The sequence below is a fragment of the Undibacterium sp. GW821-FHT11B02 genome, assembly GCF_058808955.1.
Genome location: NZ_JBXASD010000007.1, coordinates 288357 through 403699, shown reverse-complemented (window position 1 = coordinate 403699; position 115343 = coordinate 288357). Strand labels below are relative to the sequence as shown.

Below are 115343 nucleotides of genomic sequence, written 5' to 3'. Positions count from 1 at the left end.
AGATTTTTACAAGCAGCCTTCCAGCTTTTGGACCATTTTAAATCTACCCCTGGCCGTTCTATCGTTTGCATATATATAAATCCCAGATTTACGTTAATTTCGATGTAATAATTTTACCTTAAGGGCGACAACAATACGTTAAAACTTGACATCTCAAGCTTGCACCTATTATCTCATTCGTTGGTGTCCCCTAAAACACTCGACACGCCCTGTTTAGCCAGCCCATTCCTATCAGGCCAGATAAACAGGGCATATTCCTCAAGTTCCTTGTGCCAAAGTCTTATCCATCTGCGCCTGCAAAGCACTATCCAACGTCGCCCCCAATCCCGCCAACAAAGCCGCCATCGCCAGATCACTGTCTGCATCGGTGGTCGTGCTGTTGCTGGTGCTGGTCGCATTACCTGACATCACCCCTGCCGGTATCACAATCGCACTGCTGCTTGATACCGCTTGCAAGTTCGTCGCCGTGATCGTGCTGTTGCTTGTCGTATCAGCCGGTGTCGCCTGGCTGATGACGGTGGCATAGGGGTTGGCTGCGGCGACTGATCTTGCCATGGCACTGGCTTGTGCCGATATGACTTGTGCTGGCAAGCCTGATGCCTGGAAGCTGCGGTCATTGGCGATGTAGATACTGCTGTTCCAGTTATTGACGATGACGTTACCATTAATCATGCCACCACCGCCTTGTACTGTCGCCAGTGGTGCCAGGATGCTGGCGTTGACGCCGACATTGTTAAACGACAGTTGTTGTGCCGTGCTGAAGTTGAACAAGGCATTGTAGTTACTAAAGCCATCTGGCAAGCCACCTTGCATACCACTGTCACCACTGACGTTGACGATGACGGTTTGCCCTGGAGTGAGATTGACGAAGTTGGCATAAAACACCTGCATCAAATCAGACCCTTTGACATTAAAGATTTGGGCATCACTGCTGCCGTCACCCTGGAAGGTCATGCCACCATACTGGATGCTGGTGCTGCCATTGGCTGTCAGTGCCGCCAGACCGGTAGAGAGATTGGTCAGTTGTGCCTGGGTCGCAGCAAAACTGAATGGCGGTGCCGCATGCACCAGATTGTCTGTGCGTGACATGTTGCTGGTGTCCTGGGTGCCGCCATAGCTTGCCTGACCTTCGATGTCACCACCATGGAAGCTCAGTTGATTACCGACGATCAAGGACAAGCCCTGATAACTGCGTTGGGTAGGATCGATGCTGTAAGAAGATGCTGCAAAGTCATGCCCCACTGCCATATTACCGGCAACTTCACTACCGCTGGAATTGAAGTCATTGAAGATGAAAGCACCAAACTGCCCTGCCAGACCCAGATCAACACTGGTCAGTGCCGGTGCTGCTACCGCTGTCACGGTCAGGTTGACGGTGGCCAGATTGGAATCTGCCTTACCATCGTTGACCACATAGCTGAAGCTGTCATTACCGATATAGCCTGTGGCGGCTTTGTAGGTAAAGCTGCCATCGGTATTGAGGGTGACGGTGCCATGGCTGGCGGTGCTGATCAGTTTGCTGGTGAGGCTGTCGTTGTCCGCATCGCTTGCACTAGCCAGCGGATCAATGATGAAGCTGCCCGCGTTGTCGAGAGTGATGCTTTGGTTGCTGACCACAGGGGCGTGATTGACTGGTGCCGGTGGCGTGGTAGCAGATGCATTGGCCACGGTGACTGGAGTAAAGAAGTGGTAGGCATTGATTTGCACACCAGAGTTCCAGTTGTTGACGATGACGTTGCCATTGACCACGCCAGAGCCACCATTGATGCTGGCATGCGGAGCCAGGATGTTGCCATACACGCCGGTATTGATGTTCACCTGCTGGGCGGTGCTGAAGTTGAACAGGGTGTTGTAACCATCAAAGGCATCCGTGACACCACCATCAAAGCCAGAATCACCCACCACGTTGACGATGATGCTTTGACCCGGCTGGATGTTGTCCACATGAGAATAGCTGGCACTGGCAAAGTCAGCACCGCTGACGTTGAATATCTGGACAGCAGAATGACCATCGCCCGTAAAGGTCAGACCACCGTATTGCAAGACGACGGTACCAGTGGCCGGTGCACTGGCCAAATCACTGCTGAGGGTGGTCAGCTGGGCCTGGGTATCGGCAAACGAGAACGGTGGTGCAGCATGGATGAACTGGTCATCAACCCGCTGGCCATAAGTGTCTTGCGCATGACCATAAGAGGCCGTGCCATTGATGCCGCCATTGTGGTCTGTCAGGTCATTACCAACGATGAGGGACAGGCCGTTGTATGGCAGGTTGACATCGTTGACGCTGTAGTTGCTGACGTTGAAGTTGTGACCAACAGCAACCGCACCCTGGACGTCACAGTTGTTACCGGTGAAGTCATTGAAGGTGAAGACGTTGAATTTGCCAGCTAAGCCCAGATCAGCATTGATGCCTGTCTGGGTAACTGCGGCAACGTTGATGCTGACGGTGGCGATGTTGGAATCAACCGTGCCATCGTTGACGACATAGGCAAAACTGTCGCTGCCGCTGTAATTGGCAACGGGGGTGTAGGTCCAGGTATTGTCTGGATTCTTCACAACCGTGCCGTGAGCTGGTTGGGTGGTGATACGGACTGTCAATGCATCACCATCCACATCTGTTGCGGTACTCAACAGGTTCAGTATCTTGTTGCTGCCGCTGTTCATACTGATGCTTTGGCCTGTGAGGACTGGGGCATCGTTGACGGGGACAACGTTGATGCTGACTGTAGCGGTATTGGAATCTACAGTACCGTCATTGACGACGTAGGCAAAACTGTCGCTGCCGTTGTAGTTGGCGGCAGGTGTATAAGTCCAGGTACCGTCAGCGTTCTTCGCTATCGTACCGTGTGTCGGCTGGGTCGTGATGCGCACTGTTAAAGTATCGCCATCCACATCGCTGGCTGCTGTCAGCAAGTTGAGTTTGGTAGCATTGTCTTCCAGCAGGCTGACACTTTGATTGCTCAGTGTCGGTGCGTCGTTGACAGCCGTGATGTTGAGGGCAACGGTGGCAACATTGGAATCCGCAGTGCCATCGTTGACGACATAACTGAATGTGTCGTTGCCGTTGTAGTTAGCTGCTGGCGTATAAGTCCATGTGCCATCAGCGTTCTTCACTACTGTGCCGTGCGCTGGTTGCGTCGTGATACGTACCGTCAATATATCACCATCAACGTCATTGGCAGTAGACAACAGATTCAATACTGCTGTGCTGTCTTCTGCCAAAGTACGGGATTGATTTGCCAATACTGGCGCATCGTTCACGGCGATGATATTCAGGCTGACAGTGGCAACGTTGGAATCCACAGTGCCGTCGTTAACAACATAGGCGAATGTGTCACTGCCGTTGTAGTTGGCGACTGGCGTATAAGTCCACGTGCCATCAGCGTTCTTCACTACCGTGCCGTGGGTCGGCTGCGTGGTGATATGCACAGTCAGTACATCGCCATCAACGTCATTGGCTGTGGACAGCAGATTGAGTTTGGCGGTGTTATCTTCCAACAGGCTGACACTTTGATTGCTTAGTGTCGGTGCATCATTGACAGCTGTTACAGTCAGGCTAACTGTGCCAATATTGGAATCCACTGTACCGTCATTGACAACATAGCTGAACGCATCGCTGCCATTGTAGTTGGCGGCAGGTGTATAGGCCCAGGTACCATCAGCGTTCTTCCCTACCGTACCGTGTGCGGGTTGGGCGGTGATACGGACGGTCAATGCATCACCATCCACATCTGTTGCAGTATTCAACAGGTTCAATACTGCTGTTGTGTCTTCTGCCAATGTACGAGATTGATTTGCCAATACCGGAGCATCATTCACTGCAGTGATGTTGAGGCTGACGGTGGCAATATTAGAATCCACCGTGCCGTCATTGACAACATAGCTGAATGTGTCGCTACCGTTGTAGTTTGCGGCTGGGGCATAGGTCCAGATGCCGTCCGCATTCTTCGCCACTGTGCCATGTGCTGGTTGCGTGGTGATACGTACAGTCAACACATCGCCATCAACGTCATTGGCTGTGGACAGCAGATTGAGCTTGGCAGTGTTGTCTTCCAGCAGGCTGACACTTTGATTATTCAGTGTCGGTGCATCGTTGACAGCCGTTACTGCTAGGCTGACGGTGGCAACGTTGGAATCCACCGTGCCGTCATTGACGACATAACTGAATGCATCACTGCCGTTGTAGTTGGCGGCTGGCGTATAAGTCCACGTGCCATCAGCATTTTTCACGACTGTGCCGTGGGCCGGCTGGGTCGTGATACGTACTGTCAACGCATCGCCATCAACGTCAATGGCTGTGGACAGCAGGTTCATTACGGCTGTCGTGTCTTCTGCCAGGCTGACGCTACTGTTGTTGACCACCGCAGCATGGTTGACGTGTTCTACGTGCAGGCTGATGGTGGCTTCTTGTGAATCAAGCTGGCCATCGTTGAGGATGAAGCGCAGGCTGTCGTCACCGTAGAACAGCGGGTTAGGTACGTAGGTGTAGCTGCCATCTGCATTGGCGGTAAGGCTGCCGTGTGCTGGCTGGGCGCTGATACGTACGTTAAGAGTATCGTGCTGTTCATCTGTGCCATAGTCAGTCAGACGGATGGTGATGCTGCCGTCTTCTTGCAGTTGCAGACTGGCGTTATTGGCCGCCGGTGCGGTGTTGGCCGGTGTTAAATGGAAGTGCACCGTTACGCTGGCTGAACTGGCCGTGCCATCATTGATGTGATAGACAAGGCTGTCTTCACCGCTGTAAGTGCTGTTGGCGGTGTATGTCCAGGTGCCATCAGCATTGATGACCAGGTTGCCATGCGCAGGCTGGGTATCGATGACCGCGCTGATGCTGTCGTGATCCACATCGCTTGCGGCTGGTGTCAGCAGTGGATCAAAGCTATAGGCTTTGCCTGCGGTGACACTGGCATCCAGATTGCCAGCTACCACGGTTGGTGCGTGGTTGACGTGGTTGACCGTCAGATGAACAGTGGCGATGTTGCTGGTGTTGGCTGCACTGTCCGTTGTGCCTGTGGTACCTGTGCCTGCATTGTCAACAGCGACGCCAGCAACAGTATAGCGGTACTGGAAGCTGTCTTCGCCATAGTACAGGGCTGATGGCGTGTAACTGATAGTGCCATCGGCATTGACGACCAGGCTGCCATGGGCAGGCTGGATCGTGATTTCGAGTTGTGGTACAGCAGCAGGTACGCCGAACAAGTCATTGCTCAATGGGTTGAGAACAACGGCCTGGTCTTCATTGGTGCTGATGCTGTCATCAAAGGCGACCGGTTTGCTGATGAGCTGGATGTCACGCAGGCTGACATGGCTGTTGCCAGCACCAAAGCCAAGCAAGTCAAATGACAGCAAGGCAGGTGTGGCTGCAATGGTGGCACCATTGTTGATGCCTTGTTGCAGGTCGATGTAGTAAGTGGCACTGCCGTCCGGGTGCATGACTTTGCGCACGGTCTGGGCCAGGTGTTCTGTGCCATCGGTCTGGATGTTGAGCAAGGCATCGCTATGGCTTAAGCCATCGGTACCAACCAGGGCTGCACCGGTGTTGGCGTTCAACAAGGCCACTTCGAAGGCGTCTTTAGGGCCAGCTTCATCACCACCAATCAAGCCATTGCTTTGCAGGTCTTGGCTGCTGATGGTGAATGACAAATATCTGTCACCTGGGTTGAGCATGAAGGCTTGGGACAGGTGGGCGTTGGCGGATGTACTTTCGCCCAAGTTTACGCTGCCTTGTGGGGTGGTGGTGACGTTGCCGGTGGTTTGCCAGGCGTTGGTACCAATCGCGCCTATCTCACTAAATGCTGAATTGATCTGCGTTTCAACTGGTTTCCATATGTTTTCATTTGTGAGTGGAGCAGGTGCATTTTGAGGTACAAGAACAATCGACCCAACATTGGATGTACTGGTTCCATTGGCCTGATTATCAAGCAAAGCCATTAAGTCGCTGGCGCTTGGAAGGCGACGTGTTCCTGGCGTCAGGTAAGTCGCCATGATGCCATGTTCATTCGTTGTGCTGTCCAAACCAAGGATATGCCCTAACTCATGTATTACCACAGTTAATAAATCCATTTTTCCAAAAGCCAAACTATTTTCGTCAGCCTGGAATTCATTTGTTACTGCTGTTGGAGTGTATTCATCCTGCTGTCCTACAGTAGGATCGATGTACCAACCCCACCCGGCACCGTCAACAGATATCGTTATTTTATTACCTCTGGTAACCCCAACCAGATTTGGCTCCAATACGCCCACATCAATGTTTACATTGTCAAACTTCGATATAGCTACACCAGCATCTAACCAATATTGACGGGCCTGGGCAAACACAGACCCAATATCACTAGCAAGCAACGGCGCGGATGCTTGATTTGGCCCATTTACGGCAACTGCCTGAGGTTTCTTGACAGGTATTGAAATTTTTGCCTTGGGATAAGAGGGGCGCCATATCCTGGCCTCAACAGGCCCGGGCGTTGTACCATGTGGTGGAACTTTTATTATTACCCCTAAGTTTTTCAGCGCGTATCCTTCTCTACTTATTTTCTCTTTCATCTCAGCGGCATTTGCAATGTCCGTTGGCAATAACGGCTGTCCGTTAAGTGTCCCATTTGCTCCATTTTTAATCCATGAATAAACGTTGTCGAATTTTGGTTCTTTGGCATTAGTAGGTTCATTTCCAATCGTACTTTTAATTTCCAATGCCCAAATGGTATGGGTCGTATCATCAATCCAGAAACCATCAAACCCATTGCCAGATCTATTAACCAGCTGTTTAAAGTCCGCTCTCGCGATTTGATTGATGAACAGACTCGTTAATTTTTCACCTAAAACGCCATTATTTTTTGCAGTTGATGGGCTTCCATCTTTTCTTGTTCCAATTATGTTAACTGCAGTTGTAGTGAAGAATGGAATTGAGTCGGTTTTGTAGCTTGGCCCTGCTGGTAAGATATTCAAATCCAAGTAAAATCCTTGAGAATCTTTTCTCATTCTGAGCAAAATTCCTGGAGCAATACGGAATGGTATTTTTTCAGTAACAATTTTTACAAATTTATATGGCTTGGTATTCCCCGCAACTTTCTGAACAGAGTTGGTCATCGCCAATACTTTTCCGTTCAGGTTTGATTCCACCTTAGCCAATACTTTTGCCTCGGCCGCAGCCATCTTTTGCGCACCGAATTTTTCTAACTTGGCTTTCGCCAATCCCAATGCCAGGTCTACTACCGCCCTCCCTACGCCCGCAAAGTCACCTCTTAAGGTATTTGAAGCTATATCCCAAACGTCAATTGCCGCAGTAGCCACCCGGTTTTTATATGCAAGGTCCTTGGCGCAGTTTACAAAAAACTGTCTTTCCGTCAGCTCTCCTCGGGCTAAAGCTTGAGCATTTTCCCCCAGTGCAGGTAGCTCAGTTGTAGGCTCATTGAGCACCAGACTTTTTAAGCCATATACAACATGCAATAACAAGTCGGCACATTCAACGGGTAATGTTGTGAACCCCTGCGCCATGGCTTCAGCTGTTTTAGCAAAGGTTGTAGATAAGCCGCTGCCTTTGTAATCGACATCATCCATAATCTTGGCAGCAGTCTCCATATTTTCGATTTGAGATGAATTATCTCCACCAAGACGATCAATCAACCCACCAGCGACGGCACTGAACAAGAACGTGCCTTTAGCCATCAGACGAAGCGCCATTTTGGAAGCGACATCGCCTGTCGAGTCAGGCAGTTCTTTTTCATATTGTGCCGGAGCATTTTTAGCTGGTGTTCCTTGTATTTGTTCGGCGTTTTTAGGTTCATAGCCTTCCAATGTCGTGACTGAATCAGTCGGAGCCGAGCCTATGCCAAAAATCCAGTCAAATTTATTATTTTGATCTAAACCGTCATAACGGAAAGGCTGCGCCGCTATGATTGGGGCCGAAGAATCCCCTTTTCCAGTGACTATCCTGTCGATCGGGAAAGAAAGGGGATTTTTCATATTCAGTGCAGCATCAATCAATGCACTGGCGTTCCACACGAACAATGAGTTATACATACTATGTCCGTCGTCAGAACGGTCATCTATGAATACATTGCCGTATAACTTTCCATCTGCCCCCAAGCTCAACTGATTGACCGCGCCACCAGGAATTGGCGTGGTCGCACCGAGAAATTTCGGGCCATCCTTTTTTCCAAACGGATCTTGAATAATGCCGATTTTTCCGCCGATCTGATAGCCAACTCCTCCGCCCGCCCATGGATTATTATGGAAATCCTTGAAAAGGAAGTTGTAGTCCGCAACGAGCGCGAATTCTTCGCCGTTATAATTCGCGATTACTATCCCAGCCGCACGCTGAATGTTTTCCTGATGCTTACGATCAAACCATGCAGGATCACTTGCAGCGGGCGTCAATTTTGTTGAAACTGATCTGACTGTACTAACCGGGTTGCCTTCCTGGTCGAGGGTGACAGTCCAAGTCATACCGGCTACGCCTTTTTCGGCATCTTTGGAATTTGATACTGCAAATTCACCTGGATTGTCACCGCTTGCAATATATTGTGGACCAGAGTTGGCTGTCGGTGATCCGCTTGAAGATGTTGGACTTAAAATCTGTACTGCATCTTCAGCAATTTCCCCTGTTGACTTTACTTTTTGCAAGTCAAGCACATAAACATTTCCTGGTGTCGTTCCCCAATTCAAAAGATTAATGGCTTGTGCAGGTGCGGTGATAGCAAGATAACGTCCAGAATTAACCGCTGCGCCTTCGAAGCCATATGGGGCTTGCACATTCGGCAAATTAAGTACTTGTTGCGTCTTTAGGAATGTAGCTGAATATTGATCTATGCTCACTCGAACTAAGCGACCGTTATTTCTACCACTCAAATTGCCTTCAGTTACATAAAGCCAATTACCGTTCGCGACAATGCTGGTGATATTTACACTTGCATGTTCAATCTTAATTGAATCAACGACAGTTTTTGTTGCCGTATCCAAAACATAAATTTTGTTATTGGCTCCGGCTATAAACGCTAAAGTACCGTCATCTGTAAACGCGATTTGCTGTGTAAATGTGCCGCGTAAATCCAATAAATTTCCAAGTTCATCAAATTTAACTTCCTTCACTAAACTCAATAAAGGGGTTCGTTTGTTTGGATCTGGATTCACATCTGCGGCAAAGGGACCAGGTCTGAAGATATTGATCGAATTGGCACTAGTGACCAAAGTATCAGTAAAGGAATGGTCATCCCATGCTTCATAGGACGTGCTAACTACTGAATTAGTCGGATCTTCTTCACCGCCGTTTGGGCCAGAAGCACTTACCAGTCGTTCGACATAGAAATAGTGCTGCGTGAGCGCCATTCCTGCTGGCAAATCAACTTGCAAGGTATTGTTATCTATCACTTTAGCGTTAACCGCCTGCCAAACGAAACCATGAGCTGGTGCGGTTCCAGGGTTAGTAGAATTTTCTAATTGATCTCCTCTTGGTTGAAACCATACTTTTAATTGAAACTGTTTGTCAGATTGATTTGGTGGAATAAAATTCGCTCCACTAACTGTGAACTGCCTTTTGTCCGGATCGAACTTGTACCCAGTAACGACAGGTGCGCTTTTTGATCCTTCAGGCGCATTTGGAACAGGTGGAAAAGTCACACTCAGGATATCTGGGCTCTTCGCGCTTGCAGGTATTTCTAATTGATAGCTACCGTCTATACGATATGAAATAACGGTAATTGGTCCTGGTATACTATTGAGAAGATCAATTGATGCCGCACCCATATTTTGGGTAATCATCATCGAAGCATTGTGCTGACGGTTCCACAGGACTTGCCAATCGACAAATACGGCACTAACAGATTTCTCACCAGTATTATTGTCAATAACCTTGGTGACGGTTACCGCCAAAATACTGTCAGCACTAATGCCAACATAAGGTGGGCTGGAAGTACGTGCCATGCCGTCTTCACCTATCACTCCATTATCAACCAGCCACCAAGTATCGTGGACTTCCCCCGAAGCGTCCTTGATAGTGCCTTTTTGCCAGAACATCACTTGCGTCCCTGCTGGCAGAACTTTTGGCTCACCAGTTTGCGGATCAATCGGTGCGTTGACTTTCAAAGCTAACTGTAATGGCAACGAAGCCTTTTCTCCTCCAATTTTAAGATCGACCACTGCGAGGGTGTCTGTCAGATCTGTCAATGGAAGTGGCATTCCTATTTCGTCATATGAAAGCGCTTTGATCGATACGTTAGTATCTTCTGGCAAAGCACCGGGTGCCACCATGACCATGTTGCCTGAGATGTCTTTGACGATTCCACCTTCCGCACCTTTAATGAAGCTTTCACCCACAGTAGGTTCTTGCACTCGCAGGATAATGTCATGCTGAGTACCGCCGTTAATGACTGATACAATAGTGACGCCACTTGCCTTAGCACGGATTAATCCATCGGGTGTAATGTCTGCAATGCTTGGATCTTGAATAAAGTATTTTGTCCCTGCCGATGCAGATGAAATATTTGTATGATCTGGCAGAGTGACCTTCAATTGTCGTTCACCTATCTGCGCAGGCAAATCTATGGCACGAGGATAGACATCGACTTCAAAGCCGTTTTCGTCCAACGCAGGCTGAGATGGATATGTATCAACTGTAAATACGTTTACACCTTCAATTCCACGAGCACGCACTTTTACTATTGCGTTACCACTGGCGTTGCCATGCACGGCACCAGCACTTGTTACGTTGACGACACTGGTATCGGTTGATTGTATCTGTAGATAGTTGTTGGATAAGCTGACACCAGTTTCGTCCTCAAAATCACCCGTAACTTGCAACATTTGTGTTTCACTTGTGCCTAGAGTGGCAAGGCGTGCGACGTGAATTTGCACAAGCTTGGAATTGCTTACGTTAATATTCAATGTGATAGGCGCGCCGACTGCAAAACCGTCGTCAGCCTGAACTGTGACTGTCGCAGGACCGGAATATCCAGCCTCTGGGGTAAATATCAAAGTCTCACCATCGCTACTGAGTGTTGCTGTTCCGTGCGTTGGCGAATTTACTCGCCAAAAAACAGTATCGCCTTCCAAATCTTGAGCAATATCAGCCAATGAAGCATTTATCAGCAGATCGGTGTGGGTGTGAAGTATGCTATCAGCATTGTTTTGCACTTTGGTTGGTGCGAAATTAGTTCGCAAGCCAAAATTGGCATACAAAATTTGCCTGTCTGAAGATGTGATTTGGCCATCACCGTCGATATCTACCCCAACATTATTGTTATTCCTTGCTGCATCAAACATCGCACTATCAGTGCTATCAACAAGTCCATCATGATTTAAGTCGCCAGCAATGTTTATATGTAAGGCTACGTTACCGCTTCCTGTTAAGGTCAACAATTTCATGCCTGCTTCTGTGACAGAAAGCAAAGTGGTGCGGCGATTACCATTTTGGGAAACACCTAAAACAGTTGCGCCGCCTGCTTGAAGTTCCACTTCACCTTGCGTCTCTACTGCAAAAATAATTCGAGCAGTTGTACCTGATGTCTTAATGGTGGAAGCTATTTCACTATCTCTTACGAAATAACTGAGTGTGATTGGTTGTCCAGAGTTTAGGCTGCCGCTCCATGTATTGCTTGAGGTGGTATTACTATCGTTAATCCAGTTAACAGCTGCGCCAAGATTAGCGGTGATATCATTTTCAATAAGGCTACCGTCAGCGTGATAACCTATCTGTTTTCCAGTATTTGTGCTACCTACTGTTCTCACCAGAGTCAAACGTCCTTGAGCATCGTAGCGGTAGGCTATGGTTTGGTCATTTTGATTGCTATCTCCTGCAACTGGCCCATTAATCTGAACAATCTGCCCTTTATCATTACGTAAAAAATCAACTCGGGCACTATCGTCGGCACCAACTGCAACTACGCCTGCGTCACTTATTAACCACTGTTGACCATCAGCAAACTGGACACTGGTGATTTTTCCAGCTGAGTCTAATTGATAGCGGGTACCGTCAGGGCCGGTCAAGGTAAACGCTTCCGGTTGCCATGGTAAGCCGGTACTTTGATCATACAGGCGTTGCCCCTGACGTTGCAGAGGGATTGAAGCTGAATTTAGGCTCGACGCATTAATTTGTGCGTCGATAGTGGTCGCTTGCAAGGTCCAGCCATTGTTGGTATCGAAAGCTGGATAAGCTACGGCGGGTGCGCCCACGGAACTATTTTGCGCTGAAGCCAGAGGTAAGCTATTGGTCTTGAGATTAAAACTCAAATACCGACTTTTCTCATTGAGTGAACTTAAACCATCAGGTACCTGTAGCCAAACTCGAGCACCTTCCTGCCATGGCAGTATGTTGCCATTGCCATCAACGTTAGCTTGATCGCTACTCAGTCTGGTATCAAGTAAGCTCAAATTCCAGTTGCCGAGATCATTACTGCTACTTACTTGTTGTGCAAGTGTACGAGTCAATGAAAGGCTGTGCTGACCAAGTTGGTACACGACATCAGTAACACTGGCCTGTTGCAAATTTTTCGTTCCCGAATCAACGACAATACGACTGTCTATCTCGCTGGTTCTGCCAGCCAAATCCCAGGCTGTCAAGCGCAGGCTATAGACACCATTTGCTAAATTTTCTGGATTAATTGTTGTTAAATCGACGAGACCGCTATTGTTCGTGGCGGAAGTTAATTGCGTAGCCAACGTACTCCAACTTCCACTGCTACCTCCGATTACAGGAGCAATTTCCAACTTCCATCCCATCAATTGCGCTTCTGAAATGCTGGCTTGCAAAACACTAGCTTTGCTTACACTGTATGGTGTTTGTACATTACTGTCGGCTTGAAGTGCTCCGCCCCAATTCAATATCGGAGCACTAGTGTCTAGTGGATCACGTACCAATATTGTTTGTACATGAGTAGTGCTAAAACCATCGACGTCGACGGCGGTAACTTTTAGTTCGAGCACTCCAGATTGTGTTGGGGTCACCTTTACACGCCCACTAGCATCCAAGTTTACCGTTTCCCATTCATTGCTACCTACATTGCGTATTTGGGTGCTTATATTGACAATGGAACCATAACTACTAGCACGAACAGTTGCTAAAACTGTCTGGCCAGGTAATACCGGTGTAGATGGGGTAAGATCTACCAAAATAGCTGGCTGATTTGCACTGGCTTCTGTTACAACACGTAAGGTGAGGCTTTGCGTACTGGTACTGTGCCCGTCACTTACCCGCACCGTCACTGTAGTATCACCAACTTGACCTGGCCCTGGTGTCCACAGCAATTTGCCAGTTTGCGCGTCGTAGCTAGCGCCTTGCGGAAGATTGTCGAAAGCGACTGTTAATGCTTGAGTTTGTGCGGCTCCATCTTCATCAAAAATGCGGATACCATTGGCTGCTAATGCAATTGCGGATGGTCCGTCTCCTTTGATGATCGGCAGAGCAAAGGTCTGACCTACAACCAGAGCATGGTTAGACGCCCATATCTTTGGTGCCCGATTTGTATCCAATACACGGACTTGCACATTACTTAGACTTGTCGCTTTGCCATCTGTTGCAGCGAAATGGAAGGTGAAAGTACCATTATTGGCATTCAGATTATTGACAGTGTCAGCACCTGGCGTCCATTCAAAATAACCTGTTGAGGCATCAAATAATACTCCCGCAGGCGTGTTTTCGTCTCTCAGCAAATTGACCGATACAGGGTCGCCATCTGGATCAATCTCGTGCAGCATAAAGCCCAGGGTATCTCCCTCGGAGACAAGTTGCAATGGCGTATTCAGGATTACTGGTGCCTGATTAGTGTTCGCCACATGGAGCTCTATATTGTGTGTAGATGTCGCACTACCATCGGTCGCATTAACTGTTAGGTAGTACACTCCTGCGGGCGCGTTGGCTGTATTTGATTGCGCAGCAAACATATCCGGAACCCATTGAAGCAAAAGACGTGCTTGTCCGTCACTACCAACAATGTGATCCATACGCATGCCTGGTGGCATCCCGGTCACTGTCCAATTTAAAGCATCAAAGTCACTGTCGCGAACAAGAACAGATATCGACAACGGCACACCTTCAGTAGCATTGATGACGCTATTCACATTTGGATTGACGTTATTATTTGCTAGCTGCCCACCCTCAGGTAAAACAGCCAATATCTCAGGTGCATTGTTCGATTCTCTGACAATTATTCGCAGGTCAGAAATAGTTACGTTGGGCTTGGCAACAAAGTCTTCTGGCAAAATAATACCGGAATTTGCTGGCGGCAAACCACTGTCTGCGACTTCCAGACTGACGTCGTGATTCCCTAAATCTTCAATTGTAGGAGTCCAGACTAACCACGCATGTCCATACACAGCATCTTGTTCAATATGAGCACCATTTGGCAACCCTTGAGCTGTGTAATTTAGCGCATCTTGATCTGCATCTGTAACCAAAATCGGGATGCGTAATTCTTGACCCACTACCGCTACAGATCTTGGGGCTACTGATACAACCGGAGGTTCAGTGAAACTTGTGGCTGAAACTACAAAAGTCGTCGAAGTAGCAAGCGCTTTGGTTGGATCACCGCCGCCATCATTTTGAGCGGTCACCGTAATCGTGTAGTCGCCGCGATCATTGCTACCGGGTGCGAAATGTAAAACTGCTTTTGCATTGCTGCCTGTGCCAATTTGTGTAAATGTAGCAAAGCGCGGCAGACCTGTTGCAGTCAATGTGAGTGTTTGTCCGCTTGGATCATTTGCGCTAATTGGAATATCAAGCGAGCTACCTTCTCCAACCGAAGCAGTTGCTACGGTTCCCAAAATGGGAGCATGTAAAGCTTTTTCTACAACGATGGGAATCGTTATCTGATTCGATGCAACAACGCCTGTACCGTCACCATCATCTGTGGCAGTAACCGTAATGTTATAAGCACCGGCTTGTGCTGCCTCTGGCGTCCAGTTTATTAGAAGAGTTTCTGGATCAAACGTGGCACCTTGTGGTAAACCACTAATCTGATATTGAACCGTGGAGGAGCCTTGCCCCCGGCCAGCTGGGTCCTGAGGCGAGAGTCTTATTTTAGGTTCAAAGTCTGGATTATCTGCGTCGAACGCAAATACACTAATTTGGAGAGTTTGCCCTTCCTGAGCGTACCATGTCTCAACTGGAGCAAACTGTGGTGCGGCATTAACGTTTGCTACATCAACAATGAAATTTTCTGTAACTTCCGTCGTTACGGGGTCATTGCCGTCTGCTGGTACGTACGTTGCTGTCAGCGTCACAGGAATGCTATATTTTCCATGTTGGTTGAAATCAGGTGTCCAACTGAACCAACCTGTATCAGCATTTAAAATAGCGCCGCCTGGCAACATTGACGCACTATAACTAAGCGTCACTTGTGTACCATCTGCCTGTGTGAAAACATTGCTTACGCCTGGTTTTTTGCTGGTACCTGGCAAATTCCCTGCCAATTGAATTGCAAAACTATCGCCCTCGCGCAACTGCTGCTCGGCTACCGGCATTAGTACTGGTTTCGCATAATCTTGGTTTACTTGAATATTGAAACTTTGTACTGTTGTTGCTTTGCCGTCACTTATGATAATGCTGACATTTTTATATTCCCCTGCTTGATCATAACTCGGCGTCCAATTGAGTATCCCAGTGCGGACATTGTAGCTAGCCCCAGGAGGTAAATTGCGGACACTTATTGTTATCGGATCACCGTCAGCATCAGATACGGAAATTGGCAGGGCCAATGCTTGCCCTTCAGTTAAGGTAATATCCTCGATCGAATTTAGAACCGGCGCATGATTGCCACCTGTTACTGGAATCGTATAGTGTTGTAACGCAACTCCACCGCGACTGTCTTGCACTCGAATTACTATATCGGTATTCGCTAAGTCCTGTTTGCCTGGAGTCCAATTCAGGGTGGCAGTATTACGATGACCGGTACTAGTGTTGGTCACTACGGTATTTGGCGTTATGCTAAGTCCAATTGGTCCCTGAACAATCTCCCAGAAAAATTGGGCGCCGTCAACGTCGTCTGCTGCGAGCGTAGCAGTCCAAGGAGTATCAACCGTCGCAACTGGAAATTCCGGTGGCAAATCAGTTGTATTTGATGACGCATCACTCATTCCTAACATTGAATACAAGATGTCCAACTCGGGAGACGGAAGATCAGCAGGTAAGTTCAGTAAGCTTAAAAAAGCATCTTCTGTTGTGATGTCAGTAAAATCCGTAACCTCTAACAATGCACTCAGAGCTGCCTGATTTGGCAAATTCATGCGCGCTAGTAAGGGAGCCAAAACTATTGGGTCAAAATCGCTTTTCCCTACTGCGGGATCGCTCACAATACTCAACACCGGCGGCGTATTCGCATAAGGCAACGCATACACATTATGCGCCGCATCAAACTTCACAATCTGCCCGGTTGACGCATCGGTGCTGACCAGACCTGCCATGGGTTTCACCGTCACGGTCTGGTTCGCCAGTGTTTCACCTGCCTTGATTTCATTACCATTGGCTGCCATGGCGGCGCTGAGGTCAATTTTCCAGAGACCGGCTTGCTGGCCTGTACCCAGGGTGGCGTTATTGACTGCCCCACCAAAGTACTGACCCGGGTCGATCAGCAGGGTGATCGGCGCATGCAGATCGTCCAGGCCGATATTGGTGATGCTGATGTCGTAGCTGATTTCACCTGTCGCATGGTTGGCGCGTGTGTTGTTGAAGCTGAGTTTGACGTTGCTACTAAAGTTCATCAGCGTGGTGAAGTTGCTGATGTAGCCGGTTTCCAGCGGTACCTGGTTGGCACTGCGCAGGGTATTGGCAACTTGCAGTACCCAGCCCCCTGCCGGTAAATCTGGCAGGGTCAGGATGACGGACCGCGTTGCCGCATTCCAGCGGGCGGCTGTGGGGTGCAGGCTGAGGCTGCTATTGGTTCCTGTAGCGACGAAGGTGTAATTTTGCGTATTCAATACACTGGACGCATCTGTGGCGTCATCTCCGCTTGCGCTTGTCCACATGGCCTGATCGAAGTTGATCGCGACCTGGTTCAACGGTAAAGGCAGCATGGCCCCATCAGGGATGGTACTGGCCAGGATGTGCGGTGGCTTGATCGGTGATATCTCATCGATATGACCAGTCTGGGCCACCAGGATGCGGCCATCTGTGGTCGATACAATGGCTTCGCCTTTGGTGCCGCTGCTGGCGACTTGCAAGACACGGTGCGAGGCCAGTTCTATCATCCACACGCCTGCGGTGTGTGGTGTTGTAGCTGTATCTGTTGTTGATGCGGTTGATGTACTAGTGGGATGTTGTGCCGGGCTGCTGGACGCCAGCAACAGACCTGCCAGCGGCGAGCCTGCCTGACCGAAGCTGATGCTGTCGATGATGCCCGCCATGCGGTATTCCAGCTGTGCCCTGCCGGTTTCTTTGCCCGTCATCGGGAAGCTGATGATGTCGGTGGTGGCGGTTGGCAATGCGGTGTTGATGTTACCACCGGTCCAGCGCACACCCCACAGGCGGCCATCTGTACCAAAGGCCAGGTCATTCACCCTTGTGTTCGAGAAATGCGTCCAGGTTTTGCCATTGGTTGCTGTGGGGTTAAAGATTTCTATACCATTGCCAGAAGACACGTAGATGGCATTGCTGTTGGGGTCAATGGCCAGTGCCTGGGTCAATGCCAGCCCACCTGGGCCGGTTTGACGGGAGATGATAGACCCACTATGGGCGTCAAGCAGTAAAAGCTCATTGCCGGTCATGACCCACAGTTGGCCCAGTTTGTCGACGGCCATGTCCAATACCGGGGTGTCGAGTGTAAACAATGGGGTGACATTGTGACCACCGTCTTTGCTGTAGGCGAAGACTTCATTGCGCTGGCTGCCGGCGCTGGCGAGGATGCTGCCATCTGGCAGTTGTACCATGGCCATGGCACCGATATCGCCCTGGCTGGCGTCATAGCCATCAGCAAAGCTGCGCAGTGTCATGGGGGCGATGACGCTTTGCAGATCACCTGTTTGTGCCGGTGCTACCAGGCCAGGTAATGCTTGCGTCGCGGACTGGAACAGGTCATTGCTGACATAGGTGCGGTCATTGCTGGCGGCAGGCAGTTCTGCAGTGGTTTGTACACTCTGGTTGTTACCCAGGGTGGCGCTGCCGCCGTCGTCTGGTAACACGGCATTGCTGACGCTGGCGGCTTCGCGGTTGCCGGCATTGTCGGTGGCGGCTGCCAGGAATTCATACTGGTGCCCTGCGGTACCGGTGAAGACGGCCTGGCCTTCGGCGGAGGCGACTTGTTTTTTCCAGATATGGAAGTCACCACCATCTTCAGATACGTAGAGCGTGACGGTTTTGACGCCGCTGGCGTCGTCAGTGGCTTTCCAGATGACGCTGTAATTAGGGGCATCGGGGGCACCACTGGCACCTGCCGCTAGGGTGGATACGGTGACCGTGGTTTGTGGGGCTTTGGCGTCCAGCAGGTAGCTGACGTGGGCGCTTTCCAGTGGGGGCATGCCGTCAAACCAGATGGTCGCACTGGCGTCAACCTTAATATCAACGTTAGCACCGCTGGCCGCATTGGGGCTGGCCTGTACGGTGTAGCCAACAAAGCCGCTGATGCTCTTGCCACCATCGTTTTGTTGTGGCAACAAGAGACCACGGGTGGCGTCGTTGAGTACTTCGCCGGTGGTTGGGTCGATGGCCTGCAACAGCCAGGTGGCAGTGTGGGTGGCTGCATCTACCCCGCCGCTGACGCGCAGGATGAAGCCTTTGTTGGCGGTAAAGTCAAAGTCGCCCTGGAAGTTGGCACGGTCTGCCGGTACATGAACGTTGAGGTCACCGATCTTGATGTCGCTTAAGCGCAGGGTACGGGCATCAAGGTTGCTGTCGAGCTTGGTGACCAGGCGTACTTGTCCCAGTGCATGGTCAGTCGGGTTCTGGAAGCTGAAGCTGTAAGGCAGATCCACATTGGCCGGTATATACGACACACCCTGGGTGTTTGGCAAGACTTGTGGTCCGCGTATGCCTATGCTGGTCTGGTCTGCGGTGGCTTGCGTGGCTGCCTGGCTCAGGTATTGGGCCAGGTTCAGCGCTTGTGGGCCAACTGGCTTGAAGTTTTGGTCAAGCAGGCCGATATGGCGCAGGTATTCCAGCTCTGACTGTGAACCGGCAAAGACGTTGAAGTTGATGAAGTGGGTGGACTGGGCCGCATTGGCATTGTAGTCCGCCGCATTCGGTTCAACCGGTACGGGTATCTCGACGATGTCACGGTGCGGTGTCTCGCGGGTTTCATTGTAGGCAACGGTGGCTGTGGCGGCATTAGGGTCGCCGGCACTGCGGGCGGTATCGCCATACCATTGCTGCACTTTACTGAAGAATTCAACCACGCTGGCTTGGGTGACGTAGTTGTCACCGCCCTTGCCCAGCAAGATGCCGGTAGCCAGGGTGGCGTTGAGGCTGACCACTTGTGGGTTGAGGCGGATAGGTGGTGCCTGGTCAACCGGGCGCAACATGCCCCCTGCTTCCAGCGCAGCCAGCCAGCCTTGGGTCCATTGTGAGGCATCGGCAGCCAGAATTTGCAGGTTCAGCGGTGCTGTCTTGTCAGCCAGGATGGCGGTACGCAGTTTTTGGGCATAGGTGGTTTGTTCCGCAATGAATTCATCGCGGGTAATTGGTGTTGCCACACCAAATATGTTGAAGCGGAAAGCCAGCGCGGTGGCTTCGTTTTCATTGAAATGGATGTTGTCTGCGGCCTTGAACTTGGCGGCCAGACCTGCTGATATCTTGTCGAGATCATTCACGCCACCATCGAGCAGGCCGGCGGCTTTCCAGTCGGGGCGGATTTGGTACAGTTTGTCGCGCAGGCCGGTAAAGTCACGCGCCATCCATTCAGCCAGACCAGGATAGGTCTGGACGTTGAAGCTGGCGCTGGCCATGCCGTCGGCGGCCACGTCAAAGGCATAACCCGGTGTCAGGTTGAAGCCATTGGTGTTGACCTGGCCATCCAGTGAAGCCCATGGGATGTCTTTGCGTGCGGTGCCGTCGGTTGGCGTCGTGCCATAGCTTTGGTTGTTGGCAATGTCAGGAGAAATCTGTCCTGTCGGTTGGCCACCCACGTTGGATGCGAAGGTGACATACGGCAATTTAAGACCATCGATGATGTTGTTGCTGTTGCCCATATTGGTGGCACCAATATCAAAGCGGACATACGGCGTGTCAACGTTGGTCAGGCTTTGCAATGCCACGCTATAGGTGGCACTGTCACCCGGGTTGATGTTTTGTGAACCACCGATACCGATGGTGACATCGGGTTCTATCATGCGGTCTACCAGGTAGCGGAAGCTTTCGGTAACGGTCTGGCCATCGGGGTTGATGACCTGTACGTCGTACAGACCATGCGGGACGTTTTGCAGGTTAAAGATCGCACGGATATGGGTGGCGTCTATCACTTGCCAGCGGTCTGGCTGGATTTCAAATACACCAGGGCGTGACAGTTTAACCAGCGCACCGGCCTTGAATTGTGCACCTTCAATATCCATGGTGACCCAGCGGTGACCATCGTCACCAGTACCACCGGCGTCTGGGGTAACACTGGTAATCGACAGAGGTACCAGATCAGCACGCACAGTGACGGGCGTGCCTGCGGCGGATTCGCGGCTACGGATCAGGACGTAATAATCCCCTGCCTTGGTGCTTGGGATGATGGCTTGCTGGTCTGGCGAGACGGCTTCGCCATAGGCGGCGTCGTAGTTGTAACCGCTAGGGATATCACCATAGCGGATATACACTTCATTGGCACCGTTGGCGCTGGCGGAATCCAGCAATACCCTTAAGGTCTCGCCTTCTGCCACTTGTACTTTGTAGAGCAGGCTTTGCCCGCTTGACAGCGTGGTGTTGACCGGCGTTGCCAAAGGCAAAGCTGGAACAGTAACTGCCAGAGTGCTGCCAGAGGCCAGTAAATTATTGGCTTTGCCTGGTGGCAGGTGTACGCCATTGGCGTCATAGCTGATCGGGCCTTCATAGACCTGGTTGTAGATATCAGGGCGGACAATCACGCGCCATGAACCTTCTTTTAAAGGTGGCAGGCTGGCGATCAGTTTGCCAGTGTAAGACTGTTGTGCGCCCAGATCACCGTCGTGCGGTACTTTACCCAGCAAGATATCGCCCAGATCCCATTGATTGTCAGAGGACAGGTAGATGGAATCAGTCCAGCTGCCATAGGCCGGGTTGTCGGATACATTGTTGACGGTGTAGTTGATTTCTACACTTTGGCCGACTTGCGCGGTCGCTGGCAAGGTGACGGCAGCCACCACCAAATCTGCCGGTGGTGGTGTCGTGATCAACAAAGGCTGATCAGCAGCAGCGATGTTGTTGTCTTTATTGGCTTCATACACGGTGGCCTTACCTGCCCCCATGCCGGTGTCGGGGTCGGTCACGACAAACACGTAGTAGGTGCCTGCTAGTGTACCTGGTGCTGTGAAGCTGATGCTGGCGTCGTAGGACGAAGAGGCTGTCAGGCCACCATCGTGGCTGACCGTGCCTAAGTATTTGTCTTTCTTGATATCAAGATTGCGGTCTTTGGACAGGTAGATCAGGTCATTCCAGCCATGTTGATCGGCAGGCGTATCGCTACCCTGGTTGACGACATGGTATTTGACGGTAAAGCCCTGGCCGGCGACGACGGATTGAGGGATGTCTATTTTGGTGACGACCAGATCCGGCGGTGCTACCGCGGTAATTGGCAAGGCGATGCTGGCAATGTTATTGCCTTCGTTGCTGAATTCGGCAACTGCGCCGCCCGGCCCGCCACTCTGATCGACCACCAGCAAACCATCGCGAATGGAGCTGAGCGCAGGTTGTGTGCCGCTGTCACGTATGATATCGGTGTCAGCCTTCAGGATCAGGTGGAAGTCACCACTGATGGAGGTTGGCAAGGTAAAGGATACGGTATTGGTATAGGATTCACCCGGTTGCAGATAACGTGGCACACCAAATGCATCCACCAGCGCGGTGGAACGGACGCGGAAGAATTTTTCGGCATCACTGCCATTGTCGACCACAGGATAATCGGTGTTGTCGATGGAATCATCACGCGACAGGAACAGGCCATCCGCCCAGGAAGATACCCTGGTCGCACGCTGGCCAGCATTGACAACTGTCCAACTGGCGGTGACGGTCTGACCGGCTTTGGGGTTAGGATCAGAAAGGGTAAATGCGCTGACTTGCAAGTCAGCCTCTTTATAAACTACTTTGAGGCTGCCCTGGCCAACATTGTTTTTATTGTTGACACCTTCAAATACGCTGACGCCGTACAAATGGTCACGTGCGTTGGCATTGGTGGTCGGGCCACCCGTCAGTTCTTCATAGGTGGCGCCATCAGAATTCTGCGGTCCCAGGCCGTCGCCGACATAGTAAATAGCATCGGTGACGACATAGATATAGTATTGCCCACTGATACCGGCAGGTAATGCAAAATTACCTGTGGTGGTATAGCTTGCCCCTGCAGCCAGGCCATCATCGTTTTTATGGACGACGGAACCGATCTGTGTCTGGTGTTTGGGATCAAACTGTGGACTGCTGCTGACATAGATATTGTCTACCCAGCCTTTGGTGCCATTCCAGACGGCAGCACCTTTGTTGGTGACGGTCCAGGTAACGGGCGTGAGTTCGCCAGAATCATTATCAGGCCGCGTGACAACGGATGTCACTTGCAAGTCTGATGGTGCATTGGTGATGTTGGCCGCGACGGCTAAGGTATTGTTGGTTTCATCAAATTCATCAATAGGATGATAGGTATCAGTATCCGTTTGGACCACCACATAAAGCCCGGAAACAGAAGGCCCCAGGCGAACGGTGTCGCTGACGGTATATTGTTCACCATTGCCGAGCGTGCGGTCTTGCTTGTAGTCACCCAGCAGCCATTTGACTTTGGCTTTACTGAGATCTGCATTGTCGCTGAGCCAGACGCTGTCGCGCCATGTGCCGCTGACTGAACCGGCGACGCTCTTGACGGAGTAGTTGAAGCTGAAATCAGTACCAGCGACGATATTGTGGTCAAAGTTGACGGAAGCCACCGTCAGGTCAGGCTTGGTGACACCCAGGATGTTAATGGCCCTGGCCTTGAAGTTGTCACTTTGTATAGCAGTTGGATCGTCCGGGTTGACGTTGGATGCCAGTGTGTCTTGCGGGATGACGTTATAGGTATCGGTCCAGACGGTCACATTGTATTGACCAGAGCTGATATCGTCCGGCAAGCGCACAGACAAGTTACCCAGATAATCTTCCCCCACACCCAATAAGCCGGTGTGGCTGACCTGCCCCAGCAGGATATCGCCTTTGTTGGGGGATGGCTTGCCTGCGCTCCTGGTCAGCCAGACGGTGTCGGTCCAGCCATTGACACCGCTGCTGTCGCCACGGGTGGCGGCTTCGCCCTTGTTGGTGACTTTGTAGCTGATATCAATATTGGCACCAAATGAAGCTTGATCCGGGGCGACGACATTGCTGGTCACCAGGTCAGCAAACGGGACTGGTTCGATATTGATTTTTTTGACAGCGATGTTATTGGCTTCGTTAGGGAATTCTTCTATCTGATTATCCACATCGGCTGCCACAAGGATGTAGGCATCACCGCGATACCGCAGCGGTATGGTGAAGCTGTTCAACTGGCTGCTGTAGCTGTCACCTGGTACCAGTGCCTGTGCGTTGTCGATTCTGCCCAGCAAGAGTGAATTGGCATTTAACTTGCCATCCAGTGACAGGTAAACGGCATCTGTCCATTTGCCTGAAGTCGCTACGGAACCGGTATTGGTGATCGCAAAACTGACACCGGCGTTGTTGCCTGCTTTGAGGTCACCGACCACGGTGATCTGACCCGCATGCAAATCGGGGCGTGGTGTCAGGTCAACCTGAATCTGGTTGCCAGACAAGGTGACGTTGTTGGTTCTGGCTGTGCCGTATTCATAAATCTGTGTGCTTGCATTATCGCTGCCCAACAGGCTGTTGGTGGTGACACGGACGCGATAGGCACCTTCAATACGCAGCGGCAGGCGGATTTCTTCTTTTCTGGTGTAGCTGATGCCGGAGTCCAGACCCTGGGTATAGGTGTAGCTGCCCAGAGAAATCGCGGCACCATCACCTGTGATAGGTACCAGTTCTACGGTGTCGGTCCATTTACCGCCAGCAGGCACGACGCCTTGATTTTTTACTGTCCATGCCAGATCAACCAGGGCACCTTCTTGTGCATTGGGTGGCACATCAATTGCGGTGACGGCCAGATCAGGGGAGCTGGACAATTGCACCGGTACGGTCACTGTGGCGGTGTTGTTGTCTATGTGGGTAAATTCGAACGGGCCGCCGGTTTTGACGTTGATGTAGTAGTTGCCTTCAATACCGTCTGGAATATTGACAGTTAAGCTGCGGGTGTAGCTGCCGTCAATGGCCAGTTGCCCTAAATGGGCGGAATTCGCCAGATCATAACGGGTGCCAGTACCATCCGGGTTGCTGCTTAACCAGATGCTGTCTGACCAGTTGCCGAGATCGGTAATGCCGATACCGCGATTGGCTACCGACCAGGTGACTTGCAAAGGCTGACCACTGCTTGCGGGGGACGAGGTGCTGACTGATTCTACGCGCAGATCGGCATAAGGCTTGGGCATGATGTCCAGCGCAGTGGCAGATTCGACGGTGTTATTGTCTTTGGCGTCGTTTTCCCAAACCTTGCCGTCTTTATCCACTTTGACAAAGACATGGCCATGACGGCTGAGGCCATCCTGGTTCAAATAGGTCACGGTTCCGGTATAGCTGTCGCCCACTTGCAGGCCACCTGTGTGTTCTACGGTGCCGAGTATCATATCGTCGCTATTGCCGACGATATCATCACTGGAGTAAATCACCACATCGGTCCAGGAAGCGGTTCTGCCCGCGCCTGTACCCTGGTTGATGACGCTGTAGTTGACGGTGACGTTTTGTGAATCACCAATCACCAGGCCTGGATTAGTTACCGATTGAACGGCCAGGTCGGCGTAGCTGTCCTGGGCGACATTGATGTTGATGTCGGTCTGGTTATTGTCACGGGCACCGTCTTCATTGATGGCATTGTCGGGATTGGTGACAATAATGAGGCGGTATTGGCCCTGGCTGTCGACAGGCAATGTGACATCCAGGCTGCCAGTGGCACTGCCGCCGGACGCAATGAGGCCATGCGTCAGTTCGCCCAACTTAATGTCATCGGCACTCAGGCTGCCATCGCGTGACAGGTAGACGACATCACGTACATTGCTGGCGTCGGCTGTGCCGTTGTTGCGGGTGGTCCAGTTCAGGGAAATGCTTTCGCCGCCTTTTAAGACGCCGCTGGCATTGAGTGTGTCTACTGCCAGATCAGGGCTGACGACGGTGATCTGGGTGGAGCCGACATTGTCTGCTTCGTTGAGTTCAGAAATATAGTTGGGTGCATCGGCCACGACATCCAGACGCCATTGACCGACGGGCACATTGCTTAGGCTGAAACTCAACTGGCTGGTGAAGGAATCACCTGGGAGCAGTTTTCTGGTGGTGCCAGGTGAATTGGCGATGGTGATGGACTGGCTAGGATCGGCGATATTGACCAGGCGCAGTTGTTCTTGGGTCCAGCTGTCTGCAGTGTCATTGCCGCTGTTTTTAATGGTGTAGTTGACTTGTACAGTCTCACCTATTTTCCAGACCTGGTCACCGCTGACGGCAGTGACCGTCAGGTTCGGTTTTGGTTGCGGTGAAATCGTGGTGGCTGTCAGCGCTGCAGCAATATTGTTGTCGGTATTGCCTGGTTCGTACGCATTGGCGAAGGCATCGGTTTTGACGACGAAGTAATATTGCCCGGTGACAGATTCTGGCAGTGTGACATCCAGTGCGCCGGTATAACTGCCACCAATATTGACGGCACCAACATGGGTCAGGGAACCCAGCAGCACAGCGTCGCTAGCCAGCGTTGGTGTGGAAGACAGGTAGACCTGATCGACCCAGCGCGTTACGTCGGTTGCCAGGTTGCCTTTGTTCTGGACGCTCCATTCGACTCTGCTTGGGCGACCGGCATAGGCTGTAGCCGGTGCGGTCGTGACGACTGGTACCAGGTCGGTGTAGGTGGATGCAATGGCGACCGGGCCGGACAGGCGCAGGTTGTCTGCGCGGGTATCGGGTTCTAACACGGCACGATTGACATCGGTGATGACGGCAAACCGGTAATTACCGGTCAGGCGCGCTGGTATATGGACGGTGGCCGACTGGGTGTAGCTGTGATTGACATCCAGGGATGCCGTATATTTGACGTTCGCCAGAACAATATCATCACTATTGCCAGTGATCGCATCACTGGTCAGTATCAGCCGGTCTGTCCAGGTGCCGGAAGCCGGTGCCGTACCGGAATTGCTGACTACCCAGGAGATGACGACATCATCACCAGAACTGATATTGGCCGGTATGGTCAGGCTGCTGACGTTCAAGTTGGCATAGTCGTGGGAAGACGAGTTGAACTGGCCGCTGGCGGTGTTATTCGTCTCTGCATTACCCAGCAGATTGGTTTCAAAGATGCTGCCAGCACCAGAGGTATTGCTGTCGGCGACGATGCTGACATCAAATTGGCCACTGCCTGTCAGGCCTTTTGGTAAAGCCAGTTTGATGGAGCGGACGCGGGAAGCACCAGCGGCAAGGGTCTGGCCTGCATCTTCGGGGAAGCCGATCGCGGTGTCGAGAATGACGCTGCCAAGGGAACCATCAAGATTGTGTTGACGTACCACTACCCGGTCTTGATAACCTGCAGGTGCCGCAACTGCACCGTGATTAACATCTTCCCAGACGACGGTGACCAGATCACCGTCTTTGATGCCGGTTTCCAGAACGCCTACATTGCGTACCTGCAAATCCGGACCGACAGCGAATGTCTGTTCACCGACATTGTCACTTTCCAATGCGCCGGATGCATCGTATTCTGGTACTTGCGAATTGGCGTCAACAATGACGCGCAAGCGGAAACTGCCGATGGCACTGATGCCACTTGGCCAGGTGATATTGGCGCTACGAGAGATGTGCGTGCCACTTGCCAGATTCTGATCAGCAAAGCTTTGGGTCAGGTCAGCAACGGTAACACCGGTGGTCAGGTTGACCAGTTCCACGCGTTCAGTCCAGGCACCCCAGGCACCACTTGCTGCGGCATTGCCGGTGTTGGCGGTGGTCCATTGGATGCTGACCGGGTCTCCGGCCTGCCAGTTTGATGCAGGCGACATACTGACATCGCTGACCTGTAAATTCGGATACGGTGCCAGGCTGCTGCTAAAGCTGGTGGTTGCCAGGTTATTTTGCGCGGCATTGCCGGTTTCTTCCTGCACATTGTCGGAATTGGTTTCGATGGTGACTTCGAGGTCACCTGCACCAATAGGGCCAACCGGCAGGCGCAGGGTTGCTGTCCTGCTGACGGATGCACCTGCTGCTAGTGGGCCATTGTTTTGCGATTCCAGATAAGGCACGTTGGCCTGCAGGACGATGTCACCAGTATGCTTGTTGCGCACCAGCAGGCGCTCGTTAAAGTCACCAATAGTCGGTTTATTGCCGTTATTGACGGTCTGCCAGTTGATGCGGATTTCGGCACCTGACTGCAACGGGGTGTCTGCCGCCACGGGAGCTACATTGACATTCTGTACTGCCAGGTCAATGCCAGTTACGGCGGTATTGTCCAGGTCAATGGTGCGTGGATTGGTTTTTGGGTTAACGAATACGGCCAGGGTGTAAGGAACAGGCGCATCAGTGCGTTCGCGGTCTTCTACATCGATGGTGTATTTGCCGGCGACGGTGGCAACCAGTGCCACGTCACCCAGGTCACCATAGGCGACCTGGCGGCCATAGGGATCGACCACGCGGACGTTGGCTGTGTAGTTGTAATGCCAGCCCCCTTTTGATGGTTCGTAGACATAGCTGCGTTGTGCCAGGTCGCGGAAATCAAGATAAATATTGTCGCCCGCCTGGGCGTTAATACTGTAGCTGGTGGTTTCGCCTGATGGCAATAAGCGCCCTTCCACAATTTGTGCATTTACCAGCGGCGTTGCGGCATCGGCATCCAGCAGGCGGAAGCCAAAATCGGTGGTCGCATTACCATTTCCGTAGACCGTGAGTGTGTAGGTTCCTGGTTTTAAATTGAAGTCACGTGCACCGGTGTCATAGCCATCTGTGTCTGGCAAGCCCTGGTTTGCCAGGTTACCATCGCTGTAGGGGCCATCCAGACGCCAGGCGACAGAACTGCTGGTGACCATGTTCAAGCGGTCAAACTGAACCAGCTTTGCCTGATCCAGGGTGAACGTGAATGAGCGGCTATGCTGCCCCGCCGGTAAGGTACCGGTGACGGTTTGTCCCAGGCTGATGTTGCGGGCAGCGCTGTTGGAGGCTTGGGTCAGTTGGAATGCAATGCTGCTGTCGGCGCTGTTGCTGGCGTTAGCTGGATTATCCAGCAGCAAATAGACAGGTGCCGTATCTGTGACTTCATAGACGGGGTTATCCTGATTGACATTGCCTTGTTGCAGTAACTGACCAAACTGATTGAGCAAGCGCCAGTTTCTGGTGGTGTAGTTACCTGTTCCCCCCTGGACATTGAGGCTCAGTTTGTCGCCTGCTACCGCATCTATTTTATAGGCAAGCGTTGCAAAACTACTCAGCGGTGTGCTGACTGACTGTTCCAGTTGCAGGCTTAGGACCTGGCTGTCATTCAAATTACGCAGCGTGAAATCGTAGTTGCTTGGGTAATTGCTTTGCGTAATATTGAGTGTGTAACGCCCTGCTTTGAGGAATTGTGCTTCGCCATAGCTATTGGATTTGAAGCTGACGCCATTGGCGTCGGTAATCTGAGCACTTTGATAAATGGCATTGCCATCAGGCTTGACATTGCGGTCCAGGTACCACAAGCCGGACTCACTGATTTCAAACGGGAAGCTTTGCGTTTCGTTGGCATTGATTGTGCCCGATGCGCTGAAGACGGAAGTTATGGTGTCCGGCACGTCGGCTTCACCGATGGTGGCGGTCAGGGAATAGGCGTTGGATGGCACATTCGACAAACTGTCGCGATGAACCTTGACCAGGAACACGCCGCCATCGCCAGCAGTGATATCAGCATCTCCACTGGAAGGATTCCAGGTTGCCAATACGTCGCCTGTAGTGGTGCGTATTTCAACAATCCCACTGCCAGCCCATTGCTGGGCAGACAGATGGATATGGTCTCCATTACGTGCTTTGATGGACCAGACAGACAGGGTGTCGTCACCACTAGGCATGCTTAATGTCTGCGCAACGCCACCTTGTCTTTCCAGGTTTTGTGGTGCAGGTATCGAGGCCACGGTGAACTGGGTTGTGCCTTCTGCTGCATCTGTATTATTGCTGATGCGTACAAAATAGTCGCCGGCATCCAGGAAAGCATCTGCTTTGCTACTGCGGTCTGCGACGACATTACCGTTGGGCGCCACAATTTGCACTGTTGTGTACTGGGAGTTGATACTGATATCACGCAACTGTACCCAGGCTGCGGTATCCAGGCGGAAGTGATAGCTGTACTGGTCCTGGCGGGTTGCCATGGTGACCGATATGGGCTGATTCCAGACCAGTTCAGCCGTTGCTGCTGCGGGTTGCCTGAGGTTCAGTTCTATGTGTTGAGGAACATTGGCGTCAGTGGACTGTTTGGCGAGGAGGTAGACCCCACCTGTTTCTGGCGTAGTAAAACTGATGGAATTCTCATTGCTCCAGGCATTGCGAATGGTGCGGCCAAACTGATCCACGATAAGGTATTGCAGCGCATCCTGCCCATCAACCGGGCTGGTAAAATCCAGATTGTATGCACGGCCAGGTTGGGTATCGAGCTTGAATAATCCCAGGCTACGCCCCGCCCCCAGGTCTGCACTCAGGGTGCCTGGTGTGCTCTGGGCGATTGCGGCATCGGTCAATGACAGCAGTTTAAAGCCGAAATCGCCCGTATTTGCACCTGCAGCGCCCACATTGATGGTGTAACTGCCGGCACTGAGTGTTTTCAGGGCATAGCCAGACTTTTCGGACAGCGGCAGATTCAGCAGATTGCCTTGCGGACCTGTCAGGGAAAGATAAGCCTCACCACCCATCGCATCAATCACAACGATGGTGTCATGATCCAGTGTGAAGTGGTAATGATTGATGTCGCCGGGGTTGGTGATAGCGGCATTGATCTGGTCGCCGACATGGATGTCGGTGACGGGTTCGGCGATATTGCCTATATACACGGTACTGGTGCGGGTTGCGGCGTCGCTTTCAGTGTCGCCTGTCAACGCAAATATATAGTCGCCATCAGTTGGCAGAGTGATTTGTTTTGATTGGTCATTATTTGAATATTCCGTACCGGAAATGACTGTTTTGCCGTCAGGGCCAATCAAATCCCAGCGCTGGCTATTGGAAACACCGCTGATTAAACGGGTATCGATAATGATTTTCTGGCCAGCATTACCGTGCACACGCCACGCTGTCGTCTGGTTACTGTGTTCAACCGTAACAGGGGTAACTGTATCAAGCGGAAGTGCGGGTAAGGCACTGACAGGTGTCGTAGAGAAATGGAAAGCACCGGGCGCATCCTGACTTGGGATAAACTGTAAGTTGTATTGTCCGGCATCTAAGCGATATGCTGCTCTTTGCACGAATGCATTATTATTTCTTACACCAAAAACACTTGATGCAATATCAGTTCTCTGCAGGACGACCGTGTAAGCACCACCGCTGATATCAAACCAGACGGTAGTGGGTTCGGTCAAAGTAAAGAGATAATTTTTATTATCTGCAGGAATGTTGAGAGAGTCACTGACGGCACTACCGAGCACATAATTATCTTGTTCAATTTTGCCTTCGGTGAGGGTAAAATCCACGCTGCCATTCAAGCCAATTTGCCCACCATGTGCGTACATTTGTATCGTGTAAGTACCACTTACTGGGGCGGTAAAGGCGATGCCAGTCTCTGGAGCATCATTGTAATTGCGTGTGAAGTGCCTGATCGAACCATTGGAAACGGGCAATCCATTTGAATCAACTACCTTGTAGAAAATCTCTGAATTATATTGAAATGGAGTAGTCGCATCCAACCAATAGGTCCTGCCAGCTTCGCCAGCGATATTGATCACTTTATCCGGCGCACCATTCGTCCAGTTGACGGTTGTGGTATCGCCAGTCTTGATTGCATCTTTATTTTGCAGTGGCTTATTGCTAAACGAAAAAGCGACAGGCCACTGATTCCCCCAATAATTCGACACGCGCAACGTATATGTGCCTGCAGGAATACTAAACGCATATTGCCCATCATTTCCTGAGCCTGCATTCAGGCTGGATATACTGTTACCAAATGCGTCAACCAGACTATATTGGGCAGCATTAGTCAAATCAGACAGGGTGAATTCAGATGCCGTGTCTGCCGTGAAGGAATAGCTATAGGTTTGGTAACTGCGCAGGAATTGATTCTGAACAGTTTGTCCAAGTGGCAACGGTGTAGCAACATTCGATTGCTGGTTAACCGTAAACCGAAGCGCCGTGCCACCTATCGCATCAAACGCATTGCGCGCCACCAGCAAAGTATAGTGACCGCTATGTGCAGGGGTAAATTGCAGGTCCTGATTTCTGGACGGATCACCCTCCCAGACTTTTACTCCGGCAGCATCATACAGACGGAAATAATTACCCAGCGACGCGCCAGCCAGACCAGTCAGGAATGTGTCACCATTGGCCACGAGGTCTATGCCGAACAGGGCATAATTTTGATCTGCAGCCATATCTACACTGATCTTGTCGTCTGACAGAATTTGCTGCGACTGACCAACATTAACTAACTTGAATCGCGCAGCACCACTACCATGGCTTAAGCTCATTTGGTAATGACCAGCAGGTAACCATTTGACTGGCGTTTTCCAATTGCCGTCCCGTGAACCATACACATTCAGGTTCCCCGAAAACGGCTCACCTATATGGCCATTCGCCTCTACCCCACGTGGCCCGGTAAGGGTCCAGTCCTGGTAATTCCCTTCTTGCCATTCAAGTGCAACCCAGCCATCGGTGGCGACATCGAAGTCATAACTTTGGGTTGGCAATTGCAAGGATTCAGGTGTGTTGACCTGGATCGGCGTGCTATCAACACCGGAATTGGATGCAGGCTGACTGGATACCAGTAATTTCGCATCTTCACCGGTATTGGCTACGCGATGTACCATCACATACAAATCGCCATTTGCCGGCATGGTTTTTGAAACGCTGTTGGGCAAAGTACCACTGGACAGGAATGTCGCCAGCCCGGAACTGTCAAAGGTATCAAGGGCATTGAATTCAAAATCGGTACTGGTGGAGAAATGAAGTCCATCAGTAGATAAACCAGCAGATGCCGTACCGCCCAGCGTTCCAGCTACGCGGTACCAGGTAGTTTCACCCACTTGCATCTGTTGCAGCGAGGCGCTGTTACCATCTGTAAGAGGTGTCGCAGCGACCAGCGGCATTAAACGCACAGAGGCGGACGACGCAGGGTCAGAACCATTCGTCAATACCAGCGTGTAATGGCCCTGTTCCAGATAGATCACTTGATCATTGTTGCCAATGACGGAGGATAAATCGTCCAGATAAATTTTGTTGCCGCTTGGACCGGACAATTGGGCGTGGGTGCCCAGGTTGGCAGTCAGCGCAGCGAATGCCCAGGGGCCGCTTTGTGTGACATCAAAACTTATTTCGGCAGCTTGATTAGCTGCATTAAATGTCGTGCCTATCGTGGTCGGTGCCGCTGTTGCCAGTACTACCGATGAAGGCGGAATAGTTGCGGCTCCGGACGCCGGGCTGGTATTGGTGGTGATGCTGACGTCGCTTGCATCATTGGCTTCATTGTTGATACGTACAATATAGCGGCCTGTCTTTTGGATTGCTACCGTACCTGCGGTGGCATTGCCAACAAGTTGCTTGCCATCTGGATCATACAGGCTGAATCGCGTCTGATTTAATGCATCTAAGCTGAGGCTCCAGTTGTCACCTGCCGTTAAATCCTGATAAAACAGGTTGCTCGGGTCATGCGCATTGAGATGCACTGGTGTTGCGACATTGCCTGGCAATAATGCGGCGTTACGTGAACTCAGTACACGAACTTGGCTAATCGAATTGCTGGATTGGAATAAATCAAATTCATATTCGCCCGCAGCTACTTTATACGCATCCGTTGAATCGGAGGCTAAATAGCTACCATCTGCACCATTCAGTCCCAATTGGATAAAGTCACGGGTGCTAGGGTGAGGGATTTTTGTATCAACAAAAACCATGCCATCTTCTGGCACTGTTACGTTGTAACGGGACGTGTAATTGATATAGTTGGTATCAGGCGCAAACCAGTCATCAATGTTGATACGACCATTGTTCTGGGCCGGTGCTTCGTTAGGCGTGACCTGGGCAGACACGGTTAAGGCAGATTGTGCACCTGCGCCAATACGATTCGTCAAGACGACATAGACCGGACCAGAGAGATAGTTTTGTGTGACATCAACGATTTGGTCACCACTGACGTCATCGATACGAGTATTCACACTCAAGGACTGCCCCGCGCAATTGTAGGCACGGACATCGTAGTGATGGCTGCCGTCTTCGGCATGAAGATGCAAAGTAAGCGTGTCTTCCGGCGTCACATCAAGCTTGAGTACAAGGGCCTGACTATCCGCCAGGGCACCCAGGCTGGTGCTGACATCTGCTGTGACAGGGACGGTTTGCAGCGCGCTGAATTCGAGACCGAAATCGACCAAGCCACCAACTCCACTCTGCCCCTGCATTCCGCCATTGTTTTGCACCAATATCTGATGCTGGCCTGCGGTCAGGTAAACAGAGACCGATGTGCCATCAAAGTTTGAGTACATTTTTCCGGAATTCAAATCTCCCGGGTTGACTGGGTCGAGTGACCATGCGCCAGAATGATTATCAATGGTGACATCGGCAGATTTGATGTTCCACCAGCCCGTTTGCGAAACGGTAAAATTGACGGTGCGATATTGTCTGCCAGCGATACCTGGAATCTGCACATCAACGGGTGCGGCATCGCTGATGGTTCCGGCATCAGCCTGGCTAATATGGTTGGACGATTCAATTTTAAAATTGATTGCAGCAGCATCAGCACTGAGCGCTGGATTTCTGTAAACCGCGATATAGCAAGTCTGCCCGGGGTTGACTGCCCAGCTTTGTCTCTTCAGGTTACTTAAACTACCACTGTCAAGGGGATTACCAAAGCTGTCAAATACGGTGTATAGCTGATCATTGGCAATATCAGAATTGAAATCATAGTCTTTTCCGATCTCAGCATCAAAACGGAACAATGCCAGGTTTTGACCTGAAGAGAAGCTGCTGGTATTGACCTGATCAGGGACGATAGCTTGCGCGCTATCGCTTGTACGTACTGCAAAAGAAAAATTGCTGGCCGTGTTTGCAAAGCTGAGTTCATAGTGACCGGCGGGTGCCCAGCCCAATACCAATGGGCCATTGTTGCCGTCAGCATTAACCACAGGCAAATCAGCCTGGAATTTGCGCATGGCACCTGTCACCACAATCGAATTCGCCGTGGAAGCAGGATATTCTACAAACAATAATCCATCATGGGCAAGATCAAAACTATAGTTCGCTTGCGCCTGAGCACTCGCACCTGTCGTAATCAATTGCCCGACATCGATAGGTGTACCAGCAGGTTGTGGTGCTATCACTGCCGCTGTGCGGACAGTTGTTAAACTGAGGTTTTCATTGCCTGTCGCTGCAGCAACGCGGGTAACACGCACAAACACATCGCCTTGTGCCTGTGTCTGATTAAACTCCCCCGTTGCTGTAGTGCTGCCACTGGACGCAATACGGCCATAGCGATCAAAAGCCTGGACGCTGAATTCGCCATTTTGGGCGTTGAGGGTGTAGCTAAAATGGTCTTGTGGCGTGGACGCAAGGCGATACACCGCAGATTCACCCACTGCCAAGGTCGGCAAGTCAGTAGCGACATTGTCGGCCAGTGCCTGTGCGGTCTGTACTGAGCTGGCATTGACCGCATAATCACCGGTTGCATTACCTGCTTGCATGTCGAGTTCATAGTCGCCCGCAACCAGGTAGGCAGGAATGGCATCCGTGTTTTGGGCTGCATTCAGGGAATGCCAGTCTATGGTGCTTCCATTTGGTCCAGTTAATTGCCATTGTCCGTCATTCAAACCGGTAGCTGCCTGGAACATCCAGGTACCGGACTGTGACACATGGAAGCTGTTTTTTGCGACCTGTCCAGGTGCAACAATGGTTCCACCAAGTTTGGCGGTCGCTGTGTTGTCCAGCGTTCCATTGTCATGGGTGGCATTTGTCCAGGTTTGTACGGTCAGGTTTCCAGTGAAGCGTGCATTGTTTCTTATCGCGCCGCCGAGCCACAGGTAATAATCACCGGTTTGAGGCAAGGCAATCGAGGCATAATTGCCATTTCCTAGCTCACCTGCTTTGACGATATGACCTGCACGGTCTGTTACCTGGTAATGTGCCACAGCGTTTGGCTGGTCGAACTGGGCGTGAAAGCCAAGATTCGAATTGGCATCGGCATGCAGTTTATACACACTGTCTTCATAGCCGGATGTTGACCCGACAGGAATGATTTGCCCATCACTCACATTGGCAGGTGCTGATTCTTCGATTGACAGTAATTTGAAATCAAAAGAGCTGGTATTGCGGTCTGATGCTGAAAATTCGACGCGATAACGCCCTGGTAATACCGCTGCAGGTGGTAAGTCGTTTTCATCCCGGCCTGATGACCAGCCTGAGATAACTTGTCCCTTGGCGTCCAGCAAGCGCCAGTTGATGTTGTTGAGATTGGACAACTGATCCCATTTGAGCCAGCCGCTTTGCGTCACATCAAAATCAAAATCGGCAGCGGAACCAGGGGTCGGCAAATCAACATGATAGGTTTGCCCTAATACGCCGGCGACAACGGGAGGTGTTTGCTGATACAACTGAAATGAAAACGGTATCGTATTGCCTGGCGACGCAGCTTCGATGCTGACCCAATATTTACCTGTTTTGCTGGCAACGATGCTGTTGCTATCCTCCCAATAAGCACCATTCTTTACTACGCTGGCATCGGGGCCAAAGATGCGCCAGTTCCAATTGGAACCCGCGCCATGCGCGAAATACAGTCTGTCCCCTGCCTGTACATCAATCGCATACAGGGCAGCCTGGGTGGATGGGTTTAATTCGCCGCTGACCGTTGCATTGGCCTGTACTGGAATGGCCGCTTCTTCACCCAGCAGGCGGAAATGGTAATTGCCAGTCTTGCCTTGCTGCGCGTTGACGGTCAGGTGATAAGTGCCTGCATTCAGGTCGAGGAAGTTATCATTGCTATCTTCAAGGCCTCTGTTTGAAAACAGGCTTTTGACACCATCATCGAGTTGCCACTGGATTTGATCGCCCTGCACGCCGTCGAAGAAGAAACGGGAGCGTTCTTTGACGACGAACTGATAGCTATCCTGCTCACCAGGCTGGACGATACTGCCTTCAATATCGTGCACGCCAGGCAAGATGACATCGGCATAACCAGTCACTGTCTGCTGGGAAACCACATCGCCCTTGCCGTCATAGGTGGTCAGGGTGCGGACATCCCCTGCATTTTTAAGACCATCTGTCAATTGAGCAAGTGTGCCTTCGGCTCTCAGTTCAACACTGACTTTTTGGGCGTAAACGCGCTTTTCAGTGAGTTGTTTGGCACCGTCATACAGCGATTGAGTTAATACGCCGCTGGCATCAAGTGTAGCGAGCAGCAAGCCATCGCGGTCGTAGAAGTTGCGTGTACGACTGTCTTTAGCCGCATCTTTTACCAGACCAAGATCGGCTGCAGCCGGGCTAGTACCCAAACTGCTGGTGTCAATGTGCGTGAAATAAGAAATGACTTCTGTCAGTTGGGAGGTGCCGTCATAAAGGTTTTCTGTTACGGTGCCGTTGCTGTCAATTTTATACACCAGACGGCTGGCACTATCAAACACTTGCCATGTGGATGTGTCGGTTGCCGTAGATGCAGGTCGCAGGTCTGCAAGATTCAGGTTCTTCGGCTCGCCATTTGGTCCTGTGAGGGTCGTCACATCCAGTGCGGTGGCGTACAGATGTGTCCTGGTCAGGTCGCCCGCTTTGTTGTAGCTGAATTCAGTCAGTTTGCCAGCACTGTCGATGGTGGCAATGTTATGCCCTGCATCATCGTAAAACTTCCAGGCTTTTGCGCCACTTTGGTCTTGATAGGAGGTAACCTGTCCTGCTGCATCATAGTTATAGCTGGCAACGGTCGCTGCGCCGTCGGTTGCTGATGTGACGAGGTGGCCAAGGTTGTCGTAAACATTGACAGTCTTGACGCCTGCTGCATCGGTCAGTGTGACGCGTTTTGCGAGGTCGTCATATTGATTGACCGCAGTGGCCTGATTGCCTTCCGTGACACTCAGGACGCGGCCCAGACCATCATAGGCATAGGTGGTTTGTACGGCAGTCGCCACATCCAGTTTGGAAAGAAGATGACCCGTCTGGTCGTAGACGTAGCGGGTTTCTGCCTGTCCATCTGCTACACCATCAAATGTGGAATTTACCTGAACTTTGGCAAAACGAATGACGCTGGTCAGTTGACCATGGGCGTCGTAGCTCATATCTGTGCGCAAAATATCGGTCCGGCTTTGCGCCTGGCCATCTTTGCCATGGACCAGGTTTTGTACCATGGTGTTGATGGCATCGGCAGTTTCATTGCCGGTAAGGCTGACGGCATCCAGCGACTGGCCGGTATAGGCCAATGCGGTAATGCGCTGGCCCTGGGCGTTGTAGCGGTATTCGGTGATACGTCCTTCTGCACTGACAATAAACCGGAGCAGTTCACCGCGGCCAGATGGCGCGGGTGCGTAGTAGTAACGTGTGGTGCTGCCATCAGCAGGCAATGCCGGGCCTGATCCATCGGTATCCGCGGTCAGGTAAATGGTTTCACTGCGCAGTTGTCCAAAACTGTCGTAAGCGCGGCTTACGGTGTTGCCATTGGCATCGCGGCTGGAAGTTTGGTTGCCTTGCTCATCGTAGGTCATTTCATTTACATGACCGTTTTCGCCGGCAACACTGAGTAGATTGCCGTTTGCGTCGTAATGCAGGTCGGTGTGGGCTACGGACAGATCAGACAGTGGCTGGTCGATGGCGATCAGTTTACCGTCTGGTCCATAGGTCAGCACGGTGCTGTGATGCAAAGGATCATCAATGGTCGTTATGCCGTTTCCGAAGTCATAGGCAAAACGGGTGATGCCATGCTGGGCATCTTCAATTTGCGTGACGCGGTAGTCGCCTGCAATTTGTTCATAGGTGAAGCTGAGTTGCGACCCATCGTCCTGGGCGATGCTGGCCAGGCGCTTGCTATCGCCGTCATAGGTATAGCGGGTGCTGTAAACGCTGTCGGTACCACCCTGCACGCCTGGTGCGATGGTCAGAGTGACTGTGGACAGCCGGTTCTGGGTGTCGTAGACGTAATGCACGGTGCTTTGGTCCAGCCATTGCCCGGTCTGATCCTGATAATCGGTGACCACTGCGCTGAGGTTGTTGCCGTCATATTGATAACTGGTTGCTACGCCATTGTCTGCCGTTGCCTTGGAGAGTAAGCCGTTGGCATTGTATTCGTAGCTGACGCGATAGCCGAGCTGATCGATGGTAGCCAACAGGCGTCCGCTGGTGATGTCGTAGGATTCGGACAAGCTACCATCGCCCTGACTCCAGACCAGTTGGCCACCATCGATGGTCAGGGTGCTGTTAACTTCGCCATCCTTTTGTCCGGTATATTTTTGCTGTGCATCGTCCCAATGGAAGGTGACTTGCGAGCCGTCAGCATCGGTCTTGACAACACTGCTGCCAGCAACGCCAATCTGACCTATGACATCCAGGCGCTTTGCATAAAAACCTGTCAGCCAGTTATCGCCATTGTCGTCTGTAAATTGGCCGTTGCTATTGTAGGTACGCAAAACACCGAGGTCGAGGCCATGGTCGAATAATTGGAGGTCCTGATTTTGAACAACTAAATTGCCATTCTTGCCGTTGACGTAAACACGTTGTCCATTTCGTCCAATCTGGGACTGACTCAACTGGTTCTTTTGCCCCAGCAAATTCAATGCATTCAAATTTGCGCCCAAACCTTGACCATTTACTATTCCGACCATTTTGCTAACCCTTTGCTGTTCGTAAATATCAACCCGCTGTCATTACCAAATGGAATTTAAATTGGCAAATACGCAACGGACTAACTGCACTATTTCTTATCTGTGCAAGGTATCCACGGAATTCAGAAAATGTTTAGCGATTTTTTCCAAATATTTTTAAATAACTATATTTATTTGAAAAATGAATGGTAAAACAGCAATTTCTTAGAGGGATTTAACAAAAATATTTTTTAATGGAAACTATTCGAACCGCATTGACAGCGTGGATTTTTTAAGACTTGATTAACCATGGCTATGCCGTAGGCATTCTTGGTATCAGCTATTTGCTGCACCTCATCAATAACTAGCACCCCTCCCCCTGTGTTGCGCTCGTCCGTCAAAGACATCGTCTGCCAAGATCAAGGAATTGCCGTCTGCATTCGGTTACCTGGTTCGCGTGAACTTCAAATTACTGAACCAGTTCCGCCATGCTTGTGTCGCTCTTGTGCGCCGCCAACACTACCTTGGCTTTGAACGCCAAAGTGTGGTTCCTTCTTGTCTTTTTGGTTATGCTTGCTCTTACAATCGGGCCTTTCAGCCTGGATCATGATGCAAGGTTTCCATTTAACCTGCTGTTCGAATTGCCGGGGTGGCTGGATCTGCCAACGTATCGCTCCTGTCTACCGTACCGGCAGGCGATGATTGCCTGGTGAGATCGGTGAGACGGTCGCGCACGTCATGGCTCATCTCTTGGCCGCGATTGGCCGCCTGCCGGGTCATGGATAGCGGAATCTGGGCCAATAGCTGGCTGATCGGGGACGTGACGGATACATGCATATTATTTGCAATTATCCCGGTGCGCCGCATCTGAAACCTGGCCTTGGTGCTGGCTGACGCCTGCTTGTAGCGCCAGTCGAAATAGTTCGATGTGCCGCTCAACTTGCCGGTTGCGATACTCTTCCCGCCAATCGAAAGCTTGATGTCGTCTGGCAAGTCCGCGAGCCTTTCGAGGTCATCGACCAATTTGTCGAGCGCGACATCAATCCTCGGATCGCTCATATCCATCGCTGAAGGATCTACCTCGGCAATGTCCAGCCTCAGAGAAACCGGATCGCCATGCCGTGCCAGCGTTCCCAACAACTTCGCCATGCTGGTCTTCTGGAACCGGGCGCGTTCGGCTGAGTTGTATGGCGCCGTAACCGGAGCCGCTCCCTGTAAAAACGCACGCGCGTCGTTCTGATCGTTGAATATTTTAGGAACATGGACACCGTGGCTTAGCTTGATTTCATTCTTGATGTTCAAGCCCAGGCTTGCCGCAGCACCGGAAATATTGGCGACGCCCCCCAATGTCGCGGAACCTGCATTGGTTAGGGTGTAACGTTCAACCTCGCCGGCGGTCAATCTTTTCGCCAATTCGGTCGCTTCTACCTGACCACGGCCATCGCCGGTGAACAGCGTCTGTGCATCGACATTCCTGATCGCCGCAAGAGCCCGGGCAGCCGATTGCAACCCGGCCTGCGCAGCAGGACCGTCCTCCTCGGCTAGCACATTCTTGATGCTGGATTGCGCCAGTTCGAATGAGATCCAATCGCGCAGGCTGGCTTTGACGTCTGCGCGCAAGCCAGCATTAATCTGTGCCTGCGCAAATGCGCGACGTTCGGGCCGGTTGGACGATGGCTGTCCGGTGCGGGCAGCGGATTTCAGCAATGCCGTCAGGGTCTTGCTGGTCTTACCTAGCAAAATACGGCCCATGCTGTCCAGGCGCATGCGATACGGCGTTTTCCAGGCGTCGGCGAGGGTCGAAGCTTTGAACTCGGTCTTGTGCGTCTGCGTAAAAGCCGCTTCCAGCTCCTGTATGGTCTGCGGGTCGGTGGCGGCTTCCATCTGCTGCCGGTAATCGGCATAAGCTACCCAGTTCGCCAGCGGCTTGACGTCATGCTCTGTCGTGTCATGGCGCGCAATATCGTCTAGCGTGGCGAGTAACTTGCCTTTTGCCTGTGTGCGTACTTCCGGGTGGCGCCAGAGGCGTTTTTCCTTGACGTAAGTTTGATAGGCTTGCGCTCTTTCTTTTTGCTGTATGGCCGCATTGCCGCCTAGCAGATCGAGCGATTTTCCAAGCGCCACGATGGCGCGCTTGGCCTTGGCCTCGCCATCTTTACTCGGCCCGGAACTGAGCTGATAGCCCACATACATCAATGCCACTGCTGTCACTGCTACAGCACTGACGCCGCCAGTCACGGCGGCCGCAGCAGCGTGGGGCAAGATACCCAGAATGGTCGACGTGACGGCAAACGCAGCGCTTGCGCCACTGACGCCCAGGTAGCGCTTGTTGCCCTCATATTCGATTTTGGCGCTTTCAGATGCGGTTTTGTAGTCCATCTTCTGTTCGTTGCGCAAGCAGAACCGTGCATACTCGATGCTCAATTTTTTTCCTGCTGCGCGCACATCGTTTTCAGCTTGCAACCGCACCGTGGGAGAGATGCCAGGAACAGCAAGTCTTGATTTCGCGGCATCGAGCAGGGTCTGCGCTTTTTCCATCCGCTGCACGCACTGGCGGATTTTCGGTAAGCGCCATACGAGTGTTGCCGCTGCACTCAATACGTTGGGGCCGGTTTTCGCGCTCGGAGAGGCATCAGCTTTGCCCAATGGCATGATTTCCTCGGTACCTGCGTTACGCAAGCGCAATTCGGCGGAATCAAACGACAGCTTGGTAGTCACTGCTGTGAGAATTAATTGCATCGCAGACAGAGCGGTTTTTGCTGCCGGATGGGAGGCAGCGGCAATCTGCGCGATGCTGCTTAGTGCACCGCCCACGGTAGCCGAAGACATGACGGGCTGTCGGTGCAGAGCGCCGGTTCCGGTCGTCTTGAAACTATTGAGCACTTCGTCGGGATTCTCGATCCCTGCAGCCTTGAGAAAGGTCGCGATCATTTCCCGATAGTAGTCGTTGTCTCCCGCCTCTTTGGGAAGAAGCCTCTGCCCTCGCCTTTCCTCGGGAATTGCGCTGGCATGGGCACGTTCGAAATTAAGCGCCATGAGCCTGGACAATTCCGGTATAGCCGGTGAGCCAGTTTGGCTGTTACGCCACCCCTGGCAAATTTCAAGCGTGTTCTCCAGATTCCACTGTCCGACCCGGATGGGAGGTGTGAATGGGACTTTTTTGATATTGACCAATTGCGCTAATCGGTCTTTGACTGTGCCGCGAGAGAATTGCGAAGCCGCCGCCGGTGTGCTGGATTGGTTCTCCCGCACCTCCGGCTGCGACTTCACGCTACCACTGCGCCGTACGCCGGAACTCGTAGAGGGCTCGGTGCGTTGTTGACTCCGCTGGTCATCCTGATGCTCGGCAATGCTGGACAAGGAGATGACGCTACGTCGGGAAGAGCCCATCGGCGGCGCACGCAATGTACTCGACGAGGGCTCTGCCTCACTGCCCCTTCGCGAATTGTTTAATTCAGCTTGTGACAGCCATGAGGCGACGATTTCCTCGCTCGCAAGCGGTGTGACCGACGAGTGCGAGCCTGGCAAAACGTGAAGATCAATCACGGCGGACAGATCCTCAAGCTTGGTCTTGCCCTTCGATATAATAGATTGCGCTAATGGTTCCTCACCCCATACCCCATCGTCACTACGCGCCGTGCTATCGAGCAGTGCTACCGAGGCGGACGTTGGTGGTTCTCGAAAACTACGCGATGACGGAAGACCCGGCGTGGCATGGCGCGATAGCCCAATATCAGACTGAGAGCGCCGTGCGGTCTGATCGACTTGCGCGGATCTTTCATCCATACGCAGGGAGACAGACGGTGTCATGCGGATATTCACATCCGCGTTCGCCCCTTTTTGCGACGAAATATCGTCCGCGCCGACGCTTGCGTCCAGAACGCTTTCCCAATCCTCGTCCTTACCATCGGCGGTTTCGGCTTCTTTGCCAGAAGGCATAAATGGTTCTCGAAAGCTGCGCGACAAGGAAACGGCTACTTCCGTTTTGCGTGGCAGGTTGAGTTCAGATTGGGAACGCCTTACTCTAGACATATCAGAAAGCGTGGACAATTGCACTGACATACCGCTTGCTTGCCCGCACTCCACTGGCGGGTTCTTCTGTGTGGTCGACGATGCGGTGGATGGTGGTTCCTGCGCAGAAGTTTGCGCTGCGACCGGAATTCCCCTATCAATAATGGGGCGAATAGGCATAGCAGACTCCAGGTAGTTTGCAACATTAAGCTGCCATGCCAAGCATTGAAAAAATAATGCTACGAATTTCATTTTCGCGCCTGGCTGGCTTCAAGCTATACTACAAGCAAGCCAAAAGCCATTTCCCAACACAGCGAACTCCAATCGCATACGACGAAGCAATTGGAGTTCGAATTGACCAGTGTTAAGACAAAGATTAGCTGTTGGCGACACTCGCGGCAATCAACAGGTCTGCATTTCATGGGCTGATAGTAACCGTAGTTTCTGCAAAGACCACAGTCTCTATTGCGCGCAGCAAAGAAACACCATCGATGCCAGCCTTACTTTGCAGCAGGTGTCAGTACAATATTTGACCAGATTGTAATCGGCCAGGTAACGGGTCATCATCACAGTGTCATTACCCAGACCGCCATCAAGCAGATAATTGCCGTTGCCGATATTTTTCGGCAGCATGATCGTATCGTCGCCTTCACCGGCAGAAACGATGCTTGATGCCAGACTGGGTGTGAGTACATCATTGGCAGCGGTGCCGTTGAAATTGTATTTGTATTTGTCCACTGCATCGACCGGCGGCAGGCTGTGGTAGTTTTGTATATTCCAACCGGCGTCGTGCAAGATCAGCAAGCCCCGCTTCTGAGGAGGCACGGTAAGAGTTGGACACCTTCCATCAGTCACGGCCTTCAGCACCGCCACCGCCAAAGCGACCACCTAGTCCGGTTGCAACTGCAACAAAGAAGCCATGCCGGGTGGCCCACCACAGAACGCCGCCAATTGAACCACCGCCCGCTAACGCATGCCCTACACGTGACTGAAATTCTCCGCCCAACGCAGCCTGCGCCAACAACAGCAAGCCAAAGGGGAAGCCAATCAGCAAGGCCAATCCAACCAGCCATAGTGACCAACGCCGCCCGTTAACCTGGCCGGAAGCGTCACGCGCGCGCTCATGGCTATCGAGGTAAAGCGACAGTGCCACAATGGCAGTGAACGCGCCGGCCACGGCGAAGGCGATACGGGCTGGGTGAGGCAAAAACGCTTGCAGTGCCAGATAGGCAATCAACAGCACAAAAACGAAATGGCAGAAACTGCGCAACAGCAACATCAAATACACAGCCGGTTTGCCGGGAAACAAAAACACCGCCAGACCGATCGCCAGCAAGCCTGCAAAGATAGGAGCGGCCCATACCTCATCGACGTTACCGGAAAGACCAGCACCGACAAAGACCGTGATGATAGAGAAAAAGATAAGCACCGCTGCGACGTTGCCCACAGCCTTGGCAATTCCCAGCCAGCGTGACAGCATGGTGCCATTGGTTGAAAACAGGTTGAGACTCCACAATAGCGGAAGCACACCAGCGATACCGGCAACGCCGAATGCAGCCGTTCTGGAATCCCATAACATGTAGGCCGCAGAGCCCAGAAAGCACGCAAACAACGGTGCACTAATCAGACCACCCCAGCGGCTGAAAAAAATAGGAAACAAGGCGAAGGGCGAAAAAATGACCATCACAAAAGGTAGTTTCCATTCCGGATGGCGGTCCAGAATATTCTCGGCACTCGGGGGTGCCGCATTGGCTGATGCGGCAGGGAGTGCCGCTTCGACCTCGTCCAACAGTTGATTCAGGCTGGTCGCAAGCGGCTGATCCTTCATATCAAGCAGCAGCTTGTCGACCCATCGCGCCGCCTGTATATCGGGAATCGTGCCCTCGAGACCATAGCCCACTTCGATGCGCGCCGCACGGGTAGTCGGTACCACAAGAATCAACAAACCGTCGTCGCGCCCGGCGTGACCGAGCTTCCAAGCCTCTACCACGCGTAGCGAATATTCGGCCAGCGCCTCATCGTGGATTCCGCTGGAAATCAAAATCGCAATCTGTGCCCTGTCTGATGCCTGGATGCTGCGCAGTCGCTGCGCCAGGATCTGTTGCGCGTCGGTGTCCAACAGCCCGGCTTGATCAACTATCAAGTCGTGCAAGTCGGGGACTGAATTGGGCGCGGATGCACCCATCGCCACTGATGCGGCGAATAGACAGCACCCGACTATCCATCTGTAGAGCTGTTGACGCATCAATCTCATTCCTCATAGACGATACAGGTCAAGTCCAGTCGCCGCATCTTGCCCTATTCGGGCCACTGAGAGGCACGGCCCCAGCCCTAGCATGCATTCCACGTAGAGTATAGCACCGTGCACTGATAGTGCACTTTTATGACGACTTTACCGTGCCAGTGACCCCTGTTGGTCAAGCCCCCCCCCCACCTAAAGGCAGACGACAACGAGCTTGAAGCGGGCCTTCTATGGCCGCGTAGCTTGTACAGATAAACGGAGGGGGCGGAAAGGCTTTCCGCATTTTGTTAAATCAGTTCGCTGAATCTCACATCCAAAGCGCCCTCCTCCTTGCCGCACAAATAAAAAAGCCCTTGATAATCAAGGGCTTTTTCGTATTCCGTGGCGGAAGCTGTGAGATTCGAACTCACGAAGGCTATAACACCTCGCCAGTTTTCAAGTTCTCCCCATAAATCCATCAAATCAAGCATGTATATAAAAATCGTTTCCGTCTGCCCCCTCCTCCATAAAACCCGTTTTCCCTATGAGGCAAGAGGCCGGAAATACCCCTTTGCGGAAATGATTTACAAGCATAAGCCAGGCACTAGATCTGCTGGCCAGCATTGCACTCATTGGGGCAGATTCAAGCTAGCACAAACGATCGTTCTAAAATAAAGTACCCCTCGGGAAAAGAGTAATTTAAGTAAGATTAATTTTTGATTGCCTGAAAACCATTGATACATAAGGCTTTTAAGAGAATAGCAAACTGTAAGAATTATGTAATGAAGAAGTAAGCTAATTACCTATATAAAGAGTGTTTTTTCACTTTTTAAATATCCTTTAATATCAAGCACTTAGATTTTTCTTACCTTTTGAATTACAGAATCTTACATAAAAATGTAAGATAATATCCCTATACAAATCAAATACTTAGACCATCTTTTTCTTTCGACTTACTTAAATTACTCTTTTCCCTAGCCCTCCCCAAATCTCAGGAAAATCTGTGTTTCACTCTGTATGGCCGCATAAAGGTATGTTCATTTTGGATACACCTGCGACTTTGCATGAAATCTGCGTCAAACTGCGTCATCATTTGAGGCTATCCGGGCGACCGCAAACGTAAGCCGGGCTTGGTCCTAACTCGTGACGCATATTTGAGTCAAAAGCGACCTATTTAGCGGGCAGGCGTGGTGGGGGGATGTCTGCGCGCCAGGGGATGAAATGGGTTTTGATGTCTGAAAATTGCTTCGGTGCAAGTACGGGGGGGTGAGTTGCCATCAATGCATTGACACATCGACAGGCTTGCATGTGCATGGGAATGGCGCATAATACTGATTATTTATACAGTATGTGCATCATGAAAGTACATCTATTAGAAATGCGTCGGGCAGGCATAGCTCTGCACCGTAAACAGGTATTTGACAGGTTCAATCACGGCAACCTGGGAGAGCTGACGATCTCAGAATCCACCGACCAAGGACTGCACCGTCTTGTTCATCTTGCCCGCTTCACTCGTGGCACCTATGAAGAGACATTGTTTGAACCACGCCTGCTATGGATGAATAAAGGCCGGTTCATGCTCACTGGATTCCAAAGGCGTAAGACAGAAGACGGTATTGTAGAATACGCACAATCTTGGCTATGCCTTACGGAGGACGCGCCAGATTTACCGGAGGGACGATAACAAGCGCATCACCCAAAGTAATCTAACCTACCCACATCAACTAAAACTGCAAAGGTCACAACATGGGTATGTCATGGGTCATTGGTTACAATCCAAGTTTGCCCAAAGATCAGCAATGGCAAGAAGTTTATGTCAATTCAACTACTGACATGTATCTGTCGACGCTTCTATCGGATGCTCTTGAACATTGTCTTCCTGACTTATATAGCAAGCTCACAGAGCAAAGCGGATGCCATTTCATACACTTTGATGAGCTATCAAAAGAAGAATTCAAGCTTGTTACAGATGCGATACTTCAATTTTTGAACAGGACTAACCACACGGCCGTTCAGAAGGAATGCGTAGAATTATGGGTCACTTTGCTTCTTCCCTTGTTTGAACTAGACGAAAGAAATGCTGCATAGTTACACATGCATCTTTCCTGATACTCCAATCTCTTACATATCGCAATGACCGACGAAGAAAAGTATCTTTCTGGGATGAATTTGGAAGGTCTCTCGCTACAAGCCATACAAATATATATTGCGCTCGCTCAATCCAGCAGTGGCGACCCGATAACCCAGTCATGTCTGGACTGCAACCAGATACTGAATGTGGAAGCACTGAGTATAAATAAAGGCATTAGGCCATGTGCGTGGGCAATTTCGTGTCCATGCGGAAAATGCAATACAACTTTTCGAGGGCTTTAAATGCGCCAGCTATTGCGACGCTTGCTAAGAATAATCACTGGCCCCAGCTATGAAGAAGCAAGGGAAAAAGCGCGGCCTTCGAAAACAATCAAAGACCGGTTCGGAAATGAACTTGAAATCTGTAAAAAATGCAACGTACCTGTAATAACGCAACGGGGCACTAACAAATGCCTGAATGGTTGTGATTTTGGCCACTGGAATATGAAGTTTTACGATTTACCCAAGGCTAGTAACAATTACAATCCTTCAAAGCATCGGTGGTGCGATATATGCCACGGTAATGGCAAGCATTATTTCCAAGAAGGTGGCGAATGGTGTGCAAAACTCTGCGACCCATGCCAGGGTGTAGGATCTTTTCAAGACAAAAAGTACACCGAGGCAGAAGAAGTAGACCTATCCCAGCCACTAACACTGGATGTAGATAAAGAAGGATGGACGCACTGTCCTAATTGCAACGTCCAGTTTCAAGTAGCAGATCCCAACGAATGGCTCGAAGACCGCCATAGACGCTGCTACCAAAAACTGATCTACAAAATTTAAATAGTTCGATTGTGCCCATGCAAACAACTGAAGACGAAAAAAAATGTCCTGAATGTGGCTGCTGCCTATCTAGCTTTGAACTTGGATCTTCGGCTGGCATGCAATGTAGCCAGTGTCATTGGATGGTGGCAACAACAAATCACAATACTTTCTTGCATGACAGCACACTTTATACCGTGTGGGCGAAGTCATCCACTTTAGATCGATCACACTTCATCACCGGGTTGGCAGTCGCATTGTCCCTAGGCACACTAAAAGCAAGACAAATTGTTGACACCGACACACCCATTGCCGCGTGCATAAGTGCACACGAAGTCATTATGTTGCGCAACAAACTAACCCCCAAAAAAATATTCTTGAGAATAGAACCAGCCTTTCCCTGGTGACTAGCAATCAAATTGCACCCGCCCTAACCCGCGCCGCCCTCTCCCTCTCAAAATCATCCCGACAATCCCGATCACAAAACAGCGTATCGGGTGCCACTGGTTCATCACAAAACCGGCAAGACCCTGTACAGCGCATACGCATACCACCCTGTGCATGCGCAATCGCCGAAGCAATAAACGTCTCGACATTTTTATCTGACATATCCGCAACATCACTCATTTCGCATTACCTCCCTCATCCCCCAATGAATAAGGCGTGAAGCGGATCACCTCTTCGCCCAGCCATTCGTTACACTCCCTAAACCGCGCCTGCAGCGGTTCCAGCTCATTCATGGCAAACACCTTGGCCGCCGGTTCAACAGCGCCGAAACCGCCCGTATTGTTCGGCACCAGGCCCAGCAGCTGGGGCGGTACGCGATGTGCGGCCAGCATGTCGTCGCGGGTCACGTTCTTGATGCTGAAAAACTCATCCTTCGCCGCCACTTCAGACACCGGCAATATCTGGATACCGTCCTTCTTGCCATTGGGCGCATACATGAACACATTGCGGAAATTGCCCGGCCCCTTGCTATCGCGTAGTGCCTGGCGCATGTTGTCAACGTCACTTTGATTCTGTGCCGGGTCTGTCATGTACAAGATGAAGCCAGCGTGTGAGCCGTTCTTGTAATACTTGCGGCGGAATAGCGTTGCCGCCTCATTCAGCCAGGCAGAATGCAAAGCACTCAAATACTCAGGCAGGCCGTACACCTCTTGATTGATGTCAGGCTCCATCAAATGGAAAATCGCCCCAGACTCAAAGACATGATCTTCCTGCCAGCCCCGCACAAAGGCGTATTGGTTTAAGTCATCACTGCACCGGCGCATATACTTGGCAAGCGCAGGATCAAGCTGCAAAGGCTTGCCAGTGCGACTTTTGCGGTTTTCCAGATAGGCATTACCAAACACAAGGAAATCCAATGCAAAGCGGCTAAACGCCTCGCGTGACAGCAAGGCATGCGGCACAAACGTGGCTGCCAGCAAGTTGCGCTTTACATAGATCGCCGTTGAATGGTGCACGCTGGCACGGAACGACTTAGCCAGGCCGTCCCAACTGATAGGCGGCTCGTAATATCGGCCATTCGTCCAGCACTCGATATAGTCCAGAATCTCAGCCCGGTCTAATACCGGCGTCGGGTCGCCAAAGCTGAACACCTCAGCACCCGGCGACGCTGGCAAGGCCGGTACCGCTTCAGCCTGACTACTTGGCGCGGCACTATGCGTTATAACTTCCTGGCCGCGCCTTTTCTTTCTCGTCATGAATACACCTCCATAAATGATTGATTACTGCCTATGCCGCCGTCCAGTGGCTCATGGTCCAGCGCATGCATACACGCCCAGGCTAAGTCCGCATGCCCGGTTTCTTCGCTACGGTCTGCCACATAGGTCACATGCTGGCCGCTGGCCGTCAGCGTCTTTTTAATCGTCATGAATGCCTGCGCCAGATCCGTGGCCCCGGCGTCAAATTCCAGCCGCCCCTTGCTAATCACATCGCGGGCCTTGATGACCATGCGGCTCTTCACAGCCGGGTCATAGTTGATTTTGGTTACATTGGGATAGAAGTTCTTCACCAGCTGGTGAACACCCTCACCCATGCCGGTGGCGTCAATGCCAATAAAGGCGACGTGATAGCGAATGGTGGATTGCCGTATCTGTTCAGCCTGGGCCGCAAAGTCCATGCCCCTGAACTGCATGCGCTCCAGCACCCGGAACTTGCCGCCCGGCGTGCGCGGTGGCGCAAGTATCACCAGCCCGGCACTATCGCCAGTGAATGCTGGGTCGTAGCCTATCCAGACCGGGTTATCACCATATGGCCGCGTGGTGAAGGGTTTAAAGTCTGTCCAGTCCACCCAGGCGTCCACCATGCACTTTTGCAGCTCTTGCAGGGGGAACACAGACGCCGTGTCATCAATAAACTGACACATCAACAGGTTTTCAAACTGATCCGGGCTGTACTCATACAGGCGCAGCTCGTCAATATCGAACAGATCACAGCCCCCAGCCTGGGCGTCCATGATGGTGACGATTTGCCGCCACATCTTGTCTTCGCCAGTGAAGCCACTGGCAAGCCGCTTGTGACTGACATCAATATTGACCTGGTCTTTTTTAGGCCGCCGCTTGTTGAACAGCTCACCTGTCCAGAACGGGTATGCCTCATGCGTGATGCTGGAAGGCGTAGAAAAATAAGTCTTACGCCATTGCTTATGCAGCGCCATACCTGACGCTACCTTGTTCAATTCCTGAAACTTATGCGTCCAGAAAAATTCATCAAAATAGAAATTGCCGTGATAGCCCTGTGCAGTACGCGCATTCGTACCCAAAAAATACAGATGCGCGCCGTTCGGCAGCACAATAGGATCACCCGCCAGCTCGATGCCTGCCGCCTCTTTGGCAAACTGGATAATGTATTGCTTGAATACATGCGCCTGCGCTTTGGACGCAGACAAAAAAATCTGATTGCGCCCGGTTTCCATGGCATCGGCCAAGGCTTCCCGCGCAAAGTACCAGGTAGCCCCAATCTGCCGCGATTTGAGTATCACCCGCGTGCGCTCATGCCCATTGCGCAGCCACACCTTCTGATAATCAAACAGCGAATCGCGGAATGCCTCTAACAACTGGTCGCGCTGCTCATCACTAAAATCATTGCGCGTCGGCTTCTTCTTCGGCCCCGCATTGCGGTTAGCCAGCTTAGGATTCAGATCCACTTCATTGCCGCCCGGTGCTTCATACCGCCGCACCCGAGCCGTCTGCACGGCCTGGCGCATCAGCAAATCAATTTCCTTGAAGTCGCCGCCGGTCTTAACGTCCTTGGCAATCAACTGAACCAGGCGTGTTTCAAGACTCGCTTCGATTTTCTCTATGAACGGCGTGTCGTCCCATTTCTCCCGGTCGCACCAGCTCTGCACAGTGGTGCGCTTGATATCCAGATGCCGCGAAATCGAAGATACCCGCCATCCCTGCCAATACAAGGCCTGCGCGTGTTTCTTCAGGTCATAAGTAGGCGCAACCGTTGCGCCATCAGCAGGCGCATCCAGTTCGTTATCGGGGGAAAGTTCAGACGTGTCATCGTCGGCAAGATCAATCATGCCGCCAGATTACGGGCTTCGCGCCCGCGCAGGCAGTCCGAGCAAGTTGTTATAAATCTTATCAACTCCCTGCTGATTGAAGCAAAAACTCACAAGGCAGACTATGCCAACTGCACAGCCAGAATCCAATTTATACCTTACTTCAAAAGCACACCATGTCAAAAAAATTCACATCAAAATTTTTCCGCGTCGCAGTTGAAGGCGCAACCACCGACGGCCGCAAAATTGATCGTAGCTGGATCGAGCAAATGGCTAAAAACTTCGATCCCAAAACCTACGGTGCACGTATATGGTTAGAACATATACGCGGCACCGTGCCAGACAGCCCCTTCAAAGCCTACGGCGATGTAACAGCCGTCAAGGCCGAAGAAGTCACCATCGACGGCAGCAAAAAATTGGCGCTGTATGCCCAAATCGAACCTACCCCTGATCTGGTGGCCCTGTCCAAAGCCAAACAAAAGATTTACACCAGCGTAGAGATTAACGACAAATTCGCCGACACCGGCGAAGCCTATCTTGTCGGCCTGGGCATTACTGACAGCCCGGCCAGCCTGGGTACCGAAGTATTGAGTTTTGCTGCCAGCAATCCCAACGCCAACCCCTTTGCAGGCCGCAAAACCAACCCTGCGCATCTGTTCTCTGCCGCTGTCGAAGTGAATCTTGAATTTGAAGAAGTCAACACTGAAACCACCAGCCTGGCTGCAAAAGTTAAAGACCTGCTCAAAGTCTTCAACAGCAAAAAAGGCGGTGACGATGCCCGCTTTGATGATCTCGGTCAGGCAATTGAAACCGTCGTGGAACACACCGCAGACCAGGAACAGCGTTTTAGTGAATCAAGCAAACGCGTCACCGAGCTGGAAAAGAACCTCAAGACCGTCACCGACAATTTCAACAGCCTGAAAACCCAGCTCGACAAAGAACCCGGCAACCAGACCGCCAGGCCAACTGCCACAGGCGGCAACGGCACAGAACAAACCGACTGCTGAACCCGGCAAGGCACAGCAAACACCACAACATCAACGCACACACACACAAAACACGGAGTAAGCACGCATGAGAAACAATACCCGCCTGGCCTTCAATTCCTTGCTGGCCCGCCTGAGCGAACTCAACGGCGTCGATGACGCTACCAAAACCTTTAGCATCGCCCCCACAGTGCAACAAAAGCTGGAAACCAAGATACAAGAATCCAGCGAGTTCTTAAGCAAAATCAACATCATCGGCGTGACCGAAATGGAAGGCGAAAAACTGCACCTCGGCATCACCAGCCCGGTCGCCAGCCGCACTGATACCACGCAAACAGAAAGACAGACCCGCGATTTGACCACCCTGTCCAATGACCGCTACCGCTGTGCCAAGACAGATTTTGATACACATATCCCTTACGCCAAGCTCGATGCCTGGGCCAAGTTTGCCGACTTCCAAACCCGAATCCGTGACGTCATCGTCAAACGCCAGGCGCTGGACCGCATGGTCATCGGCTTTAACGGTACCGCCGTGGCACCCAATACCAATATCGCCACTTACCCGCTGCTGCAAGACGTAAATAAAGGCTGGCTGCAGCAAATGCGAGAAAACGCCCCTGAACGTGTCTTGTCTTCTGGCGCTACGCCCAACAAAATCAAAATCGGTGCCGGTGGCGACTTCGCCAATCTGGACGCCGCTGTCTATGACGCCATCAATCTGCTGGACCCATGGTTCCGCGAAGATGCAGGCCTAGTTTGTATCGTCGGCCGCCAGCTCATGCATGACAAGTATTTCCCCCTGGTGAACAAGAATCAGGCCGCAACCGAAACCCTGGCCTCTGACATCATCATCAGCCAAAAACGCATCGGTGGCTTGCAGGCGGCAACGGTGCCTTACTTCCCGGCAAACAGCATCCTGATTACGCGCTATGACAATCTGTCTATCTACTTCCAAGAAGGTGCGCGCCGCCGTCAGGTTATGGAAAACCCAAAACGTGACCGCATAGAAAACTATGAATCCTCGAATGATGCCTATGTCGTTGAAGATTACGGCATTGCTGCAGCCATTGAACATATTGAGCTGGTGGCCTGATCATGTCACACACCAGCCTGGCCATGCGCCACTTTGCCCGTATCACCGCCGAGCGGGCCAATGCACAAAGCAACCAAGGCGGCGAACTCACCGGCAACGCCTATGAGCTGATGCTTGCCAAGCTCATCAACGACAAGCAAAGACTGAAGGCCATCAAGTCTATCCAGCGCAAAATCGAACTCAAGCGCGAAATTCTGCCTGAATACGACGACTGGATTAACGGCGCACTGGAAAGCGGCAACGGCGCGCAAGACCAGGTATTAACCACCGTCCTGGTCTGGCATATCGATGCGGGCACCTATGCCCGCGCCCTGGACATCGCGCAATACTGCCTGGTTCACAATCTGAGTCTGCCAGACCAATACGCCCGTGACGTGTCCACCCTGCTGCTGGACGAAATCCCTGGCGCATATCTCGAAGGCCGATTTGAAAGCCCGGCCGCAGCCGTGGAAACTCTGCGGGCTGTGCAACTGCTGACCGTCAATGCAGATGTACCAGACCAGGCCAGCGCCAAGCTGTATAAGGCGCTGGGCTATGCGCAGATAGGCAAGATGGGCAATGGTGACATTGACTTTGAACAGTTGCCAGAAGATGCCGCCAGCAAGGCGCTGGACAACCTGCGTCGCGCCCTGGACCTGTTCCAAAACATAGGCGTCAAAAAAGACATAGAACGGCTTGAACGCCGTTTAAAGAAAACTGCAGACGATGAAACGGGCACCAGCCCGCCACCCCCTGCATAACCAGGCACCCTCCGGCGCCGGGCGGCGTGGGCCGATCAGGTATTTCTAGCCATTTACCCTGTGACAGCCCACCCACCGCCCACTTGATTGACTCAATGAAGATCCAGACCCATGCCCTCATTTATTGCCAACCCACCAGGCGGCCCGACCAGCGCAAGCCAACCAGACAACATCATTACAAATGATGGATTCTTTCCGGATCTGGATGTCAACGCCATGCGCGACGCCATCAGGCTGGACGGCACTGTCACTGATGCCCGCCTGATCGCGGCCACCGTGGACGCCATTATCTTTGTGAATGACCAAGTCAAAGAGCTGAAGGCATCTGCGCAAAACGCAGGACACAGCAGTATGGCTGCCATCCCCGCAGCCCAGGTCAACCGGCAAAGCGTCCTGATATCCCATTACCTGCGTGCTGTCTATTGCACGGCAAAAGCGGAGCTGATTGAACGCTACAAGGATTACGACAGCACCGCCACGTCATTGGATGACAAGAAGCTGGTCGGCTTTCTGGCAAATGGCCCGGATGAAGAACGCAGGAATGCAGCCTGGGCGATATCTAAGCTGATGGGCCGCCATCAAGTCACGGTAGAGCTGATTTGAATTTGCTAACCCTATGATAGTGCGCGCCCAACAAAACGACACCTTAGACCTGCTGATCTGGCGTCACCTGGGCAGCACCAGCGGCATCGCTGGCGTGCTGGCCTTGAATCCCGGCATCACCAGCCTGGGCGCGTTTTTGCCTATGGGCAAAGCAATCACTTTGCCAGACCGCGCACCTGCAGCACCCGTGCTGCAAATGATTAACTTGTGGGACTAACCATGAACGACAACCACATGGAACCAGTGAAATCTATGCCACCTATCGCCATCAGTGCCATCACCTTGCTGGGCATTCCCCTCAATGAATGGGTATTCATCCTGACGATTGTTTACACCGCGCTGCAAATCACCTTCTTTGTACGCGACAGGATGTTAAAGCCCTGGCTGCACCGGCGCGCAAATGCGCAGAAAGGCAAAAGCCAATCATGAGTACGGATATCAAACAAAAACTGATCGCTGCAGGCATTGCCGCCGCCTTGCCATTGATTGTCCTCTTTGAAGGCACCCGGCAAACCGCCTACCTTGACCCCGTCAGCATCCCCACCATTTGCCGGGGCCACACTGGTGGCGTCAAGCTGGGCCAGACTGCCACCATAGAGCAATGCGACGATATGACAGTACAAGACCTACTCAAAGCCAAGGCATCAATGGAAAGCTGTCTGAAAGTCCCACTTAACGACAACCAGCGCGCAGCCTTCACTTCATTTGTCTTTAATGTAGGGCCGGGCCGCAAAGGCGTTAAGGACGGTTTCTGCGTGCTGGAAAGCGGCAAGCCTTCAACCATGATTACCTTGCTCAATAAAGGCGACTACACCGGCGCATGCAATCAAATGCAGTTTTGGAACAAAGCCGGTGGCGCGGTGTATGCAGGCCTGACCAAGCGCCGGGCCGCAGAGCGTGCACTCTGTCTGAAACCAGTATAAGGAAACCGCCACCATGCCAGACTTCATCAAACTGCTGGACCCACGCCCATGGATAGCCCTGGCCGTGGCCGCCGCCGTCCTGTTCTGTGTCGTCAAATACAAAGACGCCATACACCAGGTCGATAAACTCACCGCCCAGATTGAAAAGGACAAAGCAGAAGCCACCGCCGCCGCACGCGAAAATGAACAGCTCATGTCCCGCAGCTTGGCCGCCATCGCCACCACCCACCAAAAGGAAATGCAAGATGAAAAAGACAAACGCGACAAGTTTATTAGTGATGTGCGCACTGGTGCTGTGCGCCTGTCAATCCCCGTCAAAGCTTGCACCGCCCGTAGCAGCAGAGATACCGCCGCTGGACCCGGCAATAGCCCAGAAACGCGAGCCGAACTTACGCCAGAGGCTGGAGCAGCTCTTGCAGCCATCGCCGCAGACGGTGACGACGCCATCAGGCAATTAAACGCCTGTATAGACAGCTACCAGGCAATCAGGGCCATTACCAACCATGTACAAACCAAATAGCCTGCGCGCCCACCTGACAACCGCTTTGCCGGATCTGCAGCGCAACCCAGACAAGCTACTGGTGTTTGCAGACAAAGGCAGCTTGCGCACCACGCGCACAGCTTCACGGTCTTTTGAATATGCCTATGTCTTGAATGTCATTGTGACCGACTACGGCGGCGAAGAAGACGCGCTCATGGTGCCATTGCTGGACTGGGTGGCAGTCCACCAGGCAGACTTGCTGGGCAATGAAGACAAGAGCAACAAGGGCATACGCTTTATTGTTGACTTCAATAATCATGACAGCGTTGATATTAGTCTAGAGCTAGACATTACCGAGCGCGTCATTGTCAAACAGACCGGCAACAAGCTTGATATCACCCACGCAGGCGAAATAGCCGCCACGCCCGACTATACCGCGCCATTCTGGCAGCTCTACAACGGCAACAACCTGCTTGCAGAATGGCAGGTACTCAACCCAGCGCAAGACAATGGCTGACGATCTCAAGGCGCTAGAACAATGGGCAGGCGTCCTGCTTGCCCAGCTCGATCCAGCCAACCGGCGCAAAGTCAGTTTGAAAGTGGCGCAGGATTTACGACGCTCACAGCAACAGCGCATCAAAGCGCAAATGACACCGGAAGGCCTGCAATACACGCCAAGGAAGCCGCGTAAGGATTTGCGCAATAAAAAGGAACGAATAAAAAAGCAGAAGGCTGCTATGTTCACCAAGCTGCGCAACAATACCAATCTAAAAGTAAAAGCAGACGGCAATGAAATTGCTTTGGGCTTCTTTGGGCGTGTTGCCCGCATAGCGCGAGTGCACCAGTTTGGGTTAAATGATCGCGTTGCCAAAAATGGTCCTGAGATTAGATATGCAGAGCGCCGCTTGCTGGGTTTAAGTATCTCCGACAGAAAAACGATACAAGAATCTCTTATTAAGTATATCCATAAATAGAAAAAAGGTCGTATTTGGCGGGCAGTTCAAATATCGCTAAATTCAAATATTCCAGAGTAAAATATGATCTTCTAGTCATCGTTAGACCACTCAAGTTTAATGCTGATCGTACGCTAACAAAAACTCCTTATCCAAGTAGGGTTTTCAAAGGATCAGATGCCATGGTGAGCTGCTATATGTGTGATGAGGTTGCGGTCAGTGATGAACACGTACCACCACGCTGCCTGTTCCCGAAACAGAAGGATCTACCAACCGATGTCAACTTGCGCAGGCAACTGCTGACGGTTCCAGCCTGCGCCCAGCACAACATGAAGAAGTCAAAAGATGACGAATACTTTCTCAACGTAATCGTCGGCTCTGAAAACATCAATGCAGTCGGCATCGAACATTACCGCCGTCAAGTCCGACGGCAATATGAAAAAAACAACAGCCTGCTGCAGCGGATCGGAAGGCGGACTATCGACTTCGGTGACAAGCTAGGGTACTTGGTGGAGATCGAGCGGTTGGACAGTTTCATTGAGCAATTGGCGCGAGGTCTCTACTTTGTTCATTTTGATCAGAAATGGCAGGACCGCCTCGGCTGGTTCCCCGAATTCATGTCCCGTATCGTCGAGTCGAACCAGCAACACGAACGCGTTCGGCTAAACACGATTACCCACAATGAGAATAGGTTCTCGACCATACCTTTCCTTGGCGAGAACCCTAGCGTCTTCACCTATCAGGTGATCGGGACGAAACAGGATTGCGAAATGCGTCTGCACTTCTATGGTACGGCGAGGATACTAATCAGCTTCCCGCATCCGATGGCGGCACTTCCCGGCCATTTACGCTCTATGCCCGCACAGGAAGCACGCCTAGCTGTGAATAACACCATGTATAAAAGTGCTTAAATGCACTATCTTATTTCTTGGGTAAAAGCCACTCGTTCCACTTTCAGGCACGAGTGGCGTTCTGTTAGGGCAAAGAAATTTCATAACCGGATGTTCATACTTACCAGTTCCGAATAATCAATTCAGCAGTTTTATTCTTAGACCGCCCATTTCCCCCAATGGTATAAGTAATATCAACTGAACTCATGTTCAGCCCTGAGTAAATTTCTCGCATCTCAGGCAAATCATTAACGCTAATCAGCATCTTGCCCTTGATAGACTTAGCCAGCCCGGCCATTTCCTCGAATTGATCTAAGCCGAATTTGACGCCGTAATCAGCCGTCTTATGGTACGGTGGATCACAGTAAAACAACGTATGCGCCTTGTCATAACGCCTTACACACTCTTGCCAGGGCAGGTTTTCAATCACGGTATCTATCAAGCGAAATTGCGCCACCTGAAAGTCTTCAATGAATTGCCGCTTGTTCAGACGCGTGCCGCGATCAGTCATCGTCCCAAAATGCTGACCAGTCACCTTGCCGCCGAAAGCAGTTTTTTGCAGATAGTAAAAACGGGCAGCGCGCTGTATATCCGTCAAATGTTCAAGCGGCTGACTCTGGTATAACTGGAACTGGCGACGGCCAACAGGCATTAAGTTAATTTCTTCTGCCAGTGCATCACGGTGGTACTTCACGACACGGTACAGGTTCATTAATTCGCCGTTGATGTCGTTGATAATTTCAGACTTGGCGGGCGTCTTCATAAAGAATAATGCCGCCGCACCGCTAAAGGGTTCTACATAGCAGGTATGTTCAGGAAACAAGGGCAGGATGTGTTTTGCCAGTCGGCGTTTGCCGCCCATCCATGGTACGAGTGGTTTGCTCAAAATTGGCTCCGGTGTTAGATGTGGAGCTCGTGGCCCTCAAGTGGTTCAAGGTTTTACAACGTGGGCATTTAATGGCGAGGGTTATAAATTCACCCTCGCCAAGTTTGCGGGAGCATTTCCCACAGCGGATAGTCTGCATTTTAAAATCACTCAAAACATGATAGCCTTGGCGCGCCTGTGCACAGGTGACGCGGTCATCGACCAATCTGGCAGCCCTATCTGCTGGTGCGGTGGCGTACTGGATGTTAGCGCATCCGGCACGTCGCCGCGTCCTGATGGCAATATCTCATGCTCCATTCTTTCTCAGAAATTCTTGTGAGTTGCTAAGACCCATAGTAACCTTTCAGAATCAATCAATTTTGGCAATAATGTTTCAGCTCATTTTTTGATTTGTTTGTGTTTTCCACAATGACAGGATATTTATGTTCAAAAAAATCTGGATAAATAACTTGAATGAATATAGTTCGGAAAAAAGCAGTCAACACTTTTTAGACGTGCATAGAATCAATTTACTTATTGGCGCAAACAATTCTGGGAAAAGCAGGTTATTGAGAAAGCTGTTTTCTTCAACAGAAGAATTATTATTGGTGGACAACCCAAATAACAACAAACAATTAAATGAATTAATTGCTTTGATCTCCAGCTACTACCCAGCAGATGAGAGTATTCTCCCTGATTATGTAAGTGGCTCTGAGTTGAAAATTTACGGCAGTGAAATTCTTGCAGTAGCTGAACGAGAACGTATTTTTAAAAAAATTTTGAACTTAATCAACGCATGTTTAAACAATGTGCAACTAAGTACTCATAGCCTTGTTTTCGAAAATATAAAGAGCGCAATCAATCAACATTGTTCGAGTAATGCCCAGCAAGTATTAAATGATCTCAGAATACTTTCAGATAACTTTGTCACTCCTGATAGACACTACATACCCATTCTACGAGGAATGAGAACTCTTCCCGGCGGGGTAGACCATTACAACGCTCGAACCAGAACAGATTATTTTGAGACTGACGGAGTTCCCTCGACCATTTCTGCAGGAAAACACACGATAGAAACTGGGTATGAACTTTTTCAAAAATTTAGGAGATGGCTGCTTGGCAAACCAGAAATGCGCAAAAAAATGCGTGAATACGAGCAAATAATCGGAAAGGAATTTTTTGAGGGAAAGCAAATCATAATCGTCCCAGAGGATGGCAAGGATTCGATTTCCATGCAAATCAGCAATGGTGACCAGCGATTAATTGCAGACATAGGTGATGGACTACAGCAGATCATCATCATGACTGCTGCGGCATACTTAAATGATAGCCCTAGTCTTTTTTTCATTGAAGAACCTGAACAGTCTTTGCATCCTGGACTACTTAGGAAACTCATGCTATTCCTATTGCAAAATACCAATCATCAATATTTCATCACAACTCATTCAAATCACCTACTTGACTTAACAGAGATTTCAAATGAAATTACTCTTCATCGATTTTCAAAAACCGTTGATATAGGTGGAACGGAAAAATTCGAAATTATAAGCACACCAAACAATCGCGACCTATTAAAAGAACTTGGTGTTCATCCATCTTCTGTTTACTTAGCAAACTGCACAATCTGGGTTGAAGGAATCACAGATAGATTTTATGTGCGTTGCTTCATGGAAAAATATTTGAACGAATTATCCGAAACTGATCACCACAAAATAATTTACAAGAGTTTTATGGAAAATTTTCACTATGCCTTCGTTGAATATCAAGGATCAACTCTCGGACATTGGGAATTTAGCGATCTAGAAAACTATGAAAAAGATGAAAGTGTATTGTCCGCAATTAAACTTTGCGCAAAACCTATTGTTATCTGTGACGGTGATATAAAGACAAAAGGAAACAGAAAAGAGATTCTTGAAAAAAGTCTTGGGGATCAGTTAGTTATATTGCCAGTCAAAGAAGTTGAAAATTTGCTCCCAAAAGACATAGTTGTTTCGATAGCTAAAAACATTTTTCAAAGCGCCAGAAGAAACAAAACTCAGTTTGATATTGATAAATTAAATGTGATCAAGGAAGGCTATTTCTTAAATGAGCAATACGGAATTGGCAATTTACTTGATAAAAAAACTAGAAAAAAAGATGGTGCAAAAAAAATAAAAGGAGAATTTTCGTTTGCCGAAACTACTGGGACTATTTACGATAAAGTAGCTTTCTGCAGACGTGCAGTAACAGAAATGAATAAAGCTGATTGGAAGCTGACCGAACCCATTCGAAAATTGTGTCATAGCATCTTTGAGCATATCAGGGCCAATAATCCAGCTTAGTTTGTAGCTTCCTAAATAAGGGGTTGCTATTGATCATAGCAACCCCTCCCAGCGTGACCTAAACCCGCCCAGCCGTCACTATAGACGGCATGAACTTCACTCTTGCCGACCTCTCCCGCCGCCTAGAAAACCTGCTTCGCCTCGGCACCATTACCGAAGTGAAGCACGGTCTTGTACCGCAAGTGCGCTTGCGCATTGGCAATATCGTCACCGGCTTTTTACCAATGGCAACTGCGCGTGCAGGCAAAACAAAGACGTGGAACCCGCCGACTGTTGGCGAGCAATGCGTATTGCTTTCACCCTCTGGTGAATTTGCGGGCGGCGTGGTCTTGCCAGGCATTGCCAGCAACCACAACCCGGCACCAGACGACAACCCAGACAACACCCGCACCGAGTACCCAGACGGCGCGACGGCTGATTACAACCACGCAGAACACCACTACATCATCACTTTGCCAGCAGAGGGCAAGTTTAGTTTTGTCGTGGGTAACACCACGCTGGAACTGCGCAATGATGGCGTGACTTTGCGTACGCCTAAATTCGAGGGCGTCAAATCATGAGCCACGGTATCGCTGTTAAAACTCTTGACCGTGCAGGCGGCCCTCACCGCGCTGGTGGGCAAGATTTCTTTGCGGTTGATGGCGCGCTGGTCGTGGTGCTGGGTGACAGCATTACCCCGCATGGTCCCGTACCGCATGCCAGTCCAGTGATGGCGCAGGGTTCCCCCTGGATGACTTTGGACGGCGTCCCCGCATGCCGCGCTGGACACCTGGCGTCATGCGGCCACGCCAGTACCGGCCGTAGCTGGTTTGTCATTCCAGAATGAGGCGCACATGTCAGGCATGAATCTAAGCACCGGTAAACGTATCGCAGGCCTGGCGCATTTGCGCCAGAGCATTGCCGATATCCTGACCACACCCATAGGCACCCGCGTGATGCGCCGCGACTATGGCAGCTTGTTGTTTGAACTGATAGACCAGCCAGACAACGGCACCACGCAAGTGCGCCTGTATGCCGCTACGGCAGAAGCATTACTCAAATGGGAACCACGCATCAAGCTAACGCAAGTCAAGCTGTACCGCACAGACCAACCCGGCAAGGTCATCATAGCTTTAAAAGGCCAACTGGTGCGCGCCTCCAAGGCGTTTAGCCTGTCTTTACCTGTCACGGTGAAAGCATGAGCATGATTGATCTGTCCAAGCTGCCACCGCCTGCAGTCGTCGAAGAACTAGACTTTGAAGCCCTGGTCACAGCCCACAAACAAGACTTGATGCAACGCCAGCCAAGTGCCGCCAATGTGCTGACCTTGCCGTCTGAACCCCTGGTCAAGCAGATAGAAGCATTTTCTTATCGTGAAATGCTCTTGCGTGGCCGCGTCAACGACGCCGCCCGCGCCAACCTGCTGGCGTTTGCCACCGGCACAGACCTGGACCACAAAGGCGCGTTCTACAATCTGGCCCGCATGCCAGGCGAAGCAGACGAGCGTTACCGCAGCCGCATACAGTTGCGCATTGCCGCCCTGGCTGGCAATGGCTCGGCAGAGCAATACCGCCTGCTTGCCCTGTCTGCCAGCCAGAACGTGCGCGACGCCAACGTCACCAGCCAAACACCAGGCGTCATCAATGTGGTGCTGTGGCTGATCGACGCCAGCCAGGCGCAAGGCACCAGCGCCACCGTGCTGGCCGCCATGAACGCACCCAACGCCCGCCCGCTGGGTGTGCCTGTAACTGTGGCCGTGGCGCGCCCTGTGGCCTTGAATGTGACTGCAACACTGTGGCGCGAGGCCAGCGCGCCCGCCGATATCGTCACAAAAATTACTGCCTCTTTCATGGCTTCGCTTGCCACCTATGCCAGCCTGGGCCGTAGCGTGCCACTGTCCTGGGTAACCGCACAACTGCAACAGCCTGGCATTGCCCGCGTTGAATTCCCCATTGCAGGCCAGCCCGCCAGCAATACCGCGCTGGCCGCAGATGAATACGCCATCGCTGGCGCCATCACCCTGACAGATGGCGGTGTGGTATGACTGATCTTGCACAACTGCTGCCTCCCAACGCCAGCGAGCTGGAACGCAATCTTGTACGCATTGCCCCGCGTGCGGATCTGGACACAGCTGCAGACGCACCGGCCAACATCACCAGCAGCATGCCTGAAGCCTTCCAGCCCTGGCTTGCTGCTGAATGGAACCTGGCGCAATTCTCGCTGCACTTCGCCAGCAATGCCGAGCTGATCGCCGCTGGCTTGCCCTGGCTGCTGGAACGTGGCAGTGCTGCCAGTGTAGTGCGTGCCTTGTCCTGGCTGGACTATGACCAGGTGACGATAGAAGAAGACGAATTCTTAATCCACATCGACCCAGGCACCACGGCCGCAGCGCTGGATCTGGCACGTATACGCCAGGTGGTGAATGCATCCTTGCCCGCACACAGCCGTTTTTATCGCCTGTATCACGGTCTTGACCTGCGAGCTGGCCGCTTTGACGCCAACAGCTTTGATCAGTGTTTGTTTGACGATGATTCGGGTATCTGGTCCGGTGACCCGGCTACTGATGGCGTAAAGCTGTCTTTTGGTGAAACGCACACGGCCGCAGTGAACGCGCCGCCAGCACTGGCACCCATTGCAGCGCACCGTCCGCGCCAGTTAAACACCATCGTTGACGATGCCTTGATGCAGTTGGATAGCTGGGTACTCGATAGCGAGATCCGCTTAAACAGCGTGGTCAGCATCAGCGACCTGACTACCGGCCAGGTGAATCAACCGGCTTTGCTGCCTGTTGTTGGGAATCACCACGCGACCTATTGCGCCGTGCTGATGGCGCGCGCCATGCCTGCACCTATCAACGCCATTGCACCAGGAACCACCACCAGCGTCACCAGCCCGGCATTGCCTGTTTATGGCTGGGCTGACCAATGGGCCAATGGCTGGGCCGTCTGCTACCCCTTAATTTCAAATCCATAGAAAGGCACTGACATGGCAGTCCTGCAAGACCAAGGCCGCATCGAGTTGGCCGAACAATTTAAAAACCGCCCGCTGCACCTGGCATGGGGCCACGGCCTGGCTGCATGGGATGCCACGCCCGTATCCGAGTCCATCACCGCCATTGGCCTGATGGATGAGATAGGCCGCCGTATCGCTTCACAAAAGCAATTCGTTGTGCCTGAGTTAGACCCTAACGCACCCAACACCATCAAGGTGCCAGGCGGTGACCTGTACCGCATTGTCAATACACCATCACGCTGGGTATTAGTCGAATTTGTTTTTGATTATGGCGACGGCGCAGGCCAGGACATACGCGAGCTGGGCTTGTTCGTCGGTACTGAAGTGGTGGCTGGCCTGCCAGCCGGGCAACGCTATTTCACACCGGCGCAAATCACCGCACCAGGCCGCCTTTACATGCTGGACCACATCCCGCGCCTGATACGTTCCGGCGCGACTGAGCAAGTCTATCGCTACGTTTTGCCTTTCTGATTGGATTTTATTAAATGGATCAAAACATCAACTTACCCGGCTACCTGAACCGGCACGATGCAGCCAAGCAGTTTGACACCGTGCTGTACCGCGCTGACCATGTCATCCAGTCAGACGAACTCAACGAAACACAAAGCCTGCTGCAAGCCCGCATCAAGGGCGTTGCTGATGTGCTGCTGGCTGACGGCGCGGTTATCCGTGACGCCCGTATCGTCGTCAATGCCACGACCGGCGCAACCACCTGTGAATCTGGCGCGCTGTATGTCGATGGCGCGGTGCGTGGCATAGCGCCTGCAACCCTTGCCATTGCCGTGGTCGGTATCGTCATCGTGGGCGTGTACCTGCAACCCCACATCATCACCGAGCTGGAAGACCCGACACTACGCAACCGCGCCCAGAATACCCGTGGCTTTGACAAAGCCGGTGCAGGCCGCCTGCAAAAGCTGCTGGCCTGGGGCTTTGCCGGTGACGGCCAGGCTGGTGATTTTTACCCTGTCTACACGGTCGAAGACGGCACGGTACGCAGCAAAGAACCACCGCCCCAGCTCGATGGCGTGACCCAGGCACTGGCCCGCTATGACCGTGATTCATCCGGCGGCTCGTATGTCGTCAATGGTTTGAACGTCACCGCTGCAGACGATCTGCCCAGCGGTGAACAGGTGTACACCGTCAGCGAAGGCCGCGCCCGCGTGTCTGGCTTTGCCGTGGAACTGCCCACCAGCCGCCGTCTGGTGCGCGCCGTTGTTCCTGACTTGCGCTACATCGAGAACGAGCCGCACCAATCCACCTGGCCAGCCGCCCAGCGCGTGAACTTTGACCGCGCCCCGGCTGCGAATGTCACCCATGTGACCATCACCGCACAAAAGACTATTGATGTAGCACACGGCGGTTTTACAGGCGCGCTGGACCCGCTGGAAGATGGTTCTGTCCTGGTCGTGCTGTCAGTCAAGCAAGGCGCGACGACTTACACTAAGGATGTGGACTGGAAATTTACCGCCCAGCAGATAGACTGGTCTTTACCAGGTGCAGAGCCAGCACCCGGCACCACCTACAAAGTCACCTATCAATATCTGGCTACTGTGCCAGCCAGCGCCATTGATGCCGACGGCTGCACCGTCACCGGCGCGGTAGCTGGTACGGCTATCCTGATCAGCTATAACCGCATGCTGCCCCGTATAGACCGCCTGTGCATGGACAGCGCAGGCGCGCTGGTCTGGCTGTCTGGCGTAGCGGCAGACCGCAACCCAAGGCCGCCCAGCGTACCTGCCAATCTCTTGCCGCTGGCATCTGTCTTGCAAAACTGGCGTGCTGGTAATCGCACGGTAATGATAGACAGCGTGCGCGTGGTTCCTATGGACACACTCGCCGCCTACAGCAAACGCCTTGATACCTTGACCGAACTGGTGGCGCAGCAGCGCCTTGAATCCAGTACCCAGCTACGCGATGCAACAGCAAAGCGCGGCTTGCTGGTGGACCCGTTTATCTCTGACAGCGTGCGCGACCAGGGCTTGCCCCAAACCGCGGCCATCTTTGGCGGTGAGCTGACATTGCCGGTGGCCGTACAGCCTAACTTGCTATCCATCAGCCTGGCCGCGCCCCAAACCTTGCCATTCAACCCGGTCACGCTGTTGGAACAGCCATGGCGCACCGGCAGCATGAAGATTAACCCGTATGACGCTTTCGACCCGTTGCCCTCTGATGTCACACTCACACCAGCAATAGACCGCTGGACAGATGTAGATACCCAATGGAACAGCCCAACAACTGAAACCATCACAGAAAACATTACCCGACGCGTGGGCCTGTGGATAGTTGAAAACGGCGAAGCCTACGACACCACCAACCAGATTACACGCGACATCAGCCACACCAGCAAGGCCGCTGAATACATCCGTCAAATCAGTGTTGCCTTTACGGTTAAAGGCTTTGAAGCGGGCGAAAACATCCAGACATTGCGCTTTGATGGCGTTGCTGTTGTCCCCACCGCCGTGGCCGTGCCAACGCCTGGCACCATCACCGGCACGTTTCAAATACCAGCCAAGGTGCCAGCAGGCAGCAAGCGCGTTGAATTTGTGGGCAGTGCTGGCAGCTTTGGCGTGGCGATATATAGCGGCACCGGCGTGGAAATTCAGGATGTTAAACAACTGGTGACCGTGCATGCGTCCGGTTGGGTAACTTTCCTCAAAGCTGACCCGCTGGCGCAAACTTTTACACTGGCTGCTGATCGTCAGATAGCCGGGCTGGACTTGTGGTTCACAGCAAAGGGCAATTCATTGCTGGCGGTGCAGATACGCGAAACCACCACCGGCATCCCTAACCAGAAAGTCATTGCCCAGGCGCGCATCTCAGCCGCAGCCATTAACGTGGACGGCCAGGCTACCCGTATCAGCTTTGATTATCCTGTCTCACTGACTGGCGGCGTGGACTATGCCCTGGTGATTTTATGTGACGATGCCACCACGGCCGCCAGCATTGCCGAGCTGGGCAAGTATGACGACCACAAGGGCCAATGGGTAGCAAGCCAGCCTTATACCGTGGGCGTGCTGCTGTCATCGAGCAACGCCACTACCTGGACACCACACCAGGACCGTGACCTTGCTTTCCGTTTGCTTGCTGCTGAATTCACAGCCACCACGCGCACCATCGCCCTGGGCAATGCCAACCTTGCCAACGTCACAGACTTGATGCTGTTAAGCCTGGTGGAAACGCCCAGCGCACAAACCCGCGTTGAATATCAAATCACCTTACCAGGCGGCAGCATCATGAATGTAGATGACGGCCAGCCGGTGCGCCTGGCTGCACCCATGACCGGGCAATTCAGCGTTACGGCCAAGCTAACCGGAACGGCCAGCCTGTCGCCAGTGCTGCACCCAGGCGTCACGCTGCTGGCTGGCACGGTCTCCAACCAGGGCAATTACATCAGCCCGTTAGTCCCTGCAGGGCAGAACGTGCGCGCCCGCATCGTGGTGGATTGTTATTTACCTGCAGGCGCAACCCTGGCCGTGAGTGTTGCCCCAGAAGCTGCAGGCGCACCAGTCTATACAGCCGCGCCTTTTGTATCCAGCCGGGACATCGCCGCTGACTGGCATGAACTGACTTACGAGCTGAACGGCATCACAGCCGACCGCCTGCGCGCCAAGCTTGATCTAACCGGCAACACCGCAGCCCGGCCGCGTCACCGCAATTTGCGCATTATTGTTCTATGAGTGTCATCTGAGGATAACCATGCAAGATCAAAAAACAGCTAACCGGGCTTATCCATTGCCCCACATCCAGAACCCCGGTGCCGTGGAAGTGGAACGCCTGCGCGGCACCATTACAGCCATTGATGGCGACGTCACTACATTAGATGAAGGCATCACAGATTTACAAGCCACGAAGGCCGACAAGACCACCACCGCCAACCTGCAAGCGCAGATTGACGACCTCTCTATTCTCATTTTTGCAGGATTGATCTGATATGAGTTCGACCAACTTAGCCGATTTCCGCGACCAGTACATCGCCCGCGCCAAGACTCTGCTGCAGGGTACTGACCTTGCCAATGCAGACAGCAAGACCTTGATTTTAACGGGCGCTGTTTTTGGTGGCCTGGACAAGGTCATTAACGCCCCATTGATAGGCCGCGACACCCTGGCCTTGTTTGATGCCATGACCAGCGCGGATATCGATGTCTGGCTGGCAGACGCAAGCCACCGCAGCGTATGGCAACGCCTGTGCAGCGACGAAGCAAAGACAATACAAGTGGCGCTGCAAGACGATGTACTGCGCCCCAAACTGCTTGGCAGCACCTTGGCATGGACAGACATCATTGCATCATCCGTCATGCAGACATGGATACAGACAAAAGCTGTCTATCTGGTGTCATACATCGCCGCGATACCTGGTTGCCTGGCGCTGACAACATCCAGCCGCACCACCATGGACAAGTTTGCCAGCGTCCAAGCCGCTATGACGCTGATCTATGCATCAACCAACTGGTTAAACGCGATTGCGGCCAACACACCAGCACAAGACGCTATAGGGGCCAGCCTGACCGCCTTGCGCGAATTGGCTAAATCAAGTGCGGCCATGAATGCGCTGTACACCAAGCTGACCACCATCATGGTCTACCTGTTTGCGGATATCACCGCCTCAATTGATGCCTGGAACTTTGTATCGAGCGAAATCACCGCAGGCCGCACGACGCTGGCAAGCACATTCTTTGGTGATGCCGGTGTACGCAATGCCTTGCACGGCAATACTGGTATCACAACTGCTTTGACCTCAACGGCCACCGCCCTGTATCAATGGCTGTTCACCAACAAAATGACCGTCTTCCAGCGTACCTATGCGGCCAGCACAGCACAAAGCGGCGCGGCCATCGGCGGCAAGATATTGATGCTGGCGATGTCAGGCGCGTATAGCGGTGCTGGGCCGTCTTATTTCTATCTGACTGGTTCAAGTAGCCAGGCACTGGCAGCGGCCACCGGGGCCAGCTACATCACCCTGAGCACCGCACACAAGGCCGTAGGCAGCCAAAACGGCCCGCTTTATTTCACAGACGCCAGCACCGGCAGCTATTACATGACGCTGGGTTATCTGGTTATTTAAGGATCATCACCATGACACTACTTATCATTGACAACGCCAATCAAATCACCGGCTACAGCCAGGACGACAACCTGCAGGCGTGGGACGGCGTGCGCCTGGTCCCAGCTCCGGACGGCTTTAACCCGGCATTACTGAGCTATTGCATAGTTAAAGTCTCCAAGGGTAAGACCACCGTTTCCCTGAACTTGGAAGCAGCATTGACGGCCGCCAAAGCTGCCCGCTGCAGCCAAATCAAAGACGAAGCAGCCAGGCTGATTGCCGCCACAGATTGGAAGAAGCAACGCGCAGAGGAACGCGATGCTGCAGGCTGGGGCAGCTTAGGGGATATCGATACTGTGCTGGCCGAGCGTGAAGCGATACGCCTATCCAGCAACGCCGCCGAGCTGGCCGTAAATGCGCTGACCGATGTCACGGCCGTGCAGGCCTTCACCTGGTCTGTGGACGTGGCTGTACCCGCACCCAACCGCCTGACACGCGGCCAATTCCTTGACCGCTTCACCAAGGAAGAAACCGCCGCCATTTTGGCCGCTGCAGATGCCAACGCCAGCTTAAAGGCCTGGGTGATGCGCCTTGAAAACTCAGACTGGATCAAACCAGCCGAAGCCACACCCGGCCTGCAGGCGCTGGAAATCGCCGGTCTGATCCAACCTGGCCGCGCTGCAGCCATCCTTGCTTAATTATTTGTTTCACCAACCACAGGAGCAAACACAATGCCCGCAACAACTTACCACCATGGCGTGCGCGTCATCGAAATTAACGAAGGCACGCGCCCAATCCGTACCGTTTCCACAGCCGTCATAGGTCTGGTGGCGACTGCAGACGATGCAGACGCAACAGTATTTCCGCTCAATGTGCCGGTGCTGATTACCAACGTCACCGCCGCCATTGCCAAAGCAGGTCACACCGGCACGCTGGCAAAAGCCTTGAACGCCATCAGCCTGCAGACCAACCCGGTCACCATCGTGGTGCGCGTGGATGCTGACGAAGACGAAGCAATCCAAACCGCCAACGTGGTCGGTACCGTGACACCAAGCGGCCAATACACCGGTATTAAAGCCTTGCTGGCCGCCCAGACTAAGCTTGGCGTTAAGCCGCGCATTCTGGGCGCGCCTGGCCTCGATACGCAAGCCGTGACCACCGAGCTGGCCGCCGTCGCCCAAAAGCTGCGCGCCTTTGTGTATGCCTCTGCCTGGGGCGCACAGACCAAGGAAGCGGCCATCGCCTACCGCCAGCACTTCGGCCAGCGCGAGGTCATGATTATTTGGCCTGACTTTGTGCACTTCGACACTGCCAGCAATGCCAGCGCATCCATACCGGCCGTCGCTTACGCCCTGGGCCTGCGCGCCAAGATTGACAATGACACAGGCTGGCACAAGTCTTTATCTAATGTCGTGGTGAACGGCCCGACCGGCATAGCGCGGGACGTGTTCTGGGATCTGCAATCGTCGGCCACAGATGCCGGTGTACTTAATGCTGCAGGCGTCACCACTCTGATTAACAAAACCGGGTACCGCTTCTGGGGATCGCGCACGGCTGAAGAAGCAGAATTCTTTTTCTTCGAGAACTACACCCGCACCGCGCAAGTGTTGGCTGACACCATTGCTGAAGTGCATTTCACTTATGTGGACAAGCCCATGCACCCGTCCTTAGTGCGTGACCTGATTGAGTCCATTAATGCCAAGTTCCGCGCCCTCAAAACGGCCGGGCTGATTATTGATGGTAAAGCCTGGTTCGACCCAGCAGCCAACAGCAAGGACAGTCTCAAAATCGGCTCACTGGTCATTGATTACGACTACACGCCAGTACCACCAGTCGAAGACCTGGTATTGCAGCAGCGCATAACAGATAAATACCTGGCTGACTTTGCCAAACAAATCACCACCTAACAATTAATTGCCCGCCACCAGGCGGGCCACCTTTCCCAACCAACAGGAGCAAACCATGGGATTACCCAGCAAGTTAAAAGACTTCAATCTGTTCAATGACGGCGCGAATTATCTGGGCCTGGTGCCTGAGCTGACCTTGCCCAAGCTGTCGCGCAAGATGGAAGAGTACATCGCGGGCGGTATGTCTGGCCCTATCGAGGTTGACTACCACACAGAAAAAATTGAATTCGACTGGACTGCAGGCGGCCTGCTGGTGGACGCGCTCTTGCAATATGGTGCTGTCACTCACAACGCCGTGCAATTGCGCTTTGCCGGTGCTTATCAGAACGATGACACAGCAGAAGTCACGGCCGTGGAAATCGTCGTCCGTGGCCGCCATAAAGAAATCGAAATGGGCAGCGCCAAGATGGCCGACAAGAGCGACCAGAAATACAAAACCACCTGCAGCTATTACAAGCTGATTATCAACGGCCAGGACATTATCGAAATCGACTTTATCAATGGCGTTGAAATAGTCGGCGGTATTGATCGCCGTGCCGAGCTGCGCGCCGCTATCGGCATGTAATCACCCTCCCCCTCACCCTTATTGACCACCTACACAGAAAGCACACCATGAGCAATACAGAAAAAACCATCATCCTGGACGAACCAATCAAACGCGGCGATACAGAAATCACCACCATTACTCTACGGAAGCCAAGGGCTGGCGAACTGCGCGGCGTCTCACTGGTAGAGCTGGGCCAAATGAATGTCGTCGCCCTGCAGCAGGTTTTACCCCGTATCACCACGCCTATCCTGACTGCGCAGGATGTCGCTAATCTGGACGTGGCTGACCTGGTAGAAATTGGCTCGGAGGTATCGCTTTTTTTAGTCAAGAAAGCGGACCGCATGGCATTCCAGAAAGAGTAGAAGACGCTATGGCAGACCTGGCTATCGTGTTTCATTGGCCGCCGTCTGCCATGGATGATGTAAGCCTTTTGGAACTCATGGACTGGCGTGAACGCGCCAGAGTCCGCAACAGTACGGAGTAACAATGTCAGAACGTGACCTGAAGCTGCAAGTGGTGTTTAACATGATAGAGCGCGTTACCGCGCCTCTAAAAAAAATCATGGGACAGTCCAGCGCCAGCGGCAAGGCCTTAAAAGCCCTGCGCGACAAACTCAAAGACCTGGACACCCAACAAAAACACATCTCAGGCTTCAGGCAACTGCATACCGGCTTGCGTGAGACTGGCGGGCGGCTCGATGCTGCCCGCCATAAAGTCAAAGAGCTGGCCGAACAGATGGCCGCCACCCAAAACCCCACGCGCACCATGACGCGGGAGTTTGACCGCGCCACCAAGGCCGCCAGGCTGATCAAAGAACAGCACCAGCGAGAAAGCCAGCAATTGCAAGTATTGCGCGACAAGCTGCACGCTGCAGGCGTCAGCACCAGCAATTTAAGCGGGCATGAGCGCAGCTTGCGCAACAGCATCACCAGCACCAACAGTCAGATAGACGCGCAAAAGCATAAGCTGGCCGAGCTGGCAAAGCGGCATGAACAAGTATCAGCCGCCAAGCAACGTATGGAAAAATCCCGCATGGCGGCCTCAAATGCCAAGTCAACAGGCTTTGACATGGTCATGACTGGCACCGCCATGAGCATGCCGGTAATCAAGTCCCTGGGCGAATCCAAGCACTTTGAAACCGAGATCCAGCGCATCCACGCCCTGGGCCTGGGTGCAAAAACCGCCGCCGACGCCATCCAGTACAGCCAGGCAATGAAGACTTACGGCACCAGCAGTTTAGAAAACTTGGAGCTGATGCGCGATTCGCTCACAGTCTTTGCAGACCTGCACCATGCACAAATGGTCTTGCCCACCCTGGCAAAAATGAAATTTGCCAATGCCGCCATGTATGGCGAGGAAGAAGGCGCAGAAAAAGGCCAGACCTTCATGAACATGCTCAAAGTCATCGAGCTGCGCGGCGGCCTTGCCAGCAAAGAAAAATTCGAGCATGAAGCCAACCTGGTGCAAAAGGTATTAACCGCCACGGGCGGCCGCGTAGGCCCCAATGAATGGCTGAACTTTATCAAGACCGGCGGCGTGGCGGCCAAGTCACTGCAGGACGAAGCTTTCTTTTACAAGATGGAACCGCTGATACAAGAAATGGGCGGCCACCGCGTTGGTACCGGGCTGATGTCTGCCTATTCCAATCTGTATCAGGGCAAGACCACGGTACGCGCCGCGCAAGAGATGGGTAGGCTGGATCTGCTCGATACCAGCAAGGTGGAATACAACAAAATAGGCATGATCAAGCAAATCAAGCCAGGCGCACTTGCCCGTGGTGATTTGCTCAAGTCTGACCCCATGGCGTGGCTGGAAACCGTCTTGCTGCCCAAGCTGGCCGCCAAGGGCATCACCGACCAGGAGCGCGTCAAAGACACCATTGCCACCATCATGACCAACCGCACGGCGTCTAACCTGTTCACGCAAATGTATTTGCAGCGCGAACAGATACACAAAAACGCCAGGTTAAACGCCGGTGCGGCAGATATAGACACCCTGGACAAAGGCGCAAAGACCACCGCCAAGGGGCAAGAGCTGGAAGCCCTGGCAAAACTGCGCAGCGCACAGAAAGAGATAGGCGAACAGGTTTTACCCATCTACAGCGCCGCCCTGCAAAAGCTGGCAAGCGGATTAAAAGCGGTTACCGCATTCATGCAAGAACACACCACCATCACCAAAGTGCTGACAGTGGGCTTTGCTGGCCTGGCTGCTTTCCTGGTCGTTATGGGCGGTGCAACGATTGTGCTTGCCACCTTGCTGGGGCCGCTGGCTTTGGTGCGCTTTGGTATGGTCATGCTGGGGCTGCGTGGCGGTCTTCTGGCTGGCACCTTTGGCCGGCTGGGTGCGGCGTTTGCCCGTATCGGGCCATTCATTGCCCGCGTTGGCGTCTGGCTGCGTGGCCTGTTACCTGCCTTGCGCATGGCTGGTAGCGCTGTAATGTGGCTGGGCCGTGTATTCCTGATCGCTGGCCGCTTCTTGCTCATGAACCCGATAGGCCTGGCAATCACGGCCATTGCCGGTGCGGCTTACCTGATTTACCGCAATTGGGACAAAGTGAGCGCCTTCTTCATGGGCGTATGGGGTGAAGTCAAACAAGCCTTTAATGGCGGTATGGGCAGCGTGGCTGCCCTGATACTGAACTGGAGCCCGTTAGGCTTGTTCCATCGTGCGCTTGCTGCTGTGCTGGGATATTTCGGCCTTGAGATACCCGCCAAATTTACCGAGTTTGGCAGCTTCATGATGCAAGGCCTGGTCAATGGCATCACCAGCGCGGCCAGCACCGTGCGCGACACCGTCAGCAGCATGGCGGATAACGTTGTCTCCTGGTTCAAAGAGAAATTAGGCATACACAGCCCCAGCGTGGTGTTTACCGAGCTGGGTGTATTCAGCATGCAAGGGCTGGCAAACGGCATTGCCAATGGTTCCACCATGCCATTGGACAAGCTGCAAGGTGTGACCAGGCAAATGACCGCCATCGGCACAGGCCTGGCATTTAGCGCGGCAATTAACCCGGCATTTGCCCAGGTGCCGCCACCAATGTTTAACCCCCAAGCCAACGCCCTGGTGCAGTTTGCAGCGCAACAGCCACAACCGCCACACCTGGCCGAGCCGATCAAGTTTGACCGACGCCCGCCGGTGCAGAACCAGAGCAACAACGCGGCCAGCGCAGGCAATAACACGGCACCAGCCGCTAGCAATATCCAGATTGTGATTAACCCGGCTGCTGGCATGGACCCGCAAGCAATTGCCAAGGCAGTAGCCGCCGAGCTGGACAGGCGCGAGCGCCAGCAGGCACAGCAGCGCCGGTCTGCCATGCATGACTATGACGAATCATAGGAAGGACACACCAAGATGATGATGAGTTTAGGCCAATTTGTATTCAGCCTGTCCACGGCCGCGTATCAGGAGTTCCAGCAACAAATCGAATGGAAGCACCCGAACACCAGCCGCGTGGGCGAGCGCGACGCGCACCAGTTTTTAGGCCCAGGTGACAACACCATCACCCTGTCTGGCTGGATGGCCCCGGCCTTTGCCGGTGACCCGGCGTCTTTGGATGACCTGGAAGAAATGGGCGATGCTGGTGACGCCTATGTGCTGGTGGAAGGCACCGGGCGCATATACGGGCAATTTCTGATCACCAACTTGACCAAGGGTAAAAACACCTTTCTGGATGATGGCATGCCGCAGAGGATAGATTTTTCTATTAGCTTAAAACGGGTTGACCTGGGCGACCAGGTGGACCCGCACGCAGGTGGCCCGGATCTGGGTGATGACGCTATCGAATGGGAAGAGGTAGATTTAGAATGAGCCACAACAAACCAGCCTTTGCTATTACCCTGGACGGCCAGGACATTACCAGCAAAATCTACCCGCGCCTGGTCAGTCTGACACTGACCGAGGCGAGAGAAAACGCCGTTGATGAATTGAACATCACCATAGACGATAGTGACGGCCGCGTGGCAATACCACGTAAAGGCGTCAAGATCACTTTGCAGCTAGGCTGGCAAGGCAGCCCAATGGTAGATAAAGGCAGCTTTGTGGTGGATGAAGTGGAACACGAAGGCGCGCCAGACATGCTGGTCCTGCGCGCCCGCAGTGCCGAGATGGCAAAGCCAGTACGCACCCGCAAAGACCGTAGTTTTGATCAAAAGACCGTGGCCGATATCGTGGGCCAGATTGCCAAGGACAATGGTTTAGCACCCAAGGTAAGCCAAAGCCTGCAGGGCGAGGTAATCAACCATATAGACCAGACCAATGAATCAGACATTAATTTCTTGAACCGGCTGGGCAAGCGCTTTGATGCGGTCGCCACCGTCAAAAAAGACGCCCTGCTATTCTTGCCCATTGATGAAGGCAGCAACAGCAAAGGCGAAAGCCTGCCCACCATCACCCTGGAACGCCGCGACGGCGACAAACACCGCTACCACACCGCCAGCCGCGACGCCTACAGCGGCGTGCGCGCCCAATGGCATGACCCCAACGACGCCAAAGAAAAAAGCGAACTGATAGGCGAAGACGACAACCCCAAACGCCTGCGCCACACCTACCCCAATCAGGAGGCGGCAGAGCAAGCAGCAAAAGCAGAAATGAACCGGGTAAAGCGTGGCAAAGCGACCTTGCAATTTACCCTGGCCTTGGGCAGGCCAGACATTACGCCCATGATGGGCGTGCGCATCCCCAGCTTAAAAGCACCTATCGGGGATACAAAATGGATCATCGTGAAAACCATGCATAGCGTGACGGCGCAAGGGTTTACTACGCAATTGGAGATGGAGAGCAAAAAATCCCAAGGCGGCGACACAGAAAATGCAAAAACTGAAGAAAATTAAGATGTGAAAATCTATCGCGTCCATTAGAATTAATGAAACATAATTAGTAATTAATTCTGGAGGTGATGTTCATGGCAGTTCCTAAAGTATTTGTTAGCTCGACTTGCTTTGACTTAGGTGAGATCCGTGAGCAGCTTAAAAAATTTATTCGCTCCTATGGGTTTGACCCTGTCTTGAGTGACAACGGTGACGTGTTTTACCATCCAGAACTACATACTCATGAATCCTGTGTACACGAGGTTTCGCATTGCCAATTATTCGTTCTCATTATCGGTGGCCGCTTTGGTGGCACCTACACAGCAAATAAAACCATCTCAATTACGAATGCAGAATACGAGGCGGCAAGACGCAACGATATTCCTATCTTCACTTACGTCAAAAGTAACGTGATGTCAGACAGGCATATATACGCTCAAAACAAGAAAAAAGATTTCGCATCAAAAATCGAGTTTCCTTCTATTGAGAAACAAGAACATGCCTTAGACATTTTTGGGTTTATTGACGAAGTGCATAAATCCATGAAGAACAATGCAATTGAAGGATTTCAAACTTTTCAAGATATTGAAGAACATCTTCGAAAACAATGGTCTGGAATGATCTTTGATTTATTAAAATCCCGTGAAGTCAAAGCACAAATTAGTACAGCAACTGCACTTATTGACAACATGAAATCATCTGGTGAACGGTTAGAGGAATTAGTTAAAAGCTTGTATATTTCCTCGAATAAAATAGCAGCGGAAAAAGAAATTGCGAAAATAGAGCAACGAGTAGACATCGAACGTTTTTTTGAGCACGTCTTACATCAAGAATGGATGTCATATGGAGATTTTCCTATAGATGCACGAAAAATAGATCTCACCACTGTTTCAAAAATTCACCCGAAAGATGAATCATATGTTGATTACCTCGTAAAGACTGAATTATTTGAGATCGATGTAACTTCAGATCCAGAAGATGAAGGCGATTTTAATCAATATTTAATATGTACTGCAATATTTGACGATAGTGGATCGTTTGGCATTGGACTTAAGGATGCGGAAGCTCAGCGATTATATGAGACAGGTCTGCGTAGCTCAACGCAAGAGCAAAGACTATTGGCTCTAAGCAAAATAATTTCAAAATATTCTCCTAAGAAGCAACGTCCGGATTTTAGATAAATTCTCATGCCTATTAAAAAAGCAAATCAGAGCATGAAAAATCCAAACTGGTCTAGAGACGAACTCATACTCGCGCTCGAACTCTATTTCCGGGTAAATCCAAATCACACATCTGACAGCAATCCAGAGATACAAGCCTTGAGCGAAATTTTAAATTCGCTGCCGATACATGCCACGACCTCACAGGTACAAGGTTTTAGAAACGCCAACGGCGTGTATATGAAGCTCTGCAATTACCTGCGGTTTGATCCTGATTACACAGGTACAGGACTTCAGCGAGGTGGGAAGTTAGAGAAAATAATTTGGGATGAATTTGCATCAAACAGAACTTTATTGACCCAGGCTGCGCATGCAATTATCGCTGGAGCCAAAACAATATCTAGGCCAGCAAGCATCGAAGAAGAAAAAGAAGAAAAATTAGATGAATTCCCGGAAGGCCGCATCATTACAAAAATGCACACGCGCCGTGAACGCAATGCAAAATTAATCAAGAAAAAGAAGGAAAGCGTGTTGAAGGCTACAGGCAAGCTAGCTTGTGAAGCCTGCGATTTTGACTTCATACGCTTTTATGGCCCGCTAGGCGATGGTTTTATAGAATGCCATCATCGCCGTGCACTATCAACTTTGGTTGAGTCTAAAAACACTAAGTTAGACGACCTGGCAATTGTTTGTGCCAATTGCCATCGCATGTTGCATCGAATCCGCCCTTGGAAAACCGTCGAAGAACTACGAGTCATAGTCACGTCTCAACGTAAGTAAAACCAACGCCACTATTTATTAATGACGTCGGACGAAAACTCGGAGTCAAATTAAAATGGCAGTTGATATAACATCAGATACTGCATTGTGCCTCAACATTCTTTGTCTTTTGTTATTGACCGCTTCTCGTGCCGCAAGAGCATAGTCTTCGGGCATGTTTTCAAGGAAAATTACCAATTCGTCTTTAATTTTCTTCATCTCGGATTTATTCAAATCATCAAACCATTCGGCACAAGCATCGAGTACGCAAATAAGAGTGAATGCATTTGATTTCGAAAACCAAAGAGAATTTTTAGCAAATTTAAATCCGAGAAATATTTTTGCAGCATTATTCAATCTTGCAACAGTAGTTGCTTGTGTTTCAAAGTCATTCGAATTTTGTTCAAGAAAAGATTCGAGCTGATCATTTCTATTGTAGTACCCCTCGGTTATAGTAGCCATTAAATTGAGTGTATATGCTAAATGGACTTGCCTTTGTATTTCATATCTTGAGAATATTGAAGACTCTACAATAAGCTCTAGAAAAGAAGATATATCTTGTTTGTTTCCCCAAGTTACAAACTCATTCGTTATATTTGGATTACTGTTACTGAGCCCCACATAGACATTACTAATTACTTTATCATCGTCATCGCCATTATCTCTTTGGAGCTCACCGCAAAGCAATTTCGCTACCAGCATATAGTCAGATGACCCATATTCTGTAGACATTTTCTCAATCGTAGACAACGCATAAAACGTTCGATTGAGGCGTTGAAAAATTTCAATAATTGCTGGATCGTCTTGAGAAAGATTAAGATCAATAATTGCAATTTCATACTGTAAAAATGTTTTTTGCAGATCTTCACCAAGCTCTGCATATGTCTTGCCATCAACGGTAAATTGATTATCAATGAATTCTTGAATGGTATTCATTCGCTGTTGACCATCAACAATACAGCTAGTCGATTTCATACTAATTACATCAATTGTGCCTCTTGACAGAAAAATTTCTGGGAATGGAAACCCCAACAAGATTGTTTTAATAAAATCTATTTTATGGGCAAGCCGCCATACTAACTTTCGTTGGAAATATGGAGACAAAATAATTGTTCCGCTACGTATATCGTTAACAATATCCACTAAATCACGAGACCTTACCTTATATTTAGTCATTTTATTCCTGCTTTATAAGTGTTGAGATTACGAACAAGACTATGCTCAAAGAAAACTGGGGAAAGATAAATGCCACAGTTAACGTCTCTAAAGCACGCGAGATGTTGTTGAGTTAAGTCTGAAAAAAATGAGAACCAATCTCTTCTTTTATCGCAAACTGGCATCAAATCTGGCCGAAACCATCCTTGAGCCAGGTTTTTCAAAAAAAAAGCTGGTACATCTTTGATCCTATTGCTGCGCTTGAATTTGGTTAAATCATTGTAGCCATTAGTTATTAAATACGACAATTCGCTGTATTTCCTAAACAATTGCTCATCAACAATCGCTAAATCTAAATCAGAATCTCCCTCACTGAATTCGGTGTTCTTATAAAGACTATGACCAGTTTGGGCAGAGCCTGAAACATAAATTGACTTAAAAGGCACTTGAAATTTTGATGCAACAGAATCAAAAATTTTAAATATTGGATCATCATGAATCAGGGAAATTGGAGAACGCCGGAAGTAAAATAGTCTCTTCACGATTTGTTCGTCACTATCGTTATTCTTCAGTGCAGCATTAATTTCTTTATCAAGCTCGCCCTTATATTTGGTCATGGCAAGCTCCTTCAATTGAGAAAATGGCATAGTTTTCCTTGGCAAGAGACAACGTTATAGCCTCACGATGTTTACTGGTCGACCTAGCATACACATCATAATTGCATTAAATGTGCCCTACTTCATTAAATCATTCTTAGCAACAGAGATAAATTGTTTCATGTGCTCTTCCACTATCGCTAGACTTAAATCTACGTGCTCAAACCACGTATTTTGACGTGGCAAGTTTTGACTTTTCGACTCATATCTTTCCAAAATTATTTGAGCTTCTTCAGAGAACATAAATGTGCCTATGTCTGCCGCCCGAAGAATTTCGTCGCGCCCTGCTGCCGCTTGTTGAAGCAATTTTGCATTTTGTTCTTCACTTAATTCACGCTTAAGATATTCGGCTTGCATGTGTTCTGCGTAGTATCTTTTTGAATGATGGAACGCCACGACAACCTTCTCATATGCTTGAATTTTTCTTTCCCACATTTCTTCCGAACGAAATTTATTCAAGGAAAGTCGTACTGTAAGTTGCGCACTAGCGGCAGCGATTACTATGCCGACCGCCGATTTTGACAAAAAATCTAATAATGTTGAATCTATGACTGACATAGCCGAATCCATTTCTTGATAACTAAATCATCGCAATCTCTCACGTTGAAGCGACCGCCACTGTGGTGCCTCATCGACTACTTGTACACATTCCTTGTACTGACCGTTTTTCATCTTGGCGACACTGCCGATTGAATGCTGGCTGTCGGCAATGTAGCAACTGTCTAATAAATGATTTTCTTCGTCAGGCTCAGCCAAAGTGGGTATAACAGTAATTTCTATTAGGGCGAAAAGTATTACGAAACATAGAGCCAGCAGGTATATTCGAGTATGCTTTGATATTCTTGGTCTTCTTTCCCCCACCTCGCATTGATCGCAATCTTGTACTACCTTCTTGTTGCAGATGATGTTGTGAATTGCTAGTGGGGCAGTCAAGGTGATATCGGTTCTTTCGCCTTCCGCCTGGACTTGTAACCTCGTTGGCTCCGCTTCTGAGCCAACATTGACATGAAGGTTAGTTGTAAATCGTGGTGCTTCGTTTAAATGCCCTAAGACTGCTTGGCCGACACTCACATCTGGCTCTGAAGCCGAGTTTGTGCCGGACATTACTCCTTTGAGTTCTTCGCACCAACCGTAAAATTAATTGGGCCGTGGACTGTTTGGTCGCCTTGTACGGCCTGTGTCACCGTTCCTGTAATGCTGTTTTGGTTTTTTGCGCCAGAACTAGCATTCATACCGTCGATTAAGGCAAGGACACCCGCCTTACCCCTGAGATCAAGCTTACGGTATCCACTTAGTATCTCATCTTCATCACTTGTTATTTTTTCTTTGGCATGTGAACCAGTCAGTACATAAAGCACATCCACGCCAAGCTCGGTGGCAACCAATGCTAAAAATTCAGCGTTCGGAACGAGCTTGCCCTGCTCCCAATCAATCTGAGAACGTTTCGACGCACCACCTGCAGCAGCAAAATCAATTTGGCTGTAGCCGAGTCTTTCCCGCTCTTCCTTGAGACGAGTTCCTATAATTTCACGCAATTCTGCACCCAATATTTGACAAGTGCGGTTTTTCGCACTATATTTGCAACATCCTGTAACTACTCTTAATAATACATTATGAGCCTGCCCTCTATTGCTAGTCGTGCGCCAAAAATTCCTTTGGCTCTCCCTCTCGCTTTGCGGCTGTCTGCTGAAGAAATGGCAAAGACAGACAAATACGCCGCCCAGGAAGTGCGTTCCCGTTCTGCTTTTGCGCGCATGGTTTATTTGCGCGGCCTGGCAGACTACGAACGTGAACTTGCCGAATCCAAATAAGCGAGGCCGCCATGTACGCAGATAAAAGACGCATCAAGACCAATAAAATGATGATCCGCTTTGATGACTATGAATTTGAGTTAATCAAAGCCATGGCCGCTTATCAGGGCGATCAACCTGCGGCATTTATGCGTGACCTGGTCTTGCGCGAAGCAATCGCTTTGCTGGGCGAGCAAGTCCCACAAATCTTATCTACAAAGTAATTACTTTGACAGACACCATCAGGCCATTTTGAAGTAGACGAAACAAGAAGATGCCTTCACTCGATACCGATTTCACGGACGCTGAATTAGAAATACTTGAAAAAGTGCGTGTTCAATGGGGGCTGCGTGACCTTGATGAAACGGCTGAATTTTTAGCCAAGCGGTTCTTGCGCCTGGGCATGCAGAGAATGACGGGCAGCGGCCGCGCAATGAATTTAGTTTCACTTGAAGATTTTGAAAGGACAACGGAATGAGAGTAATCGGTCTGCCATGCCCTCATTGCACGCAAGGTGTGCGCGCCATCAAAAGCCGCACGATGTCACCCATGTTTAAAGAAATCACTTACCGCTGCAATAACGTCGATTGCGGCCATGTGTTTGTGGCTGGCCTTGAGGTATTGCGCACCTTGTCTTTGTCTGCCACGCCTGACTATAAGGTCAGGATACCTATATCAAGGCATGCCAGGCAGGCTGCCTTGAATCAGTTGTCGCTGAACTTGGCTGTCGGATGACGCTGATCTAGCCGCCCTACCCTAACCCGTTTTTGATGAATGAACATGCCTGTTTTCAGGCGTGAGGGACTTTTTTTGCCTAAATTTTTTGGAGGCCACCATGCGTTTGACATTTGCAACCCGTTTTGTATTAGCGCGAGAGATACACAAGCTGCTGGCGTCATCCCGTCGCGGCCCAATGATGAGCCGTTTGTATAGCCGCAGCCTGATAGGGGAAGTTATCCACGATCTGGGCGGCCTTGCCGGGGAGTGGTGAGCATGCAACAGCCTGGTGATGATTTTACCCGCGACATTTTCAACAAGCCCGGCCGGGGCCGCCCACGCAAGCCCAACGCAAAGAGTGCAGCCCAGCGCGCCAAGGAATACCGCGACCGTCAGCGGGAACAGAAATTCAACTTCCTAAGGGGGCAGCGCAATGAGATTGCCTAATCAAGTGTACGTCGCCCTGATGGGCGCTATCAGCCTGGGCGTCACGGAAAACGAACGTCTGCAGGGCATTGCAGAGCGTTTGGAGGACGTGGAAGCCGAGCAGGAATATTCCCGCAATGTGCGGCTGCTGCAGGAAGGCCGCCAGTTGCTGATTGAAGAACAGCACAAATTTTCGTGACGCGTCACAAAAAATCATGGCTATTCCAGCAACCACAGACGACGAGCTGCGCAAGGTACATGCCGCCTTGCGCATCACGATCCCTTTTGAGCAATTACCACCACTAATGCGCCACAGCCTTGCCATGGTGGCGCATTGCTGGCGCGGCCGGGTGCCAGCGCACTTATTTGGCAGACCTACGGCCAAGCAGAAAGACCAGGCGCAGCCCGGCAAACAGCCAGTAAACGACTTTAAACGCCGTGCAAGCGGTGATTTTGATTGAATGACTATGAATACCACATCCTACCTTTTAGTTTTACCTGAGCGTGACCGCCAGCCCATTATCAAGATGATGACGATGCTGTATCCCAGCGAGTTGTACGCGCTAAGAGATTACCTTGACACCGCATCACAAGAACTAGATTCAAGCAAGCCCGGATACGAGGAAATCTGGGGCGGCTTATGCATGCTGAAGCACAGTATCAAGCACGCAATTATTGATATAGAAGCGGCGTCCGGCAACAAGGCGGGCGCGTAATGGATGAATCGCTTCGTCAAGAAATCTTGCAGCGCCTGGCTGAATTCAAGTTCAAGCCAGAACAAAACGGCATGCTGCGCGGGGGTATCTGCCCGGCCTGCCAGAAAAAAGAGCTGTATATCAATGCAGAGCACCCCTGGGTGATTCGCTGCGGCCGTCTGAACAATTGCGGTGAGACTAGGCACGTCAAAGACCTGTACCCGGATCTGTTTGATAACTGGTCTGAGCGTTACAAGCCCACACCAGAAAAGCCAAACCCGAACGCGGCAGCCGACGCATATATGCAGCATGGCCGTGGCTTTGCGCTGGCGAAGGTTCAGGGCATGTATACGCAGGAGTATTACTTTGACCAGGAGCTGAAGATAGGCAGTGCCACGGTGCGCTTTCCTTTTGGGAATGGCTATTGGGAAAGGATCATTGATCAGCCGTACCGCTTCGGCAAAAAGAAGGCGCACTTTAAGTATGGCTCGAAGTATTACGGTCAGTGGTGGAAGCCTGACCCGGTGGTCATTCAAGATAAAGCGGAATTGTGGCTGGTAGAGGGCGTTTTTGATGCGCTGGCGCTAATGCACCATGATATCCCTGCAGTTGCCCTGGGTAGTTGCAATAACTACCCAGAGGAGGCTTTGCGTAACCTGGCCGCCTCGCGTGGCAACATGGATTGCATACTAGTATGGGCGCTGGACGGCGACAATGCTGGGCGCAGCTACACCAAGAAGCATGTAGATAAAGCCAGGGCTGCAGGCTGGGAGTGTGCGGCGGCACAGATACCACAGGACGGCAAGAATAAGCTGGATTGGAATGATGCGCACCAGCGTGATGCGCTGTCTGAAAAAGATATAGAGGAATACCGTTATCACGGGGACTTGCTGCTGGCGAAATCCCCGGAGGAAAAGGCATTGCTGCGCTACAAGCATGACGGTGGCCAGACTGAGTTCTATTTTGATTTTGGTAACCGGCTGTTTTGGTTTCGCCTGGATCTGGAACGCTACAACAAGGCCAGGGAGCAGCAGGACAACAGCGAGGATTCAAAAACCTTGTCTGAGTATGCCTTGCGCGACCAGGCGCTGATGACATCAAGCACGGTCTATGAAATAGCCAACTGTTTGCCGAAAGCTTTGTATTTTCAGGAAAACCTGATCACTAACGAGAGCTGGTACTACTTCCGTGTGTCATTCCCGCATGACGGCAAACCGGTGAAGAACACGTTTACTGCATCTCAAATAGCATGCTCTGCGGAGTTTAATAAGCGCTTGCTGGGTATGGCTGGGGGCGCTATGTATAACGGCAGCAGCAACCAGTTAAAGCGGATTCTTGCGGACCAGCTTTACAACATCAAGCGCGTGGATACCATCGACTACATAGGTTACAGCCTTGAGCATGGCTGTTATGTGCTGGGTGATGTGGCGATGAAAGACGGCGTTTTGAATGAGGTGAACAGCGAGGATTTCTTTGATATCGGCAAGTTGTCGATCAAGTCTTTGAATAAGTCTGTCAATCTGACCATTAACCGCGACCGCAACGAATACCGTACAGACTGGCTTGACCTGATCTGGACGGCCTTTGGTGCCAAAGGCTTGGTGGCGCTTACTTTCTGGTTTGGGTCGCTGTTTGCGGAGCAGATCAGGTCTAAACAATCGTCTTACCCTTTCCTTGAGGTGGTGGGCGAAGCCGGGGCCGGTAAATCGACCTTGATTGAATTCTTGTGGAAGCTGTTCGGCCGTAACGGGTATGAGGGCTTCGACCCGGCAAAGTCTAGCCTTGCGGCGCGGGCGCGTAATTTTGGGCAGGTTTCTTGTTTGCCGGTGGTGTTGATTGAGTCTGACCGCGAACGCATGGGGGAAGACAAAAGCCATGTGAAGTCATTTGATTGGGACGAGCTGAAGACGGCATACAACGGCCGCAGCATGCGTGCCAGGGGCATGGCGACAGGCGGCAATGAGACATACGAGCCGCCTTTCCGTGGATCTATCGTGATATCGCAAAACAACCCGGTGAATGCATCTGAGGCGATTTTGTCGCGGATTGTGCATTTGTATTTTGACCGGTCGACGCAGACGGCGGCATCTGGCGAAGCGGCCGATAAGCTGAAGTATATGTCTGTGGAACAGGTTTCAGGCTTCATTCTGGCCGCTACCAAGCGCGAGAAAGCCATCATGGAGCTGGTGGGTACTAATACCCCTAAGTATCTAAAAGAACTGCGCCAAAACAAGAATATCAAGATGCCGCGCCTGGTAGAAACCCACGCGCAAATGCTGGCCCTGGCTGATGCCCTGGCGCTGGTGGTGAAGCTGCCTGAATCGCAGCAGGCCGCACTAAAAGCCCAGATCGTGACCATGGCCGAGGAACGCCAGCAGGTTATCAATAGTGACCATGTGCTGGTGCAGGAATTCTGGGAGGCCTTCGACTACCTGGACAACGGGGATATGTCGATCTTGAATCATTCCCGCGACCCCAACCTGATCGCAGTCAATCTTAACCATTTCCTGCAGGTGGCAACAGAGAAACGTCAGCAAGTGCCGCCATTACGCGATCTTAAAAAGGTACTGAAGACCAGCGCCCGACGCAAGTTTATCGAAGCTAACAAGCCTATCTACAGTCTTGTACGGAACACACAGTCACCAATCGCCACCCCGGCAACAACCGTTAGATGCTGGATTTTCCAGCGCGACAAATAACTATTGAAAGGACCGAATATGAGCTTTCGAGTCAAAGTAAAAACAGAGCTGGGCGAGTTTCAATACTTCGCCATCGCCCAGGAGGCCTGCGCGGTGTTTGATGCTGCCTATGATTTTTTTGGCGCTTGTGGCGTAACCGTCAAGCCCTGCAGAGGTGGCAAATGATTGTTGCTAAACATCGGATTTTGCAGGCTTATGCCATCACTTACGCACCTGGCAAGGCCAAAGCGGCCCGCTTTGATGAAGTTGCCCGGCTGCTGGGTATCGATGCTGAAACAGTGGCCGTAATCGTGAATGAAAACGTGGGGGTTCAGTGAAATGAGAACGGTGAAAATTACTTCATACATGAATGCGGATCAGGCCCAGGCTTTGGCGCAATTTTTTAAGCGTATCGGGTTCTCTGAATTTAAACAGCTTGCTGCCAATATCGATGAAGCCTATTTGATGCAGGAAGGTGCGCTGAAGGTTGCAGACGCCCTTGCTGATAATGGCTTCGCGCCACGTTGAGTGACATATGAGTTCAATTTTCGAAACCAGAGTGGACACTGAGACACTGACCAGCGATGAGCTGGCAAGTATCACTGGCTGCCCGCGCCGGCACGACCAGGTGACGTGGCTGGTAAATAATGGCTGGGTATATCACTTGAAACGTAACGGGGAACCAGTCGTGGGCCGCTTGTATGCCCGCTTGAAGCTGGCGGGCGTGAATCCTGCCAGTTTTGCCCCAGCTGCGCCTTGGGTGCCTGATTTTTCTAAATTATCTTGATTTTTACTATGAGACCAAAAACTACGTCGCGGGCATTGCCACCAAAAATGCTAAAACGAACTAAGAAGCTGAAGAGTGGCAAACTTTGGACAAGTTATTACTACAACGGGCGCGATGAAGTCGGTAAGCGATTGGAAATCCCTTTGGGTAAGGACTTGAACGAGGCCAAGCGAAAATGGGCTGAGCTGGAGTGCGTTGCTGCGCCGGTTGAAACTGGCCTGATGTGTCATATTTTTGACCGCTATGAGCGGTATATCTTGCCGGATAAGGCACGAAGCACGCAGAAAGACAATGCAGACTCAATACGACAATTGCGTAAAGTGTTCGACTCTGCGCCTATTGATGCTATTACGCCGCAAATGATTGCTGCTTATAGAGATGTGAGAACGGCGAAGATCCGCGCAAACAGGGAATTGGCGTTGTTGTCGCATATTTTCAACATTGCGCGAGAATGGGGTTATACCGCGCAAGAAAACCCTTGCCGTGGAGTGCGCAAGAATAAGGAGGAGCCCAGGGATTTTTACGCATCAAAGGATGTATGGGAGGCCGTATACGCCCTCGCCCCCTTCGAGTTACGTGATGCGATGGATATGGCTTATTTAACTGGACAACGACCAGGCGACGTGCTGCGCATGCTGGAGACGGATATCCATGACGGTGCACTGCATGTCAAACAAGGCAAAACCAAGAAGTTTTTACGGATCATGCTTGATATCAATGGCGTGCGTTCAGAGCTGGGCCTTGCCCTCGATCAGATTCTTGCCCGGCCGCACCGGATTAACAAATCTTACATTGTTACCACGGAACAGGATCAGCCGTTAAACAAATGGACTTTACGCTTGCGTTTTGAGAAGGCCAGGACGTCTGCAGCGGAAAAAGCCTGGCTTGAAGGAAATGAGCACCTTGCTGGAAAAATTGAAAAGTTTCAATTCAGGGATATCCGATCAAAAGCGGCCAGCGAAATCGCGAGTCTGCACGATGCCAGCAAATTGCTTGGGCATAATGACAAACAGATCACAGAAAAAGTGTATCGCCGTATCGGTGAAGAGGTCAAACCGACCCGATAAATACGGGGGTTGCGGAGATCGTCTCCGCAACTCAGGCCATTTTGCGTATTTTGAGGGCTTGGCGGCCTGGCAATAATAAATGCTGAAAATAAAAAAGCCCTTGATTATCAAGGGCTTTTTCGTATTCGTTGGCGGAAGCTGTGAGATTCGAACTCACGAAGGCTATAACACCTCGCCAGTTTTCAAGACTGGTGCATTCAACCGCTCTGCCAAGCTTCCGAGCCGGTGATTATACCCGGTTTATGTCCCTTCAACAAGACTCAAATTTTAGTACGGAAATTCAAATCCAGCAGGCTGATCAATTGTTCAGGGTTTACTGGCTTGGAATACAGATAGCCTTGCACTTCGTCACAGCCAGCTTTGATCAAAAAATCAAGCTGCTCTTGGGTTTCTACACCTTCTGCAATCACTTTGTGGTGTAGCTGTTTGGCCATGAGGACGATGGCGCTGGCGATGGCGCAGTCGTTGGGGTCAGCAGGGATGCTTTGTATGAATGATCGGTCGATTTTAAGCGTGTCAATAGGGAAACGTTTTAGGTACGACAAGCTGGAATAGCCGGTACCAAAATCATCCAGTGCCAGTACGACATCTTGCGCGGTGATTTGCTCCATGATGGCAATGACGCTTTCCGAGCTATGCATGAGCATACCTTCGGTAATTTCCAGTTCCAGCCATTGGGGTGATATCTGGTGGCGTTGTAGTGCCTCTTTGACGCGCACTGGCAAGTTGTTGGTAAATTCACGCGCCGATACATTAACAGCAATGCGGAAAGGCGCAATACCGCTGTCTTGCCAGGCTTTGGCCTGGGCGCAGGCAGTGTCCAGTACCCATTCATCAATTTGCAGGATCAGGCCGGTTTCTTCAGCAACAGGGATAAATTCTACCGGTGAGATGAAACCTTTTTCTGGATGTTGCCAGCGTAGCAGCGCTTCGGCACCGATGATTTTTCCACTGACCAGGTCTACCTTGGGTTGATACACGAGATAAAATTCGTGGTTTTCCAATGCTTTGCGCATGGCAGATTCCAGGTACAGTCTGCTAGCGCTGCTCTGGTTCATGCTGTCGCTATAAAATAAAAAGCTGCCAGATACATTGCCAGCGCTACGTTTGGCTTTCACCATGGCGATATCGGCTTTTTGTAGCAAGGCATCGGCACCGCTGCCATCTTGCGGAAAGACGCTAATGCCTATGCTGGCCCCTACCCTCAGCTCATGTTCATCCATTACAAATGCGTTTTCCAGCGCCTGCAACAGCTTTTGCACCACCAGACTGGCCTGAAAATGCTGGTTAATATCCAATAAGGCTATCGCAAATTCATCACCGCCCAAGCGGGCAACGACATCGTTTTCGCGTAAGGTAGTCAAAAACCGTGAGGCGACCTGCCGCAACAGTTCATTACCTATTTCATGGCCCAGGGTGTCATTGATGAGTTTAAAGCGGTTCAGGTCAATAAATATGATGGCGGCACCGGTATTGTTGCGCTGTGACTGCAACAGGGCATTGTCAACCAACTGTTTGAACAAACTGCGGTTGGGCAGGCTAGTCAAGGCGTCGTAATAGGCGAGGTAATTGATTTTATCTTCGGCTTCTTTGCGCTCGGTAATGTCGCTTAAATAGCCAATAATACCTATGGGCATGCCATGGGTATCACACAAAGGTGAGAGGCTGAGGCTGGCCCAGAACACTTCACCGGATTTCTTTTTGCGACGCACTTCCATCTCGCGTCCGCCCTGCTCCAGAAAGCTGTCATACAGCTTTAAGCCGTCGATGTCTTCATCTTCGTACAGGAAGAGAATATTCTTGCCGATGACTTCTTGGGCATCATAACCAAACAGTTTTTCTGCGCCACGGTTCCAACTGATGATGAAACCTGCCAGATCCATGGTGATGACGGATTCGTGAATCTGATCGAGTATCTGGGTTTGTTGTAGTTGTGCCTGGGCGGATGCCTGGTATTGCTTGTCCAGCAAGGCGCGGCGAGAAAACAGTCTGGCCGTCAGCGCGGCCAACATGTTCAGTTTTTGTATGTCGGCTTCATTGATACGTCCCATTTTGCCGGAAAGCACGTAGTAACTTTCGGCCGTAGCAGCGCAATGCACTGCATTCTGTATCTGCCCGGGGTTGGGCAAGCCGCGTTTGAAGGCTGCATTGGTATCGCTAAACACGCTACTGACAATGCGATTCAATTCTGCATCCAGCGCTTCACCTTGCAGGCACAATACGGCCTCGCTGAGGCTGACGCCAATTTCCAGTTCATTGATTGCAGGCGACATGCTCATGGTCACATGTCCTGGCAAACCTGGTTAACCCAAGCATAGGCAGCGATTACGCAGTCATAGTACTCGTTCGGTTTGAGGCCGATTTCCTCCATCAGGGTCATGTCAAAATTGGCATATGCACGGTCGGCACGCTCTACCAGATCCAGGCATTTGCCGAGTTGCCCGGATTTGTGCAGCAAGGCATCGAGTACATCAGCGTTTAAATTCAGCGGCTGCAAAACTTCGGACAAAGGGGTGCCAAACAGTTTATCCAGCAATGAGAACATGCCGACCATGAAGGCGCAATCCAACTGGTCTTTATTGCCGCCCTGCTTGTGGCAAATGGCTTCCATCAGGCCAGCGCGAAAGGCTGCGCGTGGCATCAGCGGGTTTAAGCCGCCGGTATTATCATGCTGGTGCGCATACAACAGCAATTGCAGCCACCTTTGCAACTGCCGCCTGCCCAGGAGGTTGATGGCCTGACCAAAACTGGATACCCGCACGGTTTGTGCAAAGGCTGCCGAACTGACCATTTTAAATAGCATGAAAGACAGGGTTGTATCCTGCTTGAAAAGTTCTTCCAGTTCACGTGATTCTGCATCCCTGGCGACCAGGCCCAAGAGTTTCAGCAAGCGTGTTCTGGCACCGACATCGGCTGATTTATTACTGGCAGGTGGATTAAACGCATAATCACCAGAAAACCATTTAAAACCGGCTTCAATAGCCTTTTCCAGTATGGTTGTACTTGAGAGGTTCTTTGCCAGATGTGTGCCACCATGCAGGCGCACCAGCCAAGGTTTAATCTGAATTGGTATGTCAGCACTGCAATCAACAGCAACAACCTTGGTGTCTTCCCAGGCCGGTTCGTAACCGGCATTAAAATCGTCGAGCAATACCGTAACACCCAGTGAACCAAAATGCTTTAAGCGGAGTTGTATCTCTTTATCACTGGCATGGGCTTCAGGTATGCAAAGCTTGATCTTTGTGGTGGGCAGGCGTGTATCCAGGTCAGTGGGGATCTGGGCGACATCACTGACCTTGACCAACATTGAAATGGGGGTTAGTTTTGAAAAAAAATCGCTCTCGTTCAAAAACTGAAGAATAGAAAATACTTCTCCCACAGGCATGTCGCCAAAATCAGCCTGCAATGCCTGCAGTTGCTGTTTGCCGTTCACGATTGGCAAAAATGTGCCAATTCCCAAGTTTTTTGTCATAGGTGGAAAGAGCAATTTGGATCAAAATTGTTACAGATATTAATTTGAGACTTTACCAATTGCAACACAATTTAATGCAATACATGAGGTATTTTGAAGATTATCGGCAAGAATGACTCTTTACTTTAAAAGCTGAGCCAGAACTTGCCTGTTTTTTGATCAGGTGCAGCAAAAATCTTCTATCACAAGACAAAACGTGAGCGTCTGTTAAAAAATGAATCACTGTCATGCCAAATGACAGGTAGCGCGTTGGCAGAATGACGAATGTCTTTACACTGACTTCAAAAAAATCTGTTGCAGGTCGTTCAGAAAAAGTTTGCCCAAAGGCGTGGGTGAGATAGTCTGGTGATCCCGGTACAGCAAGCCTTTCTTTTCAGCTTCGCGTAACTCGCTCTCGATGGTGTTGAGCAACATGCCAGTGCGTTCCTGAAAAAGGTTGACGTTAAACCCGCTTTGCAGGCGCAGGGCATTCAGCATGAATTCAAACCCCATTTCATCTGCCTGGATTTCTGCAGATTCCTGCACGGCGTTACCACTGGCCACGGCATCCATATATGCTTTGGGTTGTTTATAACGTGCTTGCCTGACGACGCGATGGGGAAATGACAGTTTGGAATGTGCACCCGCCCCTATGCCCAGGTAGTCGCCAAAGTTCCAGTAATTCAGGTTATGCCGCGATTCACGTTTTGTTTGTGCATAAGCAGACACCTCATAATTGCCGTAGCCTGCTGCTGCCATATTGGCATGGATGAGATCTTGCATTTCAGCACTGAGGTCGTCGTCGGGTATGGCTGGTGGATATTTGGCGAAATAGGTATTTGGTTCCAGCGTCAGATGATATAGGGACAGATGCGGTGGCGCAAAGGCGATGGCAGTTTCCACATCCTGCCTGACTTCTTCCAGGGTCTGGCCGGGCAAGGCAAACATCAGATCAAGATTGAAATTGTCAAAATTTGTACTGGCGATATCTATGGCACGGCGCGCTTCATCACCGTCATGAATGCGGCCCAGTGTTGCCAGGTGCTGGGAATTAAAGCTTTGTATCCCAACTGAGAGGCGGTTGATGCCGCTTTGACGGTAGGAGCGGAATTTTTCTGCCTCGAAAGTGCCTGGATTGGCTTCCATGGTTATTTCAGCGGCGCCATCCAGCGGCAATAAGGTACGCACGTCGGATAACAACCTGTCCAGCCCGGCTGCAGACATCAGGCTGGGGGTACCGCCACCGATAAATATGGTGTATATCTTGCGCCCCCAGATTAAGGGTAAAGCCATTTCAAGATCAGCCCGCAGGGCATCCAGATACGCCTGTTCGTCAAAGCTGCTACGCACTTCATGCGAATTGAAATCGCAGTAAGGGCATTTTTTGACGCACCATGGAAAATGAATATACAGCGACAGCGGCGGCAATTGCGTCAGATTAAGGCTGCCTGGCGACAAGTATTGACTTGCCACATTCTGCGGCAACGCCGACAAATCGCGCTTGCCTGGTTGAACTACGGGTGTTGCCGGAATAGGCTTGATCGGTATCATCTGAGTTTTTCAACCAGGGCACGCAAAGCCTGCCCACGATGGGATAACTGATTTTTTTGCTCTGCCGACAGTTCGGCCACGGTTTTGCCAAGGCTGGGCAAGAAAAAATGAGGGTCATAACCAAAACCGTTTTCGCCTCTGGCGTCGGCAATCAACTCACCGGACCAGACACCATCAGCAATCACCGGCTGCGGATCAAATTCAGACCGCACAAAGACCAGTACACAATAATAATAGGCTGACTTGTCGATAATGCCAGCCAAATCAGCAATCAGCTTTTGATTATTTCTGAGATCGGACTTGGGTTCGCCTGCATAACGGGCAGAAATAACACCTGGTGCACCGTTGAGGGCATTCACGCAGATACCGGAATCATCTGCCAATGCAGGCAAACCTGTCAGGCGGGATGCATGCCTGGCCTTGGTCAGGGCATTTTCTATGAAGCTGGGATACGGTTCTTCTGCTTCAGGTACTTGAAATTCAGATTGTGAACATAGCGTAATACCCAGCGGAGCAAGTATCTGGTAAAACTCTTTCAACTTGCCCTGATTATTCGATGCCAGGACGATTTTTTTGTTCATATACTGGCCTCTTCAGCTTGCCTGCAAGCCTAGCACCTGTTTTTGCAGGGCGATCAGATCGTTGATGCCCTCTTGTGCCAAGTCCAGCAGTTGATTCATGGTGGCACGATCAAAGGTTTCGCCTTCGGCGGTCCCTTGTACTTCGACAAAATGGCCGTTTTCTGTCATGACCACGTTCATGTCGGTATCGCATTGCGAATCTTCAGGGTAATCCAAATCCAGTACCGGCTGCGACTGGTACACACCAACAGAAATCGCTGCCACAAAATGCTTGACTGGTACCCGTGGGATCAGTTCGCGCTCCACCAGTCTGGAAAATGCGTCATAGGCTGCCACCATGGCACCGGTGATCGAAGCGGTACGTGTGCCTCCATCAGCCTGAATAACATCACAATCGATATGCAGGGTGCGCTCACCAAATGCTTCCAGATCAAAGGCTGCGCGCAATGAGCGTCCTATCAGTCGCTGAATTTCCTGGGTGCGGCCAGACTGTTTGCCTTTGGCTGCTTCGCGGTCCATGCGGCTGTGTGTGGAACGTGGCAGCATGCCATATTCGGCGGTTAGCCACCCCTGCCCTTTGCCTTTTAAAAAGCCGGGTACCTTGTCTTCTATACTGGCGGTACAGATAACCCGAGTATCACCAAACTCGATCAGGACTGAGCCTTCAGCATGCTTGGTGAAATGGCGACTGATGACAACCGGACGCAAGGCGTCCGCTGTGCGCCCACTAGGGCGAAATGTATTTGACATGTGATTTAATTCTTAGAAGTAATGCGTGACGATTTGTGTATCGCATTGCGGATTTCGGCAATGGCTTTTTCTATTTCTGCGTCATTAAAGACGTCGCCGTCCGACTGTTCCACTTCAGCGTCCATAGGTGCCTGTATGGTTGTCGTGACAGAGCCGATAGGCAAGGTATTGGTGGAAATGATGGTGGAATTATCCATCCTGTCATCCCCTTCCCACATCATGGCCAATGCGGTGACATTATCACTTTGCTTGCCTGCAATATCTACCGCAGAACGTATCAGTTCAGGTACAGCGCGCACAATGGTATGGTCATGCAGGCGCTGTGCGAGCATATGATCAGGTAATACTGACCACAAGCCATCAGAACACAATAGCAGCAAATCACCAGGCTGCAAGACGGCGCGACGGGATAGTTCAACGATCGGGGCGTTCGGCGCACCGAGGCAATTAAACAGTTTGTTGCGGTCAGGATGGGTATGGCGTTCTGCCGGATCTACCTTACCTTGCGCAATTAAGGTTTCCAGGCGCGAGTGATCTTTGGTACGCAGTAAAATTTGCCCCTGCCGTATCCAGTACAAACGCGAATCGCCGCAATGCGCCCAATAGGCGTAACCATTCTGGATCAGGCAGGCAACGATGGTGGTACGCGGAGTTTCCGGTAAATTATTGATGGCGCGATAACGATGTATCTCTTGATGCGCCGCCAGGAAACTGTCTTCCATAAACCGTTCGGGGCGCCCTATCATCGGGTGTGCCTGTTGCTGAAAAAGGTTTCCTATGGTCTGCATGGCAATAGCAGCTGCCATTTCACCCATGATGTGGCCACCCATGCCATCCGCCAGCAAGAGCAAAATCGAATCGCGAGTGAAACTGTACCCCATTCGATCCTGGTTGACCTTGCGGCCACCAATATGACTTTCTTGATAAACGGAAAAACGCATGTGATATAAAAGTTAATTCTGTTGATAGGGACTTCTGTTCATTGAAACAAAGGTCATGTCAAGGACGCTGCAGCTTGCAACAAAGCGCATTTAATTCAAGGTGCTTTCTTGTATTGTTGTATGGTCGCTTTCGGTTTTTTTTCTTTTGCCATTAATAAAGGTGGTTATCTTCAAGCGTATTTTTTCCATGAAAGTCAGTTCTCTCTGTGGTTGGGCCTGTATTGCAAGCGCCTTTTGCAGGGCGAACACGCTTTGCGGTCGTTCCAGCGGATCCAGTTGCAGACACCAGCGCACGACTTCTATTAATTCGTTAGAGTATAAACCTTCCAGTTTGCGATAATGCCCATCCATTTTGTCATTGGTCTTGCGCTGGTCTGACGGCTGGGGTGGCGCCCCTACCATACAGGCAAATATGGACGCACCTATGCTGTAAATATCAGTCCAAGGGCCAAGGTTACCATTTTTTTGATATAACTCTGGTGCCGCGAAACCTGGCGTGTACATGGGATACAATTTGGGTATGTCAGTCTTAAGGGTTTGTCTGGCGGCCCCAAAATCCAGCAAAATCGGTGTGCCGTCCAGTCGCAGGTATATATTGGCCGGTTTCAAATCCAGGTGCAGCAACTTGTTCGTGTGCACTTCACGTAAGCCGTTCATGACCTGGTTGAACATGCGCCGGATAAAACGTTCTGACACCAGCGGTTTTTCACCCTTGTCGCGACGGCGCAAGATATGTTCCTGCAATGACCGCCCCGATTCATAGGCCATCACCATGTACACCGTTTCATTCGCCCTGAAAAAATTAATAACACTCACCACATTCGGGTGGGAAATGCGTGCCAGCGCGCGGCCCTCTTCAAAAAAACACTTCAGACCGATACGATAAATCGGTAAATTCTCGTTGGAGATAGCAGGTACCAGCTCCCCCTGCTGGCGCAAGGCGAGCGAGCTTGGCAAATACTCTTTGATGGCAACTGCATTGCCATCCTCATCGGATGCCAGGTATACAATACTAAAGCCACCGGACGCAATTTTCTTTACAATGCGGTATCCGGCAATTTCAAGTCCATCTGGTAGAGGTGCGTTATTTTGTGCGGCCATCAATCTTCCAATTCACTATACAAAACGGATTGTGTTGATTATTGCGGTATTTGTAAAGAATATCCTAGTGTCTAATGCGCAATTTTGCCAATCTTATACACAGTTCATCCCTTTTTGAGGAAATACTTTGAGCATTTTTAGCATGACTGGCTACGCCACCAGCACCAACGAAACCGATGCTGGCACTATTACCATTGAAATTAAAAGTGTCAATTCGCGCTTTTTGGACCTGCAATTCCGGATCAACGATGAATTTCGTTCCGTCGAATCGCAGTTCAGGGAAGCGCTGACGCGCAAACTGGCCCGTGGCAAAGTCGAGTGCCGTTTCAGCTTTGGTAAGAAAGTTGCAGAAACCAATCATAAATCGCTCAACGCTAGTCTGTTGACCCAATTGGCCGGTTTTCAAGTAGCGCTCAAATCCCAGTTCCCTGATGCCTCCCCTTTCACTGCCAATGAAATCCTGCGCTGGCCAGGTGTGATTGAAGAAGGTGAAATCAATGCCGAGTTTTTGCAGATTGCTATCAATGACACCATCAACAAAACGCTGGAAGCCTTCGTCACCAGCCGTGAACGTGAAGGAGCAGCGCTGGAGCAGGTATTGTTAAGCCGGATTACGGCCATGGAAGAAATTGTCACCCGTATTACCCCGCTGATGCCGCAAATCGTACAGCAATTTCAACAAAAGGCCACCACCAGGCTGGAAGAGGCCCTTGGCCTGGCCCTGCAATCTGGCGGAGTAAATGCTGGCCAGACCATCACCCGCGAAGAAGCACTCGACCGCATACGCCAGGAAGTGACCGTGTACGGTATCCGGGTCGATGTGGCAGAAGAACTGGCACGTTTGTCCGCGCATCTGACCGAAACACGGCATATCCTGAAAAAAGGTGGCCAGGTCGGCAAACGCCTGGACTTCATGATGCAGGAATTGAACCGTGAAGCCAATACCCTTGGTTCCAAGGCAGCCTCGAAAGAACTGTCGGACGCATCGATGGAATTGAAATTATTGATAGAACAGATGCGCGAGCAAGTGCAAAACCTTGAATAAGCAGACGCATTTGCTTATACTCCCGCCACTATTTTCTCTGGGAAATAATTAAAAACGAAGCCGACGGGCATTCTTTGCCTGTTTTTTGAGCATTATTTTGAGCATTAAGCACTTTATTATTAACCAGAATAACCACACCGGAGGACATACCTATGCAAGCCAATACTTCGACTGCCGGCAGTCTTTTCGTGGTTGCCGCCCCTTCTGGTGCAGGTAAGTCTTCATTGGTGAATGCCTTGCTGGCACAGGAACCGGCAATCCAACTGTCAATTTCCTACACTACCCGGCCACCGCGCCCTGGAGAGCAAGATGGTCGCGAATATCATTTTACGACGCCGGAAGACTTTCTCGCTCGCAAAGCACAGGGCGAGTTCTTGGAATCGGCAGAAGTATTTGGAAACTACTATGGCACCTCGCGCATTACCATAGAAGATCAGATGCGTTCCGGCACCGATGTCTTGCTGGAAATTGACTGGCAAGGCGCGCAACAGGTCAGGAAACAGTTTCCTGGCGCCGTTGGCATTTTTATTTTGCCGCCGTCGATTCCGGCACTGGAAGATCGCTTAAAAAAACGTGGTCAGGACGAGCCACATGTCATTACCAAGCGTATTTTGGCTGCCGGGGGTGAAATGGCCCACTCCCCCGAGTTCGAATATGTTATTATTAATCAAGACTTTGCGACAGCCTTGTCGGAATTAAATGCAATCGTGAAAGCGACACGCTGCCGATTTGCACAACAGGCAACTCGCCATTACGAGCTATTTGCCCAGCTTGGCATTCACGCCAATCCGAATTAATTCGCGAAACCCCACTTGTAATATTTGGTAATTTTTAGCATTTTATAAATAATTTAGTATTTAGGAAAAAACATGGCACGTATCACCATTGAAGACGCTCTGAAACAAATCCCTAACCGCTTCCAGTTGACTCTGTGTGCTACTTATCGTGCCCGCCAATTGCTGCAAGGCCACACACCAAAAGTCGACTCCAAGGACAAGCCGACTGTGATCGCCCTGCGCGAAATCGCTGAAGGCAAGATCGGCATTGAAATGTTGAAGAAAGTGCCTGTTTAAGCGTCGTTTCCGATAGTATTTTTATATCGTTATTCAACACGCTCATATCAAGCCAGTATTCATCGGCCGGGACCACTCAGAATGAACCTTAATGACAGTTATTCATCTCTGGAAATTAAACCGGCCGAATCAGCATCAGTCGCGCTTCCTCCTGTGCGCACCATTCCCGCAAAACATGCTTCACCGCTTGACGATCTGAACGGCGTGCGTGCGCCTGCCAATAGCACGGGCGTAGCATCCATCACCGCGCTGACCAATCGTATCGGTGAATACATGTCCGCCAGCGAATTGAAGCTGGTCAAGGAAGCCTATCGCTTTTCAGATGAAATGCATCTGGGACAGGTGCGCAAGTCAGGCGAGCCCTATATTTCCCACCCCATCGCTGTTGCAGAAATCTGCGCTGAATGGAAGCTGGACGTGCAGGCCATCATGGCGGCACTGCTGCATGACGTCATGGAAGATCAGGATGTCAAGAAAGAAGAACTGATAGAACGCTTTGGCGCACCGGTGGCGACCCTGGTTGATGGCTTGTCCAAGCTGGAAAAAATCGAATTTCAAAGCCAGATCGAAGCGCAGGCAGAGAATTTCCGCAAGATGCTGCTGGCGATGGCGCGTGATGTACGCGTGATACTGGTCAAGCTGGCAGACAGACTGCACAATATGCGCACCCTGGGCGTTATGTCGCCCGAAAAAAAACGCCGCATTTCGCGCGAAACCATGGATGTATATGTGCCTATTGCGCACCGTCTGGGTTTAAATAATATTTATCGTGAACTGCAGGATCTGGCGTTTTCGCACTTATACCCGATGCGTTACCGCACTCTGTCCAAAGCAGTCAAGGCAGCGCGTGGTAATCGCCGTGAAGTGGTCAACAAGATCATGGAAGCCGTCAAATCTGCACTTGCTGATGCCGGTATCAAGGCCGAGGTATATGGCCGTGAAAAAACCCTGTACGGTATCTACCGCAAAATGCATGACAAGCACCTCAGTTTTTCCCAGGTGTTGGATGTATACGGCTTTCGCATCGTAGTCCCGGACCTGCGCGAAAGTTATTACGCGCTGGGCAGCCTGCACGGTCTGTATAAGCCCATGCCGGGCAAGTTCAAGGACTATATCGCTATTCCCAAGACGAATGGTTACCAGTCGCTGCACACCACCCTGATCGGTCCGTATGGCACACCGGTAGAATTCCAGATTCGTACCCACGACATGCACCATGTAGCTGAATCTGGCGTTGCCGCGCATTGGCTGTACAAAAATGAAGAAGGCAGTCTGACTGACTTGCAGCAACGCACCCATGCCTGGCTGCAATCACTGCTTGACATCCAAAAACAAACCGGAGATTCAGCAGAGTTCCTGGAACACGTCAAAATCGACCTGTTCCCGGATTCTGTCTATGTATTCACCCCAAAATCCAAAATTATTGCGCTACCCCGTGGCGCAACCGCTTTGGATTTTGCTTATACCATTCATACCGATATTGGTGACCAGGCGATTGCTACCCGCATCAATCATGAACCCGTACCACTGCGTTCAGAATTGAAAAACGGCGACATCGTTGAAATTATCACTTCACCCAATTCACGTCCTACACCGAACTGGCTGACGTATGTGCGTACTGGTAAGGCCAGATCGGCGATCCGGCATTATCTGCGCACCATCAACCTGAATGAATCCACTGAACTGGGCAAGCAATTACTGGCGCAGGCATTGCTGTCAGTGAACCTGAACCCTGATCTGCCGCCACCCCTGATCGACAAACTGCTGAATGAATCCAGTGCCAAGTCGCTGGATGAAATCCATACAGATATAGGCATAGGCAAGCGCATGGCGGCACTGGTTGCCAGACATATACTTGACCTGGTTGAAGATGATTCCCCATCCATTCCTTTCCAGCAGTACGGTGACAAGATGGCGAACAAACGTGATCCTGTCATTATTTACGGTAGTGAAGGTTTGTCTGTCCAACTGGCGCCTTGTTGCCTGCCTATCCCCGGTGATGGCATCGTTGGTCAATTGAAACGGGACCAGGGGTTGGTGGTGCATACTGACGATTGTGAATATGCCAAGCGCCTGCACATTAAAGAACCTGATCGTTGGATAGACGTGAATTGGGGCGAAGAGCTGAATCGTCGTTTTGATTGTCGTATCGTCGTCACAGCGACCAATGAACGTGGTGCGCTGGCACGTATCGCTGCCGAAATTGGCGAATCCGATGCCAATATCAGCCATGTGAACATGGAAGATGGCGACGCCAATGACATGACCAATATCCACTTCACGATACAGATAGAAGGCCGTACTCACCTTGCTAAAATCATGCGCAACATCAAGCACCTGACCGGTGTCACGCGCATTGTCAGAGAACACGGCTAACCACGCCTTACTTACCTCGCCATCCACACTGCATCAGTGCATGTCTTGATGTAGTTTACGCAAGCCCCACCAGACCAAACCCGCAATTACCGGCAACAGCAAGCCTGTCATCAGATCCGGGTTCAGCGGCACCCCCATGGCTTTCAGACCCTTACCTGCATACTGCACCAATCCAGCCATGTAATAACTGATCGCGGCCACAGATAAGCCCTCAACCGCCTGCTGTAGACGTAATTGCTGGGCAGCGCGGGCGTTCATGCTTTGCAATATCTTGCGATTTTGCTGTTCCTGTACGATACCGACACGGGTACGCAACAAATCATTGGTGTGGGCAATACGTTCGGCCAAAGTCTCCTGCCTGCGCACAATGGCTTCGCAGGTGTTCATGGCGGGTGCCAGGCGCCTATCCATGAATTCTTGTATGGTGGGCACACCTTCAATACGCGACTCACGCATTTCATCAGTCCGCGACTGCACCAGCTTGAAGTAAGCTTTGGAAGCAGCAAAACGGTAACTGTTTTCCAGTGCCAGCCTTTCTATGCGGGCAGCAAGATCGATAATCTGGCGTAACAGGCTTTGCTCTGAATCAGCATTTGCAACGTCATTATGGCCGTTGCTGGGCATCGTCATTGTCGCTGTCAGCGTCACTAATTCATTTTCTATGGTATTCAGGATGGGAGAAGCGCGCTGAGCATGAGGTAAGCCGAGCAAGGCCATCATTCTGTAGGTTTCAATTTCCAGCAGGCGCTGGACGATGCGTCCGGCCTGCTGATCGAGAAAGCCATTGTCCCTGACGACAAAGCGACTGAAGCCATCGGCCTGTATCAGGAAATCAGTCCAGACTTCACCTCGCTTCAACACTTCACTGCCAACCAGGACGCCACCTTCAAAAAGCTGTCTTGATGGCAAGACAGGCTTGCTCTCATCCTGTTGCGGCAGCAGGGCTACATGCGCGGCAACCATGACTTTTCCCTGCAATTCGAACAGCCATTGTTGAGGCAGGTGCCGCAGCGGGGCATCGGCAAAAATCTGCTCCAGTGCTGATTCATGGGCTTGTTTGCCGGCTGTTTCATGCGCGTTTTCAACAAAGGTATAGGTGGCGAATTCAGTATGGCATTCCCACTTCAGACGGAAACGGCCAAAATCGTGGAAAAAATATTTACCCTCCCCTGCTGGACTGGCGACCCCGAAATGGCGGCAAAAATCTTCCAAAATGACTTGTTGCGTCAACAAATTGTCGCCACCAAGGTGGGCGTCACTTCTGGCGTAGATGGCCAGGTGGGTCAGTGTTTCAGGTGCCCGCAGTCGCAATGAGGGGCGCGAATGTATCTCGGCAGCCAGCGGCACTCTGAGCGGATGATTCAGTTTCGTGTAGGCTATGGACATAGTGATCAACAAATAACTGGAAAACTTTACGCCGGATAGTCAACCTCAAGAATAGTCAGCTCCTCGATGCCACCAGGTGTACGTAAAGTAATGGTGTCGCCAACTCTGGTCTTGATCAGGGCGCGTGCCACCGGCGAAATCCAACTGATCTTGCCCTGTAAAGGGTCGAATTCATCAACGCCGACAATACGGACAGTCACTTCATCGCCATGCTGGTTTTCATAGGTAACCGTCGCGCCAAAAAATATCTGGTCTGAGCCATGGTGCACGCTGGAGTCAAATACTTCGGCAATATCAAGGCGCTTGGTCAGAAAGCGTATGCGCCTGTCAATTTCGCGCAAACGTCGTTTGCCATAAATATAATCACCATTCTCTGAGCGGTCACCATTTGAAGCAGCCCAGTGCACAATATTGACGACTTCGGGTCGCTCAACATCCATAAGGTACAAAAACTCGTCCTTCATGCGCTGATGCCCTTCAGGCGTCATATAGTTTTTTACACCAGCAGGAATAGCTGGTGCGCCGAATTCTTCTTCGTCATCGGAGTCAGACTCTTTGATAAATGCTTTGCTCATTGCATTATTGTAACGGACTTGATGTAATTAATTTTCTTTGTAGCACCAAAATCTGTACATCCCTTATAAAATAGGTGAATACCTTGGCTGACCATGCTGGATACTGAACTTTTAACATCTATTCAAGCTTTGAATTGATCATCAAACACTGCGGATGCAGTTGAATTGAAAGCAACTTGTTTCCTTGCCATGCCAAGGAAAAAGAAGCAGCTTGCTTCTGCCAGTATGGGTTAGTCGTCTGAACAAGAAATGGATTTTGCATGACAGAAAAAGCAGCAATCAATATACTCATCGTAGACGATCATGCGGTGGTCCGTGAAGGCATAAGAAGCATCATATCAACCAGCACTGATATCGCCGTTGCTGCCGAAGCGGAAACTGGCCTGGAAGCCATCCGTTTATGTCGGCAACATGAGTTACAAGTCATCTTACTGGATATATCACTTCCTGATAAAAACGGTATTGAAGTGTTAAAACAGATAAAGTCAGAAAAACCGGGCGTTGCCGTCCTGATGTTTTCCATTCACAGAGAAGATCAATATGCCGTGCGCGCCTTGAAAGCCGGGGCTGCAGGTTTTTTGAACAAGCAATGCAGTGCTGGCCAGATTCTTGACGCCATACGCCAGGTTGCCCGTGGACTGAAATACATCAGCCCGCAACTGGCTCAGGAACTGGCCAATAATCTCAATCAGGAACATGAAGGTGCTCTGCACAAAACTTTGTCGGATCGTGAGTTTCAAACCATGACCCTGATCGCATCGGGAAAATCAGTCAGCGACATTGCCAAAGAATTGTCACTTTCTGTAAAAACCATTAGCGAATACCGATCGAGAATTCTTTTGAAGATGAAATTGCGGCACAATGCAGAATTAACGCACTATGCCATCAAGAATCAGCTTGTGGATTAAAAGACAATATTGGTGTGCGATTCAGTTTCGGTAAAACTTTTATTTGTAACACCTTTGTAGGTAACGCCTTTGTCAGAGCACCATGTCAAAAACTCCAAATAATACGCAATTCAAGACCCCGACTGACATCGCGCGTGAAACCTTCCGGCAGTTGGCGATACAAAGAATTGCACCTACGCCTGACGCTTATCGCAAATTATATAACGACATATCTGGCGTCATAGAACCGCCGCCGGAAGTAGTCGCTGAAGTTGCGGCACCAGTGTCTGAAGCAGAAAATCTACTGGTCAGCTTTGCCACTGGTTTACAAGCATCACAGACTGAATTGTCCACATTTGGACTCCGTTTCAATCGCGCCATTAAATCAGGCAACTGGCCTGACCTGAGCCGAGCACTGATGCAGCTGACGGAACGAATCACAGCACCGCCCCCTGCCCCTCCGGCCAATAGCATTAGTCTGGTTGATCCTGCCCCGGTAGCCCAGACAAAAAACATATCACTGGTCGATGATGGCCCGGTTGAAGATCCGCGCGTACGTGTACTCAAGGATTTGTTGTACCGTACGCTGGCTTTGGCGCTGACATCGTTGCTCAAACCAACCCCGCAACTCTCTGGCGAATCAGAAAGTCTGGCACAGGCAGTCAAGGTCGCCAACAATGAAAGTGAGCTGACCCACATTGCTGCACGCTTAAAACAATTGTGCTTTCAAATAGAATTGCAAAGTGGTGACAGTGCCGAACAGCAGGAATTGCTGTTGCGTCTGTTTGATTTGTTGTTGACCAATATTCACGACCTGCTCGACAACGACAATTGGTTGCGTGGCCAGATTGAAGTGGTGCAAAATCTGATTGCTGGCCCGATTGATCACCGCGCCCTGCAAGAGGCCACACGTAGCCTGAAAGATGTCATCTATAAACAGGGTGTGCTGAAAACCAGCATCGCAGAGTCAAAAACATCCGTCAAAAACATGATGGCGGCTTTCATTGACAGACTCAATGCGATGGCCGACAGCACCGGCGCTTACCAGCATAAAATGGGGGCTTATTCCCAACAATTAAGTACCGCCAAAGATGTCAGTGAAGTCACCAACCTGATCACCGATATCTTGAACGAAACCAAGGAAGTGCAGTTTGAAACCTTGCGTTCCAGAGACATGATCGTGGCTGCACAAAAAGAAGTCAGCGAAGCTGAAGCACGCATCAAGGAACTGGAAAACAAACTCGCCCAGATGAGCGAACTGGTAAGGGAAGATCAGCTTACCGGCAGCCTGAACCGTCGCGGCATGGATGATGTATTCGAACGCGAAGCAGACCGGGCAGACCGTCGCAAAACACCCTTATGCGTAGCCTTACTAGACCTGGATAATTTCAAGAAACTGAATGACACCCATGGCCATGCCGCCGGGGATGAGGCACTGATGCATTTGGTACGCATCGTCAAGCAAACCCTGCGGTCAATAGATGTGATCGCGCGCTACGGTGGTGAAGAATTTGTCATCATCATGCCAGAAACTGAACTTGAAGAAGCAGCACAAGCGATGACACGCGTGCAGCGCGAATTGACCAAGCATTTCTTCACGGCAAATGAACAAAGATTGTTTATCACCTTCAGTGCTGGTGTTGCCTTGCGCAATCCGAAAGAGCCACAAGATTCCACCATCAAACGAGCCGATAAAGCCATGTATGAGGCGAAACAGTCAGGCAAGAACCGTGTTGTAAAAGCAGGCTGATATTCAAAATTCGTGTCAGTACGACATTTGTTGTCAGCTTTTTACTCCCATACAGCCCATGCACAATAAGGTTGGTTAGGATCACGTCTGAGTTGAAGTTTGTTCAGACCAATCACTTCAAGCACTGCCATTGTTTCACCTGGAAATCTGGGACAATTCAATTCATCAAAGACCAGAACGGAGCCCTTGACCAAACGGGGAATGATGTTTTCAAGGACATCCTTGGTTGGTTGATATACATCCATATCAAAGATCGCCATCGAAATGACTGCATGAGGGTTAGATGTCAGCCATTCAGCCGAGGTCACCGAGGCATCGCCTTTAATCAATTCAAATTTGCGTATATGTGGAATAGGTGAACCTGCCTCATGCAATTGCAAAATTTCTTCCAGTTGCACTTCATAAGCGTCCATTGTCGAATAGTCGCCCACTGCAACGAGGTCTCCATCTTTGTCATTACGCGCTGCAAAGCCTGCAAAGGTATCAAAACCAATTAATTTTCTTGAGTAATTATAAGGTTCGTAAATGGCTCGCAAATTGGTCAGCAACGCTAGCGAAGCTCCCCATTGCACGCCAAACTCACAAATGACACCGGGTATATCTTTAATCAGGGAATATAAATGATTGAAATAAAGGACTCGCGATAAGGCGATGCGCTTCATGAATAAATTGGAATGCAAATTCCAATGCGGCCCCATGTTGGGCACAATAGTATTGCGCAATTCCAGCAGACGCTGATCTGCTTCAGCTTCCGTATTGCTGCGGGTGATGGATTCCCCTAATTTAGTTTTCATAAAATTTGCTCAACGGGTGTTTAAAACCAGGGTAATTTTGGAAAAAAATATTCTTTTTATCGCCTGTAGGACAGCCAGCTTCCATAAATCCGGGATCAGACAAATCGGATATACGAACCTGCCCAGTCCAACGTACTTTATCCGAGCAATTTGGCAAACTGCGGTGCAAAAGCATTTGCTTAAACAATATGACATCTCCCGCTTCAGCCAACACAGTCACCGGTGTTTCTGTCACGTCCACATCCAGGGCCAGATCACGTTGCAAGAACTGGAACTGTTCCAATACAGACTTGTCTGAAATTTTCTTATATGGATAGATACCTTTTTTGTGACTACCTGGAATGACCTGTATGGTGCCATGCAATTCATCCACTTTGCCAAATGGTATCCATGCGGTCACTGCATTGACTGAGCCCAGCAAGTACAGTGTATCTTGGTGCCAGTCAAACAAATGTCTACTATCATTGGGTCTGTCGTAACGCATATTGCAACAGCCCATCAGTACCGGCAATTGCAATCCCACGCTTTCACACAAAGACAGCAAGTCATGATTGCCAGACAACCTGCTTAGACATGGCAAGTAATGCAAGCGATCATATAGTTGTGATTGTTTTTGTGGCGAGACCAGCTCGGGGTCATAATCTTCAAATTTGAATTTGTCGCCTACGATAAACCGCCCTATGCGATTGATCTCGTTTTTGACATCATTGATTAAGTCATTGTCAAAAAAATTCTTTACGATGAGGTAGCCGTCATTTTCAAATTGCTCTTTTTGCGATTGCGTGATTTGAGCGATCATCATGTCCTCTCTTGCGAAATCAATTGGCATTCGTGGTTTAATTAATCCGCTTCAAAAACCCATCAGGTGCGACAGTAATCTGTAATTTGTTGTCCATTGCCTTGTCAATGACAAATTCCTGGTGCGACTTTAAATACTCGTGCACGGCTGTTTTAGGACTGTTCCCTGGCTGCCATGGGCGGTTGTCAAAAACGTCTGCGGGCACATCTTCAACAAAAGTATCGAAAACAACGCAATAACTCCCCTTGCTCACGAGAGGCGCGTAAGCCTGTAACTCTGCCAATACATGTTCGTGAGTATGGTTTGAATCCAGGAATACCATGACTCTTTGCTTGTCTTTTGCAATGGCATGGACTTGTTGCACAATCTCTGCCGAGACACTGGAACCTTCCAGCATCTGTATCCGCTTCGCCATGGGATGTTGCAGAATGGCTTCTTTATTGTGCTCGCGGATATCTATGTCTATGCCTATTACTTTAGCGTCAGGATTGCCGCCACATGCGGCATTCAATTCCAATAGGGACGCTGAATAAATGATGGAGCCGCCATGTGCAATACCAGTTTCTATGATGAGGTCAGGTTGTACTGTCCAGATCAGTTCCTGCATCGCGACCATATCAATGGGGTTTTGGATGATAGGACGCCCTAGCCAGGAAAAGTTATACACGTATTGGCGACGCATGCTTTGTTCCAGCCAGTTCCGGGATTGCGCCTGAAATTCAAGGTCGTTCCCCAATTGTTCTATACGTGCTTCACGTTCAGCTTCAAATTGTTTAATTGGGTTCATGGCGTTGTCGTGTAATAGTTTAAAAGGGCTTGCAAATCTTGTTCAAACTCGCATTCCAGCGGACCAAACTGCGTTATCAGCTTACTCACCCGTATGGGTGGGAAGCGTACTTCAGGGGCATCAGCCTCAAATTCACAAAGAACGCCTAATTGTTCCAGTTGCCTGGCCAGGCTCGCATGTGAAGTATTGTTGCCCCGTGCTAAATTGTATATGCCAATTTGCCCTTCGGTTGCAATTTTGGGTAATAATCGAACGACCTCTGCCACCGAGACATAATCTTTTTCTGATTTTGCACTACTGCGAAATATGACTTTCTTTTGCTTTGCAGCTGCAATCAACACTTCAGACAAGAAATTCTGTTCTGGCATACCCTGGCCATAGACGTTGGAAAGTCGCACCACCCGCACATTACGACCACCATGCAGGCACAGGCTTTCTCCCATCAGCTTGGAAATATTATATAAATCACCGGGAGCATAGGAGCACACGACCATGGGTACATCTTCATCCGTGTCGGATGCATTGGCATACAGCCGGGTACTGGACAAGTAGGTGAGACTATCAAATTTGCTGTGCTGCAAAATTCTTGACAACAGATGCACGTGGGCATCAACAGTGGCATACGGACGCTGACGAAAATCTGCAGTCAGTCCTGCACAATAAAAAACGTGCCCCAAATGTTGAGAAAACAAACGGGCATCGTCTTTTTCAGCCACGTAACTAGACCAACCCGATGCCTGTAGGGACTGATGCAAATGCCCGCCTATAAAGCCTCGCCCACCGATCAGTGTTGCGTTGGAACTCATTGTCGCATTCCTATTTGTCGCAATGGGTTACCAACATTGATCGAATAGGCAGCAACTTCTGAGCGGACAATGGACCCCGCACCGATAACACAACCCTGCCTCAAGATTGCACCGTCAAGTATCACGCAATTGGCACCAATCCACACATCATCCTCAATGACAATGCCACCTTTCCCAGGCAAGAACCCTTGCTGGTTAATGCGCTTGCTTTTATCGTGATAAGCATGATTGACCGGTGCAAAAGTGCAATTCGCAGCAATCGCCACATCATCGCCAATCATAATGCCATTACCGGTGTACAAGACACAGCCAGAATTGATGGCAGTCCTCTGACCTATGACAATATCGCCAATACCACCTGCGGGCTTGAATTTGACAAAGCTGTCAACAACTGAAAACGCACCTATGATGATACGCGAACCTCTGACTGAATCTTCAATGTCAGCCATGTTGGATACCCGTGCATCCGGATGGATCTCTATCATCCCCTCCCCCTATTCCAGCACCGTCAATTGAGGAATGGCAACCACAAGACGTCCGCCCCAGTTTCGAATCTCTTGCAAATCTCGTGATATTTCTGTCTGTAAATTCCAGGGTAAAACCAGAACATAGTCAGGACGGTCTGCCAGCAAGTGTCCCAGGTCAACGATAGGTATGCGATTACCTGGCATGAATTTACCCTGTTTATGTATATTGATATCCACGACATAGGGTAGCAAGTCTGGCCGTACACCAGAAAAATTGAGCAAGGTATTCCCTTTTGCAGCAGCGCCGTAAGCGGCTACGCGCTTCCCCTGGCGTTTGGCTTGCAACAAAAACTCCAGCAGAGCGAATTTTGCTTGTTCTGCCCTGACCTGCGCCTGATTGTAAAAATCCAGGGTTTTAATCCCCGCATTGAATTCAATCTGTAAGAGATCGGCGACACGTTGGCTTTCTTTACGGTATGACACGTCGCTTCTTTGTGCCAATACACGTAAGCTTCCCCCATGGGTAGGCCATTCCTGCACATCAAAGATATGCAGGCCATTTTTGGTAAAAATGGTCTTTACAGCATGCAGGGAAAGGTAGGAATAATGTTCGTGATAAGCGGTGTCAAACTGGTTTTGTCTAACCATATTGAGCAAATGTGGAAACTCAAAACTGGCTACCCCTTGTTCAGTCAGGATCAAGCTGAAACCGGCAACAAAATCATTGATATCAGGAACATGTGCCAATACGTTGTTAGCAACGGACAAATCAACTTTCGGCCCTTGGGCCAGCAACTCTTTTGCCAGTTCTGTACCAAAGAAACGTTCTATGATCCTGATACCTTTTTGTCTGGCTGCATTGGCTGTACTCGCAGTCGGTTCAACACCAAAGCAAGGGGCTCCGATCTCTTGCACATATTGTAAAAGGTACCCGTCATTGGCCGCCACCTCCATTACCAGGCTTTGTGGCCCAAGCTCGAGTTCTGCATGCATGTCCGTGACAAAAGTCTTTGCATGCGCCAGCCAACTGGAGGAGCAAGAGCTAAAGTAGGCATAGTCAGCGTCGAATAAATTCTCTCGCCCGGTAAAGTCCAGAGTTTGTACCAGCCAGCAAAAGTCACATACCATCAATTTCAACGGCAGCCACACTTCAGGTTGATTAAATGCTGCAGGTGTCAAATAGGCGTTCGACGGTGGGGCTGTCCCCAAGTCGAGAAAAGTATGTGTCAATTCTTGATCACAGTGTCGACACTTCATACAATAACCCCTTGATAATCTTTATTGAGCATGGCGCAGTTCTTGTCCCGGTCAGAAATTTCAGTGACTAATTCCGGCCAGGTAATCTCCAACAGGGGATCAAAGGGATTGCACCCTGCCTCGCTGGCTGGAGCGTAAGCCTTACTGTGACAATACAACATTTCAACCCCGTCAGTAAGGGTCTGAAAACCATGTGCAAATCCAGGTGGGATCAATAAGGATTGCTGATTCTTTGGTGACAATAGCACACCATACCACTTCAAAAAATGGGGCGAACCTGCTCGCAAATCTACCGCCACATCCCATACCTCACCTTGCAGGCAGCTAATCAACTTCATTTCAGTGTTTGGCGACAGTTGCATATGCATGCCACGAACGGCTCCTTTGCGCTCCGTATAGGTGTGATTGATTTGTGCAATCGTTTCATGCCACCCAATTTCAAGCAAATCATCTGAACAAAACATGCGCTGGAAATATCCACGCTTGTCGCCCAACGGCTTTCTTTGCAGGAGATGCAATCCCTGTATGGGTGTCTCCAAAAATTCAAAGCGGCCTGATCTGGAAACGCGCATTATGTTTGCCCTGCCTGGAAAGCTGTGAGGTCGCGGTCGCAAAGCTCAGGTGCTGCTGTACCTGACTGATAGTCCCGATACCAATGCATGCTTCTCGTCACAGCGGAATGCAGCCCCCAACGTGGTGAGATATCAAGAACCGACTTGATTTTTGTGGTATCAAGTGCCAACAGACCAGCCTCATGCGGGCCAGAGAATTCTGTTGCGAATTCAACTTCTCCATGACCATAGGCGGCTTGCGCTAGTTCTATCACTTCCCTGACGGAAGCAGCATTATCAGGGCCGATATTCCATGCCAGACTAGTCACTGGTTGTCCATAGGCGTACTGCGCTAGACATAAATAGGCGGACAACGGCTCAAGAACATGTTGCCAGGGCCTGACTGAATCTGGTCGGCGAATATGCAATATCTTTTCATTCTGCCAGGCATGAATCGCATCGGGTAATAATCTGTCCGCTGACCAATCGCCGCCACCAATCACATTGCCAGCCCGCGCAGCCAGCACTGCCGTACCTTGCTCCGCTAAAAATGCTGCACGATAGCTCGACAACACCAGTTCTGCAGCGGCCTTGCTGGCACTATAAGGGTCATGGCCACCCAGTTCTGCAGTTTCCTGATAGGGAGTCATCTGTTCAAGATTGCGATACACTTTATCAGTCGTCACAATCAAGGCCACTTTCACACATTGCATGCCGCGAATAGCCTCAAGTACATGAGCCGTGCCCATGATGTTACTGGCGAAGGTCGCCAATGGCTCTTGATAACTGGCACGAACCAGCGCTTGTGCCGCAAGATGGAGCACGATTTCCGGTTGGCATGCCTGCACCACATTTTTAACGGTTTCGTAGTTCCTGATATCGCCAACATGACTCTTGATACGCGTAGAAATATCCAGGGCATCAAATAAATTTGGTTGCGTTGAAGGCTGCAATGCCAACCCGTGCACGATTGCCCCCATGCGGCTTAACCAGTAAGCCATCCAGGCCCCCTTGAATCCGGTATGACCTGTGAGTAAAACTCGTCGGCCCCGCCAGAAGACTGGGGCAACCATATTCAGGTTTGATTCTGCGTTTACCAGACCCGCCACGGCGCACTCCCTGACAGCCACAAATCTTCGAGAAGATTTTTTTCACGCAATGTGTCCATGGGCTGCCAAAAACCTGCATGCTCAAAAGCCATCAATTCCTGACGTCCTGCTATTTCTGACAAGGGCGCGGCTTCCCAACTGACACTATCCCCTTCAATAAAATCAAGTACTTTGGGTGACAAGACAAAATACCCACCATTGATCCACCCCCCGTCGCCACGCGGTTTTTCTGTGAATCCCTCTACCAGATCGCCATTGCGCTCTAAGGCACCATATCTGCCGGGAGGCAAGACAGCCGTCACCGTTGCCAATTTGCCATGCTCTTTGTGGAACTTGATGGATGCGGAAATATCGAGATCAGCAACGCCATCACCGTAGGTAAAGCAGAATGCTTCCTCACCTTGCAAGTAGCGCGCCACACGTTTCAGGCGACCGCCAGTCATCGTGTCTTCGCCAGTATCAACCAAGGTCACTTTCCATGGCTCAGCATGATGTTCATGCACTTCCATGCTATTTTTCTGCATGTCAAAAGTTACATCTGACATATGTAAGAAATAGTTGGCAAAATATTCTTTAATCAGATAGCCTTTGTAGCCGCAACAGATCACGAAATCATTCACGCCATGGGCAGAATACGACTTCATGATATGCCAGAGTATAGGGTGGCCGCCAATCTCTATCATGGGCTTGGGTTTCAGGTGGGTTTCCTCGGATATCCTTGTTCCCAGGCCACCGGCTAAAATCACCGCTTTCATACATCTTGCCCTTCACAATAAATCTGCCACATTTGACGGTAAGCTTTTTCTACTGAGTGAGCGAAGGCAGGCTCATTCATAATGAGCGATTGTTCCATTTCCTGTCTCAAACTTCCACGTAGTCGCCGCAATTCATCCAGGTCATGCGCCAGAATAATGGCCTTTTGCGCATATTCTTCTTCCGATTGCGCCAACCATTCCAAATGTCCGATACCTGTCAATACGCTAGCACCTATCCTGCCAACAGAGGGCCGGTCAGCGAGCGAAATAAATGGAATGCCCATATACAGAGATTCCAGCAAAGTCGTTCCTGAATTGTGCGGGAAGCAGTCAAGGCTGATATCAACATGCTTCAATACTTCCCAGGAGGGCGAACTAAACCCTATGTGCAAACGCGACCTCTCTATGCCATATCGCATAAACCGGGAAGCCATTTCGTCCTGTACTTGGGGATCCTTAAAATCTCCGCTATTGATGATGAGATGCGCATCTGGCATTGCGTCCAGTATGGCAGACCATACCTTTACCACCTTATGATTAATCCTGGTTGAACGGGACAAGCTGCCGAACGTGATATAGCCATTCGTTTCAAATGGCGACGGACACCATTCTGCTCTCCTGGTATCTGGCCTGTAGACATAAGCCGGCCCATCCAGGCACCAAATTTTCTCTGAAAACAAATGCGCACAATCATTGGTGACACTAGGTTTGTCTGTTAAATAATAATCGATAGCACTCAAGCCTGTTGTATAGCCGTACTCAAGCCAATGCAAAGAAACTGGTGCGGGTTTACGGGCAAATACCGGCAAGCGGTTGCCGTTAGTGTGCCCGGCCACGTCTACCAAAATGTCTATACCGTCTGCCCGAATGCGTTCAGCCAGTACGTCATCTGTCATGTCCCTGGTGGAAACCCAATGATCAATCTGCTTCTTATAATAGGCGGTAACATCATCTTCAAAAGGTGGATTGGCATAGGCATACACCTCCACTTGCTCCTTGTCATGCCCTTCTATCAAAGGCAACAGGAAATATTTGCACACATGATTATAAAAAGCCTGTGTTACATAACCGACCTTCAGGCGCTTCCCTGGAATACGTGTATTCTCGAATTTTCTCCACTTTGCTTTCAGAGGAGCTGCGAAACGCAAGTCAAATTCATGATAAGCGTTATAAATCACATCTGGCGTAAGGTCTGGATGATAGTTCAGGCAAAACAACAGGTTAGTGTATATCTTGCGGTTAAAAGAAGACTGTCCATCCTCTTTAAATGACAAAGCTTTGATATAAGCTTCAATTGCCGCATCCAGATGATTTGCCTCACGCAATGTATCTCCATAGGCACCCCAGATTTCTGGAATTTCCTCAGTAAGACTCAATGCTAACTGGCCACATTCTATCGATTCGTGCACTTGTCCATTTTGTCGCAAGGCATCTATCAGATTAGGGTACACCTGATATAAAGACGGCTGCAATTGCAAGGCATGTCTATACTGTTCAATTGCTACCGCATACATACTATGCTCGCGATAGGCCAAACCCAGATTATTGTACAAATAGGCAATCTCTGGACTTAACTGGACTGCCCTCGATATTTTTTCAATCGCGTCCTCTGTTCGCCCTATATAACGAAGTGCATTACCAAGGTTATTCAAACCAACCACCATATCTGGTTGTATCTTTAGTGCTTTTTCAAGATACGCAATCGCTTCAGAGCAACGTTCCAGGGAAATAAGAGCATTTCCCATATTGACCAGGATATGTGGATTGTTTGGCAACAGCTCCAGTGCCTT

At 50.8% G+C, this 115343-nt stretch carries 90 protein-coding genes and 1 tRNA gene (2 of these 91 cut by a window edge); 55 read left to right on the top strand and 36 right to left on the bottom strand.

Annotation, left to right across the window (positions count from 1 at the left end; genetic code table 11):
* From AC1RVX_RS17515 to AC1RVX_RS17490, 6 genes are all read right to left on the bottom strand, one after another.
* A protein-coding gene (locus AC1RVX_RS17515; RefSeq protein ID WP_493217868.1) for a hypothetical protein crosses the window boundary here: on the bottom strand, positions 1–71 show its 5' end (the start). It extends 895 nt beyond the left edge of the window; only the first 71 of its 966 coding nucleotides appear in the window; its start codon is at positions 69–71; its stop codon lies beyond the left edge, outside the window.
* A gap of 187 nt (positions 72–258) precedes the next feature.
* A complete protein-coding gene (locus AC1RVX_RS17510; protein WP_493217867.1) occupies positions 259–39075 on the bottom strand; it encodes a tandem-95 repeat protein in 38817 nt (12938 codons plus the stop codon).
* A gap of 642 nt (positions 39076–39717) precedes the next feature.
* Complete coding sequence (locus AC1RVX_RS17505) at positions 39718–43284, bottom strand: hypothetical protein (RefSeq protein WP_493217866.1); 3567 nt, start codon at positions 43282–43284, stop codon at positions 39718–39720.
* Positions 43285–43566: 282 nt separating this feature from the next.
* Positions 43567–43908: a hypothetical protein gene (locus AC1RVX_RS17500; protein WP_493217865.1), complete on the bottom strand. Its 342-nt coding sequence runs from the start codon at positions 43906–43908 to the stop codon at positions 43567–43569.
* A 43-nt stretch (positions 43909–43951) separates the two neighbouring features.
* Positions 43952–45349: a TPM domain-containing protein gene (locus tag AC1RVX_RS17495; protein ID WP_493217864.1), complete on the bottom strand. Its 1398-nt coding sequence runs from the start codon at positions 45347–45349 to the stop codon at positions 43952–43954.
* A 284-nt stretch (positions 45350–45633) separates the two neighbouring features.
* Entirely contained in the window at positions 45634–45816 is a 183-nt protein-coding gene (locus tag AC1RVX_RS17490; RefSeq protein WP_493217863.1) for a hypothetical protein, read from the bottom strand.
* An 866-nt stretch (positions 45817–46682) separates the two neighbouring features.
* On the opposite strand from AC1RVX_RS17490, the gene AC1RVX_RS17485 reads away from it, so the two are divergent.
* The 3 genes from AC1RVX_RS17485 to AC1RVX_RS17475 all read left to right on the top strand — a co-directional run bounded on the left by AC1RVX_RS17485 (position 46683) and on the right by AC1RVX_RS17475 (position 48238).
* Positions 46683–47009 (top strand): hypothetical protein, encoded by a 327-nt coding sequence (locus AC1RVX_RS17485; RefSeq protein ID WP_493217862.1) that lies wholly within the window; start codon positions 46683–46685, stop codon positions 47007–47009.
* Between the two features lie 62 nt (positions 47010–47071).
* The gene (locus AC1RVX_RS17480; RefSeq protein WP_493217861.1) at positions 47072–47413 is read left to right on the top strand and encodes a hypothetical protein; all 342 of its coding nucleotides are present in this window, start codon (positions 47072–47074) and stop codon (positions 47411–47413) included.
* A gap of 285 nt (positions 47414–47698) precedes the next feature.
* Complete coding sequence (locus tag AC1RVX_RS17475) at positions 47699–48238, top strand: hypothetical protein (protein WP_493217860.1); 540 nt, start codon at positions 47699–47701, stop codon at positions 48236–48238.
* A gap of 602 nt (positions 48239–48840) precedes the next feature.
* On the opposite strand, the gene AC1RVX_RS17470 is transcribed toward AC1RVX_RS17475, so the two are convergent.
* Together AC1RVX_RS17470 and AC1RVX_RS17465 are read right to left on the bottom strand one after the other, a co-directional pair.
* A complete protein-coding gene (locus tag AC1RVX_RS17470; RefSeq protein WP_493217859.1) occupies positions 48841–49920 on the bottom strand; it encodes a phage portal protein in 1080 nt (359 codons plus the stop codon).
* Positions 49917–51746: a terminase ATPase subunit family protein gene (locus AC1RVX_RS17465; RefSeq protein WP_493217858.1), complete on the bottom strand. Its 1830-nt coding sequence runs from the start codon at positions 51744–51746 to the stop codon at positions 49917–49919. The genes AC1RVX_RS17470 and AC1RVX_RS17465 overlap by 4 nt, the downstream gene beginning before the upstream one ends.
* Positions 51747–51901: 155 nt before the next feature.
* Here AC1RVX_RS17465 and AC1RVX_RS17460 point away from each other — a divergent pair, with 155 nt between their 5' ends.
* The 11 genes from AC1RVX_RS17460 to AC1RVX_RS17410 all read left to right on the top strand — a co-directional run bounded on the left by AC1RVX_RS17460 (position 51902) and on the right by AC1RVX_RS17410 (position 58415).
* Positions 51902–52732, top strand: a complete 831-nt coding sequence (locus tag AC1RVX_RS17460; protein ID WP_493217857.1) for a GPO family capsid scaffolding protein — start codon at positions 51902–51904, stop codon at positions 52730–52732.
* Between the two features lie 67 nt (positions 52733–52799).
* The gene (locus AC1RVX_RS17455) at positions 52800–53804 is read left to right on the top strand and encodes a phage major capsid protein, P2 family (protein WP_493217856.1); all 1005 of its coding nucleotides are present in this window, start codon (positions 52800–52802) and stop codon (positions 53802–53804) included.
* A gap of 2 nt (positions 53805–53806) precedes the next feature.
* Positions 53807–54544 (top strand): phage terminase small subunit, encoded by a 738-nt coding sequence (gene gpM, locus AC1RVX_RS17450; RefSeq protein ID WP_493217855.1) that lies wholly within the window; start codon positions 53807–53809, stop codon positions 54542–54544.
* 111 nt (positions 54545–54655) lie between these two features.
* Entirely contained in the window at positions 54656–55147 is a 492-nt protein-coding gene (locus tag AC1RVX_RS17445) for a head completion/stabilization protein (RefSeq protein ID WP_493217854.1), read from the top strand.
* Positions 55148–55160: 13 nt separating this feature from the next.
* Complete coding sequence (locus AC1RVX_RS17440) at positions 55161–55364, top strand: tail protein X (protein ID WP_493217853.1); 204 nt, start codon at positions 55161–55163, stop codon at positions 55362–55364.
* 2 nt (positions 55365–55366) lie between these two features.
* Positions 55367–55576, top strand: coding sequence for a phage holin family protein (locus AC1RVX_RS17435; RefSeq protein ID WP_493217852.1), 210 nt, complete (start codon positions 55367–55369; stop codon positions 55574–55576).
* Positions 55573–56070, top strand: a complete 498-nt coding sequence (locus tag AC1RVX_RS17430) for a lysozyme (RefSeq protein ID WP_493217851.1) — start codon at positions 55573–55575, stop codon at positions 56068–56070. Before AC1RVX_RS17435 ends, AC1RVX_RS17430 begins: the two co-directional genes overlap by 4 nt.
* Before the next feature lie 13 nt (positions 56071–56083).
* Complete coding sequence (locus AC1RVX_RS17425) at positions 56084–56590, top strand: lysis system i-spanin subunit Rz (protein ID WP_493217850.1); 507 nt, start codon at positions 56084–56086, stop codon at positions 56588–56590.
* Positions 56574–57068: a phage tail protein gene (locus tag AC1RVX_RS17420; RefSeq protein ID WP_493217849.1), complete on the top strand. Its 495-nt coding sequence runs from the start codon at positions 56574–56576 to the stop codon at positions 57066–57068. Before AC1RVX_RS17425 ends, AC1RVX_RS17420 begins: the two co-directional genes overlap by 17 nt.
* Positions 57061–57525, top strand: coding sequence for a phage virion morphogenesis protein (locus AC1RVX_RS17415; RefSeq protein WP_493217848.1), 465 nt, complete (start codon positions 57061–57063; stop codon positions 57523–57525). Before AC1RVX_RS17420 ends, AC1RVX_RS17415 begins: the two co-directional genes overlap by 8 nt.
* Positions 57526–57686: 161 nt before the next feature.
* Complete coding sequence (locus AC1RVX_RS17410; protein ID WP_493217847.1) at positions 57687–58415, top strand: hypothetical protein; 729 nt, start codon at positions 57687–57689, stop codon at positions 58413–58415.
* Between the two features lie 100 nt (positions 58416–58515).
* Here the strand turns inward: AC1RVX_RS17410 and AC1RVX_RS17405 are convergent, their stop codons facing one another.
* From AC1RVX_RS17405 to AC1RVX_RS17395, 3 genes are read right to left on the bottom strand one after another with little or no spacing between them, the layout of a single operon-like run.
* Positions 58516–59280: a DNA adenine methylase gene (locus tag AC1RVX_RS17405; protein ID WP_493217846.1), complete on the bottom strand. Its 765-nt coding sequence runs from the start codon at positions 59278–59280 to the stop codon at positions 58516–58518.
* The gene (locus tag AC1RVX_RS17400; RefSeq protein WP_493217956.1) at positions 59207–59419 is read right to left on the bottom strand and encodes a Com family DNA-binding transcriptional regulator; all 213 of its coding nucleotides are present in this window, start codon (positions 59417–59419) and stop codon (positions 59207–59209) included. The genes AC1RVX_RS17405 and AC1RVX_RS17400 overlap by 74 nt, the downstream gene beginning before the upstream one ends.
* 11 nt (positions 59420–59430) lie before the next feature.
* On the bottom strand, positions 59431–59577 hold the full coding sequence (locus AC1RVX_RS17395; protein WP_493217957.1) for a hypothetical protein: 147 nt from the start codon (positions 59575–59577) through the stop codon (positions 59431–59433).
* Between the two features lie 125 nt (positions 59578–59702).
* Here AC1RVX_RS17395 and AC1RVX_RS17390 point away from each other — a divergent pair, with 125 nt between their 5' ends.
* The 20 genes from AC1RVX_RS17390 to AC1RVX_RS17295 all read left to right on the top strand — a co-directional run bounded on the left by AC1RVX_RS17390 (position 59703) and on the right by AC1RVX_RS17295 (position 78811).
* Complete coding sequence (locus tag AC1RVX_RS17390) at positions 59703–61580, top strand: AAA family ATPase (RefSeq protein WP_493217845.1); 1878 nt, start codon at positions 59703–59705, stop codon at positions 61578–61580.
* 89 nt (positions 61581–61669) lie between these two features.
* The gene (locus tag AC1RVX_RS17385) at positions 61670–62140 is read left to right on the top strand and encodes a phage baseplate assembly protein V (RefSeq protein ID WP_493217844.1); all 471 of its coding nucleotides are present in this window, start codon (positions 61670–61672) and stop codon (positions 62138–62140) included.
* On the top strand, positions 62137–62406 hold the full coding sequence (locus AC1RVX_RS17380) for a PAAR domain-containing protein (RefSeq protein ID WP_493217843.1): 270 nt from the start codon (positions 62137–62139) through the stop codon (positions 62404–62406). The genes AC1RVX_RS17385 and AC1RVX_RS17380 overlap by 4 nt, the downstream gene beginning before the upstream one ends.
* 16 nt (positions 62407–62422) lie before the next feature.
* Positions 62423–62761, top strand: a complete 339-nt coding sequence (locus tag AC1RVX_RS17375) for a GPW/gp25 family protein (RefSeq protein ID WP_493217955.1) — start codon at positions 62423–62425, stop codon at positions 62759–62761.
* Positions 62758–63603 carry a baseplate assembly protein gene (locus AC1RVX_RS17370; RefSeq protein ID WP_493217842.1) on the top strand — a complete coding sequence of 282 codons (846 nt, stop codon included), beginning with the start codon at positions 62758–62760 and terminating at the stop codon, positions 63601–63603. Before AC1RVX_RS17375 ends, AC1RVX_RS17370 begins: the two co-directional genes overlap by 4 nt.
* Positions 63600–64532, top strand: a complete 933-nt coding sequence (locus tag AC1RVX_RS17365; protein ID WP_493217841.1) for a phage tail protein — start codon at positions 63600–63602, stop codon at positions 64530–64532. The genes AC1RVX_RS17370 and AC1RVX_RS17365 overlap by 4 nt, the downstream gene beginning before the upstream one ends.
* Before the next feature lie 12 nt (positions 64533–64544).
* Positions 64545–65042, top strand: coding sequence for a BW3TFN family phage tail fiber component (locus tag AC1RVX_RS17360; protein WP_493217840.1), 498 nt, complete (start codon positions 64545–64547; stop codon positions 65040–65042).
* 14 nt (positions 65043–65056) lie between these two features.
* Positions 65057–68248 (top strand): DUF4815 domain-containing protein, encoded by a 3192-nt coding sequence (locus AC1RVX_RS17355; protein WP_493217839.1) that lies wholly within the window; start codon positions 65057–65059, stop codon positions 68246–68248.
* A gap of 19 nt (positions 68249–68267) precedes the next feature.
* A complete protein-coding gene (locus AC1RVX_RS17350; protein ID WP_493217838.1) occupies positions 68268–68501 on the top strand; it encodes a hypothetical protein in 234 nt (77 codons plus the stop codon).
* A gap of 1 nt (position 68502) precedes the next feature.
* On the top strand, positions 68503–69633 hold the full coding sequence (locus tag AC1RVX_RS17345) for a hypothetical protein (protein WP_493217837.1): 1131 nt from the start codon (positions 68503–68505) through the stop codon (positions 69631–69633).
* Positions 69634–69644: 11 nt separating this feature from the next.
* Positions 69645–70310, top strand: a complete 666-nt coding sequence (locus tag AC1RVX_RS17340; RefSeq protein WP_493217836.1) for a hypothetical protein — start codon at positions 69645–69647, stop codon at positions 70308–70310.
* A 33-nt stretch (positions 70311–70343) separates the two neighbouring features.
* A complete protein-coding gene (locus AC1RVX_RS17335; RefSeq protein ID WP_493217835.1) occupies positions 70344–71519 on the top strand; it encodes a phage tail sheath protein in 1176 nt (391 codons plus the stop codon).
* Positions 71520–71574: 55 nt separating this feature from the next.
* Positions 71575–72084 carry a phage major tail tube protein gene (locus AC1RVX_RS17330; protein ID WP_422951393.1) on the top strand — a complete coding sequence of 170 codons (510 nt, stop codon included), beginning with the start codon at positions 71575–71577 and terminating at the stop codon, positions 72082–72084.
* 47 nt (positions 72085–72131) lie between these two features.
* Positions 72132–72428, top strand: a complete 297-nt coding sequence (locus AC1RVX_RS17325) for a phage tail assembly protein (protein ID WP_493217834.1) — start codon at positions 72132–72134, stop codon at positions 72426–72428.
* Between the two features lie 8 nt (positions 72429–72436).
* Complete coding sequence (locus AC1RVX_RS17320; RefSeq protein ID WP_493217833.1) at positions 72437–72550, top strand: GpE family phage tail protein; 114 nt, start codon at positions 72437–72439, stop codon at positions 72548–72550.
* A gap of 2 nt (positions 72551–72552) precedes the next feature.
* Positions 72553–75402, top strand: coding sequence for a phage tail tape measure protein (locus tag AC1RVX_RS17315; RefSeq protein WP_493217832.1), 2850 nt, complete (start codon positions 72553–72555; stop codon positions 75400–75402).
* Between the two features lie 15 nt (positions 75403–75417).
* The gene (locus AC1RVX_RS17310) at positions 75418–75873 is read left to right on the top strand and encodes a phage tail protein (RefSeq protein ID WP_493217831.1); all 456 of its coding nucleotides are present in this window, start codon (positions 75418–75420) and stop codon (positions 75871–75873) included.
* Entirely contained in the window at positions 75870–76895 is a 1026-nt protein-coding gene (locus AC1RVX_RS17305; protein ID WP_493217830.1) for a contractile injection system protein, VgrG/Pvc8 family, read from the top strand. Before AC1RVX_RS17310 ends, AC1RVX_RS17305 begins: the two co-directional genes overlap by 4 nt.
* A gap of 71 nt (positions 76896–76966) precedes the next feature.
* Entirely contained in the window at positions 76967–78052 is a 1086-nt protein-coding gene (locus tag AC1RVX_RS17300; protein ID WP_493217829.1) for a DUF4062 domain-containing protein, read from the top strand.
* 33 nt (positions 78053–78085) lie between these two features.
* Positions 78086–78811 (top strand): HNH endonuclease, encoded by a 726-nt coding sequence (locus AC1RVX_RS17295; RefSeq protein WP_493217828.1) that lies wholly within the window; start codon positions 78086–78088, stop codon positions 78809–78811.
* A 45-nt stretch (positions 78812–78856) separates the two neighbouring features.
* Here AC1RVX_RS17295 and AC1RVX_RS17290 read toward each other — a convergent pair whose 3' ends face one another.
* The 5 genes from AC1RVX_RS17290 to AC1RVX_RS17270 form a co-directional block, all read right to left on the bottom strand.
* Positions 78857–79966, bottom strand: coding sequence for a DUF262 domain-containing protein (locus tag AC1RVX_RS17290; protein ID WP_493217827.1), 1110 nt, complete (start codon positions 79964–79966; stop codon positions 78857–78859).
* On the bottom strand, positions 79963–80592 hold the full coding sequence (locus AC1RVX_RS17285) for a hypothetical protein (RefSeq protein ID WP_493217826.1): 630 nt from the start codon (positions 80590–80592) through the stop codon (positions 79963–79965). Before AC1RVX_RS17285 ends, AC1RVX_RS17290 begins: the two co-directional genes overlap by 4 nt.
* Before the next feature lie 87 nt (positions 80593–80679).
* A complete protein-coding gene (locus tag AC1RVX_RS17280; RefSeq protein WP_493217825.1) occupies positions 80680–81159 on the bottom strand; it encodes a hypothetical protein in 480 nt (159 codons plus the stop codon).
* A 27-nt stretch (positions 81160–81186) separates the two neighbouring features.
* Entirely contained in the window at positions 81187–81705 is a 519-nt protein-coding gene (locus tag AC1RVX_RS17275) for a hypothetical protein (protein WP_493217824.1), read from the bottom strand.
* Positions 81705–82136, bottom strand: coding sequence for a helix-turn-helix domain-containing protein (locus AC1RVX_RS17270; RefSeq protein WP_493217823.1), 432 nt, complete (start codon positions 82134–82136; stop codon positions 81705–81707). Before AC1RVX_RS17270 ends, AC1RVX_RS17275 begins: the two co-directional genes overlap by 1 nt.
* Before the next feature lie 78 nt (positions 82137–82214).
* Between AC1RVX_RS17270 and AC1RVX_RS17265 the strand changes: the two genes are divergently transcribed.
* The 15 genes from AC1RVX_RS17265 to AC1RVX_RS17195 all read left to right on the top strand — a co-directional run bounded on the left by AC1RVX_RS17265 (position 82215) and on the right by AC1RVX_RS17195 (position 88761).
* Positions 82215–82412 carry a hypothetical protein gene (locus AC1RVX_RS17265; RefSeq protein ID WP_423026285.1) on the top strand — a complete coding sequence of 66 codons (198 nt, stop codon included), beginning with the start codon at positions 82215–82217 and terminating at the stop codon, positions 82410–82412.
* Between the two features lie 11 nt (positions 82413–82423).
* Complete coding sequence (locus tag AC1RVX_RS17260) at positions 82424–82615, top strand: hypothetical protein (protein WP_305261848.1); 192 nt, start codon at positions 82424–82426, stop codon at positions 82613–82615.
* 50 nt (positions 82616–82665) lie between these two features.
* Positions 82666–82869, top strand: a complete 204-nt coding sequence (locus AC1RVX_RS17255; protein ID WP_493217822.1) for a hypothetical protein — start codon at positions 82666–82668, stop codon at positions 82867–82869.
* Entirely contained in the window at positions 82866–83126 is a 261-nt protein-coding gene (locus AC1RVX_RS17250) for an Ogr/Delta-like zinc finger protein (RefSeq protein WP_493217821.1), read from the top strand. Before AC1RVX_RS17255 ends, AC1RVX_RS17250 begins: the two co-directional genes overlap by 4 nt.
* A 100-nt stretch (positions 83127–83226) precedes the next feature.
* Positions 83227–83382 carry a hypothetical protein gene (locus AC1RVX_RS17245; RefSeq protein WP_493217820.1) on the top strand — a complete coding sequence of 52 codons (156 nt, stop codon included), beginning with the start codon at positions 83227–83229 and terminating at the stop codon, positions 83380–83382.
* A 2-nt stretch (positions 83383–83384) separates the two neighbouring features.
* Positions 83385–83555: a hypothetical protein gene (locus tag AC1RVX_RS17240; RefSeq protein WP_422951375.1), complete on the top strand. Its 171-nt coding sequence runs from the start codon at positions 83385–83387 to the stop codon at positions 83553–83555.
* A complete protein-coding gene (locus AC1RVX_RS17235) occupies positions 83542–83733 on the top strand; it encodes a hypothetical protein (protein ID WP_493217819.1) in 192 nt (63 codons plus the stop codon). Before AC1RVX_RS17240 ends, AC1RVX_RS17235 begins: the two co-directional genes overlap by 14 nt.
* A gap of 16 nt (positions 83734–83749) precedes the next feature.
* Positions 83750–83995 (top strand): hypothetical protein, encoded by a 246-nt coding sequence (locus AC1RVX_RS17230; protein ID WP_493217818.1) that lies wholly within the window; start codon positions 83750–83752, stop codon positions 83993–83995.
* A 6-nt stretch (positions 83996–84001) separates the two neighbouring features.
* A complete protein-coding gene (locus AC1RVX_RS17225; protein ID WP_493217817.1) occupies positions 84002–84250 on the top strand; it encodes a hypothetical protein in 249 nt (82 codons plus the stop codon).
* Positions 84250–86928: a toprim domain-containing protein gene (locus AC1RVX_RS17220; RefSeq protein ID WP_493217816.1), complete on the top strand. Its 2679-nt coding sequence runs from the start codon at positions 84250–84252 to the stop codon at positions 86926–86928. Before AC1RVX_RS17225 ends, AC1RVX_RS17220 begins: the two co-directional genes overlap by 1 nt.
* Before the next feature lie 18 nt (positions 86929–86946).
* A complete protein-coding gene (locus AC1RVX_RS17215) occupies positions 86947–87093 on the top strand; it encodes a hypothetical protein (protein WP_493217815.1) in 147 nt (48 codons plus the stop codon).
* A complete protein-coding gene (locus tag AC1RVX_RS17210) occupies positions 87090–87245 on the top strand; it encodes a hypothetical protein (protein WP_493217814.1) in 156 nt (51 codons plus the stop codon). Before AC1RVX_RS17215 ends, AC1RVX_RS17210 begins: the two co-directional genes overlap by 4 nt.
* A gap of 10 nt (positions 87246–87255) precedes the next feature.
* Positions 87256–87435 carry a DUF7706 family protein gene (locus AC1RVX_RS17205; protein ID WP_493217813.1) on the top strand — a complete coding sequence of 60 codons (180 nt, stop codon included), beginning with the start codon at positions 87256–87258 and terminating at the stop codon, positions 87433–87435.
* A gap of 7 nt (positions 87436–87442) precedes the next feature.
* Positions 87443–87694: a DUF4224 domain-containing protein gene (locus tag AC1RVX_RS17200; RefSeq protein WP_423026305.1), complete on the top strand. Its 252-nt coding sequence runs from the start codon at positions 87443–87445 to the stop codon at positions 87692–87694.
* Positions 87695–87702: 8 nt separating this feature from the next.
* The gene (locus AC1RVX_RS17195; RefSeq protein WP_493217812.1) at positions 87703–88761 is read left to right on the top strand and encodes a tyrosine-type recombinase/integrase; all 1059 of its coding nucleotides are present in this window, start codon (positions 87703–87705) and stop codon (positions 88759–88761) included.
* A 129-nt stretch (positions 88762–88890) separates the two neighbouring features.
* On the opposite strand, the gene AC1RVX_RS17190 is transcribed toward AC1RVX_RS17195, so the two are convergent.
* The 8 genes from AC1RVX_RS17190 to AC1RVX_RS17155 form a co-directional block, all read right to left on the bottom strand.
* A tRNA-Ser gene (locus tag AC1RVX_RS17190) sits at positions 88891–88980 on the bottom strand.
* Positions 88981–89021: 41 nt separating this feature from the next.
* Entirely contained in the window at positions 89022–91040 is a 2019-nt protein-coding gene (locus AC1RVX_RS17185) for a putative bifunctional diguanylate cyclase/phosphodiesterase (RefSeq protein ID WP_493217811.1), read from the bottom strand.
* Positions 91041–91042: 2 nt separating this feature from the next.
* Positions 91043–92194, bottom strand: a complete 1152-nt coding sequence (locus AC1RVX_RS17180; protein ID WP_493217954.1) for an EAL and HDOD domain-containing protein — start codon at positions 92192–92194, stop codon at positions 91043–91045.
* A 309-nt stretch (positions 92195–92503) separates the two neighbouring features.
* Complete coding sequence (gene hemW / locus AC1RVX_RS17175; protein ID WP_493217810.1) at positions 92504–93763, bottom strand: radical SAM family heme chaperone HemW; 1260 nt, start codon at positions 93761–93763, stop codon at positions 92504–92506.
* Positions 93760–94344, bottom strand: coding sequence for an RdgB/HAM1 family non-canonical purine NTP pyrophosphatase (gene rdgB / locus AC1RVX_RS17170; protein ID WP_493217809.1), 585 nt, complete (start codon positions 94342–94344; stop codon positions 93760–93762). The genes hemW and rdgB overlap by 4 nt, the downstream gene beginning before the upstream one ends.
* Before the next feature lie 12 nt (positions 94345–94356).
* Positions 94357–95094: a ribonuclease PH gene (gene rph, locus AC1RVX_RS17165; RefSeq protein ID WP_493217808.1), complete on the bottom strand. Its 738-nt coding sequence runs from the start codon at positions 95092–95094 to the stop codon at positions 94357–94359.
* Between the two features lie 5 nt (positions 95095–95099).
* Positions 95100–96035 carry a PP2C family protein-serine/threonine phosphatase gene (locus AC1RVX_RS17160; protein WP_493217807.1) on the bottom strand — a complete coding sequence of 312 codons (936 nt, stop codon included), beginning with the start codon at positions 96033–96035 and terminating at the stop codon, positions 95100–95102.
* A 90-nt stretch (positions 96036–96125) separates the two neighbouring features.
* Complete coding sequence (locus AC1RVX_RS17155) at positions 96126–97136, bottom strand: serine/threonine protein kinase (RefSeq protein ID WP_493217806.1); 1011 nt, start codon at positions 97134–97136, stop codon at positions 96126–96128.
* A gap of 142 nt (positions 97137–97278) precedes the next feature.
* On the opposite strand from AC1RVX_RS17155, the gene AC1RVX_RS17150 reads away from it, so the two are divergent.
* The 4 genes from AC1RVX_RS17150 to AC1RVX_RS17135 all read left to right on the top strand — a co-directional run bounded on the left by AC1RVX_RS17150 (position 97279) and on the right by AC1RVX_RS17135 (position 101630).
* Entirely contained in the window at positions 97279–98181 is a 903-nt protein-coding gene (locus AC1RVX_RS17150; RefSeq protein WP_493217953.1) for a YicC/YloC family endoribonuclease, read from the top strand.
* 152 nt (positions 98182–98333) lie between these two features.
* Positions 98334–98978 carry a guanylate kinase gene (gmk, locus tag AC1RVX_RS17145; RefSeq protein WP_493217805.1) on the top strand — a complete coding sequence of 215 codons (645 nt, stop codon included), beginning with the start codon at positions 98334–98336 and terminating at the stop codon, positions 98976–98978.
* Positions 98979–99050: 72 nt separating this feature from the next.
* On the top strand, positions 99051–99254 hold the full coding sequence (rpoZ, locus tag AC1RVX_RS17140; protein ID WP_186946559.1) for a DNA-directed RNA polymerase subunit omega: 204 nt from the start codon (positions 99051–99053) through the stop codon (positions 99252–99254).
* An 81-nt stretch (positions 99255–99335) separates the two neighbouring features.
* Positions 99336–101630, top strand: a complete 2295-nt coding sequence (locus AC1RVX_RS17135; RefSeq protein ID WP_493217804.1) for a RelA/SpoT family protein — start codon at positions 99336–99338, stop codon at positions 101628–101630.
* Between the two features lie 33 nt (positions 101631–101663).
* Here AC1RVX_RS17135 and AC1RVX_RS17130 read toward each other — a convergent pair whose 3' ends face one another.
* Both AC1RVX_RS17130 and greB read right to left on the bottom strand, forming a co-directional pair.
* Positions 101664–103016, bottom strand: a complete 1353-nt coding sequence (locus AC1RVX_RS17130) for a DUF3422 family protein (RefSeq protein WP_493217803.1) — start codon at positions 103014–103016, stop codon at positions 101664–101666.
* A 26-nt stretch (positions 103017–103042) separates the two neighbouring features.
* A complete protein-coding gene (gene greB, locus AC1RVX_RS17125) occupies positions 103043–103591 on the bottom strand; it encodes a transcription elongation factor GreB (RefSeq protein WP_493217802.1) in 549 nt (182 codons plus the stop codon).
* 260 nt (positions 103592–103851) lie between these two features.
* On the opposite strand from greB, the gene AC1RVX_RS17120 reads away from it, so the two are divergent.
* Both AC1RVX_RS17120 and AC1RVX_RS17115 read left to right on the top strand, forming a co-directional pair.
* Positions 103852–104499 (top strand): response regulator, encoded by a 648-nt coding sequence (locus AC1RVX_RS17120; RefSeq protein WP_493217801.1) that lies wholly within the window; start codon positions 103852–103854, stop codon positions 104497–104499.
* A gap of 82 nt (positions 104500–104581) precedes the next feature.
* A complete protein-coding gene (locus AC1RVX_RS17115; protein WP_493217800.1) occupies positions 104582–106228 on the top strand; it encodes a GGDEF domain-containing protein in 1647 nt (548 codons plus the stop codon).
* Positions 106229–106269: 41 nt separating this feature from the next.
* On the opposite strand, the gene AC1RVX_RS17110 is transcribed toward AC1RVX_RS17115, so the two are convergent.
* The 10 genes in view from AC1RVX_RS17110 to AC1RVX_RS17065 are tightly spaced (at most 34 nt apart) and all read right to left on the bottom strand, a layout consistent with a single transcriptional unit that may run on beyond the window.
* On the bottom strand, positions 106270–107022 hold the full coding sequence (locus tag AC1RVX_RS17110; protein WP_493217799.1) for a class I SAM-dependent methyltransferase: 753 nt from the start codon (positions 107020–107022) through the stop codon (positions 106270–106272).
* Positions 107012–107824: a phytanoyl-CoA dioxygenase family protein gene (locus AC1RVX_RS17105; protein ID WP_493217798.1), complete on the bottom strand. Its 813-nt coding sequence runs from the start codon at positions 107822–107824 to the stop codon at positions 107012–107014. Before AC1RVX_RS17105 ends, AC1RVX_RS17110 begins: the two co-directional genes overlap by 11 nt.
* A gap of 34 nt (positions 107825–107858) precedes the next feature.
* Complete coding sequence (locus AC1RVX_RS17100) at positions 107859–108608, bottom strand: cephalosporin hydroxylase family protein (protein ID WP_493217797.1); 750 nt, start codon at positions 108606–108608, stop codon at positions 107859–107861.
* A complete protein-coding gene (locus AC1RVX_RS17095; protein ID WP_493217796.1) occupies positions 108605–109414 on the bottom strand; it encodes an NAD-dependent epimerase/dehydratase family protein in 810 nt (269 codons plus the stop codon). The genes AC1RVX_RS17100 and AC1RVX_RS17095 overlap by 4 nt, the downstream gene beginning before the upstream one ends.
* Positions 109411–109899 carry an acyltransferase gene (locus tag AC1RVX_RS17090; RefSeq protein WP_493217795.1) on the bottom strand — a complete coding sequence of 163 codons (489 nt, stop codon included), beginning with the start codon at positions 109897–109899 and terminating at the stop codon, positions 109411–109413. The genes AC1RVX_RS17095 and AC1RVX_RS17090 overlap by 4 nt, the downstream gene beginning before the upstream one ends.
* A gap of 9 nt (positions 109900–109908) precedes the next feature.
* The gene (locus tag AC1RVX_RS17085) at positions 109909–111138 is read right to left on the bottom strand and encodes a methyltransferase domain-containing protein (RefSeq protein ID WP_493217794.1); all 1230 of its coding nucleotides are present in this window, start codon (positions 111136–111138) and stop codon (positions 109909–109911) included.
* Entirely contained in the window at positions 111135–111710 is a 576-nt protein-coding gene (locus tag AC1RVX_RS17080; RefSeq protein ID WP_493217793.1) for a dTDP-4-dehydrorhamnose 3,5-epimerase family protein, read from the bottom strand. Before AC1RVX_RS17080 ends, AC1RVX_RS17085 begins: the two co-directional genes overlap by 4 nt.
* Positions 111710–112762, bottom strand: a complete 1053-nt coding sequence (gene rfbG, locus AC1RVX_RS17075; RefSeq protein WP_493217952.1) for a CDP-glucose 4,6-dehydratase — start codon at positions 112760–112762, stop codon at positions 111710–111712. The genes AC1RVX_RS17080 and rfbG overlap by 1 nt, the downstream gene beginning before the upstream one ends.
* Positions 112763–112782: 20 nt before the next feature.
* The gene (rfbF, locus tag AC1RVX_RS17070) at positions 112783–113553 is read right to left on the bottom strand and encodes a glucose-1-phosphate cytidylyltransferase (RefSeq protein ID WP_493217792.1); all 771 of its coding nucleotides are present in this window, start codon (positions 113551–113553) and stop codon (positions 112783–112785) included.
* Positions 113550–115343: the 3' portion of an O-linked N-acetylglucosamine transferase, SPINDLY family protein gene (locus tag AC1RVX_RS17065; RefSeq protein ID WP_493217791.1), read on the bottom strand. Its footprint extends 411 nt past the window's final position; only the last 1794 of its 2205 coding nucleotides appear in the window; its start codon lies off the right edge, out of view; the stop codon is at positions 113550–113552. Before AC1RVX_RS17065 ends, rfbF begins: the two co-directional genes overlap by 4 nt.

Excerpts from the sequence above, each read along its gene's own strand:
- AC1RVX_RS17095 (WP_493217796.1), bottom strand. The coding sequence starts at position 109,414 with ATGAGTTCCAACGCAACACTGATCGGTGGGCGAGGCTTTATAGGCGGG.
- AC1RVX_RS17410 (WP_493217847.1), top strand. The coding sequence starts at position 57,687 with ATGGTGAGCTGCTATATGTGTGATGAGGTTGCGGTCAGTGATGAACAC.
- AC1RVX_RS17135 (WP_493217804.1), top strand. The coding sequence starts at position 99,336 with ATGAACCTTAATGACAGTTATTCATCTCTGGAAATTAAACCGGCCGAA.
- AC1RVX_RS17265 (WP_423026285.1), top strand. The coding sequence starts at position 82,215 with ATGAGCCTGCCCTCTATTGCTAGTCGTGCGCCAAAAATTCCTTTGGCT.
- AC1RVX_RS17365 (WP_493217841.1), top strand. The coding sequence starts at position 63,600 with ATGACTGATCTTGCACAACTGCTGCCTCCCAACGCCAGCGAGCTGGAA.
- rdgB (WP_493217809.1), bottom strand. The coding sequence starts at position 94,344 with ATGAACAAAAAAATCGTCCTGGCATCGAATAATCAGGGCAAGTTGAAA.
- AC1RVX_RS17305 (WP_493217830.1), top strand. The coding sequence starts at position 75,870 with ATGAGCCACAACAAACCAGCCTTTGCTATTACCCTGGACGGCCAGGAC.
- AC1RVX_RS17480 (WP_493217861.1), top strand. The coding sequence starts at position 47,072 with ATGGGTATGTCATGGGTCATTGGTTACAATCCAAGTTTGCCCAAAGAT.
- hemW (WP_493217810.1), bottom strand. The coding sequence starts at position 93,763 with ATGATACCGATCAAGCCTATTCCGGCAACACCCGTAGTTCAACCAGGC.
- AC1RVX_RS17370 (WP_493217842.1), top strand. The coding sequence starts at position 62,758 with ATGAGCATGATTGATCTGTCCAAGCTGCCACCGCCTGCAGTCGTCGAA.
- AC1RVX_RS17485 (WP_493217862.1), top strand. The coding sequence starts at position 46,683 with ATGAAAGTACATCTATTAGAAATGCGTCGGGCAGGCATAGCTCTGCAC.
- AC1RVX_RS17110 (WP_493217799.1), bottom strand. The coding sequence starts at position 107,022 with ATGAAAACTAAATTAGGGGAATCCATCACCCGCAGCAATACGGAAGCT.
- AC1RVX_RS17120 (WP_493217801.1), top strand. The coding sequence starts at position 103,852 with ATGACAGAAAAAGCAGCAATCAATATACTCATCGTAGACGATCATGCG.
- AC1RVX_RS17200 (WP_423026305.1), top strand. The coding sequence starts at position 87,443 with ATGAGTTCAATTTTCGAAACCAGAGTGGACACTGAGACACTGACCAGC.
- AC1RVX_RS17285 (WP_493217826.1), bottom strand. The coding sequence starts at position 80,592 with ATGCCATTTTCTCAATTGAAGGAGCTTGCCATGACCAAATATAAGGGC.
- AC1RVX_RS17460 (WP_493217857.1), top strand. The coding sequence starts at position 51,902 with ATGTCAAAAAAATTCACATCAAAATTTTTCCGCGTCGCAGTTGAAGGC.
- AC1RVX_RS17470 (WP_493217859.1), bottom strand. The coding sequence starts at position 49,920 with ATGACGAGAAAGAAAAGGCGCGGCCAGGAAGTTATAACGCATAGTGCC.
- AC1RVX_RS17130 (WP_493217803.1), bottom strand. The coding sequence starts at position 103,016 with ATGTCCATAGCCTACACGAAACTGAATCATCCGCTCAGAGTGCCGCTG.
- AC1RVX_RS17420 (WP_493217849.1), top strand. The coding sequence starts at position 56,574 with ATGTACAAACCAAATAGCCTGCGCGCCCACCTGACAACCGCTTTGCCG.
- AC1RVX_RS17275 (WP_493217824.1), bottom strand. The coding sequence starts at position 81,705 with ATGTCCGGCACAAACTCGGCTTCAGAGCCAGATGTGAGTGTCGGCCAA.
- AC1RVX_RS17330 (WP_422951393.1), top strand. The coding sequence starts at position 71,575 with ATGGGATTACCCAGCAAGTTAAAAGACTTCAATCTGTTCAATGACGGC.
- rpoZ (WP_186946559.1), top strand. The coding sequence starts at position 99,051 with ATGGCACGTATCACCATTGAAGACGCTCTGAAACAAATCCCTAACCGC.
- rph (WP_493217808.1), bottom strand. The coding sequence starts at position 95,094 with ATGTCAAATACATTTCGCCCTAGTGGGCGCACAGCGGACGCCTTGCGT.
- AC1RVX_RS17435 (WP_493217852.1), top strand. The coding sequence starts at position 55,367 with ATGAACGACAACCACATGGAACCAGTGAAATCTATGCCACCTATCGCC.
- AC1RVX_RS17400 (WP_493217956.1), bottom strand. The coding sequence starts at position 59,419 with ATGCAGACTATCCGCTGTGGGAAATGCTCCCGCAAACTTGGCGAGGGT.
- gmk (WP_493217805.1), top strand. The coding sequence starts at position 98,334 with ATGCAAGCCAATACTTCGACTGCCGGCAGTCTTTTCGTGGTTGCCGCC.
- AC1RVX_RS17310 (WP_493217831.1), top strand. The coding sequence starts at position 75,418 with ATGATGATGAGTTTAGGCCAATTTGTATTCAGCCTGTCCACGGCCGCG.
- AC1RVX_RS17495 (WP_493217864.1), bottom strand. The coding sequence starts at position 45,349 with ATGCGTCAACAGCTCTACAGATGGATAGTCGGGTGCTGTCTATTCGCC.
- AC1RVX_RS17255 (WP_493217822.1), top strand. The coding sequence starts at position 82,666 with ATGCCTTCACTCGATACCGATTTCACGGACGCTGAATTAGAAATACTT.
- AC1RVX_RS17240 (WP_422951375.1), top strand. The coding sequence starts at position 83,385 with ATGCAACAGCCTGGTGATGATTTTACCCGCGACATTTTCAACAAGCCC.
- gpM (WP_493217855.1), top strand. The coding sequence starts at position 53,807 with ATGTCACACACCAGCCTGGCCATGCGCCACTTTGCCCGTATCACCGCC.
- AC1RVX_RS17490 (WP_493217863.1), bottom strand. The coding sequence starts at position 45,816 with ATGCTTGATTTGATGGATTTATGGGGAGAACTTGAAAACTGGCGAGGT.
- AC1RVX_RS17210 (WP_493217814.1), top strand. The coding sequence starts at position 87,090 with ATGATTGTTGCTAAACATCGGATTTTGCAGGCTTATGCCATCACTTAC.
- AC1RVX_RS17430 (WP_493217851.1), top strand. The coding sequence starts at position 55,573 with ATGAGTACGGATATCAAACAAAAACTGATCGCTGCAGGCATTGCCGCC.
- AC1RVX_RS17085 (WP_493217794.1), bottom strand. The coding sequence starts at position 111,138 with ATGAAGTGTCGACACTGTGATCAAGAATTGACACATACTTTTCTCGAC.
- AC1RVX_RS17220 (WP_493217816.1), top strand. The coding sequence starts at position 84,250 with ATGGATGAATCGCTTCGTCAAGAAATCTTGCAGCGCCTGGCTGAATTC.
- AC1RVX_RS17440 (WP_493217853.1), top strand. The coding sequence starts at position 55,161 with ATGATAGTGCGCGCCCAACAAAACGACACCTTAGACCTGCTGATCTGG.
- AC1RVX_RS17355 (WP_493217839.1), top strand. The coding sequence starts at position 65,057 with ATGGATCAAAACATCAACTTACCCGGCTACCTGAACCGGCACGATGCA.
- AC1RVX_RS17235 (WP_493217819.1), top strand. The coding sequence starts at position 83,542 with ATGAGATTGCCTAATCAAGTGTACGTCGCCCTGATGGGCGCTATCAGC.
- AC1RVX_RS17465 (WP_493217858.1), bottom strand. The coding sequence starts at position 51,746 with ATGATTGATCTTGCCGACGATGACACGTCTGAACTTTCCCCCGATAAC.
- AC1RVX_RS17155 (WP_493217806.1), bottom strand. The coding sequence starts at position 97,136 with ATGGCCGCACAAAATAACGCACCTCTACCAGATGGACTTGAAATTGCC.
- AC1RVX_RS17225 (WP_493217817.1), top strand. The coding sequence starts at position 84,002 with ATGAATACCACATCCTACCTTTTAGTTTTACCTGAGCGTGACCGCCAG.
- AC1RVX_RS17185 (WP_493217811.1), bottom strand. The coding sequence starts at position 91,040 with ATGAGCATGTCGCCTGCAATCAATGAACTGGAAATTGGCGTCAGCCTC.
- AC1RVX_RS17280 (WP_493217825.1), bottom strand. The coding sequence starts at position 81,159 with ATGTCAGTCATAGATTCAACATTATTAGATTTTTTGTCAAAATCGGCG.
- AC1RVX_RS17195 (WP_493217812.1), top strand. The coding sequence starts at position 87,703 with ATGAGACCAAAAACTACGTCGCGGGCATTGCCACCAAAAATGCTAAAA.
- rfbF (WP_493217792.1), bottom strand. The coding sequence starts at position 113,553 with ATGAAAGCGGTGATTTTAGCCGGTGGCCTGGGAACAAGGATATCCGAG.
- AC1RVX_RS17455 (WP_493217856.1), top strand. The coding sequence starts at position 52,800 with ATGAGAAACAATACCCGCCTGGCCTTCAATTCCTTGCTGGCCCGCCTG.
- AC1RVX_RS17215 (WP_493217815.1), top strand. The coding sequence starts at position 86,947 with ATGAGCTTTCGAGTCAAAGTAAAAACAGAGCTGGGCGAGTTTCAATAC.
- AC1RVX_RS17320 (WP_493217833.1), top strand. The coding sequence starts at position 72,437 with ATGGCAGACCTGGCTATCGTGTTTCATTGGCCGCCGTCTGCCATGGAT.
- AC1RVX_RS17375 (WP_493217955.1), top strand. The coding sequence starts at position 62,423 with ATGAATCTAAGCACCGGTAAACGTATCGCAGGCCTGGCGCATTTGCGC.
- greB (WP_493217802.1), bottom strand. The coding sequence starts at position 103,591 with ATGAGCAAAGCATTTATCAAAGAGTCTGACTCCGATGACGAAGAAGAA.
- AC1RVX_RS17335 (WP_493217835.1), top strand. The coding sequence starts at position 70,344 with ATGCCCGCAACAACTTACCACCATGGCGTGCGCGTCATCGAAATTAAC.
- AC1RVX_RS17475 (WP_493217860.1), top strand. The coding sequence starts at position 47,699 with ATGCGCCAGCTATTGCGACGCTTGCTAAGAATAATCACTGGCCCCAGC.
- AC1RVX_RS17295 (WP_493217828.1), top strand. The coding sequence starts at position 78,086 with ATGAAAAATCCAAACTGGTCTAGAGACGAACTCATACTCGCGCTCGAA.
- AC1RVX_RS17315 (WP_493217832.1), top strand. The coding sequence starts at position 72,553 with ATGTCAGAACGTGACCTGAAGCTGCAAGTGGTGTTTAACATGATAGAG.
- AC1RVX_RS17260 (WP_305261848.1), top strand. The coding sequence starts at position 82,424 with ATGTACGCAGATAAAAGACGCATCAAGACCAATAAAATGATGATCCGC.
- AC1RVX_RS17380 (WP_493217843.1), top strand. The coding sequence starts at position 62,137 with ATGAGCCACGGTATCGCTGTTAAAACTCTTGACCGTGCAGGCGGCCCT.
- AC1RVX_RS17105 (WP_493217798.1), bottom strand. The coding sequence starts at position 107,824 with ATGATGATCGCTCAAATCACGCAATCGCAAAAAGAGCAATTTGAAAAT.
- AC1RVX_RS17385 (WP_493217844.1), top strand. The coding sequence starts at position 61,670 with ATGAACTTCACTCTTGCCGACCTCTCCCGCCGCCTAGAAAACCTGCTT.
- AC1RVX_RS17290 (WP_493217827.1), bottom strand. The coding sequence starts at position 79,966 with ATGACTAAATATAAGGTAAGGTCTCGTGATTTAGTGGATATTGTTAAC.
- AC1RVX_RS17390 (WP_493217845.1), top strand. The coding sequence starts at position 59,703 with ATGTTCAAAAAAATCTGGATAAATAACTTGAATGAATATAGTTCGGAA.
- AC1RVX_RS17300 (WP_493217829.1), top strand. The coding sequence starts at position 76,967 with ATGGCAGTTCCTAAAGTATTTGTTAGCTCGACTTGCTTTGACTTAGGT.
- rfbG (WP_493217952.1), bottom strand. The coding sequence starts at position 112,762 with ATGGTTGCCCCAGTCTTCTGGCGGGGCCGACGAGTTTTACTCACAGGT.
- AC1RVX_RS17115 (WP_493217800.1), top strand. The coding sequence starts at position 104,582 with ATGTCAAAAACTCCAAATAATACGCAATTCAAGACCCCGACTGACATC.
- AC1RVX_RS17245 (WP_493217820.1), top strand. The coding sequence starts at position 83,227 with ATGCGTTTGACATTTGCAACCCGTTTTGTATTAGCGCGAGAGATACAC.
- AC1RVX_RS17230 (WP_493217818.1), top strand. The coding sequence starts at position 83,750 with ATGGCTATTCCAGCAACCACAGACGACGAGCTGCGCAAGGTACATGCC.
- AC1RVX_RS17445 (WP_493217854.1), top strand. The coding sequence starts at position 54,656 with ATGCCCTCATTTATTGCCAACCCACCAGGCGGCCCGACCAGCGCAAGC.
- AC1RVX_RS17090 (WP_493217795.1), bottom strand. The coding sequence starts at position 109,899 with ATGATAGAGATCCATCCGGATGCACGGGTATCCAACATGGCTGACATT.
- AC1RVX_RS17395 (WP_493217957.1), bottom strand. The coding sequence starts at position 59,577 with ATGGAGCATGAGATATTGCCATCAGGACGCGGCGACGTGCCGGATGCG.
- AC1RVX_RS17345 (WP_493217837.1), top strand. The coding sequence starts at position 68,503 with ATGAGTTCGACCAACTTAGCCGATTTCCGCGACCAGTACATCGCCCGC.
- AC1RVX_RS17415 (WP_493217848.1), top strand. The coding sequence starts at position 57,061 with ATGGCTGACGATCTCAAGGCGCTAGAACAATGGGCAGGCGTCCTGCTT.
- AC1RVX_RS17150 (WP_493217953.1), top strand. The coding sequence starts at position 97,279 with ATGACTGGCTACGCCACCAGCACCAACGAAACCGATGCTGGCACTATT.
- AC1RVX_RS17160 (WP_493217807.1), bottom strand. The coding sequence starts at position 96,035 with ATGCGTTTTTCCGTTTATCAAGAAAGTCATATTGGTGGCCGCAAGGTC.
- AC1RVX_RS17425 (WP_493217850.1), top strand. The coding sequence starts at position 56,084 with ATGCCAGACTTCATCAAACTGCTGGACCCACGCCCATGGATAGCCCTG.
- AC1RVX_RS17080 (WP_493217793.1), bottom strand. The coding sequence starts at position 111,710 with ATGCGCGTTTCCAGATCAGGCCGCTTTGAATTTTTGGAGACACCCATA.
- AC1RVX_RS17250 (WP_493217821.1), top strand. The coding sequence starts at position 82,866 with ATGAGAGTAATCGGTCTGCCATGCCCTCATTGCACGCAAGGTGTGCGC.
- AC1RVX_RS17505 (WP_493217866.1), bottom strand. The coding sequence starts at position 43,284 with ATGCCTATTCGCCCCATTATTGATAGGGGAATTCCGGTCGCAGCGCAA.
- AC1RVX_RS17100 (WP_493217797.1), bottom strand. The coding sequence starts at position 108,608 with ATGAACCCAATTAAACAATTTGAAGCTGAACGTGAAGCACGTATAGAA.
- AC1RVX_RS17360 (WP_493217840.1), top strand. The coding sequence starts at position 64,545 with ATGGCAGTCCTGCAAGACCAAGGCCGCATCGAGTTGGCCGAACAATTT.
- AC1RVX_RS17340 (WP_493217836.1), top strand. The coding sequence starts at position 69,645 with ATGACACTACTTATCATTGACAACGCCAATCAAATCACCGGCTACAGC.
- AC1RVX_RS17325 (WP_493217834.1), top strand. The coding sequence starts at position 72,132 with ATGAGCAATACAGAAAAAACCATCATCCTGGACGAACCAATCAAACGC.
- AC1RVX_RS17350 (WP_493217838.1), top strand. The coding sequence starts at position 68,268 with ATGCAAGATCAAAAAACAGCTAACCGGGCTTATCCATTGCCCCACATC.